This is a genomic window from Castellaniella sp. UC4447_H14, assembly GCF_052978285.1.
This window is the reverse complement of the sequence record NZ_CM129666.1, coordinates 2,822,042-2,934,194: the sequence shown is the minus strand read 5'-3', so window position 1 is coordinate 2,934,194 and position 112,153 is coordinate 2,822,042. Positions and strand designations below refer to the sequence as shown.

The window sequence follows — 112,153 nt, the reverse complement described above, 5'->3', positions numbered from 1 at the left end:
GGTCCGCATGGCCAGCCCCGGATCCGGATGATTCAGCCGGGTATAGACCAGCCGCGGGAGCTGCGGGAGGATCTGTGCCCACTGGCTCGCTTCCTGGTCCAGACGCTGGCGCAAGCCGCGGAATCCCACCCGCTGGTGCATCCAGCGTTCCAGGAACGGCTTGGCCGTCTGCCACAGATCCAGGCTGGGGTCCAGTTCGCGCCCCATCCCTTCGACGTTGAGCAGCGTCTTCTGCAGCAACACCAGTTGCGGCTGGATTTCGACATTGAAACGGCGCGAGGTCTGAAACAGGCGAAGCAGCACCTGGCCCAGCGAGATCTCCGCCAGCGGCCGGTCGAAATAGGGCTCGCAGACCGCCCGCACGGCGCCTTCGAGTTCCTCTTCGCGCGTGGTGGGGGGCACCCACCCCGACTCGATGTGAAGCTGGGCCACGCGGCGGTAATCCCGTTGGAAAAAGGCCAGGAAATTCTGGGCCAGATAGTTCTTGTCGAATTCGGACAGCGATCCCACGATGCCGAAATCGAGCGCGATGTAGCGCCCCAGCGTGCGCGGCTCGTCGGACACAAGGATATTGCCGGGGTGCATGTCGGCGTGGAAGAACCCGTCGGTGAACACCTGCATGAAGAAGATTTCCACTCCCTGCCGGGCGAGCAGCGGAATGTCGACGCCCAATTCCCGCAAGCGGGGGATGTGGCTGATGGGCACGCCATACATGCGCTGCATCGTGAAGACCTGGCCGGAGCAATATTCCCAGACGACTTCTGGCACCTCGAGCAGGTGGGCGCGGCCCGTGTCCGGGCCAAAATTGCGCCGCAACTGGCTGCAGTTGGAGGCCTCGCGCAACAGGTCCAGTTCATCATGCAGATACTTGTCGAACTCGCCCACGACTTCGCGCGGCTTGAGCCGGCGGCCATCGGGCGCCAGGCGCTCCACCAGGCCAGCCAACACCCGCAGCAGCTTCAAGTCGCGCTCGATGGCCTCGCGCATCCCCGGCCGCAGCACCTTGACGGCGACCGCGCGGCCGTCGTGCAGCACGGCAAAGTGCACTTGGGCGATCGAGGCCGACGCCACCGGATCACGGTCAAATTGCGCAAACAGCACCTGCGGCGCGGCGCCCAGCGCCTCCTCGATGATGACGGCCGCCTGATCCGAGGGGAACGGCGGCACGCGGTCCTGGAGCCGGGCCAGTTCGTCGGCAATATCCTTGGGCACCAGATCCCGCCGTGTCGACAGCACCTGGCCGAACTTCACATAGATGGGGCCCAGCGTCTCCAGCGTCCGCCGCAGGCGTTCGCCCCGGGGGCGATGAGGCTTGCGCCCCAGACATACGATGCGCAGCAGGAAGTGGGCCCAGGGGTGCTGGATGCTGGAGAGCACCAGTTCGTCCAGGCGATAGCGCAAGCACACCCAAAGGATATGGGCCACGCGCAGGAAAATCAGCATGCCTGCTCCAGGCGGCGCAATCTCAGCTCAAGGCCGTCCAGGCGATCCGCCAGCGACTGGCGCCGCTGCGACCAGGTCAGGAACTCGTCGGAACGCACCGCCAGCCCGGACTCATCACCCAGGTATTCCCCCAGGTTGTCACGCGCCCGGGACAGGGCCTGACGGGTGCCGGCCAGCAGTTCACGCGCGCCCGCCACCAGGCGGACCGCCAGCACGTCGCCCACCACACGGGACAGGTCTTCCTCGACGTCCCACCGCAGCGTCCGCGCCAAGTCCGACACCAGGTGCGCCAGGCCCGCATCGCCCTCGATCCGGGTCAAGCCGATCACGCCCGACAAGCCCTCCTCACGCCACACTTGCGGGAGCTCGCGCAAGTGCGCCGCGGGAATGGAGAGCGTGACATCGGGGACGATAGTGGAATCGCAGGGCAACCAGAGTCCGTCAGAGCCCACCGTGGCCTGCAGGCTCCACGTATCGCCCACGCCGATGCGCAGTGCTTTTCCGGCATGAGCGGACAGCCGCTCCCGCGCCCAGGGCTCGCGTTTCAACAAGGCATTGAGCCCGCGCAGCAGCAAGCCGGCGGGCACAGGGGGCGAAAAGGGAAAACGCATGATCATACGCGGGGAACGTCCGGCCCCGGCAAACTGGAACCCGGGAAAGGCTCCAGTTTACCGGTTCCCGCGCACGAGAGTGTCGATCTACCGCGGATCGAGCTGCTGGATGCCCGCCAGGAGCCACCCGGCATCCTGAGCCTTGTAGAGGTTCCAGACCTCTTCGATGCGGATGGCCTCCGCACCCTCCGACTCGCGGACCATGCCGGAGTAGCGCACGCTGGCAAGATGCCCGCCGGCCACGGTTTCTATGCCCAGAAGCTCGGCATTCAAGAGCAGGACGTCGGTCTGGTTATGCTCGCCGGGTTGCGGCAGACGGGGCGTGATTTCGGCCAGCAGATCATCCGTCATCAGTTCCCGCAGACTGTCGCGGTCACCCTGATCCCACAGCGACTGGACGCGCATGAACTGCTGCTTGGCCTGGGTCAGGAAGGACGGGACGTCGAAGCCTTCCGGGATGAACCAGCTAGGGTCCTGTACGGTCGACGGCACCGATTCGATGACGGGGGCAGCCCCCGCCGACGAGGCCGGCGCTGCCGCCCCGCCGAAGCCACCGGCAGGGGATGCGGTTTCACGATAACTGTTGGCGTGCGTGGCCGGCCCCGCAGCGGCCAGCGGCCGCTGTGCCCCCCGCAGCCGGCGTACCAGATACAGGACGGCGAACACCACCAGACCAATCAGCAACGCGCTGGACAGGAATTCGAGGAAGGCCCCCGAAAGGCCGAGACTGGAGAGCAAGGCGGCGATCCCCAGGCCGGCGGCAATGCCCGCAATGGGTCCCAGCCAGCGAGACAGGCCCGACTTGGCCGACGCACCCGCTGCAGCCTGCCCGGTCGCAGCCGCCGCCGGCGCCGCTGTGCGCGGCGGAGTCTGCGCGGCCGGGGGCGTGACCGCCTGACGCTGCTTGATGACGTTGGTGGACTGGCGCCCCATGCTCATGCCGCCGCCAAAGCGACGCGCATGGGCATCCTGGGTCACGGCCAGCATCATGAGCGCCGCCGCAATCAGCAGCACACCCAGCAACCAGCGAGGCAATTGAAGATTCATGGAGTCTCCTGTGCGCACCGGGCGGCCGACACGCAACCCGGAGCAAACCTTACATAAAGCTTAATGAACCCACAAATTACCATAATTCCGGCCCGGCACCAAGACATCGCCGGGACCAACCGTGTAAAAAAAACGAATAGGGATTCGTGTCGGATGCGCAGAAAAAAAGCCGCGATGGCGCGGCTCCCGGTGCCCATCAGGGCGGCGACTAATCCAGCCGCACCCCCTCGTGCAAGGCCACCACGCCCGCCGCGAGATTAAAGTACTGCACGCGATCCAAGCCGGCCGTGCGCAACATCCCGGCCAGCGTCTCCTGATCCGGATGCATGCGAATGGATTCGGCCAGATAGCGGTAGCTGTCTTCGTCGGAGGCGATGAGCCGCCCCATCCGGGGCAGCACATGGAAGGAATACCAGTCGTAGACCGGTGCCAGCACAGGCGCGACGCGCGAAAACTCCAGCACGAGCAGTTTGCCGCCCGGCTTGAGGACCCGGTGCATTTCAGCGAGGGCGCGGTCCTTGTGCGTCATGTTGCGCAAGCCGAACGCCACCGAGACCCGATCGAAGTAGCCGTCCGGAAACGGCAGGCATTCTGCGTCGCAGACCGCGACCGGCGTCACGCTGCCGCGATCCAGCAGGCGATCACGGCCCACGCGCAGCATGGAATCGTTGATATCGGTCAGCCAGACCTCGCCCGTCGCCCCGGCACGGCGGGCGAATGCGCCTGCGAGATCCCCGGTGCCGCCGGCAATGTCCAGGACCTTCATCCCGGGGCGCACCTGGGCTCGCCCGATGGCAAAGGCCTTCCAGATCCGGTGCAGCCCGCCCGACATGATGTCGTTCATCAGGTCGTAGCGCGAGGCCACCGAATGAAAGACCTGGGCCACCCGACGTGCCTTTTCGGTCTCGCGGACCGTCTGAAAGCCAAAGTGGGTCTGCGGCTCCTGGCCAGCGTCATGGGAAGTATCATTCATGATCCGGGTATCGTACCGCATTCCCCCAGGACCGGCCTGACGCAGGGCGCGCGCCCATCGTCACATCACTGCAACAAGGGTCCCGTATCATGGGCCGATTTGCGCAAACCTCCGAAGCCAGGCGTTTCCATGCCCGCCACGATTCTGATCATTGAAGACGAACCGGCCATCCAGGAACTGCTGAGCGTCAATCTGCGGCACGCCGGCTATACGGTGCAGACCGCCGCCGATGCCGCGGCCGCGCAGGCGATCATCGGGCAGGCAGTGCCGGACCTGATCCTCCTGGACTGGATGCTGCCCGATATCCCGGGCATCCGGTTGGCCAGGCAACTCAGGGGTACGGAGCGCACGCGCGACATTCCGCTCATCATGCTGACGGCGCGCGGCGCGGAGCAGGACAAGGTGGACGGCCTGGAGGCGGGGGCGGACGACTACATCACCAAGCCCTTCTCCCCACGCGAGCTGCTGGCCCGGATCCGGTCCTTGTTGCGCCGCCGGGCGCCCCAGCTTGCGGACGATCCGATCCAGATGGGCGAGTTGCAACTGGACCCCCAGGCCAGGCGCATCGTGGGCGGTGGCCGGCCGCTGCCCATGGGGCCCAGCGAATTTCGCCTGCTACACTTTCTCATGACGCACGCAGACCGCATCTACAGCCGCGGGCAACTTCTGGACCACATCTGGGGCGACCACGTCTTCCTCGAAGAACGCACGGTGGATGTCCACATCCGACGCCTGCGCAAAGCGCTGTCGCCCGCGGGACTGGACTACTACATCCACACCATCCGCAGTGCGGGCTACCGTTTCAGCACCTCACGGGAACAATGAGCAAGACCCTGATCACCATCGCATTATTGGCCCTCGTCGGCTGGTTGCTCGGCGCCTGGCTGGGCCCGGCCACCGGATGGGCGGTCCTGGCCATGGGGCTGCTGCTGATGGTACTGGTCAGCGGCCTGCAGCTCTCTCGCATCGCCCGCTGGGTGAAGCGCATCGACCAGCCGCCTCCCCCATCGGTCGGCCCATGGGACGAGATCCTGGCGCCGATCTACCGCAAACTGAAGCAGAACCGGCTGGACCTGCAGGAGCGTTCCCGCAATTTTCATCGCGCGCTACTGGCCGCCGAAGCCTTGCCCGATGGGGCACTGACGCTGGCGCCTGACAAGTCCCTGCTCTGGTGCAATCAGACAGCAGCGGGACACCTGGGCCTGAATTCGGAACAGGATCGGGGGCACAGCATCCTGAATGTGGTGCGCGCTCCCGAATTCGCGCGCTATGCCAGTCAGGAGACCTGGGACCGGCCGCTGACGCTGCATTTGGGACAGGGCCGCCAGACCCGCACCCTGATGCTGCACCTGGCGCCGTACGGGGTCGGGCAGTTCTTGATGGTGACGCGCGACATCACGCAGATCGAGCGCCTGGAGAACATCCGCAAGGACTTCGTGGCGAATGTTTCCCATGAGATGCGCACGCCACTCACGGTCCTGTCGGGTTTCGTCGAAACGCTGCTGGACATGCCCGCGGACGCACTGAGCGCCGACGAGCGGCGCCACTACCTGACACTGATGGCCCAGCAGGCTCACAACATGCAGGCGCTGGTAGCCGACCTCCTGACGTTATCCTCGCTGGAGTCCACGCCCAATAGCGAAGGCGCACCCGTTCCCATGGCCGAGCTGATCCGGACGGCGCTGGAGCAGGCCCGCGTGCTGTCCGGCGGACAGCATCAATTCATCTCCCATCTGGACGAGAGCGTGGGCCTTCTGGGCAAGGACACCGAGCTCGCCTCGGCTGTGGGCAACCTGATCACGAATGCCGTGCGCTACACGCCGGCGGGCGGCACGATCACCACCCGTTGGGCGTCCTCGCCTGATGGCGGCGCGATCTACAGCGTGCAAGACACCGGCATCGGCATCGACAGCGACGACATCCCGCGGCTGACGGAGCGGTTCTTCCGCGTCAACCGTGGCCGTTCCCGGGAAACGGGCGGCACCGGCCTGGGCCTGGCCATCGCCAAGCATGTGGCGCTGCGCCATGGCGCCCGACTGGACATCCGGAGCATCCTGGGCGAAGGCAGCACCTTCGCCATCCTCTTTCCCGCCAGCCGTGTGTGTTCCGCGGCCTTTCGAGATCCCGACTCTCCGCAACAGGCCGCCTGACGGCTCGAAGCCCCCAAGCAGCGCCGGGCTGGGAGGCTGGAGACCTGGCTACAGAAAGAGCCGATACGCCGGATTGTCCGTCTCGCTCCAGTAGGGGTAGCCCAGCGTCGCGAGGAAATCCTTGAAGACTTTCTTGTCTTCGGGGGGGACCTGGATGCCCACCAGAATGCGGCCGTAGTCGTCGCCCTGATTGCGATAGTGGAACAGACTGATGTTCCAGTCCGGGTTCATGGCCCCCAGGAACTTCACCAAGGCGCCCGGACGCTCCGGAAACTCGAAGCGATACAGCACCTCGTTGCGGGCCAGCCCCGACCGGCCGCCCACCATGTAGCGCAGGTGCGTCTTGGCCATCTCATTGCCGGTCAGATCCAGCGTCGGAAAGCCTTCCTTGCGGAAATGGCCGGCCAGCTTCTCGATCTCGGGTTCGGAACGGATCTGCAGGCCTACGTAAACATGTGCCGTCTCCGGGTCCGAGATCCGGTAGTTGAACTCAGTCACGGAACGGCTGCCGACCGCCTCGCACAGGCGCCGGAAGCTGCCGCGCTTTTCAGGCAGCGTGATGGCGAACAAGGCCTCTCGTGCTTCCCCTACGTCAGCCCGCTCGGCCACAAAGCGCAGGCGGTCGAAATTCATATTGGCGCCGCATGTGATGACTACCAGCGTCTTGCCCTTCCACTTCTGCTGCGCGGCGTAGCGTTTGGCCCCGGCCAGCGCCAGCGCCCCAGCGGGCTCCAGGACGCTGCGGGTGTCCTGGAAAACATCCTTGATTCCGGCACAGATGGCATCGGTGTCCACCGTGACGAAATCATCCACGTACTCCCGCACCAGTTTGAAGGTCTCCTGGCCCACCTGCTTGACGGCCGTGCCATCGGAAAACAGGCCCACGTCCGCGAGCTTCAGCCGCCGGCCCGCCTTCACACTGCGTACCATCGCGTCCGAATCGACCGTCTGCACGCCGATCACCTGGATTTCCGGCCGAAGCTGCTTGATGTACGCGGCCACCCCCGAAATCAGGCCACCGCCCCCGATGGCCACGAAGACAGCGTCAATAGGGCCCGGATGCTGGCGGAGAATCTCCATGCCGACCGTACCTTGGCCCGCGATCACATCCGGATCATCGAACGGGTGGACGAACGTCAGGCCATCCCGGGCCTGGAGTTCGGCGGCGTGCTCGGCAGCATCCGTAAAGCTGTCGCCAAACAGCACCACCTCCGCGCCCAATGCGCGCACGGCGTCGATCTTGACCTGCGGCGTAGTGATCGGCATCACGATCACCGCCCGGCATTTCAGGCGGTTCGCCGACAGCGCCACACCCTGTGCATGATTTCCCGCCGAAGCCGCGATCACGCCACGCTTGAGTTCTTCGGGCGTCAGGTGCGCCATCTTGTTGTAGGCCCCGCGCAGCTTGAAGCTGAACACGGGCTGTGTGTCTTCGCGCTTGAGCAGCACCGTATTGCCGATGCGCTTGGAAATACGGGGAGCCAAGTCCAGCGGAGTCTCGTGAGCGACGTCGTAGACTTTGGACGTCAGAATGCGCTTCAGGTAATCGTCGGACATGACAGCCGCAGCTACAAAAGGTGAGTGAAAGTCGAAAAGAATATCACAGGGTTCGCCCGGCCCGTACGACACGTGACCGTGAAACGAGGCCCGGAGGGACTCGACGTGCTCTCCAACTGCCGTTACAGTCTCACCATTGGATCGACCCGCCACACCGCCGCACCACCTCCTTCTTCATGAAATGGACACGACACCAAAGCGTTACCGAAAACGCCGCTCCCCCCTATAGAGCGTCGCGCCGCCTCAGCGGCACACTCGTCAACAGCCTGATCCTGCTCATTTTCGGCTTGGCCATCATGGGCCTGTGGCTGGCGCTGAACCAGCGCATCACGTTCGAGCGCAGCCAGGCGGTGGCCGCCGCCATGCGCGCCAACGCCAACATCGCCATCGCCTACGAACAGGATATTTCCCGCACCTTGAAGGCCGCCGAACAAGTCATGTCGTTCGTCCGCACCCAGTATCGGCTGCAGGGGACCGCGCTGGATCTGCGGAGCTGGTCCACGCAGCGCGTCATCCGTGATCAGGCGTTCACCATCATCAGCATCGTGGACGAACACGGCAACATCGTCGACAGCAGCCAGGACACCGGCCCGGTCAACTACGCAGACCGGGAGTTCTTCCGCGCGCAGCGCAACGACACGCAAGATCTCCTCTACGTCAATCGTCCTGTCCTGGGCCGCGTCTCAGGGCAATGGCGCATCCCGATGTCCCTGCGCATCAATCGCCCCGACGGCAGTTTTGGCGGCGTGGTGGTGCTATCGGTGGATCCCGACACCCTGACCAGCTTCTACCGTGAGATCGACCTGGGGCGCGACGGCATGCTGGAACTCGCCTCCCTGGACGGCGTCGTGCTGGGACGCAAGATCAGCGGCCAGAACATGTTCGGCATCGACGCCAAGGATCTCCCCTGGTTTCAACGCGAAAAAGCGGACCCCGAGGACGACTTCGTCGACGACGGTACGTCGACCGATGGAATCCGGCGAATCATCAGCTACAGGACCGTCGCCGGATATCCGGTGATGGTGTCCGTGGGAATGGCGCTGCGCGAAGTCCTGGCTCCCATCAGCGAGCAGGAAGGCGGCTATCGCGCCATGACGGTGTATGCCAGCCTTGCGCTGCTGGCATTCGCCGCCTTCATCATGTTGCTGCTGGCCCGCCAGCGGGCCGTATCCAGGGCGCTGTCCGCCAGCGAAGCGCGGCTCACCCGTGCGGCCCTGCATGATCCGCTGACCGACCTGCCGAACCGCCTGCTGTTCCAGGAGCGCTGCGACCGCGCCCTGCAAACGGCTCAACGCCACGACCATCACGTCGCCGTCCTGTATCTGGACCTGGACGGCTTCAAGGAGATCAACGACCGATTCGGCCACGGCGTCGGGGACACGCTGTTGCAGCAGGTCGCACGGCGCCTGGAGACCTGCGTGCGCGCGGGATCCGACGATACGGTATCGCGCTTCGGCGGCGACGAGTTCTGCATCATCCTCGCAGGCCCGGACACCCGCGTGGAATGCGAGGTCATCGCGCAAAGCATCCTGGAGGCGCTGAGCAAACCATTCGAACTGGAAGGAACGCCCGCCACGATCTCGGTCAGCATCGGTGCCGTCCTCTTCCCCAACCACGGCCTCGCGACGGCCGACCTCATCAAACATGCTGATGCCGCCATGTACGCCGCCAAGCATGCCGGCAAGAACCGGTTCTTGTGGGGCGGACCGGCGGGTGCCGGAAGCCCCGCGAGACCCTAGGCCAAACTCCGGGCACCATGGAAACCTGGGTGCAGTCCTCGATGCACGCTTTGCTGGCGGCGCTTGCGCTGCCCAACATCGGGCTGCCCGCAATATTCCTGATCAGCCTGGTCTCGGCCACGCTGTTGCCACTCGGCTCGGAGCCAGCCGTGTTTGCCTATGTGCAGATGGCGCCGCACATGTTCTGGCCGGCCATATTTGCCGCAACCCTCGGCAACACGGTGGGAGGAGCCATCACCTACGCCATGGGCGCCGGCGCCGAATCCGCCTACCAGGCCTGGCGGGACAAGCACCCGGGCCCCGCGCACCCGCTCGGCGATGCCCGCGTCGAAACCGAGAAACCACTCCGGGGCGAAGGCCCCATGACGGGCGGCCGCTGGCACGCCCTGACGACAGGCTGGTTCCGGCGCTTCGGGCCGCCCGCCCTGTTGCTATCGTGGCTGCCGGCCGTGGGAGACCCGCTGTGCGCCGTGGCCGGCTGGCTGAAGCTGCCGTTCTGGCGCTGCGTCGCCTACATGGCAATCGGCAAATGTCTGCGTTATGTCGCCTTGACGGCCGCGCTGGCGCACGCATGGCCCTGGGTCAGTCAATGGCTGTGACGTTCCGGGCGCAACGGCGGAAACCGGCCAGGGACTGACCCCCGCCGAGGGCCCCTCAGTCGGACGCGACGACCGGATTGACGTCGGCGGTCCGTGCGAGGACGGACGCCGCTTCGGCAGCCTCGTCACGCGAGGCATACGGTCCCATCCGGACCTTGTAGAGCGACGCCTGGTAAGTCACAGCCGTATGTCCCGTACCGATCTGAGCGTTGATGCGCTGGGAAAACGCCTGGGCGTTGACAGCGGACGCAAACGCTCCGAACTGCAGATAGACGGAGCCGCCATCCGCTGCGGACCCGTCACGGCCCATGATGGCCGCCGCCTGCGCCGCACTGGCTGTCGGCGAGGAAGACGATGGCCGCGCAGCGGACATGGCGGGGACCGGTATCGGGTCGTGGGCCGGCAAAGGTGCGGGCGCGGCCGCGGTCACCGGTGCCGGCGAAGAGGCGGCGCTGGCGAGCAATACCGGCGACGGATTCTTGTAATTTCCGGCCAGGATGTCGGCATTGGTGATGGCCTGCACGATCACTTCGCCGCTGCCCGGCCCGACGAGTCCGAGCTTGGCAGCCGCCACATAGGAAAGGTCGATGATCCGCCCGGGATGGAAAGGTCCCCGATCGTTGATGCGCACGATGACGGATTTACCGGTGGAGACGCGGGTCACCCGGGCGTAGCTGGGCACCGGCAGAAGCGGATGCGCCGCCGTCATGGAGTACATGTCGTAGGTCTCGCCATTGGCCGTCCTTTCTCCGTGGAACTTGCGGCCATACCAGGACGCTATGCCCTCCTTGCGATAGGGCTGATTCTCGGCCAGCGGCACATATTGCACGCCGAATACCTCGTAGGGCCGGAAGTTCGCCGGCGCGGGATGTTCGATCCTCGGGACAGCATCCGGAATGGCCGCAATGTTGGCCGGGATGTGGTCGCCTATGCCGTCGCTGCCGTAGTAACGCCCCCGCGAAGCGCAGCCGGCGAGGACGGCCAATGTCACACAGCACAGACCCAGCGCGAGGCGGCGAAAGGGCCGGCTCATGGCTGCACGGGCTGCTGCAGCAGCGGATTCCGATGGCGAATCAGCAGCGGGGAGTGGTCGGCAAAGCGCCGCGCCAGCTGTTCGGCCACATAGACCGAGCGATGCTGCCCGCCCGTGCAGCCGATCGCCACAGTCAGGTAGTTGCGGGTGTCCTGCTGATACAGCGGCAGCCACTTGCGGATGAATCCCGCAATATCATCCACCATCGCCCCCACACTGCCGAACTGGGCCAGCCAGTCAGCCACAGGCGCGTCGCGGCCGGTAAGCGGCCGCAACTGCGGGTCATAGTGCGGATTGGGAAGACAGCGCACGTCGAACACCAGGTCGGCGTCGAAGGGGACCCCACGCTTGTAGGCAAACGACTCGAACGTCAGCACCACGGCCACCTTGTCCACCTGCACCAGGTCGCGCACCCAGCTCCTGAGCTGGCCCGGCGTCAGGTCGGACGTGTCGATCACGTGCTCCTGGTCCCGCAGCGGCGCGAGCAGCTCGCGCTCGCGGGCAATGCAGCTCTGCAGTGAACTGTCCCGGCCCTCTCGCTGCAGCCGGTCGCTCAGCGGATGCCGGCGCCGCGACTCCGAATAGCGCTGGATCAGTGTCTGATCGTCGGCGTCCAGAAAGACCACGTGCAGCGCCATCCCCTGGGCGCGCAAGCTGGTGAGAATCCCCGGCAGGTCATCCAGATCGCCCGGCGTGCGTACATCGATGGCCACCGCCACGCGATCCAGCCCGGATTCCTGCGTGCTGGCAATGAATTCGTGCAGGAACCGCACGGGCAGATTGTCCACGCAGGTGTAACCGGTGTCCTCGAGCATGCGCAAGGCCACCGATTTGCCCGACCCGGAGATACCGGTGATGAGCACGATGTTCAGCATGGCGCGACGCCGGAGCGCAAAAGGTTCGAGCTGTTCATGGCGTGGGCTCGCGACTGTTCTCCATGATGGCCAATGCCTGGCGCTCGATGAATTCGCCCATGGTATCGATGCCCCGCAGGCTCAGGATGGTATTGCGCACGGCCGCCTCGACCAGCACGGCCAGGTTACGGCCCGCCGCCACCTGCAGCATGACGCGGCGCACGGGGATGCCCAGGATATCTTCGTACTGATCCTGGGTCGGCAGCCGTTCGAACGTCTCGGGCGTCATGCGCACCAAGTGCACGATGAGCTTGATCTTCATCTTGCGCCGCACCGACGTTTCGCCAAAGATGGTCCGAATGTCGAGCAGCCCCAGGCCCCGGACTTCGAGCAGATTCTGCAGCAGCGCCGGACATTGCCCCTCGACGAAATTCGGGGCCGTGCGGGAAAGCTCCACGGCATCGTCAGCCACCAGGCCATGGCCCCGGGAAATCAATTCCAGCGCGAGTTCGCTCTTGCCCAGGCCCGACTCCCCGGTGATCAGCACGCCCAGCCCCAGCACGTCCATGAAAACGCCGTGGACCAGCGTCTTGGGCGCCATGCGCTTGCCCAGATAGATCCGCAGGAGGTCAATGAGCAACGACGCATCGACGGGCGTGCCCAGCAACGGGATCTCGTGGGTCTCGCAATATGCCTTCAGGTCATCCGGGGGCAATGTCTGGGCGGCCAGGATGATGGCGGGGACACCCCCCGCCACCAGGTCATCCAGATGATGCAGCCGCCGTTTGGCATCCAGCCGCTGGTAATAGGACATCTCCTCGGCACCAAAGACCTGGATGCGCCCCGGGTGAATCAGATTCAGGTGGCCGATCAGATCGGCGGCCGTGCCGCCCGCCTCCGGCAACGTGCGCACGCCCGCCGCATCCTGTCCTGCGATCCAGGAAAAGGCGATCTTTTCGGCATTATCACGAATCAGCTCTTGGATGCTCAGCATGTTCGGTCGACGGGGCGCTCGCGCCCGCGAGAATCAGGTGGTGGACCTCCAATGGATCCGTGGACTGCAGCAGCGCCTGGCGCAGAGTCGGGTCCGACATCAGGCGCGCAATCCCTGCGAGCAGATCCAGATGCATCTGGGTCGCGGTTTCAGGGATCAGGAGGAAGAATAACAGGCGGGCCGTGCGCCCGTCATTCGCGTCAAACCGGATAGGACGATCCAGGCGTATGAAGGCGGCATGAGGCTCGCGCAAGTCCTTCAATCGCCCGTGTGGCACGGCCACGTCATGGCCCAGGGCCGTCGAACCCAGGCGTTCACGCGCCAGCAGGCTGTGAAACACCGACATGCGGGCGACACCCTGGTTGTTCTCGAACAGGAGACCCGCCTGTTCGAAGGCACGTTTCTTGCTGGTGGCCGCCAAGTCCAGTATCACGTTGGTGGGCGGCAGGATGCGCGGCGTGAGAGTCATGAAGGCCATTATAGTTGGCGAAGCGCGCCGCCGGCCAAAGCAAAGGCCCCGGATACAGTGCCCGGGGCCCGGTGGTTCTTCCTGCTGGTCCTGATGTCTGATCCATTCGAATCGTCAGATTCGCGAATGGCCGGACCCATCGGAAGACGCGTTACGGCATGATGCCAGCCTCATTCGGTGGCCATGGCCACCTGCCGTTTCGGAGGTAGGTGAATGTAAGTCTGAGCCTTGGATTTGTATTTGATGACCTGCCTGTCGACTTTATCGACCAGCAGATCGATGGCCGCATACAGATTTTCGTCCGTGGCTTCGCAATGCAGGTCCTTGCCGCGCAGGCGCATCGTCATTTCGGCGGTGTGCTTCAAGGGTTGGACCGACAACATGACCTGTGAATCGATGACTTGGTCGAAATGTCGCAGGACACGCGCTGTCTTGGTGTAGACATACTCGCGAATGGCCGGGGTGATTTCCAGATGACGACCGGTGATTGTCAGGCTCATAGTGCAGACTCCTTGCGGAAATACAGGTGAGGTTCCAGCGGAACCCGTATGAATGAAGAGAAGGCCTCCCGATGAAGTGATGGTGGTTTCAGTGTACAGACAGCTGCGGGCACATCAAGTGCCCTCGCGCAGTGTAAGATGGAAGGATTGCAGCGAACCGGTGGCGGCAGCCTCGGCGGTCCGGACCTACATTCGGAAGTTCTTGCCCAGGTAGACCTGACGCACGGCCTCGTTGTCCACGATCTCGCTGGGATGGCCGCTGGTCAGGACCTTGCCTTCACTGATGATATAGGCGCGATCGCAGATCCCCAGCGTTTCGCGCACATTGTGATCGGTGATGAGCACACCGATATTGCGGCCCTTAAGAAACTGCACGATGCGCTGGATTTCGATCACCGCGATGGGATCCACCCCCGCAAAGGGCTCGTCCAGCAGGATGAATCGGGGATGCGTTGCCAGCGCCCGCGCGATCTCCACCCGGCGCCGCTCGCCCCCGGACAACGAAATTGCCATGTTGCGCCGGATATGCTCGATCTGCAGTTCGTCGATCAGCGCCTCCAGCCGCTCTTCGAGCGCAGCCGACGAAAGTCCATGGCCCTCGGTATCACGCTGCAGTTCCAGCACCGCACGGATATTCTGCTCCACGGTCAGCCGCCGGAACACCGAGGCGTCCTGCGGCAGGTACGATAGCCCCAGCCGCGCGCGGCGGTGCATGGGGATGCCGGTCACGTCATGGTGATCGATCAGAATGCGCCCCGTGTCGGCCGGAATCAGCCCCACGATCATGTAGAAGCTGGTGGTCTTGCCCGCACCGTTGGGGCCCAGCAGCCCCACCACTTCGCCGCTGTCCACCGACAGCGAGACGTCCTGAACCACGGCACGCCGGCCAAAACTCTTGCCCAGCCCCACCGCCTGCAGACTGCCAGTCGCGCGGGTGTCGCGGGAGGACTCGGAGAGAACGGAATCCGAAGCGGAATCGGGCCTGGAAGACACGGAGAGGGCCATCGGACTCACGGACGCTTCGCGCGGCACTTGGCGATCGCCTGGTCGACACGCGACTGAGGTTGTGCCAGCGATCGGACACGCCCGCCGGCGGCAGCGGAGTCCTTGCCGCCAAAAGCCTCGTAGGTCGCCGATTTCTGGTGGTAGACAATGCGCGCCCCGCGCACGTTGTCGAACGCCTGGCCGCAGATCATCCGGACGACCGTCGCCTGACCGATCAGCGTGACGTCGCCCGTCTTGCCATCGTAGTCCGCCTGATTGCCGGTGCCGATCAGCGTTTCGAACTTCTCGGGATTTTCCTGGCGGACATTCACCAGGTGCCCCTTGTCGACAGTGGCGGTACCCGACTGATTTCCCTGTGCGTCCTCGCGCGTGACCAGCTTGTCCGACCGCAAGGTCATCGTCCCGCGCGTCAACACCACATTGCCCGTGAAAGTGCTGGTCTTGGTGACGTCGTCATAGTGCAAGGTGTCCGACAGCACGACCGTATCCGGTTCCTCGGCCGCTTTCGCGGGAGCCGACGTCTTCTCGGAAGCCGAGGTCTTCGCGGGGGCCGCTGCCTGCACGGGCACAGCGAAGGTACCCAGGATCAACGCGGCGGACAAGGCAAGGGACAGGATTTTCATGGTTCTTCGGTCTTCTTTGAACCGGCGTTGCGGGCCCGGTCTTCGCCAGAGATCTTCACATCGCTGGCGGCCGTCACGGTCAATTGCCGGGTACGGTTATCGTAGCGCATGCCTCGGCCGCGCAAGGTGGAATGGCCATTGACCACCAGCGCCGGATGATCGGTGTGCACGAGATCGCGATTGGGTTCGATGACGAGCTGGTCACTGCGCACGTCCAGGAGCTGGTGTTCGGCCGTGGGCAGGCGCCGCAAGTGGGCGCTGCCATTGAGCACGATGCGATCACCGTGCTGGTCCAGGGTGCCGCGTTCGGCCGTCCCCACCGTCGTCGGGCTGCCCGGCTGATGATCCACCGCCTTGGGCATCGTGATCTCATAGCTGTCTGTGTCAGGGAAATGGTCCATTGCGGTCCCTTCCAGCCGGTTGATGGCGTACCCTTCGGGTCCGGTGCGGACCATCACGAAGTGATCGGACCAGGAGTCCCGCTCGTGCGTCATCTTGCGCGGCGGATCGACTTGAATGGAGCGCAACGTGTAATCGGAAGCCCACCAGGTACCGAGCACCAGCAGCGCCAGCAACGCCACCGCTACCAGGCTGGGGAGGCGGTCTTTCATTGAATGGCTCCGCCCAGCGTCGAAAGCGACGCCGTCAAACAGGCTCCGAGACGCCCTTGCGCCGCCAGGATGAGATCGCAGCATTCACGCACGGCCCCGCTCCCGCCAGGGCGCGCCGCTACCCAGTGAACCGCCTGGCTGACGTACGCCGGGGCATTGGGGACGCTGGCTGCAAAGCCTACGCGCTGCAGCGCGGGCAGATCGATGATGTCGTCGCCCATGAATCCCAGGTCGCCCAGCGCCAGACCCGCTTCGCGGGCCAGGCCCTCCAGCGCCGCGATCTTGTCGCGAGTCCCCTGGAGGACCGGCGCAATGCCCAGCTCCGCGGCACGGCGGGCCGTAATGGCGCTGTTGCGCCCACTGATCCAGGCCACTCGGATGCCTTGCTCGCGCAGCAGCCGCAGGCCGTGGCCGTCCAGCGCATTGAACGGTTTGACGGCCTCGCCGTGTTCGGCATACCAGAGGCTGCCATCGGTCAGGACGCCGTCCACATCGAACACCATCATGCGCACGGCGCGCGCACGGTCGCGCACGCTGGTCGGGACGAGCGCAAGAATCTGGGCTTCGGCGGGGTGGGAGAAACCGGGCAGCTCGTTCATCAGATTACCTTCGCGGCGAGAAGATCATGCATGTGCAAGGCACCCAATAATAGCCCGTCGCCATCCAGAACCAGCATCTGATTGAGTTTGTTCGCATCCATGACCGTCGCGGCCTCGATCGCGGGCGCATCGGCGGCGATCGACTTTGGATGGTGACTCATGCCAATGGAGACCGGCAGTTTGCGGATGTCGCCATGCTGCGCGATGACGCGGCGCAAGTCCCCGTCGGTGAAAATCCCGACAGGTCGCCGGTTCTCGAGGACGATCGCCATTCCCATGCCCTTGGAGGACATCTCGGTCAGCGCATCGGGGATGAGAGTATCCGGCCGCACTCGGGGCAAGGCAGTCCCGGTCCGCATGACGTCGGACACGGACGTCAGGAGGCGGCGGCCCAGGGCTCCGCCGGGGTGCGACCGGGCGAAATCGTCCCGATTGAAGCCGCGCGCCTCCAGGCAGGCGACCGCAATGGCGTCGCCCAGCACCAGCGCCGCCGTGGTGCTGGCCGTCGGCGCAAGATTCAGAGGGCAAGCCTCCTGATCCACGGCGGCATCCAGCGACAGGTCGGCGCTCAGAGCCAGTTCAGAGTCCGGGTGCCCGGTCATGGCGATGATCTGCGTGCCCATCCGCTTGGCCACGGAAATAATGGTGATGAGCTCCTGCGCCGATCCCGAATACGAGATTGCCAGGAGGATGTCCTGGCCCGTCAGCATGCCCAGATCGCCATGGATGGCCTCTGCCGCGTGCATGAAGAAGGCGGGGGTTCCGGTCGAGGCCAGCGTCGCGGCGATCTTGCGCGCCACATGGCCCGACTTGCCGATTCCCGTGACTACTACGCGGCCCGGGCACCCTAGTATCCGGGCTACCGCCTCTTCGAAGCGCGCGTCGATACGGCCCTGCAAGGCCTGCAAGGCCTGGATTTCGATGGCGAACGTGTGCGCGGCACTGGCGCGTATGGCCTCCGGCAGGAGGCGGGGATGAGCATGCATCTCTCGATTTTAAGCGGAACGGCCGCGATCGTGACCGGCAACGCTGAAAGGACCGGACCCGGTGCGGCCTGGTGTCCCGTTCGGTCGGTTTGTGTCCTTGAATTCGGATGCATGCGTCATCCAGACAAGGCGCGAACCGCAGTGATGGCAAGGGCCATCACGAGGATGTGCAACGCAGTATGGGTGGCGCAGACGCCGAATTCAAACATCAGGATCAACCGAACGGGACGCCAGGCTTGTTAAACTGTGACCGCCTTTGCCTACACAGGATGCAGTCATGCAAACCGATCCGGCCCAATATATCCGGGAGACGATACGTACGGTGCCCGATTGGCCCAAGGCCGGGGTCATGTTCCGCGACATCACGCCCGTCCTGCAGGATCCGCAGGCGTTCCGCGTCCTGATCGATTTGTTTGTCTACCGGTACATGCGCCAGCGGCTGGACCTGGTCGCCGGCATCGATGCGCGCGGCTTCATCATCGGCGCTGTGCTGGCGTACGAGCTGAAACTGGGGTTCGTCCCCGTGCGCAAGCAGGGCAAGCTGCCCTACAAGACGGTCTCCGAAACCTACTCCCTGGAATACGGCAACGCCACCGTCGAAATGCACATGGACTCGGTGCGTCCCGGCCAACGTGTCCTGCTGATCGACGACCTGATCGCCACTGGCGGCACGATGCTGGCTGCCTCCCGGCTGCTGCAACGCCTGGGGGCCAACGTCGCCGAAGCAGCCGCCATGATCGACCTGCCCGACCTGAAGGGCTCCCAGACCGTCCGCGACTCCGGATTGCCCGTCTACACGGTGTGCTCCTTCCGCGAAACCGAACTGAGCTGAATCGGGGTCCGGTTCGGTGAACCAGGGGCCGGCCCCATCGCCGCCGGATCGGACGAATGGACCGGCGGCCTCTTCATCACGAATCGGCGGCTTGCTCGTCACGATTCCGCGCCAGGGCCCAGTCGTACAACTGATCCCTTGGCAGGCCCGTCGCCCGCACGCCGATACGTACAGCATCGCGGACCGACAGTTCAGCGAGCAGGGCCGTCATCAAACGTTCCTGCTCGGCCGAGAGGGCTTCGTCCAATGCGTTCCGTGGCGGCGGCGCGTGCATCACCAGCACGAATTCCCCTTGCCCCCGGTGGGCATCGGCCCCCAGCCAGTCGCGGACCTCGGCCACCGGCAGAGTACAGATTTCCTCGAAACGTTTGGTCAGTTCACGCGCCAGCGTCAGCAGCCGGTCGGGCCCTCCAACCTGCACCAGATCGTCCAGTGCGGCTCCCAGCCGGTGCGGGGTCTCGAAGAACACGACCGGCACGGGCCACGCCAGCCACTGCGCCAGCCACTTGCGACGGGCTGCGGGCTTGCTCGGCAGGAACCCGGCAAAGGCAAACCCGGGCGCATCGTCTGAAGTGGCCCCACTGGCCATCAGGGCCGCAACGACCGCGCTGGGGCCGGGCAGCGGCACCACCCGGTAGCCGGCCGCGCGGACGCAGCGCACGATGCGCGCGCCTGGATCGCTGACCGCTGGCGCGCCGGCGTCGGACACCAGTGCCACCCGCTGACCTTCGGCCAACCGCTGAACGATGGCGTCGGCTGCCTGCTGCTCGTTGTGGCGATGCGCCGCCAGGAGAGGCGTCCGGATCCCCCAGGCGTCCAGCAGCGTCCGTGTCGTACGGGTGTCCTCGGCCGCCACCGCATCGCATCCCCGCAATGCCTGCCACGCCCGCAGACTCATGTCGGCGAGATTGCCGATGGGAGTCGCCACGACGTAGAGGCACGCGGGCGGCCAGCTCTGCGCCACCACCTGTTCGGCGTGACGTTTCCACGTCACTTCGGCATTTTCCCAGTCGAGTGGGTCGTTCATACTTGAATCTTCCTTTGCCAGCTCCAGCCATGAGCGACGACCCCTACGACACCGCCCGCCAGGCCCAGAAATTGGCCGCAAAGCGTTTGCGACGCCGCCAGCACGCCACCCCGGCGGCTGCGGGATGCGCCGGCTTGATGGCCGGATCGAACACCCAGCTCCAGGGACATGCCGCGGAACAGTTGGCCGCCCGCTTTCTGGAAGCCCGGGGATTGCACGTCCTGGCCGCCAACCTACACTGCCGCGCCGGAGAGATCGACCTGGTCGCATGGGACGTCGGCACCCTGGTCTTCGTGGAAGTCCGCCAGCGGACCCACAGTGCCTACGGCGGAGCTGCCGCCAGTGTAAACCGGCGCAAACAGAGCCGCCTGATCCGCACGGCTCAATATTTCCTTCCCAGGATCGTCCGCCAGACCGGCGTGCCTCGAACGCCGGTCTGCCGCTTCGACGTCGTGGCCGTGGACGGGGACCAATTGACCTGGATTCGAAATGCCTTTCGCCTGGATGCCGCATGAAGGAATCCTGCTCGGATTCTGTTACGTTCACCTCCACAGAGGCCGGCGGCTCATGCGATAATCGGCCATGGACATGACTTCCCGCATGACGTCGCACTTTGACGACGCCGTCGATGCCTTCCGGGCCAGCGCGCGCGAGCTGGCACCGGCACTTTCCGCCGGAGTGGAGTTGCTGTTCGGGGCCCTTACCAATAATGCCCGGATCCTCGCCTGCGGGAACGGGGGATCGGCGGCCGATGCCCAGCACTTCATCGCCGAACTCATCGGCCGTTTCGAACGCGAACGGCTCCCGCTGGCCGGCATCTGCCTGAACACCGACACTTCCATCATGACGGCTGTGGGCAACGACTATGGCTTCAATGCCGTCTTCGAACGCCAGGTCAGCGCACTGGGGCAGCCGGGGGACGTGCTGGTCGCCCTCACGACCAGCGGCAACTCTTCCAACGTACTGCGCGCCATCGAAGCCGCCCACGAGCGCGAGATGCAAATCATCGCCCTGACCGGAAAGGGCGGCGGGCAGGTCAACACCCTGCTCTACGAAACCGACATTCATCTGTGTGTTCCGCACGATCGCACCATGCGCATCCAGGAAGTCCACACCATGCTGCTGCATGCGCTGTGCGACGGCATCGATGCGCTGCTTCTCGGAGATCCGCTCTGATGCCCGCGTCCCGTCCCATCGCCCATACCCTGTCCCGCTGCCTGCTGGCGGCCTGTGCCCTCACGCCGCTGGCCGGCTGTGGCCTGTTCATCGTGGGGGGAGCCGCTGCCGGCTCGGCAGTCATCGCCACCGACCGCCGCACGGCGGGCGAGCAGGTCGACGACCAGACGATAGAGATACGCGTATCCAGCGAAATGAACCGCGCCTTCGGCGACAAGGCTCGCGTGGTGGGTACGGCCTACAGCGGACGGCTCCTGCTGGTGGGCGACGTTCCCACCGATGCCGACCGGCAGAGGGCCGAATCCGTGGCGAAAACCATTCCGAAAGTCCGGGAAGTCGACAACTACATCCGCGTGGGCGACCTGACCCCCCTGAGCGTGCGCACCAACGACACCTGGATCACGACCAAGGTGAAGACGGACCTCGCCTCGACGAAAGAGGTGCCCTTCCGCACCATCAAGGTCACCACCGAACGCGGCGTGGTCTACCTGATGGGCAAGGTCACCTCCGACGAAGCCCAGCGCGCGGGCATCGTGGCCTCGGGCGTCACCGGAGTGAACAAAGTCGTAAAATTGTTCCAGGTCGTGGCGCGTGAATCGATTCTGGCGGAACCCGGCAAACCAGCCCCCGTCGTCACGGATTCCAGTTCAACGGGCACCCCTGCTCCCGCGCCGGCGGCTAGCGGCGGAGGTGTCCAGACCATGCCTGTGCACTGATGAAAAAACTCTTTATCGGCCTGGCGGCCGCCGTTGCCCTGGGTACTGCCGCCTTCTGGCAATTCCAGGGCTCCGCCCAGGCAGCGCCGCAAGTCACCTTCACGGATTTGCAGGGGCGCGCCATCACGACTGCCGATTTGCGCGGCAAGGTCGTACTGGTGAAGTTCTGGGCAACGAGCTGCACGACCTGCGTGGCCCAGATGCCGGATACCATCCGCCATTACGACGAGCTCAAATCCAAGGGGTTCGACACGATCGCCGTGGCGATGCAGTACGATCCCCCCAACTACGTCAAGAACTACACCGAAACCCGCAAACTCCCGTTTCCGGTGGTGATTGACGCGCAAGGGAAGCTGGCTCACGCATTCGGCGACGTGCAGCTTACGCCCACCGCCTTCCTGATCGACAAGCACGGCCGCATCATCAAGCGCTATCTGGGCAACTACGACGAAAAGTCGTTCATGACCACCGTCGAAAAGGCGCTCGCTTCATGAGCACGGCGACGGACCAGTCATCGACGCAACCGGCTGCCCTGAAGGCCGAAGTTCTCTCCGAGGCGCTGCCCTACATCCGCCGCTTCCACGGCAAGACCGTCGTCATCAAATACGGCGGCAACGCAATGACGGACGAGACGCTGCAGCGCAGCTTTGCACACGACGTCGTGCTGTTGAAACTCGTGGGGCTGAACCCGGTCGTGGTGCATGGCGGCGGTCCGCAGATCAACAGCGCGCTCAAACGCATCGGCAAGGAAGGCACCTTCATCCAGGGCATGCGGGTCACCGACGCCGAAACCATGGAAGTCGTGGAGTGGGTGCTGGGCGGCCAGGTCCAGCAGGACATCGTCATGATGATCAATGAGGCGGGCGGCAAGGCCGTCGGCCTCACCGGCAAGGACGGCTGCCTCATCCAGGCCCGCAAGAAGCTCATGCCCGATCCCGAACACCCGGGCAAAACGCTGGACATCGGTTTCGTCGGCGACATCGAGCGCATCGAGCCGGCGGTGGTCAAGGCCCTGCAGGACGACCAGTTCATCCCCATCATCTCGTCCATCGGCTATGGCGAGGACGGCCAGGCCTACAACATCAATGCGGACGTGGTAGCCGGCAAGATGGCCGAGGTCCTGGGCGCTGAAAAGCTCATCATGCTGACCAACACGCCCGGCGTGCTCGACAAATCGGGTAAGCTGCTGCGCAACCTGTCAGCCCGGACCATCGACACGCTGTTCCAGGACGGCACGCTGTCGGGCGGCATGCTGCCCAAAATTTCCTCCGCGCTGGATGCCGCACGCTTCGGTGTGAACTCCGTACACATCATCGATGGCCGTGTACCGCACTGCCTGCTGCTCGAAATACTGACGGATCGCGGCGTGGGCACCATGATCAGCGCCCACTGATGTCGCCCCTGAGGGCCCCCAGCGCCCTGCGTCGGCAGCGGCACCTGGCTCCCGACGCGCCGGTCTGGCTGTTTGACCTCGACAACACGCTGCACGACGCCTCGCACCGGATCTTCCGCGTCATCGACCAACGGATGGGGCACGCCGTCGCGCAGGCCCTGGGTCTGTCCGCGGACGAAGCCGATGTGGTGCGACGCCGATACTGGCAGCGTTACGGTGCCACGGCCATCGGGCTGGTGCGCCACCACGGGATCAATCTGCAGCGGTTTCTGGCCACCTGCCACGACTTTGACGTCGGCCCCCTGGTGCATGCCGAAAAGGGGCAGCTCAGCCGGTTGCGGCGCCTGCCGGGGACCCGGATCGTGCTGACCAATGCACCCGCGCACTACGCCAGGCGCGTCCTGGATGCGTTGGGGATCCTGCAGGAATTCGACGGGCTGTGGGCCATCGACCACATGATGCCCATGGGGTTGCCGCGGCCCAAGCCGTCGCTGGCCCTGATGCGGCAGATCGTGGCGCGGCTGGGCGTACCGGCGCACCGCATCATCCTGGTCGAAGATACTCTGCGCAACCTGAAGACGGCACGGCAGGCCGGCATGCGCACAGCCTACCTGTACCACCCCGGCACCCCATTTTCCAACCAGCAGTCCGGCCGCGATCTCTATGTGGATACGCGTGTCAATCGCCTGAGCACCCTGCTGCTGCGGGCGGGCGCCGGCCACATACCGGGCAATCCGGATCACGCCTGAAGTGCACGGTATGCCACTGCATCCGCAAGGCATCCACCGATAGCAATCGCCCGGTCAGTGGCGCACCGATTCCGGCGATGAGCTTGATGGCCTCCGTAGCCTGGACGCTGCCGACCATTCCCAGCAGCGGCCCCAGAACCCCCGTGGTCGCGCAACGGGCTTCGGACACCGGGTCGGATTCCGGGAACAGGCAATGGTAGCAAGGAGAAGCGGGGTCGCGCGCATCATAGACGCTCACCTGTCCCGAAAACCGGATCGCCGCGCCCGACACCAACGGCCGTGAGGCCGCCACGCAGGCCCGGTTGATCGCATGGCGGGTCGCGAAGTTGTCGGTGCAGTCGAGCACCAGATCCACATCCCCCGCCAGTGTCGCCAGGCGCATGTCGTCCAGGCGCTCGACGCGGGCTTCCACCAGGACGTCAGGATTCAGCGCCGCCAGGGCATCCCGACCCGACTCGGCCTTGGGGCGTCCGAGGCTGCCCATGTCGTGCAGAATCTGCCGTTGCAGATTGCTGAGTTCGACCACATCGTCATCCGCCAGGATGATGTGCCCTACCCCCGCCGCAGCGAGATACAGCGCCACGGGCGACCCCAGGCCCCCGGCCCCGACGATCAGGACGCGGGCGGCCAGAAGGCGTTCCTGCCCCTCGATTCCCAGCTCATCCAGCAGGATGTGCCGGGCATAGCGCATCAGCCGCGCATCGTCGAGTGACGACACAGCCATGGATCACTGCACCCGGATGACGCCATTTGGCGTGATTCGGTAGTGTTCGACCCGGTCACTCTCCTGGTCTAGTGTTTTTTTTTGAGCCGATGGAGCCTGCCGTGCCGCGTTCGGTTTCGCCCCGTCCGGTTTCGCCGCGTCTGGCTCCGCCGACTGTGCCTTTGCGGCCTGGGCCTGTTCCTCGCGGACCATTGTCGCGTCGGACTTCAGGATCGGGCGCCCCAGCAGGGCATTGATGCCCTGCTGCAGTTGCCAGTCGTCGGCACCGCCGAACTCGAACATCTTGATTTCGCCCTTGACGAAATCGCCCTCCTTGTCGGCCGCTTTCTGGGCGGCGGCCTGATTCTCGAGGTGGTGCTGCAGGTCGATCTCGCGTTCCATACGGAACAGGTTGCCCGCGGCGCTGTCGTCGACCACATGGTCGGGCACGACGCCGGTATTCTGGATCGAGCGGCCGCTGGGCGTGTAGTATCGCGCCGTCGTGAGCTTGATGCCGGTGTCCTTGCTCAGTTGCAGCACCGACTGAACCGAGCCTTTACCGAACGTCCGGTTGCCCACGATCTGGGCGCGTTTGTAGTCCTGCAAGGCCCCCGCGACGATCTCGGAGGCCGAGGCCGACCCCACGTTCACCAGCACCACCATGGGCACGGTACGCGCCCACTCCGGCAGCGTGGTTCCGATCTCCTGATCGTGGGAACGATCCAGCGGCCGTGCATAGAACTCTTCGTTGGAAGACGGGATGCGGCCCTTGGTCGAGACTACCAGCTTGCCCGGATCGACGAACGCCGACACCACGCCGATCGCACCATCCAGCAGTCCGCCCGGGTCGTTACGCAGATCCAGTACCAGACCCTTGGGGGTGGACTGCTTCGAAAACGACGCCAGCATGCTCACGAGGTCGGCCGTGGTGCGGTCCTGGAACTGGCTGATGCGCACATACGCGATGCCGTTGGCCAGCATCTTGCCTCGCACGCTCTTGGTCTTGATCATCTCGCGCACGATGCGGAACTTCAACGGCTTGGGGCTGCCGGCTCGCTCGATCGTCAGGTTGATCGCCGTCCCCGGTTCGCCGCGCATCTTCTTCACGGCATCGTTCAGGTTCATGCCCTTGGTGGGCTCACCGTTGATCTGCGTGATGATGTCGCCGGTCAGGATGCCCGCCCGCGCCGCCGGCGTGTCCTCGATGGGAGCAATGACTTTTGGCATGCCATCCTGGGTGCCGATTTCAATCCCCAGGCCGCCGAAGCCGCCGCGCGTGATGTCCTGCATCTGCTTGTAGGCGTCTTCGTCCAGATACATGGAGTGGGGATCCAGATCCGCGAACAGGCCCTTGATGGCATCGTCGATCAGCATCTTGTCGGGCATGCGCTCGACATAGCTGGACTTGATCGCGCCGTAGACGTTCGCAAACTGCTGCAGGGCCTTCAGCGGCAGGGGTTCGCCTTTCTGTGCGGCTGCCGAAATACCCAGGCTGACCAGGATGCCTCCCAGAAAGCCCACCAAGATCCAGACCAACGAACGATTGTTTCGGGTGCCCATGCACGTTCCTAAGCTCTACGCCAATGATAGCCCGCCGCAACCGCATGCCGTACGCAGACGCGACGAACGGTACATAGTAACGAAATTGGGGCCATAACTTAAGTTCGGTCCCCGGATTCGTGTCCATTCCGCCCGATTTCAGGGCCGCAGCCACACTTCGGGATTGATGGGCGCTCCTTGGTGGCGCAGTTCGAAGTACAGGCCAGGCTCTACCTGGCCGCCGGTGGCGCCCACGCGCGCCACGACATCGCCCTGGGCCACCACGTCACCCACCTGCTTGAGCAAGGCCTGGTTGTAGGCGTAGATGCTGAGATACTGATGGCCATGATCGATGATGAGCAGGTTGCCGAAGCCGCCGAGCCAATGGGCGTACACCACCCGGCCGGCCGCCACGGCCCGTACCGGCGTCCCCGTGGCCGCCCGCAGCACGATCCCGCGCCAGACGCCGCCTTCCGGGCGTTGTGTCCCGAAGCGGCCCTGCACATCGCCGGCCACCGGGCGCGGCAAGCCTTTTTTCAGCCCCGCGAAGCCGCCCGGCGGGACGGAGCGCTCGGGCGGGTGGGCCGCTTCGGGCGGTTGCGCACTCGGTGCGGCGCCGGATTGCGCCGGCGGAGGGCTCGGTGGTTGGGCGGGCGCCGCAGGCGCGGGATGTTCGGCTTGCGCCTGCTCCGCCCGCTCGCGAATGCGGCGGGCTTCCTCCGCCGCCTTGGCACGCCGCTGCCGGGCCTGACGCGCCTGCTCGGCACGTTCTCGCGCCTTGCGTTCGGCCTCGGCCTTCAACGCCGCCTGGCGGCGAGCTTCGGCCTGGGCGATCTCGGCGTCCAGACCCTGAATCAGCGTCCCGAGCCGGGCCTCACGATCATGCAGCGATTCGGCCTGCCGTGTTTCTCCCTGCAATCTGGATTGCACCTGAGCCAGCGCCTTGCGGTGCGCGTCCTGCTGAGCCTGCAGGTCCTTTTTCTCGGCCTGACGGTCCGCCACCAGCGCCGAAAGCTCCTTCTGCTGCGTATCGGTCTGCTGATGGAGCCGGTCGAGCTTGTCCAGCGTCTGCTTCAGGTCGTCCAGTGCCTGAGTGCGAGCCCGAGCCACGTAGGACAGGTAAGCCAGCTCCCGGCCGATCGCCTGGGGATCGCGACCAGACAACAGGGCCGCCCACGGTGACAGTCCGCTGGCGTACTGCGCCCGCAACTGATCGGCCAACGCTTTTTGCTGGTGCTGCAATGCGGTCGTCTGCTGCGCTTCCGCTGTCTTGAGCTGCTGCAGACTGGCTCGCAGCGCTTCATCGCGCTGCTGCAGGTCGGCCAGCCTGCGGGTGATGTCGGAAATCGCCTGTTCCGAGGCCTGGAGGGCGGCGGTGGCATCCGCCTTGTCCGACTGTGTCGCCTCGATGCGCTTCTGCAGCGCGTCGATCTGGCTGCGCAATGCGGTCCGGTCCTCCTGCGCCCGCTGCTGACGCGCCTGCAGCGACGACTCGGCCTGGGCCAGCGGCCCCATCAGACACAGCACAAACGCCAGGCCGGCACGCCACATGATCAGTTCTGCGCCGCCTTGCCCTGGTTGGCGACCGCCTGCATCGCCGCCTGGATCTGCTCGGGATCTCCGAGATAATAGTGGCGCAACGGCCGCAGATCGTCGCCCAGCTCATACACCAGCGGCTGGCCCGTGGGGATGTTCACCCCCACGATGTCGTCGTCGGAGATCCCGTCCAGATGCTTGATCAGGGCTCTGAGGCTATTGCCATGCGCCGAGACCAGCACCTGCCGGCCGGATCGGACGGCCGGCGCGATCGAATCGTTCCAGAACGGCACCACCCGGGCGACCGTGTCCCGCAGGCACTCCGTGGCGGGCAGCTCGCCGGCCGGCACGCGGCGGTAGCGCGCGTCGAACCGCGGATGGCGGGGATCGTCCGGCGACAGCGGATCGGGCGCAATGGCGTAGGCCCGCCGCCACTGCAGGACCTGCGCCTCGCCGAATTTGGCGGCCGTCTCGGCCTTGTTCAACCCCTGCAAGGCGCCGTAATGACGCTCGTTCAGCCGCCAGCTCAGGCCGATCGGGGTGTACATGGCCTCCATGGCGTCCAGTGCAATCCACAAGGTCCGGATGGCGCGTTTGAGCACCGATGAAAAGGCGAGATCGAAGGTGTAGCCATGGCTGTGCAACAGTTCCCCGGCCTGGCGCGCCTGGGCGCGGCCGGTGTCGGTGAGATCCACATCCGTCCAGCCCGTAAAGCGATTTTCGAGATTCCACTGGCTTTCGCCATGGCGCATGAGTACCAGTTTGTGCATGATGGGCGAGCCCGAAAGTCCAAAATTGCCGTCCATTTTATAATCCCTGCGCCAACAAATTTTTCCCACCGTCCCTACAGGAACCACCGTGGATTTTTTTCTCAGCCCGAACAACCTCTGGATCCTGCTGATCGCCCTGATTTCAGGTGCCATGCTGGCCTGGCCAAGCCTGTCGCGCGGGCGCTCCGGATCGAGCATCTCGCTGGCCGAAGCCATCCAGCTCGTCAATCGCGAAAACGGGCTGTTCGTGGACGTGCGTCCGGCCGAGCAGTTCAAGACGGGCAGCATCCCGCAGGCCCGCAACGTCCCGCACGACACGCTGGAGGCGCAAGCTGGCAGCCTGCCCAGGAACAAGCCCATCATCCTGGTCGACGCCCGGGGTCGTGAAAGCGCCAAGGCGGCAGCGACGCTGCGCAAGCAGGGCTTCGATCGCGTATCCTGTCTGGAGGGCGGCCTGGCGGCGTGGGCCGAGGGCGGCATGCCCGTGACGAAAACCTGAGAGGTCCCATGGCCGAAGTCACCATGTACTGCACATCCGTGTGCCCTTACTGCATCCGCGCTGAAATGCTGCTGCATCAGCGCGGCGTGAGCCAGATTCACAAGATTTTCGTGGACCGTGATCCCGCCCAGCGTGCCCTCATGATGGAACGCACGGGGCGGCGCACTGTACCCCAGGTTTACATCGATGAGCGCCACATCGGCGGTTACGATGATCTCTCGGCGCTGGATCGTGCCGGCGGCCTGTTGCCGCTGCTGCAGGCCTGAGCCTCTCCCTACCTCCATCCGGAACTTTCATGTCTGAAGAAAACGAAACCCAGAACGAGAACGGCCAGGCTCCCAGCTTCGGCCTGCAGCGCGCTTATGTAAAAGACCTGTCGGTGGAACTGCCCAACGCACCGGCCATTTTCCTGGAGCAGAAGGGCCCGACCGTGGAGGTCTCCATCCAGGTCAGCGGCCAGCAACTGGCCGAAGGCGTCTTTGAATCCGTCGTCACAGCCACGGTAACCACGCGCATCGAAGACAAGGTCCTTTATTTGGTCGAACTCAGCCAGGCCGGCATTTTCGAAGCCACCAACATCCCGGCCGAGCAGCTCGATCCGCTGCTGGGCATTGTCTGCCCGACCATGCTGTACCCCTACCTGCGCGCCAACATCGCCGATGCGATCACGCGTACGTCCCTGCCGCCCCTGCACCTGAGCGAAATGAATTTCCAGGCGCTGTACGAGCAGCGTCAGGCGCAACAGGCCGGCCAGAATCCCCCGGAAGAAGGTTCGGGCCTGATCCTGCCGCCCGGCGTCCGCAACTAGGCCGACCGTGGCACCGGTACGGCTGGCCGTCCTCGGAGCCGGAAGCTGGGGCACCGCGCTGGCGGCCCTCGCCTGCCGGCGCGCCGATACCTTGATCTGGGCCCGCGACCCTGCGCTGGCCGCAGCCATCCGGCAAAGCCACCGCAATCCGCGCTACCTCCCGGACATCGCCCTGCCCGCCTCGCTGTCGGCCACCAGCGACCTGTCGGCCAGCCTGGACCATGTGCTGAAAGGCCCCCACGAGGCGGGCCGATTGGTGGTGCTCGGCGTGCCCATGGCGGCTCTGGCCGATCTATGCCGGAAACTGGCGGCCTTGCTGCCCAGCCAGGCGCCCGATCTCCACATCCTGTGGACCTGCAAAGGCATCAGCGCCGAGACCCGGCAATGGCCCCACGAAATCGCGATGCAGTGCCTGCCCCGGCGGCGCTGGCTGCACATGGGGGCCTTGTCGGGGCCGTCGTTTGCTCACGAGGTGGCACTGGGCCTGCCGGTCGCGCTGACTGTCGCGGGGGATTGCGCCGGGACGGGCCGGGTGACGCAGGCCGCCTACCATGGGACCCAGGCCAGGATCTACACGACCCGCGACGTCCTGGGGGTGGAAGTCGGCGGCGCCCTGAAGAACGTGATGGCCATCGCATGCGGCATCAGCGATGGGCTGTCGCTGGGGAACAATGCACGGGCCGCGCTGATCACGCGGGGGCTGGCCGAGATCCAGCGTCTGGGCGTCGCACTGGGCGGCCAGGCTGACACGTTCACCGGCCTGACGGGGTTGGGCGATCTGGTGCTGACGGCAACCGGCGACCTGTCGCGCAACCGCCAGGTGGGCCTTGCGATCGCCCGGGGGCAACCGCTGCAAACCATCCTCGCCAGCGGGATGACGGCCGAAGGCGTGCGCTGCGCGCGGGCCGCTCTCGCACTGGGGGATCAATGCGGGCTGGATCTGCCCATCACTGCGGCCGTCTGCGCCGTGCTTTTCGAGAACATGCCGCCCAGGCAGGCCGTCGCCGCCCTCCTCTCGCGAGAAGCCCGCGCCGAATGAGGGCCGGAGACGCAGCCCTCCGTCAGATACCGCCCGAATATCCCACCTGCCGCCATGCCTCGAACACGGTCACGGCGACGGCATTGGACAAATTCAAGCTGCGCTGCTTCGGCTGCATGGGGAGGCGAATCCGCTGATCGACCGGAAATGTGTCGAGTTGGGCCTGCGACAGTCCGGCCGTTTCCCGGCCGAAGACGAATACGTCGCCCGGCCTGAACGAATGGCTGCCGATCAGCGATGAGCCACGCGTGGTCAGCGCAAACCGGCGCGTCGGATCGCCCCCAATGGCGGCCAGCGCCTGCGTCAGGTCGTCATGCACCTGCATGTGTACCCACTCGTGGTAGTCCAGCCCCGCGCGGCGCATCTTGGCGTCGTCCAACGGGAAACCGAGCGGGCGCACCAGATGCAGCGAGGTGCCGGTATTGGCCGACAGGCGAATGATGTTGCCGGTATTGGGCGGAATCTCGGGTTCAACCAGAACGATATGGAACATGGGTTTCTTCAGGCGGATCCCGGCCAGCGCCGGGGCGGCCCATTGTAGAGCCTGAGCGCCATCCGGCTGCCGGGCCCGCGGAACCGGCGTAGGACAATGGCGGCGGCGCGGACCCGCCCACCCCCGGCACGACAGTCACCGTCCGTGCCAGCACCCAGCCGCTGACACGCGCCGCGCCGGCCGCCTTCAGAACCGACGCAATTTCCTGCAGCGTGGAGCCCGTGGTGAGCACATCATCGACCACGACGACGTGCTTGCCGGACAAATCGATTGTCGCGCCCCGGATGCGCTCGCAGGCATAGGCGCCCCTGGGTGCCAACAGACGCTCGGCACGCCCCAAAGTGCTTTGCTTGGGGCCTTCATGGGTGCGGCACAAAAGATCCAGCCGGTAGGGCAGGCGCAAGCGCCGCGACAGAAGGCGCGCGATCTCCGCCGGCGGGCTGAAACCCCGCTGGCGAAGCGAGTCGCGCCGTGCAGGCACGGGGGCTACCCAGTCCACCGGCCACCCGTCCGAAGCCGAATGTCGAACCGCGTCGGCCAGCCGGTCAGCCAGCATCCCCGCGAGGGCCAACCGGCCCGCCAGCTTGAAATCGCGTACCAGGCGTTCGCCCGCTCCGCGATAGTCGAAGGCGGCCACCACGCGATCAAACGCCGTGGCGCGCTCCAGACAATCCGGACATCCCAGTGCCCTCAGCGGATGGGCGCACACCGGGCAACGGCCGCCGCCCGCCACCGGCAACAGGTCAGCGAGACAGGCCCCGCACAGGCCCTGTCCTGTGACCCGCCGATCACAGACGGGACATTCCGCCGGAATCCAGGACCGCCATTCGCGCCACCTCCTCAGATCCAGCATAATGTCACCTCACACGCCGCACGGACGCCCATCTCAGCACGGATCCCGCGCCCGCGGCACAGGCCTTGATTCCTTATGTCACAGCTTCCCCGACTGCCCATCGACCCCCAGGCCGTCACCCGTCAATTCGCCCGGCGCGCGCCGCTGGATGCACCCCAGTTTCTCTTCGGTGAAATCGCCCAGCGCATGTTGGGTCGTCTCTCCTACATCCGCTTCCATCCCAAAGACATCCTGGACGCCGGCTGCGGCGCGGCCCATGCCCTGGACCCGCTGCGGGCACGCTATCCCGACCTGAACTACACCGGCCTGGACGCCTGCGGTCGCCTGCTGGAGATCGCCCGCGACCGCTACGCCGCCAAACCGGGCTTCTGGCACAAGCTGCGCAACAAACCCACGCCGGCCCCGCGCTTCATGCAAGCCGACCTGGCCGAAACGGGTCTGGAAGAACAAAGCCAGGATCTGGTCTGGTCCAACCTCGCCTTGCACTGGCACCCCGAGCCACACCTCGTCCTGCAGGAGTGGCGTCGCGTACTGCGCAACGACGCGCTGGCGATGTATTCCAGCCTGGGACCGGGAACCTTCAAGGAGCTGCGCGAAGCGCTGGCCGACGCCGATCTGGAGACGCATTCCATGGAATTCGTGGACATGCACGACTTCGGCGACCTGATGATCCAGGTGGGCTTCGCAGACCCCGTCATGGACCAGGAAATCATCACCCTGACCTACAAGACCGTGGACAGGCTCCTGCATGACGTCTATACATTGGGCGGCAACCCGCATACCGAACGCCACCGGGGCTTGGTGGGCCGGCCCTGGCGCGAACGCCTGGCCCGGTCGCTGGAGCGCCGCCGCCACGCCGACGGCACCATCCATCTCAGCCTGGAAGTCGCCTACGGCCACGCCTGGCGTGTTGCCACTCGCAAAGGGGTCTTCGGCGACCTGCCGGTCACCGTCTTCAAGCGGGCCAAGCCGCTGGAAGATGGCAAAATGCCGCCGCGGGTCGTGCCGCGCAAGATCGATCCGCACGAGCCGGAAGCGTAAGAACACACCGTCGCACCCATGCTCCCGCATCCCTCCGCCCCTCTGTCCGCCCAATTGCTGGCGGCCGCCGGAGCCGTTCGTGCCGTCCTGAGCGGCCAGTCGCTGTCGGATCATCTGGGACAGGTGCCGCTTCCTTTGCGGCCGGCCGTGCAGGCGTTGTCCTTTCATGCGATGCGCCATCTCGGCTACGCCCGAGGCGCGATGCTGGCGCTGGTCCCGCGCGAGCCGGGCGATCCGCTGGTGCGCGCGCTGCTGTTGCTGGGCCTGTGCCTGATGGAGGCCAGTCTCGCCCGAACCGATGACCGGGCGCCGGGGCCTGGCACGCCAATCTATCCGCCGCACACGCTGGTTCATCAGCTGGTGGAAGCAGCCGCCGGCGAACGCCGGTGCCGACCCGCGAAAGGGCTGCTGAACGCCGTGCTGCGCCGTTATGCGCGCGAGCGCACGGCCGTGGCGGCACAGGTGATCGCACAGCCTGAGGCCTGCTGGAACCATCCTGAATGGTGGATCAGCACCATACGGGAAGCCTGGCCCGATCACTGGCAGGACATCCTGCAGGCCGCCCAGCGGCCACCCCCGCTGGCATTGCGCGCCAACAGCCGTGCGGTCACGCGCGAGGCCCTGCAGTCGCACCTGCGGGCGGCGGGGCTGGACTGCCACGCCGTGGGCGCCGAAGGCCTGATCCTCGAATCCCCTCAGCCCGTGCGCGACATCCCGGGCTACGACCTGGGATGGTGGTCGGTGCAGGACCCCTCCGCCCAGCGGGCGGGACATCTGCTGCCATTGGCCGACGGCCAACGTGTGCTGGACGCGTGCGCCGCCCCGGGCGGCAAGACGGCCCATCTCCTGGAGCGCCACTCCGTGAGGCTGACGGCGCTGGACAGCGACGCACGGCGCCTCGCCCGCGTGGCCGACAACCTGAAGCGGCTGCGATTGGAGTCGGCAAACGTCACACTGCGCTGCGCGGATGCCGCGCATCCGGCCGACTGGTGGGATGGGCAGCCCTATGATGCCATTCTGGCGGACGTCCCCTGCACCGCCTCGGGGGTCGTGCGGCGCCATCCCGATATCCGCTGGCTGCGGCGGCCCGACGACCTGGCCCGCACGGCCGCGCTGCAGGCAGGCATCGTCGACGCCCTGTGGACCACGCTCGCACCAGGCGGCCACCTGCTCTATTCGACATGTTCGATCTTCCCGCAGGAAGGCGAGCGACAGATACAGGCATTCATGCGCCGGCACACGGACGCCGGTCGCCGGGCTGCGCCGGGGCACATTCTGCCGGGTCACGACCAGGAAGGGGACGGTTTTTTCTACGCCTTGATTGCCAAGACCCGGTGAGTCGTCAACAATACCGCTATATCCCACCCTTTCTGAACGGGACTCCAGCCACGACGCATGCTACGTACCTTGCTTGTTTTCACGCTCTGCTGTCTGTGCCTGCTGCCGCCCGCGCTCTATGCCGATCAGGCACAGGTCGTCCGCATCGAGCCGCAGTTGCGCGACGGACAGCTCCTGCTGGATGCGGACATTGAATTCACGCTGGGATCGGAACTGGCGGATGCGGCCGAGAAAGGCGTACCGCTGTACTTCACGGCGGACCTGCACATTGTGCGGCCGCGATGGTGGTGGTTCGACGAAACCATCGTCTCCTCCGATCAGACCTGGCGCATCCAGTACAACGCGCTCACGCAGCAATGGCGCATCGGCATGGGTGACCTGTCCATGCCCGCCACATCCCTGGATGAAGCGCTGGACCTGGTCCGCCACATCCGCGGCTGGCCCGTGGGGCCCGCCGATCTTTTCGACCCGGATACGCAGTATCACGGGCGGCTTCGGCTGCGACTGGATACCTCACGCCTGGCCCGTCCCTTCCAGGTCGATGCCCTGAACAGCAACACCTGGTCCCTGACCACGCCATGGAAAGATTTCACCTTCTCGATCTCCGCCGCAGCGCCCCGCGACTGATCCGGTGGGCGCTGCGCGTGGCGCTCCTGGTGGCCGCCGTGAGCGCCATGGCGCTGCTCGGCCTGCTGGTCTGGTCCACCGGCAACGCCTCGCGCTACGCCCAGCAATACGACACCTTGCTGATCCTGAACGGCGTGCTCGCGGTCGCACTGATTTCCTGGGTGACCATCCTGACCGTGCGGCTGCTGCGCCAGATCCGCCGCCGCCAGTTCGGCTCCCGCATGACGGCGCGCTTTGCGCTGTACTTCACGCTGATCGGCATCCTGCCCGGGGTGCTTATCTACGTGCTCTCGGTGCAGTTCATGTCGCGCTCGATCGAGTCGTGGTTCAACGTGCGCGTGGACAGTGCCCTGGAGGCCGGCCTGAACCTGGGCCGCGCGGCCCTGGATGCCCAACTGGCCGACCTGAACAACCGCGCCCGCAGCATGGCGCTGCATCTGAGCAACGCCAGCGACGCGGAAATCGCCCTGCGCATCACGCCGCTGCGGGAAACTGATGAAGTCGACGAAGCCATGGTCTTCACGGGCAACGGGCGGCTGATCGCATTTTCCTCATCGAACTTCGGCAAGCTCCTGCCCGACTTGCCGCCGACCAGCGTGATGAATCAATTGCGGGTGGCGCAAAGCTATTCCCGGGCGGAGGCCGACGTGGCCGCGGGCGGCGGCCCCACCAGCGACGGCCTGCACTTGCGCGTCGTGATCCCCATCGGCACCCAGACCGACCGGCTGGGCAACGGGGCCGCAGGTATGAGCGGCGACTCGCGATGGCTCCAGGTCATCCGCGCTGTTCCCGAACGGATCGCGCGCAATGCCAATCAGGTTCAACAGGGTTTCCGCGATTACCAGGAGCTCGCCTTGTCACGCCTGGGCCTGCGCAAGCTCTATGGCATCACGCTGACGCTGGCCCTGATCCTGGCGGTGTTTGCCGCCGTGGTCGTGGCCCTGGGTGTTTCGCGGCGGCTGGTGCGGCCGCTGCTCACGTTGGCATCGGGCACGCAGGCTGTGGGTGTGGGCGACTATCGCCCGTTGCCCGAATCGGCCGCGCCCGACGAGGTGGGGCAGCTGACGCGATCCTTCAACGCCATGACCCGCCAGCTCGAAGAAGCCCGCCAGCTCGTCGATCGGCACCGCCGCCAGCTCGAACAGAGCAACCTGTATCTGGAATCGGTGCTCAGCAACCTGTCCTCTGGCGTGCTGGTCTTCGACAAAACGTTCCACCTGACGCTCTTCAACCACGGCGCCCAGAACATCCTGCACATCGACCTGCGCACCGTCCAGGGCCGGCCGCTGGAGACGGCGGACGGGGCATTGCCGCTGGCCCAGATGATTCGACAGGCGTTCGCCGCGCACGATGCCGTGGAATCGACCCGGCCCTACTGGCAGCAGCAATTCGAGGTCGAACTGCAGCAACTCACCGACAACGACCGCAAGTTCCACGTCGTCACGCTGCTGGCGCGCGGCACCCACCTGATGACCAACGGCCAATCCGAAGGCCATCTGGTGGTGTTCGACGACATCAGCGAGGTCATCTCGGCCAACCGCACGGTCGCCTGGGGCGAAGTCGCGCGCCGTCTGGCCCACGAGATCAAGAACCCGCTCACCCCCATCCAGCTTTCGGCCGAGCGCCTGGCGATGAAGCTCACGGACCGACTGCAGCCGGCCGATGCCGCGATGCTGCGCCGCTCCACCGACACCATCGTCAACCAAGTGGCCTCGCTCAAACGCATGGTCGACGATTTCCGGGAATACGCGCGCACGCCGCCGGCCCAGATGCAGCCGATCGACCTGAACGCGTTGCTGACCGAACTGCTCGGCCTGTATGGCTGGGATCCGAACGACCAGTCGGACGCGCCGGCCGCGGCAGGGGTCGCCCGCTTCAGCGCCCAGCTCGCCCCCGACCTGCCGCGAATCGAGGGCGACCCGGCACAACTGCGCCAGGTGATCCACAATCTGCTGGCCAACGCACGCGATGCCGCCTGCCAGCATCACCCATCGGGCGGCAGTCACGTCCAGGTGCAGACACGGCTCATCCGCCCCGATGACCAACCGGACCGCGCCAGCGTGCGTCTGAGCGTGGCCGATAACGGCCCCGGCTTCGCAGCCGAGGTTCTGCCGCGCGTCTTTGAACCCTACGTCACCACCAAGGCGACCGGCACCGGCCTGGGCCTGGCTATCGTGAAAAAAATCGTGGAAGAGCACGATGCCCAAGTCGACATTTCGAATCGCACCGGCGACGGCGCACGCATCTCCATCCTGTTCACTCGCCTGGCGGACCGGCCCGATCGGCTGGACGAGGGCGTGCAAGCACAGGATAATAAGCACAACATCAAGGTGTGAGGTGATATGGCCAGAATTCTCGTGGTCGACGACGAAATAGGCATCCGCGAACTGCTGTCCGAGATTCTCTACGACGAAGGCCACACGGTTGAACTGGCCGAGAACGCCACGCAGGCACGCGAATACCGCTTGCGGCAACGCCCGGATCTGGTCTTGCTCGATATCTGGATGCCCGACATAGACGGCGTGACGCTGCTCAAGGAATGGTCCAGCCAGGGCCTGCTGAACATGCCGGTCATCATGATGAGCGGCCATGCCACGGTGGACACTGCTGTGGAAGCCACGCGCATCGGGGCTGTCGATTTCCTGGAAAAGCCCATCACCCTGCAGAAGCTGCTCCGGTCAGTCGCAGCGGGTCTCGCACGCCCCGTCATCCCGGCCTCGATGCGCAGCCGGACGGAACGTCCCATCGTCGTCGACCCGGTATTCACTCAGCCGCCGGCGCTGGCGGGAACCCCCGCCCAGCCCGTCGTCGTGGCCCAGGCACCCGCCGCCCCCGCGCCCGACGGCTCCCGGCTGGGCAGCATCTCCCTGAATCAACCGCTGCGCGAGGCGCGCGACGCCTTCGAGCGCATCTACTTCGAATACCATCTGGAGCGCGAGAACCACAGCATGACGCGGGTCTCGGAACGCACAGGTCTGGAGCGCACGCACCTGTACCGCAAGCTCAAGCAGCTCGGCATCGAGACGTCACGCAAGAAAGCCGCCAGCTAGCGCCGATTCAGGCGGGCGGCTTCCAGCCGCGCACAAACACATCCACGGGCTGGCGCTTGCCACCCGATTTCTGCAAGACCAACAGGCGCAGTGTGCCATCAGCCGTCGCCACGTCAATGCCGCCGGGGGCCGCGCGCAGCACGGTGCCCGGCAGCGCTGGGCCGGCGTCGACGGGGGCTGGCAGCGACTGCGCAGCCCAGACCTTCACCGGCTGGTCCAGCCCCGCGAGCATGAGCGTTGAGCCCGGGAACGGATCGAACGCCCGGACTCTGCGGGCCAGCACATCGGCGGGCTGCGAAAAGTCCAGCACGGCTTCCGACTTCAGCAGCTTCGCCGCATAACAGGCGCCCTCCTCGGGCTGCGGCCGGGCTGGCAAAGGCTTGCCGGCATCCAGTTCGGCCAGGACCTGGACCATGGTCTCGGCGCCCAGGCGCGCCAGTCTGTCGTGCAGGCTCGCGCCTGTTTCATTCGCGGCGATCTCGCACTCTGCCCGGGCCACCATCGCGCCGGTGTCCAGCCCCGCATCCATCTGCATGATCGTGACGCCGCTGCGCGCGTCTCCCGCCTCGATGGCCCGCTGGATCGGGGCCGCGCCGCGCCAGCGCGGCAGCAGGCTGGCGTGGATGTTCAGGCACCCGTAGCGGGGCAGATCCAGCGCCCATTGCGGCAGAATGAGACCATAGGCGGCCACCACCATCACATCAGGGGCCAGCGCCAGAAGCACCTGGCGGGCCTGCGCCGCATCATCGGCATACCGGCCATCGAGCCGCAGGCTGCGGGGCTGGAAAACCGGCACGCCCGCCGCCAGGGCCGCTTCCTTCACAGGCGAGGCGACCTGCTTCATGCCGCGCCCGGACGGGCGGTCAGGTTGGGTGAATACCGCCAGGATCTCGTGCCCGGCCGCCGAAAGGGCAAGCAGTGCGGCACGCGCGAATTCGGGCGTGCCGGCAAAAACCAGACGGGACACTAGACGCCCGCCGGTTCGCGCTGGGCCTCGCGCTGCTGCTTGCGCAGGCGCGTGCGGATGCGGTTCTGCTTGAGCACCGAAAGATACTCGACGAAGACCTTGCCCACGAGGTGGTCCAGCTCGTGCTGCACACACACGGCCAGCAGGCCGTCGGCGTCGAATTCATACGATTCGCCGCGTTCGTTCAAGGCGCGCACATGAATCCGCGCCGACCGCTCGACCTCGTCGTAGATGCCGGGGACCGACAGGCAACCCTCTTCGTAGACCTGCTGCTCGTCGCTCTTCCAGGTGATTTCCGGGTTGATCAATACGTGGAGCGCATTGGCCTCTTCGGAGACGTCGATGACGACGACACGTTCATGCACGTCGACCTGCGTCGCGGCCAGCCCCACCCCCGGGGCGGCATACATGGTCTCGGCCATGTCGCGAACGAGCTGGCGGATGCGATCGTCTACCTGACCGACCGGCGCGGCGATCTTATGAAGCCGTGCGTCCGGATATTTGAGAATGGGAAGCAAAGCCATGCGAAAGCCCAATTCAGTGAACCCTAAAGCTCTATGATAAAACAAGTTTGTGCCGATATTGCCCCGTTTCACCGACCGGCGACTGTGCCCCGTGGCACACTAATGCCATGGCCCTGACCCCTGACTTCCCCGAACAGCGCGCCTGGATCCGGCTGAACCTGGAACCCCGCCTGAAATCCGAGCACTTGCAACTCCTGCTGTCGGCATTCGGCATGCCTCAAAACATCTGTGCCGCCTCTACGGGCAGCCTCGCGCGGTATCTGACACCCGTACTGGCCGCGCGCCTGAGCCGCCCGCCTGACGAGGACCAGCAGGCCGCCATCGAGCGCACCCTGGACTGGCTGCAGGTCCCCGGGCACGCCCTGCTGACGCTGGCCGACCGGGACTCCTACCCCGCAACGCTGCTGGACCTGGCGGGCGACGCGCCCCCCGTGCTTTTTGCGCATGGCAACCTGGACCTTCTGCGGCGCCCCGCCATCGCCATCGTTGGGGCCCGCAGCGCCACGCACAGCGGCATCGACAATGCCCAGGACTTCGCGCAATACCTGGCGGAGCAGGGCTGGTGCATCCTCAGCGGCCTGGCCAGCGGCATCGACGCAGCGGCCCACCAAGGCGCGCTGCAGGCGGGTCCAAGCGGCGGTGGGACCATCGCCGTCCTGGGCACCGGCATCGATCGCGTCTACCCGATCTCCAACCGGGATCTGGCTCACCAGATCGCGGCAGGCGGTTTGCTGATCTCCGAGTTTCCGCTCGGCACCAAGGGGCTGCCATTGAACTTTCCCCGCCGCAACCGCCTGGTCGCCGCTCTGTCCCGCGGCGTGCTGGTGGTCGAAGCGGCCGAGCGCAGCGGCTCGCTGATCACCGCGCGTCTGGCCGGCAATCTGGGACGCGAGGTCTTCGCCATCCCGGGATCCATCCATTCGCCGCTGTCCCGCGGCTGCCACGCCCTCATCCGCCAGGGGGCGAAGCTTGTGGAATCGGGCCGGGACATTCTCGAAGAACTGCAACAGGGCACCCTGCCGGCCGTGCCGCCCGCGTCCGCGGTGGCCATGACGCCGCCGGACGGCCTGCCGGCAGAGGCCTTCGAGAAGCTTCTCGATGCCCTGGGCCACGACCCGAAGGGAGTGGATGCGCTGCAAAGCCGGACTGGCTGGGCAACCCCCGATCTGCTGAACAACCTGACCCTGATGGAACTGGCCGGCCAGATCGTGTGCCAGGCGGACGGGCGCTACCTGCGCCGGCGCTGACCAGAGCCTTGCAGCCGTGGATCGTCGGGAGCCGGTTCGTCCGGACGTATTGGCCGGACCCATGCGTTATGATGAACGAGACGCCCGGACGCTATCCGGAAGCTCCAGGGTCGTCTCCCCAGTCTCTCCAATTTCTAGGCATGATTCCCCATGGCTGAGCGCGTCAAAATCGTCGAGGTCGGGCCACGCGACGGCCTGCAGAATGAAAAACAATTTGTCGAAACCGCCATCAAGGTCGAACTGGTGGACCGGCTGTCATCGGCTGGCTTCGCCAACATTGAAGCCGCTGCGTTCGTGTCGCCGAAGTGGGTCCCTCAAATGGCCGACGGCCCTGAGGTCATGGCCGCCATCGAACGCCGCCCGGGGACTGTCTATTCGGCGTTGGTCCCGAACCTGCGGGGATTCGAAGCTGCGTTGGCGGCAGGCGTTGACGAAGTCGTGATTTTCGGCGCCGCCAGCGAGGCTTTCTCCCAACGCAACATTAACTGTTCGATCGCCGAATCGATCGAGCGCTTCGAACCCGTCGCGGCCGCTGCCAAGCAGGCCGGGTTGCGGCTGCGCGGCAGTATCAGTTGCTCGCTGGGCTGCCCCTACCAGGGGGAAGTGCCCGTCTCTGCCGTGGTGTCTGTCGCCGAACGGTTCCTGAAGCTGGGTTGCGACGAAATCGACGTCGCTGACACCATTGGGGTCGGGACGGCGGCGCGCGTCAAGCGCGTGATGCAGGCCGTGGGCCAGGTTGCGGATCTGCAAACCCAGGTCTCCGGGCACTTCCACGACACCTACGGGCAGGCGCTGGCCAACATACTGGCCAGCCTCGACTGCGGGGTGCGCATCTTCCATAGCTCGGTCGCGGGCCTGGGCGGATGCCCGTACGCCAAGGGCGCCACCGGCAACGTCGCCACCGAAGACGTACTGTATCTGCTCAAGGGCCAGGGGCTGGAGACGGGCGTGGATCTCGACGCCGTGGTGGACATCGGCCAATGGATCTCGCAACAGACCGGCCGGGCCACTTCGAGCCGGGCCGGACGCGCGCTGGCCCTGAAAAAACAGGGCTGAAGTCTCGTCCGCCGTGCGGCAACACCGACGTGGCAGACAGGTGGGGCCGACAGAGGCCGGACGGCCGCAACGGGCGTGGCATCAGTGGATCGGCAGCGGATACATCAGTCCACCTTTGGTCCATAGGGCATTGAGCCCGCGTTGAATCTTCAGCGGACTGCCCATGCCGACGTTGCGATCGAAGGATTCGCCGTAGTTGCCGACCTGTTTGACAATGCGGTAGGCCCATTGCTCATCCAGCCCCAGATTCTTGCCGGCGCTCCCCGTCACGCCCAGCAGCCGTTGGACATTCGGATTGGGACTCTTCAACTGGGCGTCCACATTGGCGGTGGTCACGCCCAATTCGTCGGCATTGATCATGGCCTGGAAGGACCACTTCACGATGTTGAGCCAGGCGTCGTCGCCCTGTCGTACAAACGGTCCCAGCGGCTCCTTGGAAATGATCTCGGGCAGGATCACGTAGTCTTCCGGCTGAGTCAACTTGGAAATGCGGATCGAAGCCAGGCCCGATGCATCCGTCGTGAACACATCGCAGCGACCGGCCGCGTAGGCGTTCACGACCTCATTGAACTGCTCGATGACCACCGGTTTGTACTGCACGCCATTGGCGCGTGCCCAGTCCGCCATGTTCTGCTCGTTCGACGTGCCGGTCTGCATGCAGACCGTCGCGCCGTTGAGTTGCTTGGCCGACGTGATGCCCAGCGACTTGGACACCAGAAATCCCTGGCCGTCATAAAAATTGATGGCGGCATGGATGGCGCCCAGCGACGTGTCGCGGGACTCCGTCACGGTGGTGTTGCGCGCCAGCAGATCGATTTCACCCGACTGCAGCGCGGTAAAGCGCTGCTGCGCACTCAGCGGCACGATCTTCACTTTGGAGGCGTCCCCCAGCGCGGCCGCCGCCACCGCCCGGCACATATCCACGTCCAGGCCTTTCCACTCGCCCTTGGCATCCGGCGCCGAGAAACCGGCAAAGCCGGTCGTCACGCCGCAGCGTACCGCGCCCTGCTGCTTGACCAGGGCCAGGGTGTCGGCCCGAGCGGCCGGAACGCCGGCCGCGAGCGCCACCGCCAGGGTGGCTGCCGTTGTGAGTCCACGCATGATAGGTCTCCCCGAGTACATGTCGATGCACAAGCAAAAATAGTACGCCCGGGCGCCCGGCCATGTGCATCCCCCGGGACCATAAGCTCATGACCGGCAAGGCGGGATGGCCGAAAGGGCCCCCTCACTGGTACGTCCGCAGGTCCTCGATGACCTTGCCATCATTGGGCAGGCTGCCCGGCGGCACGGCCTCTACCGTGGCGCGCAGTTTGGTCTGGTCCCGGACGGTGCCGGCCACGGCAGAGGTATCCAGTGAAGGCTCCGCCTCGACCCGCAAGGTCATGACGTCGTGGCCGGCCTCGCCCGAGACGACGAGGCGGGCGCGATGGATGTCCGGATGCTGCGTGAGCACCCGGGCAATCTGTTCCGGATGCACGAACATCCCGCGCACCTTGGTGGCCTGATCCGCCCGCCCCATCCACCCGCGGATGCGCAGATTCGTGCGGCCGCATGGCGACTGGCCCGGCATCACGGCCGACAGATCTCCTGTACCGAACCGCAGCAACGGATAATCGGGATTCAGCGTGGTCACCACGACCTCGCCGACTTCGCCTGGGGGCACGGGCTGGCTGGTGCCCGGACGCACGATCTCCAGGATCTTGTCCTCGTTGACCACCAGGCCGCAACGGCCTTCCGTTTCAAAGGCCACCATTCCGAGGTCCGCGCTGCCGTACGCCTGGAATCCCTGGATGCCCCTGGCGTGAAACCAGCTCTGCAGCGAGGGCGGATAGGCTTCGCCCGAAAACAGCGCCCGCGTCAGCGCGGGCAGCGCCACGCCGATCTCGTCCGCGCGCTCCAGGATGATGCGCAGGAAACTGGGCGTTCCCGCATAGCACTGGGGCCTCAGGTCCGCCATGACGCGGACCTGTTGCTCGGTCTGCCCGACCCCGCCCGGAAACACCGTGCACCCCAGCGCATGGGCGGCGGTTTCCATCATCGATCCCGCTGGGGTGAAGTGGTAGGAAAAGCAGTTATGGACCAGCATGCCGGGCCGCACGCCTGCCGCATACAGCGCCCGGGCGAAGCCCCAGTAGTCGGGGCGGGCGCTTTCGGGCTCGTAGATCGGCCCGGGCGAAGCAAACACGCGCTGGGCAGTCCCCCACCCGACGGTGGAAAAACCGCCGAAGACGCGCTGCCGCTCGGATTCCGGGGAGCCATCCGAGGCGCCGATGCGCGCGGCATGCTGGTTCTGGAGGAGTTCGCCCTTGCGCAGCACCGGGACCTGCGCGAGGGCCTCGCGCGAGGTCAGCCCCGCCACGTCGACCTCCGCCAACTGCCGGGCGATTGCCGGGGCCTTGTCCCGGGCGGCCGCCAGTGCCGCGGGCAAGCGCCGGAACAGATCGGATTCCCGCTGATCAGCGGGCTGGGTTTCGCGTGTATCGAAATAGGCCTGCATGGTGTTTCATTCCCGGGTTCAAGCGAGCCAGCGCTTGCGGCGGCGATAGAACTTGGTGTCCCGGAAACTGGTGCGCCCGGCTCCCGACACCCCCAGATAGAATTCCTTGACGTCCTCGTTCTGCACGAGGCTCCGCGCGGCGCCATCCATCATGACCCGGCCGTTTTCCAGGATGTAGCCATAATCGGCATAGCGCAGCGCCACATTGGTGTTCTGCTCGGCCAACAGAAAGCTCACGCCTTCGCGCTGATTCAGGTCGCGGACGATCTCGAAAATTTCCTCGACGATCTGGGGCGCCAGCCCCATGGACGGCTCATCCAGCAGAATCATGCGCGGATCGGCCATGAGCGCCCGTCCGATGGCGGCCATCTGCTGCTCGCCGCCCGACGTATATCCCGCCTGGGTCCCGCGACGCTGTTTCAGGCGCGGAAAATATTTGTAGACGCGCTCCAGCGCCGCATCCAGTTCGGTACGCGACAGTCGTCGCGTGTAGGCGCCCGTCAGCAAATTTTCTTCGATGCTCAGGTGCGCGAAGCAGTGCCGGCCTTCCATGACCTGGACCACGCCGCGCTGGACGAGGTCGGCAGGCGACAACGCCTCGATCCGCTCTCCGCGATAATCGATGCTGCCCTTCGTGACCTCGCCGCGCTCGCCCCTGAGCAGGTTCGAGATGGCGCGCAACGTCGTCGTCTTGCCGGCGCCATTGGCTCCAAGCAGCGCCACGATGCGGCCCTCGGGCACCGTGAGCGACACCCCCTTGAGCACCAGGATCACGTGGTTGTAGATCACCTCGATGCCATTGACGTTCAGCAACACATTGGCGTCCGCGGCCTGAGTGCCATTCATGACTTCATCTCCGTGAATGTCGTGCCCCGCTCGCCCGGCCCCGGGAATGCCGGTCCGCCGGACGGGGCACCGGGGCCGGACACACCGGCCCCGGTCGGATCAGCCTTCGGCCGCGCAATCGCGCGTGGAAAGCTTCTTCTCGGCGGCATACTTGTCGCCCAGCGACTTCACCAACGGCTGCACGTACTTGGGGTTGGACTGGTACCAGTCCGACACCACCTTGAACTTCTTGCCGTCCCACTCGATGATGCGGGCCCAATCCGTCCCCATGTGATTCTCGCAGGACGTCTTGACCGGCCGCATGAGCTTGGCAAAGCCCAGCTTCTCCAGACGGGCCTCATCGAGGTTCAGATGTTCGTATCCCCAGCGCACCTGTTCGGGAGTCATGTGCTTGCCCTTGCCGTATTTTTCCTGCGCCGTACGGATGGCCTCGACCTGCAACATCGAAATCATCATGCCGCGCGTATAGGCCAGCGACCCGAAGGACTTGCCGTCCTTGTCGGACCCCTGCCCCTTGTCGTAGACGTATTTCTTCATGTCTTCGTGCACGCGCCCATGCTCGGCGCTGTTCTGGATGGTGATGCCGTGATAGCCCTTGGCCGCCGCCCCCAGGTCTTGCACGTCGGTCTCCGAACTGGCCCACCAGATGCCATACATCTTGTCGCGCGGATAGCCCACGCCCTGAGCTTCGCGAATGGCCGTGGGCGTCATGATTCCGGCGCTCCAGAGCAGCACGAAATCCGGACGGTTCTTGCGTATCTGCAGCCACGTAGCCTTTTGTTCCACACCGGGCGCCGCGACCGGATAGAGCTGCAGGTCGAAGCCATTGGCCTTGGCACGCTCCTGCAACAGCGGGATGGGTTCCTTGCCGAAAGGCGAATCGTGATAGACGAGCGCAATCTTCTTGCCCTTCAGCTTGTCCTCGCCGCCCACACGCTTGGCAATGTCCTGGATCATCACGTCGGCGGCTGTCCAGTAGGTCCCGAGCAGCGGGAAGTTCCATTTGAATACCCGGCCATCGGCGGACTGCGACAGCCCATAGCCCACGGTCACCACCGGACGCCCATCGACCATGGCGCGATCCGTGACCGCGAACGTGATGCCGGTGGACTGGGTGTCAAAGCCGGTGGCGCCTCCCATTTTGTCCTTCAGCCGCTCGTAGCATTCCACGCCCTTGTCCGTGGAATAGGCCGTCTCGCATTCCTCGTACGTGATCTTGACGCCATTGACACCGCCATCACGTGCGTTGACCAGCTTGAGGTAATCCAGCTTGCCATCGGCCCAGGGAATCCCCAGCGGCGCAAAAGATCCTGTCCGGTACACCAGCAATGGAATGAAGTCCTCTTCGGCAGCCTGGGCGGCGCCTGCCGCGCCCACCAGGCCGGCAACGGCCAGTACGACGGCTGCGGTTCGAGTCAGTGCGTGCTTCATCTGTAGCTCCTCCTGGTGCTTGCGGCACCGTTAAAAAATCAATGCGGAAATGGCCAGATCCGGAGTTTTTCCTTGGCGATGCTCCAGAGCCGGGCAAGGCCATGCGGTTCGGCGATCAGAAAGAACACGATCAAAAAACCAAAGATCATGTGGTCGATGTGGGACGCCAGGTCAACCGGCAATTCCAATCCCAGCAGTTGCGGCACATTGGTCAGCAGGATGGGCACCAGCACCATGAAGGCGGCGCCAAAGAAACTGCCGATGACCGAGCCCAGCCCCCCGATGATGATGATGAACAGAAGCTGCAGCGAACGGTTCAGGTCGAAGGCGAGCGGCTCCCAGGATCCCAGGTGGATGTACGCCCACAAGGCGCCCGCCACGCCGATGATGAAGGAGCTGACGGCAAACGCGGTGAGCTTGGCATATACCGGCCGGATTCCGATCACGGCGGCGGCCACATCCATGTCGCGGATGGCCATCCATTGCCGGCCGATGGCGCCCCGCACCAGGTTCTTCGTCAGGACCCCGATGACCAGGACGAAGCACAGCACGAAGAAATATTTCTGGGCCGGGGTTTCAACGGGCAGCCCGAACGCGGCCAGCGGCGGCACCGAGACATTCCCGGAAGACGAATAATCCGTCAGATACGGAATCCGCAGGAAGGCCCAATCCATGAAAAACTGGGCCGCCAACGTGGCCACCGCCAGATAGAGGCCGCGAATGCGCAGGCTGGGAATCCCGAACACCACCCCCGCGATCGTCGCGAAAATGCCGCCCAGCAGAATCTGCGCCACCAGCGGCAGCCCCGGAATCCGCACCCCGAAGTTCCATGCCGCGTATGCTCCCACCGCCATGAAGGCTCCGGAACCCAGGGAAATCTGACCGCAATACCCCACCAGAACATTCAGCCCGATGGCGGCCAGCGCCAGGATCAGGAACGGAATGAGCACCGCTTGAAGCAGATATTCCGACGCCAGGAGCGGCACCGCGACAAAAGCCGCCAGCAGCAGCCCCCCCACAAACCAGCGGTCCTGGCGGATCGGAAAGATCTGCTGATCCGCTCGGTAGCTGCTCTTGAACTGGCCGTTTTCACGATAAAGCATGAACAGACGCTCCATCCGCCGTGTTGCAGGGCGCTGGTGGCCGGCTGGATGACTTCATGTCGCCCAACCCGACACTAGACCCGGTCGATGATTTTTTCGCCGAACAGGCCCTGGGGCCGGAACAGCAGGAACACCAGGGACAATACATAGGCAAACCAGATTTCGATGCCACCGCCCACGAAGGGGCCCAGATAGACTTCAGACAGCTTTTCGCCTACGCCGATGATGAGGCCGCCGACAATGGCGCCGGGCACCGAAGTCAGCCCCCCCAGGATCACCACCGGCAGCGCCCGCAAGGCCGCCGTGGACAGCGAAAACTGCACGCCGAATTTCGAGCCCCAGACCAGGCCGGTCACCAGAGCCACCAGGCCCGCTACCGTCCAGACCACCACCCAGATGCGATTGAGCGGGATGCCCACGGACTGCGCGGCCTGGTGATCGTCGGCCACCGCGCGCAGCGCCCGCCCCACGGACGTGTACTGGAAGAAAAAGGCCAGGGTCGCCACCAGGACCGCCGCCACCACCGCCGCCGTCAGGTCTTCCAGGCTGACCAGCACGCCGTTCTCGAAAACGGTGTCCAGGATGATCGCCGGATCCTTGGGCATGCCCACGTCGATCGAATAGACCGAACTGCCAAACATGATCTGACCGATACCGTCCAGGAAATAGCTGATGCCGATAGTGGCCATGAGCAGGGTGGTTTCTTCCTGGTTGACCAGGTGGCGCAGCACCAGGCGCTCGACCAGCAGCGCGATCAGCCACATGAACGCCGCGCTCACCACAAAGGCAATCACGTTGGCCAGCCACAGCGAATCGCCGCCCAGCCAGGCGTTGGTCCACTCCGAGAACCGGGCCATCGCCAGCGCCGCGATCAGCACCATGGCGCCCTGGGCGAAATTGAACACCCCCGAAGCCTTGAAGATGAGCACGAAGCCCAGCGCCACCAGCGCATAGAGCATGCCGCTCATCAACCCGCCAATCACCGTCTCCAGAAAGAATCCCATGCCCGTTCCTAGTGGCTGGCGCCCAGGTAGGCGCGGATGACCTCGGGATTGCCGCGCACCGCGTCGGGCGCGCCGTCACCGATCTTGCGGCCATAGTCCAGCACCACCACCCGATCCGAGATGTCCATCACCACGCCCATGTCGTGCTCGATGAGGACGATGGTGGTGCCATACTCATCGTTCACATCCAGGATGTAGCGGCTCATGTCCTGTTTTTCCTCGATGTTCATGCCCGCCATGGGTTCGTCCAGCAGCAAAATGCGGGGCTCCATGGCCAGCGCCCGCCCCAGATCCACCCGCTTCTGCAGCCCATACGGCAACCGCCCCACGGGCGTCTTGCGCCAGGCCTGGATTTCCAGGAAGTCGATGATGTTCTCCACGATCTCGCGGTGGGCGATTTCCTCGCGTTCGGCGGGTCCCAGGCGCAGCGCCTGGGCCAACAGGCCGCTTTTCATCCGCAGGTTGCGCCCGGTCATGATGTTGTCCAGCACGCTCATGCCCTTGAAGAGAGCCAGATTCTGGAAGGTGCGGGCGATTCCCATCTCGGCGGCCCGGCGCGGATTCATGCGGCTGAACTGCTGGTCGCCGAGCAGGATGCGGCCCTGTTGCGGCGTGTAGACCCCGTTGATGACATTGAGCATGGAACTTTTGCCGGCACCGTTCGGCCCGATGATGGCGCGGATCTCGTGCTCGCGCACATCGAAGGAGATATCCGAGAGCGCCTTCACTCCGCCGAACGTCAGCGAGATGTTCTGCAGGTCCAGGACCACGTCGCCCACGCGTTGCGTCCGGGCATCCCCAGTGGCGGAGGCCGATAGGGCGCTCATTCAGGCCACCTTCTTCAGGGATTCCGGCGAGACCACCGTCACCGGCTCGATGTGCAGATCGGCCGACACCCGCCCGGTGCGCCCATCCTCGAATTTGACCTCGGTCTCGATGAATTGGGATTCGCGGCCGGCGAAGAGGGCATCCACCAGTACGGCGTATTTCTGTGCGATGAACGCGCGACGAACCTTGCGCGTACGGGTAAGCTCGCCATCGTCCGGATCGAGTTCCTTGGGGAGGATCAGGAAACGTACGACCTGGGATGCCGCCAGCTTGGGATCGCCCGCCAGGTCGTGATTGACTTGCGCGACGCAATCCCGGATCAGGACATAGACCTCGGGTTTGCTGGCCAGATCGGTATAACCCGCATAAGGCAGCCCCCGGCGCTCGGCCCAGTTGCCCACGGCTTCCAGATCAATGTTGACGAACACGCAGACGTAATCGCGGTCCGCTCCAAAGGCCACGGCTTCCTTGATGAAAGGGAAGAACTTGAGTTTGTTCTCGATGTATTTGGGGGCGAACAGGCTGCCGTCCGCGAGGTGGCCCACGTCCTTGGCGCGGTCGATGATCTTGAGCTGGCCGTCGGCATCCATATAACCGGCATCGCCGGTGTGGTACCAACCATCATCGGTATAGGCCTCGGCAGTGGCCGCCGGGTTGAGGTAGTACCCCGAAAACAGGCCCGGGCTGCGGAGCTGGATCTCGCCACTGTCGACCACCCGGATTTCCACGCCGTCGCAGGGCGGCCCTACGGTGTCGTCGCGTACCTGGCCGTCGGCCTGAACGCAGACGAACACGGAGGTCTCGGTGGAGCCGTACAACTGCTTGAGATTGATGCCAATGGACCGATAGAACAGGAACAGGTCGGGGCCTATGGCTTCGCCCGCCGTGTAGGCAATCCGCACGCGGCTCATGCCCAGGATGTTCCGCAAAGGTCCATAGACCAGCAGGTCCCCGAGCGCGTACTTGAATCGGTCCCAGCCCCCGACATTGCCGTGGCCGTCCAGGATGTCGCAACCCACGCGGCGCGCGAGCTTCATGGCACGATCGAACAGCCAACGCTTGAGGCGCCCCGCGTCCTCCATGCGGATCATGACGTGCGTGAGCAGGCCCTCGAGCACGCGCGGCGGCGCGAAATAATAGGTCGGCCCGATATCGCGCAGATCGATGGAGACAGTCTCGGGCGACTCGGGATGGTTGACCGTGAAACCGGTGGTCAGGAACTGGGTGTAGGAGAACATGTTCTGGCCGATCCAGGCGGGCGGAAGATACGCCAGCACGTCCTCGTGATCCGTCAATCGCTCGAAGCGTTCGATGACACGGGCGCGATCGATGAGCGCCCGGTGACTGAGCACCACGCCTTTGGGCTTGCCCGTCGTGCCCGACGTATAGAACATGGCGGCCGTGTCGTCCGGGGAAATCGCAGCCATCAGCTCATCGATCGCGCCGGGATCCTGCTGGAGGCGGGCATCTCCCTGCGCCAGCAGGGCGTCCCAGCTCTGCAGGCGTGCATCCGCATAGTGGCGCAGACCGCGGGGATCGTCGTAGACAATGCGGCGCAGCGCCGGGCAGCGGCCCGAGACTTCCAGCATCTTGTCGACCTGTTCCTGGTCTTCGACCACGACCACGCCGACCTCCGCGTCCTGCAGCACGTACGCCATTTCGTCCGCGACGGCGTCCTGGTAGAGCGGCACGGGAATGGCTCCCACCCACTGCGCCGCCATCATCGACATGTAAAGACGCGGGCGGTTCTCGCCGACGACTGCCACATGATGGCCGGGCGCCACCCCCAGATCCACCAGGGCGGCCGCCACTCGGCGCACTTCGTGCGCGACCTCGGACCAGGTCAATGTCTGCCAGATCCCCAGGTCCTTTTCACGGATCGCGGGCCGATGGCCTCGAACGCGGGCGTGATGCAGCAACAGAGCCGGGAAAGTTGTTGGCAGCGCGGATTCCTGTACCATGATGTCTCCTCGGCTGACGCAGAAAATGATTGCGCCAGGTACCGTGAAATGCGCTTCTGCACGAGCGCTGTTTGCACCTAAGGTACCGGCTGCACATCACCCGGACTGTCGCACATATGACATTCGACTGTGATCTAGGGTAATTCCCCATGAACCTGACTCAGGATTTGCGGGCCCACGCCGCCTGGTTCGAACTGCTGGAGGACGCCCAACAAGCGCGCGTCCTGCAGGACACGACCGTGGCCGAGGTAGCGCCCGGTACCATCGTCGAACACAAGGGCGTGGTGGCCAGCGCCTGGGTCGGCGTGCTCGACGGGCTGATCAAGGTGTCCGTGGGCAATGCCGACGGCAAACTGGCCTCGCTCACAGGGGTTCCGGCGGGGGGCTGGATCGGCGAGGGTTCGCTGCTGAAGCACGAGGCGCGCAAATACGACATCATCGCGCTTCGCCGCAGCACCATCGCGCGGTTGCGCGGAGATACCTTCTACTGGCTGCTGGACGCCAGCATTCCCTTCAATCGCTACCTGTTGCACCAACTGAACGAACGGGTGGCCCAGTTCATCGGCAAGGCCGAATACGACCGGCTGCTGGCGCCCGACGCCCGCGTGGCCCGATGCCTGGCGGAACTCTTCAACCCCCTGCTCTACCCCGGCAATTCCATGCGGCTGGAGATCACCCAGGAAGAGATCGGTTATCTCGCGCGCATCTCCCGCCAGCGCACCAACCAGGCCTTGCGTACGCTGGAAGCTGCGCAGCTCCTCAGAGTGGAATACGGTGCCGTCCAGGTGCTGGATCTCAACGGGCTCAAGGACTATGGAATCTAGGGCACCACAGGGCGCCGGCACGACAGTCTCGGGCGGCCGCACTAAAATGGGGCCGCTTGTATGTTCGTGTATCTTTTAAACTCTGTAGAGGCTGCGCAACATGGCTGAACCACATTTGCAACACTTGCCGTCCTATATGGATGCCGCTCATCCAGGCCCGTGGGCGATCTATCTGGAGCAGGTGGACCGTGTGACACCGTATCTGGGGCCGCTGGCGCGCTGGGTCGAAACGCTGAAGCGCCCCAAGCGCATCCTGATCGTGGACGTGCCGGTCGAACTGGACAACGGCAGTGTGGCCCACTTCGAGGGCTACCGCGTTCAGCACAACACCTCGCGCGGCCCCGGCAAGGGCGGCGTGCGCTTCCACCAGGACGTCACCCTGTCCGAGGTGATGGCCCTGTCCGCATGGATGTCGGTCAAGTCGGCCGCCGTGAACCTGCCCTTCGGAGGCGCCAAGGGCGGCATCCGCATCGATCCGCACCAGTATTCGATGGCCGAGCTCGAGCGCATCACACGCCGCTACACCAGCGAAATCGGCGACATCATCGGCCCAAACAAGGACATCCCGGCACCGGACGTGAACACCAACGCGCAGGTCATGGCGTGGATGATGGACACATATTCCATGAACGCGGGCAGCACGACCACCGGCGTGGTCACCGGCAAGCCGGTCTCGCTGGGCGGCAGCCTGGGGCGCGTGGCCGCTACGGGTCGCGGCGTGTTCGTCGTGGCCTGCGAGGCCGCGCGCGAATCGGACATCGACATCAAGGGCGCCCGCGTGGCGATCCAGGGCTTCGGCAACGTGGGCGGCACAGCGGCTCAACTGTTCCATGAGGCCGGTGCGAAGGTCGTCGCCGTCTACGACCATACTGGAATCGTATACAACGCCCGCGGGCTGAACGTCCCCGTGCTGCTCGACTATGTACACCAGCACGGCGGCGTGGTCGGCGTGCCGGACTCCGAGACGCTCCAGCCTGATGAATTCTGGTCCCTGGAGACCGACATTCTCATCCCGGCCGCCCTCGAAGGCCAGATCACGCACGACAACGCCGACCTGATCCGCACCCGGATCCTGGTCGAGGGCGCCAACGGTCCGACCACCCCCGAGGCCGACGACATCATTTCGGCAAAGGGCACCGTGATCGTGCCTGACGTGGTCGCCAACGCGGGCGGGGTGACGGTCAGCTATTTCGAATGGGTGCAGGACTTCTCCAGCTTCTTCTGGACGGAACAGGAGATCAACCACCGCCTGGAAGCGATGATGCGGTCGGCCTATGCCTCGATGTCGAAGGTGGCCCGCGAACATGCGGTATCCCTGCGCACCGCGGCCTTCATCGTCGCCTGCTCGCGCATCCTCGAAGCGCGCCAGGTCCGGGGCCTGTATCCCTGATGCGCAGCCGCCTCATCCTGATCGGTACGGGCGGCACCATCGCCGCCACGGCCCCGGTTGCCCAGAAGCTGACCGACTACGAGGTCACCCAGGGGATCGCCCGCATGCTGGCGGAGGTCCCCGGGGCTGCGGGCCTCGCGGACATCCGTTGCGAGCAACTCTGCAATCTGGACAGCCGGGCCATGAACGCCTCCTGGGTACTGCGCCTGGCCCGGCGAATCCGGCAGCATGCGGAGTCCCCTGACATCGACGGCATCGTCATCACCCACGGGACGGACACGCTGGAGGAAACCGCGTTCTTCCTGCACCTGACGATCCATACGGCCAAACCGGTGGTGCTGGTGGGGGCGATGCGTCCGGGTTCGGCACTCAGCGCCGACGGACCGCTGAATCTCTACAACGCGCTGCTGGTCGCTCGCGATGCGGCCAGCCACAATCGCGGCATTCTGGTGGCCATGAACGATCAGATCCTGGCGGCCCGCGACGTGACCAAACTCAGCACCACCCAGGTCCAGGCGTTCGGCGCCGACGGGCAAGGCGTGCTGGGAGCCGTCTGCGACGGGACCGTGCGCTACGCGGCGCGCCCCGATTTGCCGCCGGAAGCGGTTTTCCCGCTGCGCGGCCTGCGCAGCCTTCCGGCCGTGGACATCATCCTGGATTACCAGGACGCGCCGCTGCATCCCTACCAGGCGGCCGTTCGCGCCGGATCACGGGGCATCGTCGTCGCCGGCATGGGCAACGGCAGCCTGAGCCCGGCCGCCGAACGAGGCTGCGCCCAGGCGATACGCCAAGGACTGGTGTGCGTCCGGGCCAGCCGCGTGCCGCGCGGGGCCGTCACACCCAAATCGGGCGACACGGCCACCGGGCTGTTGGCCGCCCACGGACTGAATGCCCTGCAGGCCCGCATCGCGTTGCGGCTGGCACTGGCGCATGGGTGGAACCGCTCGCAGGTCGAGGCGATACTGCCCTACCTGTGAAGCCCGGTCGCCCTCACCGGCAGGCGCGGGCGGGACGCTATGCGCTCCAGTCCAGCACGACCTTGCCGCTCTGGCCCGACAGCATGGCCTCGAAGCCCTTGCGGTAGTCGGTCGCCGCGAAGTGGTGAGTCAGAATCGGCGACAGGTCCAGGCCGCTTTGCAGCATGGCCACCATCTTGTACCAGGTCTCGAACATCTGGCGACCGTAGATCCCCTTGATCTCCAGGCCCTTGAAGATGACCTGGCTCCAGTTGATTCCGACGCCATCGGGCAGGATCCCCAGCATAGCCACTTTGCCGCCGTGATTCATCCGCTCGATGAGGCTCGCGAAGGCGCTGGGCACGCCCGACATCTCCAGCCCCACGTCGAAGCCTTCGGTCATGCCAAGCTCGCGCATCACGTCCTCGAGATCTTCACGTGTGACATTGACGGCCCGCGTGGCGCCCATGAAGGCTGCCAGTTCCAGGCGGTAGTCGTTCACGTCGGTGATCACGACGTGGCGCGCACCCACGTGGCGGGCGACGGCCGCTGCCATCGCGCCGATCGGCCCCGCCCCCGTGATCAGCACGTCTTCGCCGACCAGATCGAAAGCCAGCGCCGTATGCGTGGCATTGCCGAAGGGATCGAAAATCGCCGCCAGATCGTCGGATACGTCATCCGGAATCTTGAACGCATTGAAGGCGGGGATCACCAGATAATCGGCGAACGCCCCGGGACGATTGACCCCTACGCCTTGCGTATTGCGGCACAGGTGGCGGCGCCCCGCCCGGCAGTTGCGGCAATGCCCGCACGTGATGTGGCCCTCGCCGGACACGCGATCGCCGATCTTGAATCCCTGAACTTCCGTACCGATCTCGACGACTTCGCCCACGTATTCGTGCCCGACGTGCATGGGCACCGGGATCGTGCGCGCCGCCCATTCATCCCACTTCCAGATATGGATGTCGGTCCCGCAGATCGCTGTCTTGCGGATGCGGATCATCAGGTCGTTATGGCCCGCGACGGGCTTGGGGACATCCACCAGTTCCAGCCCTTCCCCGGGCTGCATCTTGGCCAAGGCTCTCATCGAAACTCCAGACCCTTCAGTTTTTGGAAATGACGCCCAGCGCCCGCCCCACGCGAGCGAACGCCTGCACGGCGCAGTCAATGTCAGCCGGCATATGCGCGGCACTCATCTGCGTGCGGATGCGCGCCCGGCCCTTGGGGACCACGGGATAGGAAAAGCCGATCACGTAAATGCCTTCGGCCAGCAGTGCCTCCGCCATGCGACCGGCCAATGCGGCATCGCCCAGCATGACGGGAATGATGGGATGGCGCCCCGGGACCAGTTCGAAGCCCAACGCCTGCATGGCCTCGCGGAAGTGCTGGCCATTCTGGTGCACGCGCTCGCGAAGCTGGGCGCCCTCGGCCGACTGCAACAGGTCCAGTACGCGGCGCGAAGCCGCCACGATGGCCGGTGCCAGCGTATTGGAAAACAGATAGGGGCGGGATCGCTGGCGCAACAGGTCCACGATCACCGGGTCCGCGGCCACATAGCCGCCCGATGCGCCTCCTAGAGCCTTGCCCAGCGTTCCCGTCAGGATGTGGACGCGTCCCTGGACACCGCAGGCCTCCGGCGTTCCGCGTCCGCCCGCCCCCATGAACCCCACGGCGTGGGAATCGTCCACCATCACCAGCGCCTCGAACTCGTCGGCCAGATCGCAGATGGCCGGCAGATTGGCGATGATGCCGTCCATGGAAAACACGCCGTCGGTGGCCACCATGATGTGGCGGGCACCTTCCGACCGCGCAGCCTGAAGCTGTACGCGCAGGTCCGCCATGTCGTTGTTGGCATAGCGGTAGCGCCGAGCCTTGCACAGGCGGATTCCGTCGATGATACTGGCATGATTGAGCGCATCGCTGACGATGGCATCCTGCTCGTCCAGCAACGCCTCGAACAGGCCGCCATTGGCATCGAAGCAGCTCGAATACAGAATCGCGTCACCCATGCCCAGCCACTGGGCCAGAGACGTTTCCAGCGCCTTGTGCCCGGACTGGGTACCACAGATGAATCGCACCGAAGCCATGCCGAAACCGTCGGCGGCCAGACCCTCCCGGGCTGCCTCGACCAGGCGCGGATCGTTCGCCAGACCGAGATAATTGTTGGCACAGAAGTTCAGGACGCTGGCGCCGTCGGCCAGTCGCACGCGAGCCGACTGGGGGCTGGCGATGATGCGTTCCGGTTTGTAGAATCCTTCGGACTTCAGCTGTTCGATCCGGGCGCGTGCCTGGAGCAGAAATCGTTGCGGCATGCTTCACCTGTGCATGAATGATTTCAACGTTCTTCAGGGTCTCCCCGCAGTCGGCATTGTACGCCGCGACCTGCTCCAATCTGGGAAACTGTTGGCATTCCTTACCGTAAAGCGCACTGCTTCTTGGCATCATGGTCCTCTATGATGGAGGCGACGTTCATCGACAAAGGCCTTATGCACCGCAGACTGCACCTGATCCGCACGCTGAGCCGAGCCCTGGAGGCACTGGGGCTGTGGTGGCTGTGCGCGGCCAGCAGCCATGCGCTGACACTTCAGGTCGGCATCTATAACCAAAAACCCGACATCTACATCGCGGCCAACGGCCAGCCGGCCGGCATCCTGGGCGAACTGCTCAATGAAATCGCCCGCCGGGAAGACTGGACGCTGCATGTGCAGCCCTGCGCCTGGGCGCGTTGCGTCCAGCTCCTCAAAAGCGGCCAGATCGATCTGCTGCCGGACATGTTCTACACACCGGAGCGCGCCAAGGCCTTCAGCTTCCACCATATTCCGGTGCTGCATAGCTGGTCGCAGATCTACGCCCGCCCCGGAAACAGCCTGCGGTCTATCGAAGATCTGAAAGACGTGGGGCTGGCGGCGCTCGCCGGATCCACCCAGATCGACTACTTGCGCACGACCCTGGAGGGGCTGCACATTCCTGTCAGACTGGACTCTGTCCAGGCGTTGGACGAGGGCTTCAAGCGGGTCCAGAGCCATCAGGACGACGCCGTTGCGGCGGACTACTTCTACGGGGAACTGGCCGCCCAGGAGCATGGGCTCATGGCCACGCCCATCATCTTCCAGCCGTTGCAGGTGTTCTACGCCACGCCGAAAGGGCGCAACGCGCAGGTGCTGGCCACGATCGACCATTACCTGGCCGCCTGGCAGGCCACGCCGGACTCCTTCTACTACAAAACACTGAACCACTGGCGCACTCCGATCCAGCCATCGGCGCTGGAAAGCCACGGCCCGTGGATCATCGGAACGCTGGCCAGCCTGCTGGTGCTGGCGCTCGTGCTGACGCTGATCTTCAGGGTGCAGCTCGCCCGCCAGCGCCGCCGGCTGCTCTTCAGCGAGCGGCGCTTCGAAGCCATCCTGGGCAGTATTGACGCCTGTGTGTGCACCAAGGACAGCCAACAGCGCTATCTGTATGCCAACCCGAAGCTCGAGGCTTTCTACGGCGTCGAGGAAGGTGCGCTCATCGGACACCGGGATGAGGACTTCCTGCACGACCGCTCGACCATGGAAGCCATCAACGCCTCGGATCAGGCGGTCCTGAATACGCGCAAGCGCCAGGTCACGCAGCCCGAGATCGTGCCACCAGGGGCGACCGAGAGCCACACCTTTCTGTCCATCAAGGCGCCGCTGCTCAACGCCGACGGCACGGTGGATGCCATCTGCACGGTGGCCACCGACATCACGGATCGCGTGCGGGCCGAGGCCTCGGCCCACCGACTGGCGTACTACGACATTCTCACCAACCTGCCGAACCGGCGCCAGGCCTTGCTACGCCTGGAAGAACTCCTCAAGAAGGCCCGGGAACGCCAGGCCACCGGCGCCCTCCTGGTGCTCAATCTCGACGGTTTCAAGAAAATCAACGATCTGCACGGCCACCAGAGCGGCGATCAGCTCCTGTGCGGCATTGCGGACCGCCTCAGGCAAGCCACGCGCGACCGCGATCTGGTGGCGCGGACCAGTGCGGACGAGTTCGTCGTGTTGCTCGATGGCTTGGGACACCCGCTGGGCGAGGCCGCGCGAAACGCCATGCACGTCGCCGAGAAACTGCGCCTGGCCGTCGCCAACAAGGCTTTCGTAGTGCTGGGCAAACCCGCCTATGTCACGGCCAGCATCGGCATGACCCTGATCCACTCGCAAAGCCAGTCCATCGACGTGGTCATGCGCGAAGCCGACATGGCAACCTACCGCGCCAAGAGCCGGGGCGGCAACCAGGTCACCTTCTACGAACAGGATCTCCAGACTGAAGTCGAGCAGCGTTTGTGGCTGGAACACGATCTGCTGCAGGCCCTGAACACGCCGCAGATTTCGCTGCACATCCAGCCGCAGTTCGGCCCTGACGGCCGGGTGACCGGTGCGGAGCTGCTCGCGCGCTGGCAGCACCCGACGCGCGGCCAGGTGTCTCCGGCACTGTTCATTCCCATCGCGGAGGAAACAGGGCTCATCAACCTGCTGGGCGAATGGTCCATGAAGGTCGCCTGCCAGACGCTGCTGATGCTGCAGCAACTGGGGGAAACCTACCCCATCTCGCTCAACGTCAGCCCGAAGCGGCTCATGGAACCGCATTTCGTGGACTACGTCCGCGACACTCTGGAAAAGCTCAAGGCGCCCGGCAACCGGCTGATCTTCGAAGTCACCGAAGGCGTGCTCATCCAGGACATCCTGACGGTGGCCGAACGCATGCAGGCGCTGTCGCTCATGGGTATCCGGTTTTCCATCGACGACTTCGGCACGGGATACTCCAACCTGGCTTACCTGAAGCGCCTGCCGCTCTACGAACTGAAGATCGACAAGAGCCTGGTCCAGGATCTCCCTGGAGACGAGGAAAGCGTGGCCATCGTGCAGCTGATCCTGGCCATGGCGGATCGCCTGAACCTGCGGGTGGTGGCTGAAGGGGTGGAAACCCAGGAGCAGTCCGCATTCCTGTTCGACCATAACTGCCACGCTCTGCAGGGGTTCCTGCTGGCCCGCCCGATGCCCATTGAAACCTGGCTGGATACCGTCAAAGCTCGCAACTGAGCTGCGCCAGCCGGAGCCACTGTGCGAGAATGTCGCACTCCTTCCTCGAATCCTGCCACTGTCGAGTGCCGACTTCCTCCGATTCCTTCAGCTTGCGCCGGATCGCCCTCCCGGCCTTCGGTCCTTCACTGATGTTCGGTGTCGGCGAAGGCGCCATGCTGCCGGTGCTCGCGCTCAGCGCCCGCCATCTGGGCGCGAGTTCGGCCGGGGCGGGGTTGATCGTCGCGCTGGTCAGCCTCGGCTCGTTGCTGGCCAACCTTCCGGCGGCCATGCTGGCGACCCGCTTCGGGGAGCGCCGCGCCATGGTGGGCGCCGCTCTCTTTGCGCTGCTGGCCCTGGCGCTGTGCCTGGCCGCCCGCGACCCGTGGGTCTTCGGGGTCGGTGTTTTCATGGTGGGCCTCGCCAGCGCGGTCTTCCTGCTGGCCCGCCAGACGTTCCTGATCGAGGCCGTACCACTGCACATGCGGGCCCGGGCCATGTCCACGCTGGGCGGCACCATGCGGGTAGGCATGTTCGCCGGTCCGTTCGCGGCGGCAGGCTTCATCGAGTGGTTCGGCCTGAACGGCGCCTACTGGGTGGCGATCCTCGCCATGATGGGCGCCGGCGCCATCTCGTTACTCGTTCCGGATCTGGAAACGCGCACACGCCGCAACGGTGTGCCCGACCCCCGCCCCGCCATGCTGGGACTGATGCGCGCCCACGCCCGCTCCTTCCTGACGCTGGGCGTGGCGGCGTCCCTGGTGTCGGCCATCCGCGCCTGCCGCCAGATCGTGATCCCGCTCTGGGCCGACCACATCGGCCTGGATGCCACCTCCACCGCGCTGATCTACGGACTCATGGGGGCCGCGGACATGCTGCTGTTCTACCCGGCAGGCCAGATCATGGACACCCGGGGGCGCCTGTGGGTCACATTGCCCAGCACGCTCATCATGGCTGCCAGCCTGCTCGCCATGCCGCTCACGACGGGTTTCACCAGCCTCCTCGCCGTCAGCATGGTACTGGGGCTGGGCAACGGAATCGGCTCAGGCATCATCATGACCCTCGGCGCTGACTGCTCGCCAAGCGCGGGGCGCACGTCGTTTCTCGGCATCTGGCGGCTCATCACCGATACAGGAGGCAGCAGCGGCCCTCTCTTGCTCTCGGCGTTGACCGCCGCATTTTCGCTGGCGACTGGCATCGCCGTGATCGGTTCGGTGGGACTGGCCGCCAGCTATATGTTCTGGCGCTGGCTACCCCACAGGATCCTGCGCTGATGCCGGACGTCGGGCGCGAAGCGATCCGCCGCGCGGATCCAGCCCGGCCTTACCCCGTGATGGACGGCACCGGCAGTCCCGATTGCGCCCAGTCCACCGGGAAGGCGACCGGCAGGATGCGGCTGGGACAGCCGTCTTCGGCCAGATCCACACGCCGCTCCGGAATCGCATGGCTCCAGCGGATCGAATAGAAGACCTTCACCACCGGCAGCTCGGGAGCCTCACGATTCTGTGCCACCACCAGGCCGAGTTCGCTTTGCGTCAGGCTGATGATGGATCCCACTGGATAGCGCCCGATCGCCCGGACGAACGCCTGCAAGATGTCCGGATCGAACTGACCCTCCCAATGCAGCATCTTGTGCAGGGCAAACGCGGGATCCCAACCCTTCTTGTGGGGGCGGTTCGATGTCACCGCATCGTAGACGTCGCAGACGCTCGCCATGCGGGCAAGCTGGGCGATCTGCGGCCCTGGCAGCCGATCAGGATAGCCCTCGCCGTCAAAGCGTTCATGGTGATGGCGGCACACGTCCACAACCGCTGGCGGGACGTCGGCGTCTTCGCGCAGCAAGGCTTCGCCAAGTTCGGGATGCTTCTGGACCCGGGCATATTCATCCGGCAGCAGCCGGCCCGGCTTGTTCAGGATCGACTCGGGAATGCCGACCTTGCCGATGTCATGCAGCAGACCCGCCATCCCCGCCTGCCGGACCTGCTCTTCCGGCATTCCCATGGATTGTGACAGCGTGGTCATGAGCGTCGCCACCGCCACGGAATGCATGTAGGTGTACTGATCCGCGCGCTTGATGCGCACCAGACTGGTCAAGGCGTCGGGATGCTCCTCGACCGATACGACCATGTCCTGCACGAGGCGGTCGACCTGCGCCAGATCGATACGGCTGCCCTGCCGCGCATCCGCGTACATTTGCGCGACACGGTCTCGCGCGACCTCGCACACGTCACGCGCATTGGCGAATGCTTCCTGCTCGGGCGAGGCCGCCACAGCCAGGGCCGCCGGCGTTGCCGGCCTGGCAGCTGGGCGCCTGGACGCCGCGGACGGCGCAGGAGAGGCCGCGGCCCCCCCGGATGCCGCCACATCCACGCCCCGTTTGGTATCGATCCAGACCCATTTCAGCTTGGAGCCATTGAGCCGATTCAAATCGGATTCTTTGTCGATCAGGAAGCGCGACCGCCAGAACGAGTGGTCCATCCAGGAACCGCACAATTCATGGATGTACATACCCATGCGCAGATCGGAAACCGCCACCTTCTTGAGCATCTTCAATCCCCCGAGTGTCGCTCAGGCTGTTCAGGATCCGCTTCCATGCCCGCCCAATGCGGGCCCGGCACGTCGATGTCGAACAGTTCCAGGACCCGGCGTACGGTGTGGTCGATCATGTCCTCGATGCTGTGAGGCCGCAGGTAGAACGCAGGCAGCGGGGGGAAGATCACCCCGCCCATTTCCGTGACGGCGGTCATGTTGCGCAGATGCGCCAGATTCAACGGCGTCTCGCGCACGACCAGCACCAGCCGACGCCGCTCCTTCAGCGTCACGTCGGCCGCCCGCGTGAGCAGGTTGTCGGACAGCCCGTGAGCGATGGCCGCCAGGGAACGCATGGAACAAGGCACCACCACCATGCCAGCCGAAGCAAAGCTGCCGCTGGCGAGGGCCGCGCCCACGTCGCGCGGGTTGTAGAAGCAATCGGCCAACGCATGGACCGCCTGACGCGTCATGCCCAGCTCGTAGTGAATGTTGAGGACGCCGGAAGGCGAGATGACGAGGTGGGTTTCCACCCCGCCGTGTTCGCGGACGCGCTGCAGCAGGCGAACGGCGTATTGAGCCCCGGTCGCTCCGCTGATACCGACGACCAGCCGACGCGGAGGAGTCACCCGATCGCCCCGGCTTCCTTCAGGAGCTCAAGCAGTTCGCCTTTGGTGTGCATCTCGTTCATGACGTCGGTGCCACCCACGAATTCGCCCTTCACATATAGCTGGGGAATGGTCGGCCAATTGGAATAGTCCTTCACCCCCTGGCGGACCTCGGGATCGTCCAGTACGTTCACGGTCACGAGCTGGCCCACCCCACATTCCTTCAGGACCTGGATGGCACGCGCCGAAAAACCGCACTGCGGGAACTGGGCCGTGCCCTTCATGAACAGCACCACGGCATGGGCCGACACGGTGTCACGAATGAATGCCTGGACCTCGGCCTGGTCGGATTCGCCAGGTGCGGCTTCGTTTTGGGTTACTTCGTTTTGGGCTGATTCGCTCATCACACTACTCGTCAAAAATTCGGACCGGCAGCCGGCCCCACGTTATACGTTCAATCCCCGCCAGATCCCGCAGGCTGGCAACGTCCCTGAACCCCTGGGCGTGGAACAGGGTCCGAACAGCGGCCGCCTGGTCGAAACCATGTTCCACACAAAGCGCCCCGCCGGATGAAAGATGGCGCGGCGCGCCCCGGATAATGGTCCGCAACGCCGACAAACCATCGGCTCCGTCCGTCAACGCACCCGCCGGCTCGAACCGAAGATCGCCGCAAGACAGGTGCGCATCACCCGCCGGGACATAGGGCGGGTTGGACACAATCACATCGAAAGTCCCCGAACCGCAAGGATCATCGTACCAATTCCCGAGCAAAAACAATAGCTTTGCCCCCAGGCTGCGTGCATTCATTCGCGCGACCGACAACGCGGCCTCGCTGCAGTCGGTCGCCCTCACCTGGGCATCGGGCCGCGCCAATGCCATCGAAATTCCCACGATGCCGCTGCCCGTACCCAGGTCCAGGATGCGTGGCGCCGTCCTGTCGCGGACAGCCTCCAGGCCGCATTCGACCAGCAATTCGGTTTCCGGCCGGGGGATCAGCACAGCCGGCGTCACGCGAAAATCCCGCCCCAGGAACTCGCGCATCCCCAGGATGTAGGCCATCGGTTCGCCGGCCACCCGGCGAGTCTCCAGCGCGTCATAGCTGCGACAGGAAGCATCCGTCAGCGGGTCCGTGTCGTGCGCCACCAGCCATGAACGCGACACCCCCAAGACCCGCTGCCACAGCAGGTGGAACTCCAGCAAGGGCAACGGGCATTGCTGCCGCCGTTCGCGCAGCGTCGTCATCAATCCAGCGCCAGGGCCGCCAACTGTTCGGCCTGATGCTCGGCCAGCAGCGCATCGGTGATTTCGCCCAGGTCTCCGTCCATGACCTGGGCGAGCTTGTACAGCGTCAGATTGATGCGGTGGTCGGTCACGCGTCCCTGCGGAAAGTTGTAGGTCCGGATGCGCTCGGAGCGGTCTCCGGACCCCACCAGGCTCTTGCGCTGGGCGGCTTCGCGCGCATGGGTCTCCCGCTGCTGCTGATCCTTCAGGCGCGCGGCCAGCACCTGCAGGGCCTTGTCCTTGTTGCGGTGCTGGGAACGGTCGTCCTGGCATTCCACCACCAGCCCGGTGGGCAGGTGCGTGATGCGCACGGCCGAATCGGTCTTGTTGATGTGCTGCCCGCCCGCGCCGCTGGCGCGGAAGGTGTCGATGCGCAAATCATTGGGGTTGATCTGGACGGCCTCCTGGGCATCGGCTTCGGGCATCACGGCCACGGTGCAGGCCGACGTATGCACGCGTCCCTGGGATTCGGTCTCCGGGACCCGCTGCACGCGATGGGCGCCGGACTCGAATTTCAATCGGCCGTAGACACCTTCACCAGTCACGTGGACGATGACCTCCTTGTAGCCGCCCAGCTCGGACTCGCTGGCCGACATGAACTCCACCCGCCACCCGCACAGTTCCGCATAACGGGAATACATGCGCAACAGGTCGCCGGCAAAGAGCGCACTTTCGTCGCCGCCCGTCCCGGCCCGCACTTCCAGGAACACGCTGCGGTCGTCGTCGGGGTCCCTCGGGATCAGCAACACCTGAAGCTCGGATTCCAGATGCTCGATCCGCGCGTCGGCCCCCCGCAGCTCTTCCTCGGCCAGCGCTTTCATTTCAGGATCCGCCAGCATCTCGCGCGCGGCCTGCTCGTCCTCGCAAGAGCGTTGCCACCGGCCGAAGGCCGCCACCACGGGTTCCAGTTCCGCCCGTTCGCGGCTGAGCTTCCGGTATCGGTTCATGTCGTCGGCCGCATCGGGCTCGGACAGCATCGCGTCGATTTCCGCCAGACGCTGATCAAGCTGTTCCAGACGGCTGCGCATCGATTCTTTCATGATTGGAAATCCGGGGGATCAAACGGAGCGCTGCCCCGCGCGGGGCAGCGGGAACGGAAAGGCGACAGGGAAAAGTCAGCGCCGCTAATGGCGGCGGGCGCCGGCTCCGGGCAGCAGGCGCGGCAACAGCGACAGAAGCTGATCGCGTTCGGCGCCCTCGGAGCGATTGAGCGCAGCCAGGGGGCCGTGCATGTATTTATGCGTCAGGCTGTATGCCAGTTGCTCCAGCACCGCATCGGGATCGTCGCCGCGCGCGAGCAGCCGCCGGGCACGGTCCAGTTCCGACAGACGCAGCGCGTCGGCGCTTTGCTGGTAGTCGATGATGGCCGGGACAATCTCGCGATTGGTCATCCAGTGCATGAAATGCTGCACCCGCGTCTCGATGATCGCCTCTGCCTGGACCACGGCGGCCCGCCTGGCGTCCGTGCCGGACTGCACCATGCGGCCCAAGTCGTCCACGGTGTACAGATAGACGTCCGCCAGGCGCGCGACTTCCGGTTCAATGTCCCGCGGGACGGCCAGGTCCACCATCACCATGGGACGATGGCGCCGCGCGCGGGCGGCTCTGTCCACCAGCCCCAGGCCCAGAATCGGCAAGGACGAGGCCGTACAGGACACCACCACGTCGAATTCCGCCAGATGATCGGGCAGCGAGGAAAGCTTCAGCGCGCGGGCGCCGAAGCGCCCCGCCAGCGTTTCCGCACGCTCGACCGTACGGTTGGCCACACTGATCTGGCGGGGTTGCACCGCCGCGAAGTGGGTCGTACAGAGCTCGATCATTTCGCCGGCGCCGATGAACAGGATGCTGCAATCCGACAGATCGCCCAATACCCGCTCGGCCAGCCGCACGGCCGCCGCCGCCATGGAAACGGACTGAGCCCCGATGGCCGTCTGCGAACGGACTTCCTTTGCGACCGAAAAGGTCCGCTGAAAGAGCTGGTGCAGCAAGGTGCCCAGCGTACCGGCCTGTTCAGCCGCCCGCACCGCCGTCTTCATCTGGCCCAGGATCTGGGGCTCGCCCAGCACCATGGAATCCAGGCCGCTGGCCACCCGGAAGGCATGGCGCACAGCATCGTTCTTCTGGTATTGGTAGACGTGCGGCACCAGGATGCCGGCTTCCAGACGATTGAAGTCGGCCAGCCACGCCGGAAGATCCGGCCCCACGTCGGGATCGGCGGCACAGTAGACCTCCGTCCGGTTACAGGTGGACAGAATGGCCGCCTCGCGGACACGACTGCCAAAGGCCGAACGCAGGGCGGACAGAGCCGGCTTGACCAGATCGACCGGAAACGACACACGCTCGCGCACCGAAACCGGCGCCGAGACGTGGTTCAAGCCAAAGGTCAGAACATCAACAGACATGCCCGGTAAAAGTTGCAAGATTGGACTGCCTGCATTATAAGGCCCCGGGGTGCCAGGGGGAACGGTTGGGGCGCCGATCGCTGCAATGGGCAGGGATTTCGTGTATGATTTCGCCTCTTGGCCCGGTAGCTCAGTCGGTAGAGCAGAGGATTGAAAATCCTTGTGTCGGTGGTTCGATTCCGCCCCGGGCCACCAGTCGCACAGAACCCAACCGTTCTCGGTTGGGTTTTTTGTTGTCTGAAGGGGCAGTATCGGCGGGGTGGCCTCGCGAGTGTGGGGGCGCTGCGCGGCCGGTGGAGAACAGATATTCGTACATATAAGCTCATTTTCAAGCCGTCTACGACGGCCCATGGAAGATGAATCGGATACGCGAGCTATGGTTATCTGCGTGTGATCGACACAAGGCTTGATACGGTGTATTCGAACGAATACAATCAACCGTGTACACGATAAAACTAATTGCCGGAATTCGATGCGTGGTTCGACAGTCTGAAAGATCCTGCGACCCGCGCCCGCCTCATTCGCAGGCTTGAGAACGCTGAACGAGGTCTGCTGGGCGATGTGGCGCTCGTTGGCGAAGATGTCAGTGAGATGCGCGAATTCTTCGGCCCCGGCTGGCGCATGTACTACATCGAACAGGGCGATGTGCTGATTGTCATGCTCGGAGGTGGCAGCAAGGCCACACAAAGCCGTGACATCAAGCGTGCCAAGGAGTTGGCCCGCACCCTGAGAACCAACGAGGGAGACCAGTCATGAGCAAGAAGGCAATCAAGGTTTCCGACCTTCCCACCTTCGATCCTGCGCGCTATCTGCGCGACGATGAAGACACCGCCGCCTACCTGACACAGGTTATCGAGGAAGGCGATGCCGGCGAACTCGCCCACGCGCTGGGCGTGGCTGCCCGTGCGCGAGGCATGACGCAAATTGCCCAGGCCGCTGGCATTGGCCGTGAATCTCTTTATAAGGCCTTGCGGGCCGACGCCAGCCCGCGCTTCGACACGATCGCCAAAGTGTGCAAGGCGCTGGGCGTACGAATCGTTGTTCAGGCCGAGCATCCGGCCTGAATCAGCGCGTCACCGGAGACTGTCGGACACCTGATGCGACATGGGCTCAGCGGCTTGCGTCGTCGAGTACGGCCCGTTGTTCGGCGGTCAGCGTCAGCTCAGTGGCGCGCACCAGGCTCTGCAATTGGTCCAGGCTCGTGGCACTGGCAATGGGTGCCGTGATTCCATCTTGCGCCATGATCCAGGCCAGGGCCACTTCGGCAGGCTTGGCGCGTTGCGCGTCGGCGACCTGATCCAACGCCGCCAGGATGCGCTCGCCGCGCTCGTTCAGATACTTGGCGACGCCTTGGCCGCGCAAGCTTTTGCTCAAGTCGGCTCGCGAGCGGTATTTGCCCGACAGAAAACCCGACGCCAGGCTGTAATAGGTGATGACGCCGATGTTCTCGCGCGTGGTCAGCTCGCGCAAGGCACCATCGAATCCGGATCGGTCGTACAGGTTGTACTCGGGCTGCAACACGTCATAGCGCGGCAGGCCGTGCTCCCGGGCTACATCCAGCGCTTGCGTGAGCTGGGCCGCATCCAGATTGGAGGCGCCCACCGCGCGGATCTTGCCTGCCTTGAGCAGCATCTGGTAGGCGGTCAGCGTCTCTTCGTAGGGAGTATCCGGATCCGGCCAGTGCGACAGGTACAGGTCGATGTAGTCGGTCTGGAGCCGGCGCAGCGAGTCCTCGACGGCTGTGGTGATCCAGCGCCTGGACAAGCCCTTCTTCGTTGGACCCAGGTCCGATCCCACCTTGGTGATCAACACAAGCTGGTCGCGCCTGCCAGGATGGCGTTGCAGCCAGCGGCCGATGAGCGTTTCGGATTCTCCACCCCGATGGCCCTTGACCCAACGCGAATAGCTGTCCGCCGTGTCCACAGCGTTCAGCCCGGCGTCCGTCAGCGCATCGAGCAGCCGGAACGAAGTGGACTCGTCAGCCGTCCAGCCGAATACGTTTCCGCCAAACACCAGGGGCGTGATGTCAAGGCCGGTTTTTCCAAGGGCTCGCGTTTTCATTCTGAAATTCTCCGCAAAAAGGGGACAGGCTAAGGCCAGCGCATCGACAGCACGTCAATCCGGTCGTCCAGCAGCGGCGCTGCAAAAAACATCGCCAGAAATCGTTGCAGGGCTCGGGCGCTGCGCCAGTGCCCAGGCCACGTGCTCACGCACCATAGCGCTTTCATGGTGGGCACGGCTCAACAACGCGGCGCGCAATTCGGCGGCCTGCGCTTCATCGGCGTCCCGCAGGGCGTTACCCAGCGCCACCGCGATATTGCGCAGCCAGCGCTCATGGTCGATGCGCCGGATCGGCCCGCCTTCAGTATTCTTGAGGAAGGTCGCCTCATCCCAGGCAAACAGATCCACCAACTGATGCCCGACCAGCGGAGACCGTTCGTCGAAGTCGGGGATTTCGGTTTTCTGCGCGTATTTGTTCCACGGACAAATGGTCTGGCAGTCGTCGCAGCCGTAGATGTGATTGCCCATGAGCGGGCGCAGTTCTACGGGGATGGGATCGTGGCTTTCAATGGTGAGGTAAGAAATGCAGCGGCGCGCATCGACTACCCCAGGCGCGACAATGGCGCCGGTGGGACACACGTCGATGCAGGCCGTGCAGGTACCGCAGTGTGCGCTCACGGGTTCGGTGGGCCCCATCGGGAAATCCACGAAGATCTCACCCAAAAAGAACATGGAGCCCGCATCGCGCGACAGGACCATGGAATGCTTGCCGCGCCAGCCCTGGCCGCTGCGGCTGGCAAGTTCTTTTTCCCACACAGGCGCCGAATCCGAAAACACGCGGTAGCCAAACGGTCCCACCAAGGTCTCGATGCGGTCGCACAGCTTGCGCAGCCGCCCGCGCAACACCTTGTGATAATCACGCCCCCGCGCATAGAGCGACACCACGCCTTCGGTCGGAGCCTCAAGCCGTGCCCGTTCACGTTCCTGCCAATCGGGCGAAGTGCTGCGCGGCAGATACGGCATGCGCGCCGTGATCACGCTCACCGTGCCGGGGATCAGTTCAGCAGGGCGCGCCCGCTTGAGGCCATAGCGTTCCATGTACTCCAGATTGCCGTGATAACCCAAGGCCAACCACTCCAGCAGGCGCGGCTCCGCGGACGACAAATCCACCCCCGAGACACCAATGTGCGAAAACCCCAGTTCGTGCGCCCAAGCGCGGATCTTCTCAAGCCATTGAGCGCTGTCGGGCCCCACAGGTAGAACCGTCGGTGAAGAAGTCGACATGGTGTTTTGCTGCCCCTGATTTCATGCTCATGATGATTTCTCAAATTATCACCTGCGCAGGCTTTCACTGCCCACAACCGCGTGTACTCGCGCACGACCTTCAGCATTCGGGATTTGTTGAAGGTATTCTTTGGAAGCCGAAAGCAGCCTTCCAACATCGGGCGGATCACTGAGAAAACACAGCCACTATGCTAAAGAATCTCTTTGCAGCCATACCCGTCGACACAAGCTGTGAAACATTCGACGATCTGCTGGACGTGCCCGGCCTGCGCATCGAGCGCATCGTGTCTCACGGACAGGGAAGCCCCCGCGGCTTCTGGTATGAACAGGGCGGAGACGAATGGGTCATCGTTTTGCAGGGCTCGGCCACGCTTCAGATTGAAGGCCGCGATACCCTCGTCCCGCTGGAATCGGGCGACCACTACTGGATACCAGCGGGCCTCAGGCATCGTGTAGATTCGACCGCACCGGGTGGTCCTACGATCTGGCTCGCCGTCCACCGCCGATAATCCGAGTACCGCGTGGCGGGAATCGGATGGCCCCGGTCGGTCGCCCTATGCTCGTGCACGTGCCGCATCATCGGATGATCATCGGCGTTGACCGTCAGCACCGCATGTCGAAGCTGCCACAGAATGGCACAAGAAACCTCTTGCACGGCATCACGTGGCGGCGTAGGTTGAAACTCCATACCATCCATATGGTTTTGAGGAGACACAGTCATGACAAACGCGGACTGGCGCCTTGAAGGCGAATGGATCAAGAGTTGCAACTGTGCCTATGGTTGCCCCTGCGACTTCAATGCCCGGCCGACCCAGGGCTCGTGCGAGGGCATGGTCGGCATGCATGTGACCAAAGGCCATTTCAACGACGTTTCCCTGGATGGCTTGCACTTTTGTGCAACCGTTCAGTTTCCCGGCGCGCTGCATGAGGGTAACGGACAAATGCAGCCGATCATCGATGAACGCGCCACGCCGGCGCAGCGCGAGGCGATGCTCGCCATTCTTTCGGGCAGCCATTCGGCCGACGGCACGCTGTTTCAGATCTTCAGCGCCATCGTTGTCAAAGTGCACGATCCGGTGTTCGCCCCGATTACCTTCCAGTTTGATAAAAACGCGCGGACCGCGCGGCTGGTCGTTCCTGGGCTGCTGGATATCGACGTCGAGCCCATTCGCAACCCGGTCACAGGGCTTCCGCACCGCATCAGCGTCGTCATGCCAGAGGGCTTCGAACACCGGGGAGCCGAAGTGGCATCGGCCAACATCCGAAGTACGGGGGCCATCCCGTACGAGACGCACGGCTCGCACAGCAGTTTGGCCAACGTCGTGCAAACCCCGGAAGGCGCCCAGGAATCTGCCTAGCACAGTGCCGCATGGACGATCGCACCCTTCTCGAGCGGATGTTGCGGCACGATCGGGCGCTGGTGATCGGCGGCTTGGCACTTCTCGTCTCGCTGTCTTGGGCTTATTTGATCCTGGGTCTCGACGCGGGAGACGAGAAGATGGCGGGCATGGTCATGCCCATGAGCGTCATGCCCTGGACGCTGGATCGCTGGGGGCTCATGCTGTCGATGTGGCTGGTGATGATGGCCGCCATGATGCTGCCAAGTGCCGCCCCCATGGTGCTGCTCTATGCGAGGGTGGCACGCAGTCGCAGCACCGAAGGCAGTCCCGCAAATGGAACCATCACGTTCGTCCTGGGTTACGCTGCCGTGTGGGGCGGGTTCAGTGTGGGCGCCGTCTTGCTGCAGTTCTGGCTGGAAGAGCTCGCGCTGCTGTCGCCGAGGCTCGAACTCACGAGCCTCGTTCTGGCAGCCTCGGTGCTGATCGCCGCCGGAGCCTATCAATGGACACCCTGGAAGCACGCGTGTCTGCAGCGTTGCCGCTCGCCCCTGGATTTCGTCCTGACGCATTGGCGAAGCGGCGCGGGTGGCGCGTTCATCATGGGCATCCGGCATGGCCTGTACTGCGTCGGCTGTTGCGGGCTGATCATGCTGCTGCTTTTTGTGGGCGGCATCATGAACCTGTACTGGATAGGCCTTCTGGCCGCGCTCGTTCTGGGAGAAAAACTGCTTCCCGGTGGGCAGTGGCTAAGCCGCCTCGCCGGTGTGGCCTTGATCGGATGGGGCGTGGCCGCCCTGCTGCATCTTGGCCTGCCCGTCTGACGCGCCACCCGCGACGTCGACCATGGGGGACAGCGAGGTACCGATCAGGGCGGCTGCAGCCAGCAGGATCAGCACCCCGCCATACCAGTAGCTTGCAACGGCCAGGCCCATGGTATTGACCAGAACACCCGCGAGGATGACGGGCAGGCTGAACGACAGATAGCTGAGGATATAAAACGCAGCCATCAGGCCCGCCCGTTCATGCGGCCCGGCGACCGGCAACAGTGTCCGCAGGGCGCCCAGAAAGCCCAGCCCGAAACCGGTGCCTGCCAATACGGTGCCCGCGAACAGCAGCACGCCCGACCCCACATAGATGCTGCCCAGCGTCATTCCAATGCCCGACATCAGCGTGACTGCGCTGAACCGAACCATGCGCTGCGGCGGCCAGGCGCGCAGTGTCAGGGTAGTGATTGCGGCACTCGCAGTCAGCGCGAACACGATCACGCCGCCGACGACCGGGGCGTCCATGCCAGAGATTTGCCGGGTCAGCGTCGGCCCCAGCGACAGATAGAATCCGCCCAATGCCCAAGCAGCTACATCGACCGGTGCAATCAGCCACAGCACGCGCCACGCACGGGCCGGAACGGAGATGACGGGACGCATCGCGGCGAGCAATCCGGGGCGTTTCCCCGCGGTCTCGGGCAGGAAACACGCCAGCAGGGCCAGGATGACCAGCGTTGCGGCCAGCACGATGAAGGTGAGCCGCATCGGTGCCGGGGCATACTGCACGAGTATGCTGGCCCCCAGGGCTCCGAGCGCAAGTCCAACCATTGGCGCGACGCTGTTGACCAAAGGACTGCGCCGGCGATCGAGATCGACCAGGCCGGCCGCCAGCGCGCTGGTGGCTGCCCCCGTGGCCAAGCCCTGCAGCAGCCGAGCAGCGATCAGCGCAGGAACGGCCGCTGCGGTCAAAAATATCCACATGGCTACGGCGTCGAGCAGGAGTGCTCCGATGATGACGGGTCGACGACCAATATGATCCGAGACTGAGCCAAGCACCAGCAGGGCGAGCAGCACGGACGCGGCATAGACCCCGAATACGATGGTCAGCGTGATGGCGGAGAATCCCCAGCTTTCGCGGTAGATGCCGTATAGTGGCGTCGGTGCGCTGGAGGCCGCCATGAAGGTGAGCAGAATCACCCCCTGCAGCCACAAGGCCCTCTCCTGGTTCATTGGCTGCGGGCGGTCTTGGGTATCTGGCCGGGGCAAAGCAGAGCAGCGGGTTTGCATGGTGACTCTCGATTAACGCAAATAATTTGCGTTAAGGATTGTGCGCCCGTTTTTGTATTAAAGCAAATAATTTGTGTTAACGTCGAAATATGGCCATACGAGAAGGCGCCCGCCCCGGCGGTCGCAGCGCGCGAGTCCAGGAATCGGTCCATCAGGCCGTGCGCGAGCTGCTTGCAGAGCACGGTGGCGCTGACTTCACAGTGCCGATGATTGCCGCCAGGGCCGGCGTGACCGCATCGACGATCTATCGCCGATGGGGCGATCTGTCGCAACTGCTTGCGGACGTTGCGGTCGAGCGGCTGCGGCCCGAAGGCGAGCCCCTGGATACGGGACACGTGGAGACCGACCTGCACGCGTGGGCCGAGCAGTTCTTCGAGGAAATGACCTCCGATCCGGGTACGGCCATGGTGCGCGACGTCATGGCGTGCGCGGCAGAGGGCGGGTGGCAGAGCCAGTGTTCGGGCTATACCCGAACCCAGATACAGATCATATTGGACCGCGCCGCCCGGCGTGGCGAACAGGCGCCCGACCTGGAACTCATCATGGATCGCTTTGTGGCGCCCGTCATGTACCGAATCCTGTTTCAGAGCAAGCCCATGACACTGGAAGGCGCCCACGCGCTGATTGATTCGTGTCTGTAGGCATGATCGCAAGGCCCGATGCCGACAATGCCAGCACGGCCATCGCGCGCGTGCTGGCAGGCAGTTTGCAGGTGCTCACATTTCCCAGCGCCAGCCACGTCTATAACCCGCTGGTCTACATGTGGTCGGCCCACCGTGAATATTTGCAGCGGTACGGCAGCCGGGAGGGACGGATCCTGCTGGTCGGGATGAACCCCGGCCCATGGGGAATGGCCCAGACCGGGGTCCCCTTCGGCGAGGTCTCCGTGGCACGCGACTGGCTGAAGATCGAAAAACCACTGGGTGGTCCGCTGCCCGACCAGCACGTCAAATACCCGATCGCCGGCTTTGCCTGCCACCGCAGCGAAGGCAGCGGCGATCGCTTCTGGGGCTGGGCACGGCGGCGCTTCCAAAGCCCGGACCGATTCTTCCAGGACATTTTTGTCTGGAACTACTGCCCCTTGCTGTTTCTGCGCAATAACCGCAACCTGGTCCCGGAACAATTGCACAAAGCCGAGCGTGAACCGTTATTCGGCATCTGTGACGCCGCGCTGGGCGCTGTGATCCATGCGATCAGGCCACGCGCGGTGGTGGGCATCGGGCGCTTTGCTCATGGCCGCGCGCAGACCATCACCGGCACGGGCGACGGCCATGTCCCTACCACTTACCTGCTGCACCCCAGCCCGGCCAATCCAACGGCCAATCAGGGCTGGGCCGATATCGCCGACAAGATTCTTGCCCCCTGGCTGTGACGCAGCGCCAGAGGCCAAGGTCCCGATTGGGCAAGCCAAAGTTCCGCTAATCCGGAATGTGTTCCAGATCGGGATCATCCACCGGTACAAACCGGAGGCCCACCATATTCGCAAACATGTGTTTGCTTGAGACGCCCGACGCGGTGTGGACGATCCCGGCCGCGTCCTTGTAGACAAAGCCCGGTGTACCGGTCAAGCCCAGGTCGATAAACAGCTTCTTGTTGCGGGCCAGGGTCTTCTGAATCTCGGCGGTCACAGGTCCTTGCTTGAAGGCCCCGCCTCCGTCCTGCAACCCCTCCCAGCCCCCTTCGCCCTCCGAAAGCGCCCGGGGCGGGTCGGCACTCAGCAAGACCCAAGCCGCCTTGGGCGCGCTGTCCGTCATGAGGAAGGCAATTGGAATCCACCGAACCTGCAGGCCTTCCTGGTAGTAATGGCGTGAGAGCTCCCAGCTCAAATGGCAAAAGATGCAGTTGGGATCGAAGAAGGCATAGAGGGTCGCCTTCTTCGTGCTGTCGCTGGCCCCCTGGAGGATGAACTCTGACCGGGTGACCTGCTCCCAGAGCGCTTGCACCTCCGGTCTCGCCGAGGCAGCGCCGGGCTGTGGGCTGGTCGGCGGAGCCGACGCAGCCCGCGCAAGACCGCCAGAGGCCGCTACCGAAATGGACAATACGCAGAGGGCCACGCCGGGCAGCAAGCGACTCAATGAAACACGTTTCATGAAGCACCTATGGAACAAAAGGAATAACGGCCGCCAGGCTAGTGTAAATCCGCGGCCCGACCCGCCGTTCGGCCACTTCCGCCCGGGCTGCCACGGTTCACACCATCGTCCACCCCGGCATATGCTTTAATCTACGGCCAGGGTATCCTCGACGGCAAGGTCCGAGATTTTCCATGCGGAAAAGAACTTATACGCCCGACGCCAACTTCATCGATCTCCTCATAGATGCGGTGTTTGCGGTCGACGTCAACGCCCGTGTGGTGTTCGCCAGCGCCGCGTGCGAACGTATCTTCGGGTACACACCCGAAGAGATGGTCGGCATGAACATGTTCGACATCATGCTGCCGGAGGATCGTGAACGAACCCGGCAATCGGTGACCGAGATCATGTCAGGCCACCCTCAGCTTCATTTCGAGAACCGCTATGTGCGCAAGGACGGACAGGTCGTCCATCTCATGTGGGCGACACGCTGGTCGCCCACCGATCAGGTTCGGATCGGCGTCGCGCGCGACATCACCGAGCGCAAGCACGCCGAGTTGATTCAGACTTCGCTCTATGCAATCTCCGAAGCTTCTCACGGGGCCGGGGATTTGCTCACACTGATTCAACGCATCCATCAGATCGTCGGCACATTGCTTCCGGCGGACAATTTTTCGGTCGCGCTGTACGACAAGGACACGGGATTACTGAGCTTCCCCTATTATGCGGACGAGCACGAGCGCAAGCCGGTACCCTTCAAACCGATGGCCGGGACGCTGTACGCGGGAATCCTGCACAGCGGACAGCCACTTCTGCTGACACGGGATGCGATAACGGTGGACGAGCCGGGGATTCGTGCCGGGCCGAGTCCGCTCTGCCAGTTGGGCGTTCCCCTCAAGTCGCATGACGGCACCATCGGTGTGCTCGTGCTGAAGAGCTATCCGGGCGGTGTGCGCTACGACGAGAAGGACCGGGAGCTTCTCCAGTTCATCTCCACCCAGATCGCCACCGCCATCGAGAGCCAGCGAATGCAGGCCCGACTTCAGCACATGGCGCAATATGATCAACTCACTGGGCTGCCAAACCGTGGGCTGCTGTACGACCGGCTCAAGACGGCCCTGTCAATGGCCCGCCGAGAGCACGAGCGGCTGTCCGTGCTTTATCTCGATCTGGATCGGTTCAAACCAGTCAACGACACGCTGGGCCATAGCGTGGGAGACCTGCTGCTGCAGGCAGTCGCCAGCCGCTTGAAGCAGTGCGTGCGCGAGTCGGATACTGTGGCGCGTATTGGCGGCGATGAATTCGTGGTGCTTCTTCAACGCGTACCCGCGCCCGGACAGGCCGCAGTGGTCGCGGCGAAAATCAATGACGCAATGAGCCGGCCGTTCGCGCTGGACGGCCACACCCTCAGCATCGTGCCGAGCATCGGGATTGCGCATTACCCGGAGCATGGCGAGCATGAACAGCAGCTCCTGAAACATGCCGACCAGGCCATGTACCGGGCGAAACACAAAAACAAGCTGAAGACGGGCAGCGGAGAGTGAGCGACTCCCAGCCCACCGCCATGGAACGCTGACCCGAATCGCATGACTTTCCCGATGGTCCGCACGCTGGTCAGGTATCTGTAATCCATAATCAGCAAAATGTAACCCTCATAGCGTCCTTTGGTGTGGCACGCGGCACGCTGCACGACTGACGCGCCCATGACGGTCACACGTCGGGGGACAGTGAATCAGCAGTCGCGTTCGCACTATTCGGGGCGTGGGCGTAATATCCGCCGAAGAAATAGCCCAGAAGGCCGACGGCACAAAGAGCCAAAGAACCAAAGGAGACTTTATGAAAAAGACGATATTTCGCGGACTGATCCTGTCCGCGGCAATTGGCGCCTGTGCGTCGATGTTCTCGGTAACACCGGCAGTCGCGGCACCCGTGACACTCAAGATTTCGCACCAATTCCCGGCCAACACGGACTTCCGTGACCAGGTGGCCCGCAAGTTTGCCGCCGAGGTCGAAAAGCGCACGAACGGCGACATCAAATTCCAGATCTATCCAGGGGCGTCGCTGTTCAAGGCCAACCAGCAGTTCGAGGCCATGTCGAACGGATCGCTGGACCTGTCGGTCTACCCGCTTGCCTATTCCGGCGGCAAGCTGCCGGCCGTGAACCTCACGCTCATGCCGGCTCTCATCAAGAATTACCAGCAGGGCTACAACTGGGAAAATGCCCCCATCGGGAAATGGCTCGAAAAATATCTCGAAGATCACGGTGTCGTGATCGTGAGCTGGATCTGGCAGGCGGGCGGCGTGGCATCGCGCGACAAAGCCGTCGTGGTCCCGGCGGACGTCAAGGGGCTGAAGGTGCGCGGCGCGGGCAAAATGATCGAGCTCATGCTGCAATCCGCAGGCGGCGCCATTGCGTCGTTCCCATCCAATGAGTCCTATAACGCCATGCAGTCGGGCGTGGTCGATGCCATCTGGACATCCAGCGCATCGCTCATGAGCTTCCGCATGAACGAGGTCGCCAAATTCATCACGACGGCACAGGACCACAGCTTCTGGTACATGTTCGAACCGCTGCTGATGTCCAAGGCGACCTACGACAAGCTCACGCCAGAGCAGAAGAAAATCGTGATGGACGTCGGACACTCGCTGGAACAATTCTCGCTGGAAGCCTGCAAGGCGGACGATAACAAGGTAGCGGATCTGTACGCCAAATCCGGCGACAAGGTCTCGACCATGACGGCGCAGCAGTTCGACATGTGGAAGGCCGAGGCGCGCAAGAGCGCGTACAAGTATTTCGCCGACCACGTGAAGGACGGCGCAAAGCTGATCCAGATGGCGGAAGCCGTACCGGAGTAAAGCTGAAGCAGTGAAATTGCCGCCGGGGTGCCCGCCGCCGACGGCTTTCAGATACCGCATACGCCTCAGGAGAGAACAATGACGGGAGGGATGGGTCAGGGCACGGGCCGTGCCATGGCGGTGTTGAGCCGTGTCTGTGGTTACGTGACGGGCGGTTCGATCGCCCTGTCGGCGACGCTCATCACCTACGAGGTCATCTGGCGCTATTTCCTGACCGAACCCCACACATGGTCGCTGGAAGTCAATGTCTTCCTGTTGATCGGCGCCACCTTCCTGGCGTCTTCGTTTACTCAGCTGGAACGTTCGCACGTAGGGACGGAAGTCCTGGATCTGCTCCTGCCCAAGCGCTGGATCCCTTGGCGCATTCTGTTCGGCGACATTCTCTCCTGCGCCGTCTGCCTGTTCATCGCCGTGAGCGTGTCGTTCTATACCCACCGGGCGTGGAGCGAAGACTGGACCACGGACTCCACGTGGGGGCCTGCACTGTGGATTCCCTTTGCGCTGATTGCGGCCGGCATGTGGCTCACCGTGCTGCAGTTTCTCGTCCAGATCGTTGAAGCAATCGCACGCTTGCGCAACCCCACTCCGGAGAAGTCATCATGAGCGAATACTTCTCGGGAATCCTGTTCGTCTCGGGCACTCTGGTGCTGCTGCTGTCGGGTATGTCCGTCGCGTTCGCGCTGGCGGCCATCTCCCTGCTGTTCATGATCCTGGTCATGCCGCCGGCCATGATTTCGACCCTGCCCGAAACGCTTTATGGCGGCATGGACAACTTCACCCTGCTTGCGATTCCGCTCTTCATCCTCATGGGAGAAGCCATCGGCCGCACCCGGGCTTCCGTGGATCTCTACGAATCCGCGTATCGATGGCTCAGTCGACTGCCGGGCGGGTTGGGGATCGCCAACGTCATCGGCTGCGCGATCTTTGCCGGCATGTGCGGATCGAGCACTGCCACAGCGGCCGCCATGGGATCCATGGGCATCCCTGAAATGCGCAAGCGCGGCTACTCCGGCGGACTGTCGGGCGGGCTGATAGCCGCAGGCGGCACGCTCGGCATCCTGATTCCCCCGTCGATCACATTCATCCTGTACGGCATCGTGGCCGAGCAGTCGATCGGCAAGCTCTTCATCGCCGGCGTCATCCCCGGGATACTGCTGGCCGCTTTCTTCGCTGTCTGGGTCGGCTACAAGTCCCATTACGACGAAAAGCGCAAGCGGGCGGCCGCCTCGGCGACCCCCACGCCCATCGTCTACGAATCGTTTACCTGGAAGGAGCGGATGGAGACGCTGCCGCGCCTGATTCCCTTCGCCATCATCATCTTCGTCATCATGGTGGCCCTCTACGGCGGCTTCGCGACGCCCTCAGAGGTGGCAGGCGTGGGCGCATTCATCACGTTCATCATGGTGATGGTGATCTACCGCTGCTATCACTGGAAGGACGTGGGCCCGATCCTGCTCAACACGACCAAAGAGTCATGCATGCTCATGATGATCGTGGCCATGTCGTTCCTGTATTCCAACGTGATGAGCTATCTGCACGTCACCCAGAGCGCTACCCAATGGCTGGTTGCGCTCCACATGTCGCACTGGGAGCTGCTCTTCTGGATCGACATGCTGATCCTCGTGCTGGGCTTCTTCCTGCCGCCGGTTGCCATCATCCTGTTCATCACCCCCGTGTTGATACCGACCCTGCAGGCCAACGGCTTCGACCTCATATGGTTCGGCGTGCAGATGACCATCCTGATGGAGGCGGGGCTGATTCACCCGCCCGTCGGAATGAACCTGTTCGTGATACTGGGCATCGCACCCGACATTTCCCTCAAGGAACTGCTGTGGGGCGTGACCCCGTTCATCGTGCTGATCGGGCTGTTCCTCGTGCTGATCGCCGCATTTCCGCAGATCGTGCTGTGGCTGCCAAGCTTGATGTAGGCGTGTCCGCCCGCTGCCGCGAGGGGGTCCTTTGACGCGGCACCGACACTTGATCCGGGAACAAGACGTCGAGTTCACCGCCATCCGCGCCCAAGGCGCGGGCGGCCAGAACGTCAACAAGGTTTCAAGTGCCGTCCATCTGCGCTTTGACATTCGTGCCTCCTCGCTGCCGGAACACGTCCGTGAGCGGCTGCTGGGCATGCGCGATCATCGCATCACTGACGCGGGCACGATCGTCATCAAGGCACAATCGAGCCGCAGCCAGGCGCACAACCGACTGGAGGCGCTGGCGCGCTTGCAGGAACTGATCGACCGGGCCAGTGCATCGCCTGCCCGACGGCGCCCCACACGTCCCACGCAAGGATCCAGGCGCCGTCGCCAGCAGGCAAAAACCGAGCGCAGCGCCACCAAGCAACTGCGCGCCAAGATCGCGGACTACTGACCGAACCGTCCCCGGTTACGGCATCGGACGCCAAACGGTTCCGGCTGCCCGACAGCCACGCCACCAGCCGCCCAGAGCGCGCTGCCCCTCGTGCCGTAGCCATTCGCACGGTTTTTGATATCGCGCAATATAGTTGCCGACCTCCGGAGTACGCTCGGGTGAGGATCCGTGTGTCAGACATTGCCTTTTCAGGCATGGAGGAGGTATGGCAGCGTCAACTCAGACTTTGGCCCGAGTCGCGGTGGTGACGGGCGGCATGGGGGGGCTGGGCACTGCCTTGTGCCAGCATCTGGAAAAAAGCGGCTTGCGGGTCGCCGCCACCTATTCCCCTGGCAATGACCACGCCCGGGAGTGGCTGGCCCAGCAACAGAAAAACGGATTCGAGTTCAGGGCATTCCGTCTCGATGTGACTGATTACGCCTCTTGCCAGAGCGCCACGGCGCAGATCGTAAACGAAATGGGAGCAATCGATGTGCTGGTCAACAACGCCGGCATCACGCGCGATGCGTCTATTCGCAAAATGACGCTGGATAACTGGCGTACCGTGCTTTGTACCGACCTGGACAGCATCTTCAACATGACCAAGCAGGTGGTGGATTCCATGATGGACCGCGGATGGGGACGGATCATCAATATCTCCTCCGTCAATGGACAGAAAGGCGCATTCGGACAGGCCAATTACGCCGCCGCGAAGGCGGGGATTCATGGTTTTACCAAGTCCGTCGCTCTGGAGGTGGCTAAAAAAGGGGTGACGGTCAACACCGTCTCGCCTGGCTATTTGCGTACACGGATGGTGACGAACATTCCGCAGGAAATCCTGGACACGAGAATCCTGCCTGAAATACCCATAGGGCGGCTGGGTGAACCCGACGAGGTCGCCGCGCTGGTGAGCTTCCTGGCATCAAGCGAGGCGGCCTTTATCACCGGCGCCAATATTGCAATTAACGGCGGCCAGCACATGTGTTGAAACCTCATGAAAAAAGGGCTCCGCGATCCACCGCCACCCGGCTCGTCCGACGCAATCGTCCATCAGGCATTGGCGCCGTCGACACACGGCATCGCCCTGGCGTCGATAACAGCCGCTTACCTTGACTGGGCGTGTCACGTAGCCGCCTCCCCCGACAAGCAACGCGAGATGTCGGGAAGCGCGGTGCGCAAGCTGATCGCGTGGTGCAATTATTTATACGGATCGGGGGGGGGATGCCCGCCATGCGCGCGTCCCCAGCCGGATGACAAGCGGTTCGCCGATTCCGGCTGGTCAACGATCCCGTTTAGCGGGGCCTTGCAAGCTTTTTTGTTGACGGAACAGTGGTGGGGCGAAGCCATGTCCGACGTGCCGGGCGTCTCCGACCACCACGAGGATGTGGCCAAGTTCGTGACCCGCCAATGGCTCGATATGCTGTCCCCATCGAATTTCGTCTTTTCCAATCCCGAGATCCTGCGCTACACCATTGCAACGGGCGGCAGCAACCTCATACGAGGCGTCATCAATTGGTACCAGGATGCGACCAATCTCCTGCTCGAACGCAGACCCAGGGGGACCGATGCCTTTGTACCGGGCAGGGACGTGGCCGTGACCCCCGGGAAGGTTATCTACCGGAATCGCCTGATCGAATTGATTCAGTACAAATCCGACACAGGAGAAACGTATCCTGAGCCGGTATTGATCGTGCCCGCCTGGATCATGAAGTACTACGTCCTCGATCTGTCGCCCCAAAACTCGATGGTCAGGTACCTGATCGAGCACGGCCATACCGTATTAATGATTTCCTGGAACAACCCGACGCGGGGCGACCGGGACCTGTCGTTTGGCGATTACCTGGAAATGGGGATCATGTCCGCCCTGCAGACGATCAGCAAAATGGTCCCGGATACCCCAATTCATGCGGTGGGCTATTGTCTGGGGGGCACCCTCCTGGCAATCGCCGCTGCCGCCCTGCGGCGCAGGCAGTCCAACATCCTGGCCAGCATGACCTTGTTGGCCAGCCAGTTGGACTTTGAAGAACCTGGCCAGCTCGGCCTGTTCATCGATGAGAGCCAGGTCGCCTACCTGGAGACCATCATGTCAAGCCAGGGCTATCTGGACGGTCGACAGATGGCCGGTGCCTTTGCGCTCATCAATTCCAAAGACCTGGTGTGGTCGAAGCTGGTCCACGAGTATCTGATGGGCGCGCAAACGCCGATGACGGATTTGCGGGCATGGAATGCCGATGCCACGCGAATGCCCTACAGGATGCATAGCGAATACTTGCGCAAGCTTTATCTGAACAACGAACTGGCAGAAGGCAGATTCGAGGTCGACGGCAAACCCATCGCTCTAAAAGATCTGCGGCTGCCCATTTTTGTGGTCGGTACGGAACGCGATCACGTCTCTCCGTGGACGTCCGTCTACAAGATCCACTGGCTGACGGAGTGTGAAATCACATTTGTTCTTTCATCGGGCGGCCACAACGTCGGCATCGTCAACCCTCCGCTGGGAAATGGCTACCGAAGATCTTCATATCGAATTGCGCACCGGGATCCGGGTGGCGAGTATGTTGATCCCGATGCCTGGCTGGCGGCCTCTAGAAAACAGAAAGGTTCCTGGTGGCCGGAATGGGAAGCCTGGCTGGCGAAGCGGTCTTCAAAAAAAACAGCCGCAATGCCAATTTCTGGAAATCTGGCATTGAGTCTGGCGGAGCTGGAGGATGCGCCCGGCAGCTATGTTCACGTCACATGAGAAATTTTTCTTATTGGTAGGTACATCATGAAAATCGAGACCGATGGTCCCTTTGCCGCGTATAAAGAGCGGCTGGCCGTGGCAGAGGAGGTATCCGAGGCGCTCCTTGAAGGGATGGGTGGAATTCAGCATGCCTGGTTCGAGCAATCGCGCGAAGTGCTCGATGCTCAATTGAATCTTCTGCAGGCTGCCATGGCTCTCCGGGATCCGCAACAGTTGCTTGCCGTGCAGGCTGCTGTCTTTACTCGCCCCCCCAAGGATCTGCTAGAGCTTCAACGGCGGTTCCTGGCCACAGCTACTGAGACACAGACAAAAATCAGTGCAGCCCTGGGCAAGCATATGGCCAAGTTGAAAACGGAGACCGCGCCATCGCTGGTCGCCGACACAGAGCGCGATGTGGCGGGTCCGACAGAGATGTTTTACTCAGGCTGGAACAGGATGCTTCAGAATGCAGCCCAATTCGCCAGTCTTGGCGCGAAGGCATTTCCGCCTTCGGTATCCGGCGTTCGAGATTTTTCCGCCGGCAAAAACGAAATTTCCCACGCTAAAAGGAATAGGCGTCCAACCAATCACGGATGATTTGGATTCCGAGGGGCATTCTTGATGACCATACGCAATCTGGATCATCTGTTCCATCCGGACTCGGTCGCGGTCATAGGCGCCACAGATCGCCCTCATAGCGTGGGGTCGATAGTGATGCTCAATTTGATGCGCGGCGGGTTCAGCGGGCCGATCATGCCGGTCAACCCGAAGCATGACCGCATTGCCGGCATCCCCGCTTTCCACGATCTGTCGGCGCTACCCTCCATTCCCGACCTGGCCGTCGTATGCACGCCGGCTCCTGCCGTACCCGGCTTGATGGAACAGCTCGGAGCCCTGGGTACTAAAGCGGCGATCGTACTGACGGCGGGACTCGAGGCGCACATCACCGGAGACGGAGTAAATGCACAGCGCGCCATGCTGGAAGCAGCGCAGCCTCACCTGCTCAGAATTCTAGGGCCCAATTGCATAGGGCTGATCATTCCGGGCATTCGCTTCAATGCCAGTTTCGCCGGAGCCACGGCATTATCCGGAAAGATCGCCTTTGTCTCGCAGTCAGGGGCGCTCACGACGGCGGTTCTGGACTGGGCAGCCGAGAACGATATCGGTTTCTCGAAATTCATTTCCATTGGCAATAGCGCCGATATCGATTTCGGGGACATACTTGACTATCTGGCCAGCGATCCCGACACCCGCAGCATCCTGCTGTATGTCGAGTCCATCAAGCATGCGCGCAAATTCATGTCGGCCGCACGTGCCGCCGCCCGCAACAAGCCCGTCATCGTCGTCAAGGCGGGGCGATCAGCGGCAGGGGCCTTGGCGGCGGCATCGCACACGGGGGCCATGGCCGGCTCGGATATCGTGTTTGATGCGGCGATCAGGCGCGCGGGAATGCTGCGGGTCGATACGACCCAGGACCTGTTCAGCGCGATAGAAACCTTGTCACGGGCGAAACCTCTGCGCGGCGACAAGCTGATCATTGTGACCAATGGCGGTGGCCCAGGCGTCATGGCGGCGGACGCGTTGAACCTCGCCCAAGAGGAACTGGCCGCCTTGACAGACGACATCACGCATGAACTGGAAGCAACGCTGCCTTCTGGTTGGTCTCGGGCCAACCCTATCGACATCATAGGGGACGCACCCGTTGAGCGTTATCGCAAGACACTGTCGATCGTGTTGGATGGTCACGGGTCCGATTCGGTGCTCTTCATGCATGCCCCTACGGCAATTGTGCCAAGCGAAGATATTGCCAGAGAATGCGCTCCGCTCATGGCCGCATCGTCGCGGAGTATGCTCGGCTGCTGGCTAGGCGGACAGAGTGTCGCGGCCGCCAGGCGTATCTTTAACCGAGCGGGCATACCCACATACCAGACGCCCGAGGAGGCAGTTCAGGCATTCTTGTATCTGCTGGCCTATCGGAGGAATCAGGAGTTATTGCTCGAGACGCCGCCTTCGCTGCCTGTCGGTCTGGCGGTCGATACCGCGCAGGTAAAAGCGATTGTGGAAAGAGCCCTTGCGGACGGACGCAGCCTTCTTGACGAAGCAGAAGCCAAGTCAGTGTTGTCGGCATACGATATCCCCGTCGTCGAAACTCATGTTGTGTCGACGATCGAGACAGCGGTTGCCCTGGCCGGGCAAATCGGGTTCCCCGTCGCGCTCAAGATCTTTTCTCCGGATATCACTCATAAGTCCGATGTCGGCGGCGTAGCACTCGATCTGGAATCTCCAGCCGCCGTTCGCACAGCAGCAGCCAATATGGTGAGTCAGGTGAGCAGACTTCGGCCCGATGCCCGGCTTGCGGGCTTTACCATCCAGGCCATGATCAACCGGCCGAACGCGCACGAGCTGATTCTGGGCATGGCCGAGGACGCGACGTTTGGTCCTGTCATTCTGTTCGGGCAAGGAGGCGTTGCGACCCAGGTGATCAACGATCGTTCGGTGAGCCTGCCTCCGTTGAACATCGCTCTTGCCGAGGATCTCGCGTCTCGTACCCGCATATTCAAATTGCTGCAGGGTTACCGCAATCGTCCAGCAGCCGATCTGCCAAGCCTGTATCGGGTGATGGTCAGGATTTCTCAATTGATCGTGGACATCCCGGAAGTCGCTGAACTCGATATCAACCCTCTTTTGCTCGATGAGACCGGTGCGATAGCGCTCGACGCGCGAATAAGAGTGGCGCCAGCCCCGCTTCGAGGGTCCGACCGCCTGGCCATCCGGCCCTACCCCAGGGAGCTGGAGGAGATTATCGAGATGGCAGGTCTCGGAGATGGGACGCTATTATTGCGCCCGATTCTGCCATCCGATATACGATCCTACCAGCGATTTTTGGAGAGCCTCGATACGGAGGATATTCAAAATCGTTTTTTCTGCGCAGTGCGCCAGCTCGCCCCGTCAGAACTGGCAAGAGTCACCCAGATCGACTACAGCAGGGAGATGATACTGGTGGCAGTTGGCAGAGGTGAATCGGACAGCGAGACAATTGCGGGCGAGGTGCGATTGATGTTCGACCCTGATAATCAACAGGCTGAAATAGGCATTGCAGTAAGTTCCACACTGAAATCCAAAGGTTTGGGGTCCAAGCTGCTGTCCAAGGCGATCCGCTATTGTCGTGAACGCCACACGGCCAGCATGGCAGGTACCGTTTTGACTGAAAACGTTCGCATGCTTGGGCTGGCCAAGAAATTCGGATTCTCGCTATCCGCAGCCCGCGACGGCACCGTCGACATTCGTCTGGAACTGGATCCCGACCCTCGCATCTGAGGCGGGCTGGATCCGGATATTCGATTGCACAACAATGCCCAATAACGAGATCAAGTCGAAGACGTACGGATTCGATCGTGCCGATGGTCCCTGGTGGACGTTGGCGCATGCACCGGAAGAACTCCGCGCGTCTTCGACCGGTTTGACGACCGAGGAGGCGCAGCGGCGCTTGGGTATATATGGTCCCAATCGGTTGAGCGCCGCGGCGCATAAGAATCCGATTGTCGAAATCATGGGTCGCCTGCGCAACCCGTTGGTTTTGCTGCTGTTGGTTGCGGGGGGCGTTTCCGCGGTGGTTGGGGACGCCACAAGTGCAGGCATCATTGCGCTGATGGTTGTCCTGAGCGTCGCGTTCGACTATCTCCAGGAGCATAAAGCCGAGATGGCGGCCGCCGAGTTGCGAAAGTCTGTCGCCTTGAGGGTGACCGTGCGACGCGACGGCGCTGACCGGGAGATCGGCGTCGAGAATCTCGTGCCAGGTGATGTCGTCAGCCTGTCGGCCGGCAGCCTGGTGCCCGCTGACGGGTTGGTGCTCGGTGCCACCGATCTGTTTGTTCAGCAGGCGGCATTGACGGGTGAATCTTTTCCAGCCGAGAAGCACGCCGGCGCGACACCCGATGGAGATGGCCTGGACTGCGCCGTAAACGCCGTTTTCATGGGATCCAGCGTGCTGTCCGGAATCGGGTCCGTGCTCATAGTCAGGACCGGGGTAACCACCCAGCTTGGCATGGTGGGCGGCGTCATTTCGCAAGACCGCCCCCCGACGGCGTTCGACGAGGGAATACGCCATTTTGGCTATCTGATCCTGCGCATCACCCTTTCGTTGGTATTGTTCGTCCTTCTCGCTAACGGATTGGCGAACCGGCAGTGGCTCGAGTCTTTTCTCTTTTCCCTGGCGCTGGCCGTCGGGCTGACGCCGGAACTGTTGCCCATGGTGGTGACTGTGACATTGTCACGCGGCGCATTGCGGCTTTCCGAGCACGGTGTGATCGTAAAGCGACTATCCGCCATGCAGAACCTCGGGGCCATGGATGTCCTGTGCACCGACAAGACAGGGACGCTCACGGAGGCGAAGATCAGCCTGGCGTGCCACGTCGACATTGCGGGGCGCGACAACAACCATGTATTGGAGCTGGCCTATCTCAACAGCAGTTTCGAGGCGGGAGTGCATACCCCTCTGGAAGACGCCATCCTCGCTCACGAGTCCATGGACATCAGCGAATGGCGCAAGCTCGACGAAGTGCCGTTCGATTTCGAGCGGCGACGGCTGTCCGTGCTGTTACGCCGATCCGATGAAAACCTTCTCGTCGTCAAAGGCGCTCCCGAAGACGTGTTGGCGCACTGCGATTCCTACGAGAGTACGGATGCCAAAGAAATACCATGGTCGGACCGGTCACATGTTCTGGCACGGCAAACGCTGGACAGGCTCAGTGCGAGCGGCTATCGCGTACTGGGGATCGCGTGGAAGAAAGCACCGGTCGATACTGTCAACGTGACGGTCTCGGATGAGGATGGCCTGATCTTCGCCGGCTATGCTGCGTTTCTGGATCCCCCAAAGAAGGATGCCGGCGAGGCGATCCGCAGTCTGACGGGAAAGGGAGTTGCGGTCAAAATCCTCACAGGGGACAGCGAGGTCGTGGCGCAACACGTTTGCAACGCTCTCGGGATCCCCATGACCGGTATGTTGATGGGCAGTCAGATCGCCAAACTGGACGACCATGCCCTTCTCCTGCAGGCAGAAACCGCCAATCTGTTCTGCCGAGTCAGTCCCATACAGAAGAATCGCCTGATTCAGGCTTTGCAGAAGCGAGGCCACGTAGTGGGATTCATGGCCGACGGGATCAACGACGCTCCAGCCCTGCATAGCGCCGACGTGGGTATATCGGTGGATACGGCGGTCGACGTCGCCAAGGCCTCGGCGGACCTGATCATGCTGAGACACGACCTGTCCATGCTTGAAGTTGGCGTCAATGAAGGCCGGCGGACTTTCGCCAATATCAGAAAGTACATCATGATGGGTACCAGCTCGAACTTCGGGAATATGTTCAGCATGGCCGGCGCTGCCCTGTTTCTCCCCTTTTTGCCCATGCTTCCGACCCAGGTGCTGCTCAACAACATCTTATATGATCTGTCCGAAGTGGTGATTCCGCTGGATGCGGTGGATCGCGAGGAAACCGCCACCCCGCAGCACTGGGACATGAAATTATTGCGCAATTTCATGCTGATACTCGGGCCGGTCAGCTCCTTGTTTGATTTTGCAACGTTTTATCTTTTGCTGACCGTTTTGAAAGCGGATGAAGGCCTCTTTCAGACCGGCTGGTTCATCGAATCTCTGGCCACGCAGATTCTCGTGATCTTTGTCATCCGAACCCGGGGCAATCCTTTACGGAGTCACCCGCACCCGGCGTTGTGGCTCGCTGCGATCACAGTGCTGGCGATTGCGGCGGTCATTCCATTTTCGCCACTGGCCGGGCTGTTTGGTTTTACCGCGCTGCCCTGGCGCTACTTCATCGTCCTGACTTGTCTGGTGGCCCTGTATCTCACGATGGCTCAGATCGTGAAGGTTCGTTTCTATCGATCACGCTTGGCACCAAAGCGGACATGAACGGCCGGGCATACATTCTATTTCGCGCCCAGTTGATCATTATCAATATATCCGCACGTCATTCATCTAACCTTTGGTCATTCCTTCATCATAACGCGCGCTCTTGAGGAGATGATATGACCCGCCCATCGACCATGAAGGCATTGGTCTATCTTGGACCCGAAAAGATAGCATGGAAAACGGTCCCTGCTCCAAGCATCCTGGAGCCGACTGATGCGATCATAAGGATCATAAAGACCACCATTTGCGGAACGGATCTGCATATTCTGAAAGGTGACGTGCCGGATGTCAGCGCGGGAAGAATACTGGGCCACGAAGGTGTCGGCATCGTCGAAGAGACGGGAAGTGCCGTTCGCGGTTTGAAGAAATCCGACCACGTGCTGATCTCATGCATCACGTCTTGTGGGAGGTGCGAATATTGCAAGAAGCAGATGTATGCGCATTGCGAGGATGGCGGCTGGATCCTGGGGCACCTCATCGACGGTACACAGGCGGAGTATGTGCGGATTCCGTACGCCGATAACAGCCTATACCCGATTTCGGCCGGGAATGATGAAGAGGCGCTGGTCATGCTCAGTGACATCTTCCCCACGGGCTTCGAGATAGGTGTGCTCTACGGGGCGGTAAAGCCCGGAGACGTGGTAGCCATCGTAGGCGCGGGCCCGATAGGGATGGCGGCACTATTGACCGCCGAGTTTTATTCGCCCCGTGAAATCATCATGGTGGACACAAATCGTTTCCGCCTGGATGCCGCCACAAAGTTCGGTGCCACGCATGTTGTGGACAGCGCCCAGAGTGACGCCGTCGAAGCGGTTCTCGCGCATGCCAGGGACGGTGTGGATGTCGCGATCGAGGCCGTAGGGGTGCCCCAGACCTTCGATATATGTCAACGTATCGTGCGCCCGGGGGGACATATCGCCAATATTGGTGTCCACGGACGGAGCGTCGAACTCGAGCTCCAGAAGCTCTGGATTCGGAACATCACCCTGACTACAGGTCTGGTCAACACCAACACGACGCCGATGCTGCTCAAGACAGTCGCGTCCAGGCGGCTGACGCCTGAGAACCTCATCACTCACCGCTTCAAATTTGACGAAATCTTGAAGGCCTATGAAGTGTTCGGCAACGCGGCTGCGGAGAACGCCCTGAAGGTCGTCATCAGCGGCGTCTGATATTCCGTCGCTGGATGGGAGTTTGATCCCGGCTGTCGATCGAATGGTGGGTCGCGCTACAGCGCGAACGTCGGAGACTGTAACGGTTCTTCCTCACGGCAGGATGAGGCAGAATGGGCCTGAATCAGATGAAGCAGGTCCGGCCTCAGTATCCTGATGTTTTTCCGTCGTACGGCGATTATGCCTGTGGCCGCCAGCGCCGACAAGGCTCGACTGACGGTCTCCAGCGTCAGGCCCAGGTAGCAACCGACGTCATGCCGGGTCATTGGCAACAGGATTTCTTTGGAGGAATACCCACATGCCGCGTGCCGTTCGGCGATGGTTTCCAGGAAAAGCGCGACGCGTCCCTGGGCTCTCAGCGGACTCGACAGACTGATTGCCGTTCGCTCCTCTGTCAGTTCGCGGCTTATCGACATATACACGATCTCCTCCAGTTCAGGATTTCGGCGTACCGCGGCCAGCAATTTCCTGAACGGAACAACGATCAGGTCACAATCGGTCAGTGCGATACATTCGGTCTGATAGGAGCTGTTGCATATTCCGTCCGCGCCCAAAAGATTGCCTTTCATCGGAAATGACAGGACGCGCTCATCGCCTTCGAAATTGCGCAATATGACTTTCAGATATCCAAACCAGACGACATATAGCGATTCGAACGCCTGTGCCGGACGGTATATCCGATCGCCGGTCCGGAGTCGCCGATGATGGAATTGCAAGTCTGGGGCATTGGTCCGCTGTACAGGCCGATATCCCAGCTTCAACAACTTGCAGATATCCGAAATGGATGTGAGCGGTTCGACACGCGTGGACCGACCAGGATAGTTCGTGCTCGCCGGCGAATCAGAGGGGTAATCTGTAGGCTTGAGTGCATACATGATGGGTCCTCGACCTGTTGTCTTGTCAGTACGATATCGCCTGCAGCTTATCGTATGGCGAGGCGGGCAGCCGACCGACCCTCTGTCCCCGTCATGCTCAGGCTGTATATACGTTATCACGCCCTCTGCCGGCGGAAAGACTCAATCCGTGAAGAAACTTGACTTGGAGCAACGTTTTCTGACTCCAGTTTCGCCGCCCCTCTGACTTGTAATATTTGTGTGCGTCGGGTCGATAGATGTGACATTTCAATGTCTTTGAACACTATGTCGTACATTGTCATCTTTCGCCGAGAGTCTGGCTCGATCGGGTTGCTCGTCGAGCGAAAGGGCATCGATGTTGATATTTATCAACTGCCTTTTTTTCCGCAAGACTAATATGATCACGCGCGCCGCCCATGAGATAAGTGGCGCGCTCCCCATTGAGTCCACTCAATGGGAACTGGCGAAATTCGTGGATTTTTCTGGGTGAGATCGATCATGGCCAACAATCCGATGCAGCTTGATCCCTTCAATGAAATTACCCGGTCCTGGCCGTTGCGGAGTTTCGAAGATTTTTTTAGAGATCTTCGCGCCCGGCCAATGTTCGGCAATTTCGAGACGGAGCCGCAAATCAAGATGGACGTTTCCGAGACGGAGCAAAGTTATACTGTGAAGGCGGAGATGCCGGGAGTGAAGAAGGAAGACGTCAAGGTCGCCATTGACGGCAACCAGATAACCATCTCCGGCGAAGCGCAGCTGGAAACGGAAAAAAAAGAGGGCGAATCGGTCATACGCCGCGAGCGCTATTTTGGTGTTCAATCACGCAGTTTCACCTTGGCGCATGACATCGATGATTCAAAGGCCACCGCCAAATACGATAACGGTGTGCTGGAATTGCACCTGCCCAAGAAAGCGGGCGACGGCGGCACGAAGCTGCTCCCAATCAGCTGACGGTGTGGCGTGACAGCGGGAGTCCCCTCCCCACCTCATGAAGATAGAGGAAATGATGAAACATCTTTCCATTGCCGATATTCGGGAACTGCACGGCCGGCTCGCTCAAACGAGGATTCGTCTGCTGGATGAGATCCAGGCTGCCGAGGCCGACATCCGGACGGCACATGAAGCCCGGGAAGGTGAGGGAGGGATCGGCTCCGATGTATCGGAGATCACCAGGTTCGAAGAACTCCGGCGCGCGGAGATAGCGATCGACGAAGAACAGTTGCGCTCGATCGAGGCGGCGGAAGCGAGAATGGGTGAGGGCCGGTACGGAATCTGCGTGAATTGCGGCGAACCCATCGTGCGTGAACGGCTCCTTGCGATGCCCGCCGCTGTCCGGTGTGCGGACTGTGAGAACAGGCAAGCGGCATCGTCGGCCGGGGATGGTGGCGAGCGCCTGGGAACCGGCCGATAAAGGCGGCCCGAAACGCCAGCGTGAGCGTGACGGCACCGCGACACGCAGTATCCGCTGCGAGTTCGGAGCATGCCCGAAAGAAGAATCAGGAGCTGTGGCGTGAGGACTCCGGATGGATTGTCGGCACCAGAGGGCATGACCAGTGAGGAAGCAAAGATTCGTCTGGCGGCAGACGGCCCCAACATACTTCCCGACAGCGCTCCAAAACCACTCGTCGCGATAGTACTCGGCGTCCTCACGGAGCCAATGTTCCTCATGCTGCTTGCAGCCGGTGGCGTCTATTTGGCACTGGGGAACCGAGCCGAGGGACTGTTCCTGCTCGCTTCCGTATTCGTCATCATCGTGATTTCACTGACGCAAGAACGCAAGACACAGCGGGCGTTGGAGTCACTCCGTGACTTGTCAGCGCCCCGCGCGCTCGTCATCCGGGACGGATCCGAGCAGCGTGTGGCGGGTCGTGATGTCGTGCGCGGCGATATTCTGGTGCTGCGCGAGGGCGACCGCATCGCGGCCGATGCGGTTGTTTTCAACGGCCGCCTCGAAGTCGACGAGTCGCTGCTCACGGGTGAAGCAGCACCCGTTATCAAGCTGTCGCCCGACCAGGCTCGGCGCGGCCGGGAAACAGCATTCGACGTCGCCAAGCAGGACAACGCCACAGCGGTATTTTCGGGCACCGTCGTCACGCGCGGCCTGGCGTTGGCCAAGGTCGTTGAAATCGGGAACGCCACCGCCATGGGGCGTATTGGCGCCGACCTTTCCTCCACGGTGGAACCCAGTTCGTCGCTGCAGCAAAATTCGCGCAGGCTGGTGCGCAGGCTGGGCGCGAGCGCCTTGGTGCTCGCAAGCGCCCAGACGTTGCTGAACTGGTGGTGGGTCGGTCGCTCGCTGCTGGACAGCCTTTTGGCTGGAATCGCGCTGGCGATGGCTATCCTCCCTGAGGAGATTCCGGTCATCCTCACCGTATTTCTCGCACTGGGCGCGTGGCGTATTTCGAAACAGCGCGTACTGACCCGCCGAGTATCCGCGGTTGAAGCATTGGGCGCCATCACCGTGCTGGCCGTGGACAAGACCGGGACATTGACGCTGAACCACATGGCAGTGGCCGAACTCCGAAGCGCCAATCGGCGCTTCATCGCCGATGGCGCAGCCGACCTGCCCGAAGCCTTTCATGAGCTGGCCGAATTCGCCATGCTGGCCACGCCAGGCGACCCGTTCGATCCGATGGAGAAGGCCATCCAGGAGTTCGGCCACCAATGGCTGGCCGGCACCGAGCACGTGCATGACGATCGCATCCCCGAATTCGAATATGCACTGTCGAGCGAGATTTTGGCGATGACACGGGTATACGCCAGCGTCGACCCGTCGTTGTATTTGCTGGCCACCAAAGGAGCCCCGGAAGCGATTGCCGATCTCTGCCACCTGGACGCTCAGACCATTGAAGTGATCCGGACCGACACTGTGTCGATGGCAGAACGGGGTCTGCGTGTACTCGGCGTAGCACGAGGGCGCTGGACCGGCCGGTCAGAGACACCCGGCGCCCATCCGATCTGGCCGGTGAGCCAGCATGATTTCGACTTCGAATTTCTCGGTCTGGTGGGGCTTGCCGACCCACCTCGCCCCGAAGTGCCGGCCGCCGTTGCCGAATGTCGGGCCGCCGGGGTGCGCCTGATCATGATGACAGGCGACCACCCCGCCACCGCGCTTGCCATTGCGCGTCAAGTGGGCTTGTCTGCAAACCCTGCGATCCTGACCGGCGCCGAGATTGCCGAGCTGGACGACAAGGGCCTGCGCGAAAGGCTACGGGAAACGGACCTGTGCGCGCGATTGCAGCCGACGCACAAGCTACGGCTGGTACAGGTCCTGCGCGACGCGGGAGAGGTGGTGGGAATGACCGGCGATGGCGTCAACGACGCACCGGCGCTTAAAGGCGCGGACGTGGGCATCGCGATGGGTGGGCGCGGCACCGATGTAGCGCGCGAAGCCGCCGCACTGGTGCTGCTCGACGACAGCTTTGCCAGCATCGTAGCTGCCATCCGCCAGGGGCGGCGCATTTTCGACAATATCAGCAATGCTACCCGCTTCGTCTTTGCCGTGCATGTGCCGGTCATCGGTCTGGCGCTCGTACCCGCAGCACTCCAGTGGCCGATCATGCTGTTGCCCGTGCATATTGTTCTGCTCGAGCTGCTCATCGACCCTGCGTGCTCGGTCGCTTTCGAGGCCGAGCCGGAAGCAGGCGACGTGATGACCCGCCCGCCACGGGCGCGCGACGCTTCGCCCTTTTCGAAAGACAACGTGTTTCATGGGGCACTCCAGGGCTTCGGGTTGGCCGTCATCCTGCTCGCCGGTTACGGCATCGCGATCACCTACGGCATCCCCGTGGCGCAAGCCCGCACGGCTGTCTTCGCTTCACTCCTGGTGAGCGCGTTGCTATTGGTTTTGGCAAACCGCAACCCGGCGCGAACCGACACCGGCAACCCATGGGTCGGACGCATGGTCATCGCCGTGGCTTTGATACTGATGTTGATGGCGGGCTTACCCGGCTTGCGCGGAATTATGGGGCTGGCGCCCCCCGAGCCGTCGGAACTGGCGGGAGTTGGCCTGCTGTCAGCATTATGTGCCGCCTGGCTCTCTGTCGCCCGCTGGCCCGTACAGGGGGACCGACGTCTCCCGATGCCGGACCATGATCCGTAGCATGGACCTTTACGAGGCGCTGCCTCGCACTCTGTCGCCCAATCAGCCCAGGGATCGGGGCACGGAACTTGCTCCGCTTCGGCACAGAATTTGCTCCCTGCAGGCGATGCACCTTACGCCCAGACAATTCTTCCACCTGGCAAAATGCTCGTATCGGGCATGGAGCGACGACTACGCATCCAGCATGGCTGCCGCGATCGCCTTTTATACGGTTTTTTCGATCGCCCCGCTGCTCATCATTGTCATCGCAATCGCCGGCCTCATCTGGGGCCAGGACGCTGTGCGGGGCGAAGTCATCCATCAGATCGGGGGCCTGGTCGGGCCCGACGGCGCACGTGGTCTGCAGGCGCTGATCCACAGCGCCGACAAGCCGGCACAGGGCATTGCGGCTACCGTCGTGAGCGTAGTGATTCTCCTGATTGGCGCCACGCGCGTCTTCGCGGAACTCCAGAGCGCCCTTGACCGCATCTGGGAAGTGCCTGCTGTGCAACGCACCACGGGCCTGTGGCGGATGGTGCGGGCTCGCCTGCTGTCGCTCGGGCTGATCCTGGGGCTGGGATTCCTGCTCCTGGTCTCGCTCGTCGTCAGTGCCGGCCTGGCAGCCGCGGGCCAGTGGGCGACGGGATTTCTCCCCGGCTGGGAGATGGTCCTGCAGGCGCTGAACGCGCTGGTCTCGCTGGGGATCTCGGCGGTGCTGTTCGCCGTCATCTTCAAGTACATGCCGCAGGCCTCGATCGACTGGCGGGATGTCTGGACCGGCTCGATCGTCACTGCGGTTCTTTTCGAGATCGGCAAGGTGTTGATCGGTCTGTACGTGGGCAAAAGCTCGACCATTTCTTCATTGACGGCGGCCGGTTCGCTCGTGGTGGTATTGATCTGGGTGTACTACGCGGCGCAGGTGTTCCTCTTCGGTGCTGAATTCACCTGGTTCTACGCCAATCACTACGGGTCGCGACGCAACACGCCCCCGAAGCCCTCCAGCGGGCCATCCATGGACCGCGAATCGCCGCCGCCCTGGTGACAGTCCCGGCGTCCCGCCCATCCAGCACTTCATCGTCGACGCGGCCCGTCGTCGCCCGCCGCGAAGCACGCGCCTTTGTGCTCTAATCCCCTGCGATTCATGCGCTTCACTCCCCCCTTTTTATTGCCCATAGAAGCCGCCCATGGCCCTTCGCGCCACTATTCATAAAGCTGACCTGCACATCGCCGACAACGACCGCGGCTACTACGGCAGCCACAGTCTCACCGTAGCCCGACACCCCTCCGAGACTGACGAACGCATGATGGTGCGGCTGTTGGCCTACGCACTCTTCACGGACGCGGACGACGCGCTGGAATTCACACGAGGGTTGTCCTCCACCGACGAGCCGGATCTATGGCGCAAGGACCTGACGGGAGCGATCCTGCAATGGGTGGAGACCGGTCTGCCGGACGAACGGCGCGTCCTGAAAGCCTGCGGCAGAGCGGAAGCAGTGATCGTCGTCGCCTACGGGCGTAATGCCGCGCTGTGGTGGCAAGGCGTTCAGAACCACCTGAAACGCGCCGGCAACCTCAGCGTATACGTGCTGGCCGCCGAGGAAACGACGGCGCTGGCCCGGCTGGCATCGCGGAAGATGACGCTGAACGTCAACATACAAGACGCAAGCGCCTGGGTGTCGAGCGAAACGGGAGACACGCAGGTGCAATTGCGGAAACTGCGCTAAAGCGCGGCATTTACTTGCGCCTAGCGCCGTCACCATTTATCGTACGAAAAGTAACAGGCGCAACTGATTCGAGCCTGTCTTCCATGGACATTTTTGCAGGGGCACCATGCGAGCGACCGACTCTCCACCACGAAGCGACAACCGGCGGATCACCAACCCGCTTCACTGGCGTATTCTGGCCACGATCGGCCTGGGTGTCGTCGCCGGCCAGGCTCACGCCTCTGCGTTCCAGCTCGCCGAACAAAACGCAAGCGGCTTGGCCAACGGCTACGCAGGTTCGGCGGCCATCGCCGACAACGCCAGCACCATCTTTTTCAATCCCGCGGGAATGACGCGATTGCCGGGCTTCAACGCGTCGGCCGGCGTCACAGCCATTTCGACGACGTTCAAGTTCAACGACGGCGGCAGCACCGGACCCGGAGGCCTCCCGCTGGGGTCGAACCCCGGGGGTAACGCGGGTGCGGTCCACGCAGTCCCGAACGCCTACTTTTCGTGGCAGCTCAGCCCCAAATGGTTTGTCGGACTGGGCGCGAGCAGCCCCTTCGGCCTGTCGACAAAATACGACGAAAACTGGATCGGCCGCTACCAGTCGACCGAATTCAGCATCCAGACGATCAACATCAACCCTTCGGTCGCTTACCGGGTCAATGACCGGCTTTCGATCGGGGCAGGCGTCAACTGGCAGCGTCTGGAAGCCGACTACCAGCGCAAAATCCCCGCGGGGCCGTCCGACATGAATGCCGAGGCGAAGCTGACAGGGGACGCATGGGGCTGGAACCTCGGGTTGCTCTACCAGCTCACACCCGATACGCGGATCGGCGCCTCGTACCGCTCGGCCCTGGACTACAGCGGATCCGGCACGACGACACTCAGCAACATCCCGGCCCCGATGGCCGGGATGTTGCCCTCGAGCGTCGGCAACAGCGTCAGCTTCACACTGCCCGATACGGCCATCTTCAGCGTCGTGCACGATCTCAACAGCAAATGGCAGTTGCTGGGCGATGTGTCCTGGACCGGCTGGAGCCGCCTGCCGTCGCTGGACATCAACAATGGAGTACTGGGCGAAGATCACCTGACACTCAAATTCCGCGATACCTGGCGGCTAGCCCTGGGCGTCAACTACCAATATTCGCCAGGCTGGAAATTCAAGGGAGGCATCAGCTACGATCAGTCGCCGATTCCCGGCGACGCCGTGCGCCCGACTTCCCTGCCCGACAACGACCGGATCTCCGCCTCCATTGGCGCCCAATACCGGCTCAACCCGAACACCACGATCGACGTGGGCTACGCCCGCCTATTCTTCAACCCTGCCATCAACAACAGCACTGATCCCAAAAAAGGTACGGTAAAAGGTGACTGGCAAGCCAATGCGAACCTTCTGGGCGTCCAGATCTCGTATCAGTACTGAGGGGGCCTGTGACAATTCGGGGGAATGCGACTTGACTCCGGAGACCGCGACGGTCAGACTCAAGCCCGGGCGCGAGACCCGGGTTTCATCATCAGGCAGGAGCGTTTCAATGCGAACAGACACAACCGGATCTCGAGAAGCGAATAACCATGGTATCAGTCGCCTCCCGGTCGTGGCGCCCAAAAGGCATGCACTCTCCCGTCGAACTGAGCAATGAACTTAGCAGACCACCCGCGTTGCCGACTCTTTACCGAAGCCGAAGATCTGACGCAGATCACGCCGTACTACGAGGAAGATCGCAACATCATGTGGATGATGTTGCGCGCCGCGCCCAGGCCTTGTTTCAACCCCGAATTGCTCCGGGATATCTCCCAATTAGGCCGCGCTGCCCGGAAATCGGGTCTGCCTATCGACTTCTGGGTGACAGGCTCGACGGTACACCAGGTTTTCAACGTCGGTGGCGACCTGAACCTGTTCGTCTCGCGCATACGTGCGGGTGAACAGGAGGTTTTGCTGTCCTACGCGCGAGCGTGCATCGACGCGATCTACGAGGCCATGACAGGATTCGGAACGGGGGCGATTTCAATCGCGATGGTCGAGGGTACAGCCCTGGGCGGGGGGTTCGAAGCAGCGCTGGCCCATCACTACATTCTGGCCCAACAGAACGTCAGGATGGGCTTCCCGGAAATCGCCTTCAACCTGTTCCCGGGGATGGGTGCCTACTCGCTGGTGGCCCGCAAATCGCACATGAGGCTCGCCGAAGAACTGATCGCCTCAGGAGAGTCCCACACCGCCGAATGGTATCTGGACAAGGGCCTGGTGGATCAGGTCTTCGAAGAAGACGGCGGCTTCTTGGCGACCCGGACCTTCATCGATGTCATCCGGCCAAAGCTGAACGGCATCCGGGGCATGCTCCGGGCCCGGCAGCGTGTCCTGCCCGTCGACCGCGCGGAACTCATGGAAATCACCGAAGACTGGGCGAGAGCCGCCTTCCAGATCGAAGAGAAGGACCTGCTGTACATGGAACGGCTGGTCATGCTGCAGAATCGCCACACGAACAAGATACAGAGCGTGGCCTAGGCCGGGGCACCTGGCCTACACCGAGGCCTCCGGTACGCGTCGCCATGGCGGACCGGCCCCGGGATAGCCACGGGGCCGGGGGCAAGCGACCGTCAGGCCACCAGCCTCAGCTTCCTGCCCTTGCTGTTGAGCCAATCCTCGAATTCCTTGGCGGGCATCGGCAGACCGTACAAATAGCCCTGGATGAAATCCACGCCTTCGTCCCTCAGGAAGTCGGCCTCGCTCTGGGACTCCGCGCCTTCGGCAATGATCGTGAATTTGAGCTGCTTGGCCACGGCAATCATCGACCGTACGAGTGTCTGGGAAATGAGGTTCTCGTCCACGGCGCGGACGAAGCTCTGGTCCAGCTTGATCGCATCGAGCGGCAAGCGCGCCAACTGCGAGAGCGACGAATAGCCGGTGCCGAAATCGTCCAGGTGGACCTGGGCACCGAGCTGACGGAATTGGGCAATGATGGTCTGGGCCGATACCGCATCGTTGATCAGGCAGCTCTCGGTCAACTCGATATCGAGCGGGCACTGAGTGAGGCCTGCTTCACGCAAGGCCTCTGCGAAGTCCTGGACGATCGTCGGGCTGGCCAGCTGACGGGCGGAAAGATTGACTGCGATGCGAAGATTCAGCTTGTTGGCCTGCCACGCGGCAGCCTGCTTGGCGGCGGTCCTCATGACCCAGCGGCCCAGGGGCACGATCAGCCCGGAGTCCTCGGCATAGGAAATGAAATCGCCAGGCAGGACAAGGCCCCGTTCCGGGGAAACCCAGCGCAGCAGCGCCTCCACGCTGCGGACTTCGCCCGTCTCGACGCACAGCTTCGGCTGATAGTAGAGCTGGAGCTGGTCCTCTGCTTCCAGGGCCTTGCGCAGGTTGACATCCAGCCAGATGCACTCGGCGACTTTGCTGTCCATCTCGGAAGAAAAGACGCGGTAGGTGCGCTTTCCGGCATCCTTGGCAACATACAGCGCCGTGTCGGCGCGGCGCAACAACTGATCCACCGTGTCGGCGTGTTCCGGACTGAGGGCGATACCGATGGAACAGCCCGCGTAGATCTCGACGAGCCCCAGGCTGATCGGCGCCTTGAGGCGGTCGATGATCCGCTGGGCCATGTGTTCCAGCAGCGCGACCGACGTGTCGGGGACCAGGACCAGGAAGGCGGCACCGCCCATCCGCGCCACGACGTCGCCGTCGCGCAGGGACCGGCTGATGTTGAGCGCCACTGCCTTGATGAGGTCGTCGCCTATCGTGTGACCGTAATGGTCGTTGACCTGCTTGAAGTCGTCCAGATCAAGGAACAGGACCCCAAAGCGCCTTCCGGCAGCGAGGAATTCAGAGATTTTTTCGTGGATGGCATTGCGATTGGGCAAGCCGGTCAGCGTGTCGATGGTCGCCAGTTCCAGCAGCTTGGCCTGGGCCTTGCGTTCTTCGGTGACGTCGGTGCCCGAACAGACCAGATAACGCTCGTCGGGGCCGCTGCCGCTTTGGACAAACTTGTTTCGCCACTTGATGAGACGCGGGCCGTTCAGGGTATTGATGGTGCGCTCTACTTCGTAGGACACCGAGTTGCGGAAGAACTCGCTGAGGTTGCTGCGCGAGGCGTCGCGCTCGTCCGCCGCCATGAAGGCATGCGCACTCTTCCCGATGACGTCCCTTTCATGGATACCGGTGGCTTCCTCGCACAAACGGTTGAAGCGCAAGATGTTGAAATTGTGATCAATGATGACCACGAGCGAATTGACTTCGGAAATGACCTGCTCGGCAAATTCCAGCCCCTGGGAGAGGTCTTTGGCCACAGCCGGCGTATCCATGTAGTCGGAAGCCGTGCCCGACCACGAATAGGCGCTGTCCTTTTTGCCGACCAGGCTGAGCTTCTGGGGCTCGCCAAAAAGCGTGATGTCGATTTCGGCGTGAGAGGTCACGCCGGAGAAGGCCCGAATGGCGTCGGCCTGCGTCGGCGCCAGTGCGACCGCCAGGTTCGGGATGCCCTCGGTACCCGCCAACTGCAGCGCGTTACTGTCGGCTGACAGCTTCCAGTACGGACTTCGGGTGCCGAAGTAGGCAAAAAGCAACGATTCCATCAGTTCGCCGGACATAACCAGCCCCTTCATTGAATTGCGACGACATGGCCAATCCCATTACGTCACCGGCGGGGCGAAGGTGTCACGGTCGCCAAACCAACAGGCACACTGCCCTCGCGCCGGAGTCTGCTTCAGTATATAGGCGTTCGACCCCATTGACTACAATGAGTATCATCCTATCCCCCATAAGGAGCCCCTTTCCGGCCTCGGAAGGGCTTGCCGCACGACAGGGCGGTCCGCACCCCGGTACGGGACTTGCTCCCGCGTTGCCGGCCCGGTAGCCTACCGGATGGACCACGGGAGATATCCCATGACATTGCTGCGCACCTTGCTCATCGCGCTGCCCATGCTCATCGCGTGGCCGGTTTCCGCCAAAATGACGGCGGAACCGGTGACCTGGACGCTGGACGGAACGTCCTTCAAAGGCGTTCTCGTCTACGACAACGCATCACAGGCCGAGCGCCCGGGACTGGTCATGGTGCCGAACTGGTCCGGCATCAACGACATCGCTATCGCCAAGGCCGAGCGCATCGCCGGGCATGATTACGTTATCCTGCTCACCGACATGTACGGCGACCACATACGCCCCAAAAACTCCGGGGAGGCCCAGGCCGCGGTCAAACCGCTTTACGCCGACCGAAACCTGATGCGCGCGCGCATTCGCAAGGCCTTCGAGCAGCTCCAGGCCCAGGCCGCCCACGCGCCCATCGATCGTTCGCGGCTGGCCGCCATCGGGTTCTGCTTCGGTGGCGCTGTCGTCCTGGATCTGGCGCGCAGCGGCTCGGACGTCAAGGCTGTCGTTTCCTTTCACGGCGACCTGAGCACCGACAATCCTGCGCTCGCCAAAAACATCAAGGCCAGGGTGCTGGCGATCAACGGCGCCGACGACACCAGCACCATGCCCGGCGTGCCGAAATTCACCGACGAAATGCACCAGGATACGGCGGACTGGCAGTTCGTCGAGATCGGCCACGCCGTACATTGCTTCACCGAAACGGAAGCCACCGCCGCGACAGGCAATTGCCGTTACGACGCCAAGGCCGCTGCCCGCTCGTACCGGATGATGCGCGACTGGCTCGCGGAAAGCTTCGGCAAGGTCGACCGGCACTGAGGCCCGGCCGCGCCCGAACCTACCGCTCCCTGCGCGAGGCACGCGATCTGTCCTGCGGATCCCCGTCCGGCAGGCCGCCCAGCCGGCGGCTCGCCCATAGTGCGAGCAACGTGCAGACCGCCCCCGACAGCAGGTAGAGCCCGACGTACCCGACCCCCAGCTCCGTCGCCAGCCACAGCGCGACTACCGGCGCAAAACCGGCGCCCAGCAACCAGCTCAGATCGGAACTGATGTTGGCCCCGGAATAGCGGAATTCGGCACGAAAACTGGCTGTGACTGCGCCCGCCGCCTGGGCGTGCGAAAAACCCAGCAGGGCGAAGCCGATCAGAATGAAAAGATAGCTTTCGGCACGATTGCCGGACAGCAGCACATCGGTCCAGCCGCTGTAGACCGCGATCAGCGCGGCACAGAGCCCCAGCGTGGAGCGACGGCCCACTCGATCGGCAAGCCGCCCCGACAGCAGCATGCACGGGATGGCGATGGCCGCCCCCACGACCTGGACCAGCAGAAAACCGTCCGGGGATTCGTGGGCATGGAGCAGCGCCCATGAAAGCGTGAACAGCGTCACCAGGTTCAGCAACGCATAACTGGCCAGCGATGCAAACGCTCCCAGGACGACCAGGCGGCCCTGTTCGCGAAAAAGCCGCGCGACGGGCGCCGGCACGAGGTCGCGTTCCTGCAGCGCCTCGATGTACTCGGGGCTGACGACGAGACGCAGACGCGCAAACAGTGCCACCACATTGATCGTAAAGGCGACAAAGAAGGGATAGCGCCATCCCCAGCCCAGAAATTCTTCCGCACCCAGCGCCGACCACAGATACGCGAACAGTGCCGCGGCGACGATGAACCCGATGGGTGCGCCCAACTGGGGAATGGAGGCATACCATCCACGCTGCGACTGGGGCGCTCTCATGGCGAGCAGCGAAGCGAGCCCGTTCCAGCTTCCTCCGATGGCGAACCCCTGGGCCAACCGCAGCAGCACAAGCGCGACGAGGGCGGCCCCGCCCATCAGGGCATAAGCGGGGACGAAGGCGATGCCGACCGTGGCTGAACCGGACAGGAAAAGCGCGGCGGTGAGCTGGACCGTGCGGCCGAACCGCCGCTGTGCCCACATGAAGAACAACGAACCCAGCGGCTGCGCGATGAATCCCAGCGCAAAGATGACGAAGCCGTAGAGCATCCCGCGGGTCTCATCGACGAACGGGAAAAAGACGTGCGGAAACACCAGCGCGCAGGCAATCCCGAACACGAAGAGATCGAAGAAGGCGACCGTGCGGCCGATCAACACGCCGACCACAATGTCCCGGGCGGTGACTTCCAGCGAGCGGGCGGAAGGATCGGGTTCCAAGGCGGAAGGACCGACTGACGGGGCGTGACTGTGCGACATGTCAATTTCCCTATTGCGGAGTCAAGAGTTATTCTAAATACGATTTCAGCGAATACCCAAGGGGACTTTGGGCGATTCTCCTGAGTCGGACGCGCACGCCGGGGGGGATGCAGCGATCGGGCCGAATCGTCGCCCGGAGCCTCTGCTACCGAGAAGTCCCATGTCGAAGAGACTGCTTCAAGGTGTGTCGTTCCTCCCCGTGCTGCTGCTTGGCGGATGCAGCCTGGTGCTGTTGCACCCCGCAGGCTACGTAGCCCGGCAACAAAGCGATGTCATGGTCACCACGACGATCATCATCGCGTCCATCATCATCCCCGTGCTCATCGCCGTCGCGGTCGTGGCTTGGCGCTACCGCGCCTCCAACACTCAGGCGCGCTACGAACCCGAGTGGGATCACTCCCCACAGATCGAGCTATTGGTCTGGGCCTGGCCGATGCTCGTCATCATCGCCGTCGGGGCGGTGAGCTGGATCGGCACCCACCGGCTCGATCCCTATCGCCCGTTGACGCACGTAACCCGCGACAAGCCGGTTCCCGCCGGGGTGAAGCCTCTGGAGATCGAGGTGGTGTCGCTGCCCTGGAAGTGGCTGTTCCTCTACCCCCAGTACGGCGTCGCCACCGTCAACGAACTGGCCGCCCCCGTCGATCGCCCCATCGCGTTCAAGCTGACCGCCGCGCAATTCATGAATTCGTTCTTCATCCCGACACTGGCCGGACAGATCTACACCATGCCGGGAATGCAGACCCGGCTCAATGCGGTGATCAATCTCCCCGGCCGCTACCAGGGGTTCTCCGCCAACTACAGCGGCGCGGGCTTCACCGACATGCGTTTCCTTTTCCAGGGCCTGGAGCAACCGGCCTTCGAGCAGTGGATCCGCACGGTGCGCGCCTCGACCGCCCAACTGGATCGCGCCGCCTATGAGGGCCTGAAGCGGCCCAGCCGGGCGGAGCCCGTGCATTACTACGCGCGCTTCATGCCCGATTTGTACACGCGCATCCTCCACGGGTGCGCCGACCCGGGACAGAAATGTCCGGTCCCGGAGCAAAAGCCAATGGCGCACATCGCGCGGCGCTGATCGGTTCAAACGGAACGCAAGCCATGTTGCCTGATCAATCGGTTCCCTGGAATTCCCTGTTCGGACGTCTTTCGCTCTCGGTGCTGCCGCTGGGCGGCTCGCCGGAGGATCGCATCCTCCAGTACACCTTCCTGGGAATCGCGGTCATCGCCGTCGCAGCACTCGCGTTCACCACCAGACAGCGCAAGTGGGGCTATCTGTGGCGCGAGTGGCTGACGTCGGTGGATCACAAGAAGCTGGGCATCATGTACATGATCCTGGGGACCGTGATGCTGCTCCGCGGCTTTTCCGACGCCATCATGATGCGTGCGCAACAGGCGGTCGCTTTCGGCACAAATCTGGGTTATCTGCCGCCCCATCACTACGACCAGATCTTCAGCGCGCACGGCTCGATCATGATCTTCTTCGTGGCCATGCCTTACATCGCAGGCCTCATGAACTACGTGATGCCGTTGCAGATCGGCTCGCGCGACGTGGCCTTCCCGTTTCTCAACAACCTGAGCTTCTGGTTCACCGTCGGCGGCGCAATGATGGTGATGGTGTCCTTGTTCGTGGGCGATTTTTCCACGGCCGGCTGGATGGGCTATCCGCCCGTTTCCGACATCCGGCATAGCCCCGGACCGGGCGTGGACTACTACATCTGGGCCCTTCAACTGGCGGGCGTTGGCACGCTGCTGTCGGGTATCAATTTCATCGTCACGATCATCAAGATGCGCGCGCCCGGGATGGGCCTGATGAAGATGCCCATGTTCAGCTGGACGACGCTGTGCACCAGCGGCCTGATCGTGGCGGCCTTTCCGCTGCTGACGGTGTCGCTCTTCCTTCTGTCGCTGGACCGCTACCTGGGGACGCACTTCTTCACGAACGGCGGAGGCGGCAACCTCATGCTGTATGTCAACCTGTTCTGGATCTGGGGCCATCCCGAGGTGTACATTCTGGTGCTGCCCCTGTTTGGCGTGTATTCGGAAATCTTCCCCACCTTCTCGCGCAAACCGCTGTTTGGCTACTCTTCCATGGTGTACGCCACAACGGCCATCATGGTGCTGTCGTACCTGGTGTGGTTGCACCATTTCTTCACCATGGGATCGGGCGAAAACGTCAATTCGTTCTTCTCGCTCACGACCATGCTCATTTCCATCCCGACGGGTGTGAAGATCTTCAACTGGCTGTTCACCATGTACCACGGCCGGGTGCGCTTCACGGTCCCCATGATGTGGTCCATGGGCTTTCTGTTCACCTTCATCCTCGGCGGCATGACTGGCGTGATGCTGTCGGTGGCGCCGACCGATTTCCTGGTGCACAACAGCCTGTTCCTGGTGGCGCACTTCCACAACGTGATCATCGGCGGTGTCGTATTCGGGGTGTTCGCCGCCATCAACTACTGGTTCCCGAAGGCGTTCGGCTTCCGGCTCGACGAGTCCTGGGGCAAGGTTTCCTTCTGGTGCTGGCTGGTGGGATTCTGGCTGGCATTCGGTCCCCTGTACCTGATGGGACTGATGGGCGTGACGCGGCGCCTGAGCCACTTCGAGGACATGAATCTGCAACCGTGGTTCATCGCCGCCGCCATCGGCGCCTTCATCATCCTGCTGGGCATCCTGGCCTTCCTGGTACAGATCGGCATCAGCATCCGGCGCCGCGAAGCCTATGCGGTCGGCAACGATCCCTGGGATGCCCGCACCCTGGAATGGGCGACGAGCTCGCCGCCACCGGACTACAACTTCGCCTTCATTCCCCAGGTGCATGAGCGCGATGCCTGGTGGGACATGAAGACACGCGGAAGCCGGCGCCCGCTGGAGGGATTCCACGACATCCACATGCCCGTCAATACGACGGCCGGGGTGGTCATCGGCGCGGCGGCGTTCGTCTGCGCGTTCTCGCTGGTCTGGTACATCTGGTGGCTCGCGGCTGCATCCTTCGCGGGATCGGTGGCGGTCCTGATCGCCCATACCTTCAACACCCACCATGAGCGGGCCATCGCCGCTGCCGAAGTGAACCACACCGAGCGCGCCGCGCGGTGGGACCCGACCGCCGGAGGCGCCACGGCATGAGTACCCCACACGCCGCATCGGCCCGGCCGTCGTTCTATTGCCGCGAAGATCCCGGGGTCGAGAATGGCTCGGTCATCGGATTCTGGATCTACCTGATGAGCGATTGCTTCATCTTCGCGGGGCTGTTTACGGCCAATGCGGTGCTGGGCACGAGCTACGCCGGTGGCCCGACCGCGGCCCAGGTACTGGACCTCCCGGGGCTGGCGCTGAACACGGCGCTGCTCCTTGTGTCCTCCGTCACCTTCGGCTTTGCGATGCTGCGCATGGCGCGCGCCGACAAGACCGCCACGCTCGCGTGGCTGGCGGTCTCGGGCGTACTGGCGGCGGCCTTCGTCGGCCTGGAGCTCCACGAGTTTGCAACGATGATCGCCGCAGGCGCGAGCCCGCAGCGCAGCGCCTTCCTGTCTTCGTTCTATGCAATCGTAGGCACGCACGGGCTGCATGTCAGCTTCGGCATCCTGTGGCTCATCGTGCTGATGGCGCAACTGGGACGTACCGGGTTCACGGCAACCAATCTGCGCCGCCTGCAATGTCTCAGCCTGTTCTGGCACTTCCTCGATCTGGTCTGGGTGGGCGTCTTCAGCTATGTCTACCTGGCGGGAGTATTGCGATGAAGCCGGTGCCCCGACAGCATCCGGAAGAAGCTTCCTGGTCCGTTCAAACCCACTCCGGTACGCTGCGCGGTTACCTGACGGGGTTCGGGCTGGCCGCCATCCTGACCGCCATCCCGTTCTGGCTCGTCATGGGCCACGTCATCCAGGACCGGCTGCTGCTGATTCTGTTGGTGCTGGGGCTTGGAGCCGTGCAGATCGTGGTCCACATCGTGTTCTTCCTGCATCTGGATACGCGCTCCGAGGGCGGCTGGAACATGCTGGCCTTCATCTTCACGGTCGTGCTGGTGGTCATCGTACTGGGCGCCTCGATCTGGGTCATGTACGCGGAAAACGCCAACATGATGCCCATGGCGCCCGCGGCCATGCCATCCACCACGCCATCGACCACTCCGGGATCGTGACCCGAGGGCAGGGATGTGGATAGTGCGGGTTCGGATGACCGGCGTTGCCCGCGAACCGCCGAGGCTGCCCGCGCGAGCCTCGGCCGCGGCTGCGCCGGCTTGCCCGGCCATCGGTTCAGTCTACAATCAGAACCACCGGAATGCGCACCATTCTCATATAACCTCACGCCTCCAGGAGCCGCCCATGCGTGCAATCCCTCTGAAATTCGTCCTTGCCACGGGACTGGCCGCCTCGAGCGGCTTGGCCATGGTGCCTGCCGCGCAGGCACACATCACCCTGGAGACGCGGCAGGCGCCGGCCGGCGGTTATTACAAGGCAGTGGTGCGCGTGCCGCACGGCTGCAAAGGGTCGGACACCACCGCAGTACGCGTGCAGATTCCGGACGGCGTGCTGGACGTCAAACCCATGCCCAAACCGGGCTGGCGACTCGAAGTCAAACAGGGCGGGTACGACCATCCCCAAACGCTGAATGGCGCAAAGGTGGACCGCGGCGTGCGGGAGATCTCCTGGAGCGGCGGCGATCTGCCCGATGCGTACTACGATGAATTCATCTTCCGGGCTTACCTCTCTTCATCGCTGAAGGCGGGCGACACGCTGTACTTCCCCACGATACAGGAATGCAAGCAGGGGATGACGCGATGGATCGAAAAGACCGACAGCGACGATGAGTCCAGCGATCCGGCGCCGCACCTGAAGCTGACCGCCCCCTCATCGTCGGGTCACCACCATAAATGAAAGCGGGCCTGGCGCTGCTGACAGGCCTCCTCCTCTGCTCGCAGGCTGCATGGGGGCATGCGTCCCTGCTGGCAGCATCCCCCGCACCCGGGGCGGTGCTGGAACAGGCCCCCAGCGAAATCGTCCTCACCTTCAATGAACCGGTCAGCATCACGGGGCTGAAGCTGATCAGCCCGCAGGGTCAACCGGTCTCCACCGGACGTCCGGTCGAACAAGATGCAAAAGTCCGCCTGCCCCTGACAGGCTCCCGCCCGGCCGGTTCGAGACCGCAAGGCACCTTCCTGCTGAGCTGGCGCGTCGTATCGGCCGACGGCCACCCGGTCGGCGGCACATTGGACTACTCGGTGGGCGCTCCCAGTGCCCGGATGCCGGCGACGGTGCCGGCGGTCGCCCGCGACATCGCCATCTGGCTCACGCGCTGGCTCACCTACCTTTGTCTGTTTGCCGCCACGGGCGCCGCCTTGTTCCGATCCATCCACGTCCGGACCCTTCAGGCGTGGGCACGCCCCTTCGTGGCGGCCGGCCTGGTACTGCTTCCGATCGACCTGGGACTGCAGGGCCTGGACCTGCGCGACGTTCCGTGGACCGCGCTGGCGCAGGCGGACACGTGGTCGGCCGCTTTGGGCAGCACCTACGCGGCAACCCTGGCGCTGTACGCCCTGGCCCTGCTGGCGGCCGCAGGCATGCTGGGCGCGCGCCGGGCCCTGCCCACCCGTCTCCTGGGCATGGCCAGTCTCATCCTGTCAGGTCTGGGCGCTGCCGCCAGCGGCCATGCGGGCACCGCGCCCCCCAAATGGTTGTCGCGCCCGGCCGTCACGCTGCATGTGATGACCGCCATCGCATGGATCGGCCTGCTCGTCCCGCTCGCCCGCACGCTGCTGCCAAAACCGGCGCAGCCCCCATCGGCTACGCCCGCTGACACGGCGGCGAACGCTATGCCGCTGGCCGGATTCTCCCGCTGGATCACCCCCGTCGTGGGACTGCTGGCCGTGACCGGGCTAAGCCTGGCCTACCTGCAGCTCGACAAGCCCGGCGACCTGTGGCAGACCGACTATGGCTGGGTCCTGATCGCCAAGCTCTGCCTGGTCGGACTGCTGCTGTGTCTTGCCGCCTACAACCGATGGCACCTGACCCGCCCCATCCTGTCCGGCTCCGAACGGGCCGCACGCCACCTGCGCATCGCGATCGGGGTCGAACTCATCCTGGCGCTGCTGATCCTGGCCGTGGTGTCGCTTTGGCGCTTCACCCCCCCGCCGCGCAGCCTGGACGCGGGCAGAGCCATGATTTCGGCCGTCACGCTCGCCGACAGCAAGGTACAGGCCCAGGTGAATCCGGGACCGGGTGCCTGGCACATCCGGCTGTCCAATCCCGCGGCGGGCTCCTTTCCCGCACAGGCGGTCACGCTGATCCTCAGCAACCCGGCAGCCGGGATCGAACCCATGCGACGCAAGGCATCGCGGCAAGCGGACGGGCTTTGGCTGGCCCCGGTCCCGGCGCTGCCGGAAACCGGAAAATGGGAGATCCAGGTCGAAATCCTGATCGACGACTTCGATCAGGTCACGCTCAAAGCGGCCCCCGCGGCCCCGGGTGAAGCCACGCAACCGCGGGCGCCGGCGCGATCGGGGATGCCGGACAGGATGTCTGACATGCCCGGCATGTCCATGCCCGGGGCGAATGCTCACTAGTCATGGAGCCACGCGCGCCTTTGCCGCTCCGCGAGCGGAGCCTGTCGGAATACGGCTCACTGCTGCGCCGCCGTTGGTGGCTTCTGGCGGGGCTCGCCGCCCTGATCCTGGCATCAGCGGCCACCGACTTCATGCTGGGACCGTCCGGCCTGAGCTGGCCCGAACTGGCGCGCGCGCTGGTTCACCCCGGCGAGGCAGACCCCACCACCCGTGCCATCGTCTGGACCATCCGGCTGCCCTACGCGCTCATGGCCGTTGCTACCGGCCTCGCGCTGGGACACGCGGGAGCGGAAATGCAGACGATCCTGGACAACCCGCTCGCCAGTCCCTTCACTCTGGGCGTTTCCTCGGCGGCCGCGCTGGGCGCATCGCTGGCGATCGTGCTCGGACTGTCGCTGCCCGGCATCCCGCAAACCTGGATGATTTCCGTCAACGCCTTCGTCTTCGCCCTGGGCTCGGCGCTGATCCTGGACGCAGTGGCTCGCTGGGGCGGCATGACCGCTTCGGGACTGGTTCTGTTCGGCATCGCATTGGTATTTTCATTCAACGCCGCTGTCTCGTTGATTCAGTACGTCGCCAGCGCCCAGGCCCTGCAAAGTCTTGTCTTCTGGACCATGGGCAGCCTTTCGCGCGCATCCTGGACCCAGGTCGCGATCCTGGCGTCGGCTTTCATCCTCGTGCTGCCCCTGTCGCTGCGCGACACCTGGAAGCTGACTGCCCTGCGTCTGGGCGAAGACCGTGCGGCCAGCTTCGGCATCAACGTTTCCCGCTTGCGGCTCGCAGCGCTGGTACGCATCAGCCTGCTGGCCGCGCTGGCCGTGTCCTTTGCCGGCACCATCGGGTTCATCGGCCTGATCGCTCCGCATATCGCCCGCCGCCTCTTCGGCGAAGACCATCGATTCTATCTGCCTGGCAGCGCGCTGGTAGGCGGCATCGTCCTGTCGCTGGCCTCGGTGGCCTCCCGCAATATCGTCCCCGGCATCATCATCCCCGTGGGGATCGTGACTTCCCTCGTCGGGGTGCCCTTTTTTCTGGCGGTGGTCCTGCACCGCCCCCTGAGGTGACGATGCTCGAAATTCGCCACCTGTCCGTCGGCTACGCCCGGCATCCCGTGATCCGGTCGCTATCGGCGGGTCCTCTTCCGTCGGGCCGCATCATCGCGCTGCTGGGTCCGAACGGCAGCGGCAAATCCACACTCCTCAAGGCACTGGCGGGGCTGCTCAGACCGTCGAGCGGCCAGATCCTGCTGGGCGGCGCGGACATCGCGCGCGGCTCGCCGGCGCATCGGGCGCGGCAGGTGGCCTATTTGCCACAGTCGCTGCCGGCCGCCGTACACCTGCGCGTACTGGAATCCGTGCTCGTGGCCGCTCATGTACCGGAGCCGGCTGGAGGGGTGCCCGACGCCGGCGCCGCCGCCGATGTGCTGCATCGGCTCGGCATCGCTCCCCTGGCCATGAGGTATCTGGACGAACTGTCAGGCGGCCAGAAGCAGCTCGTGGGACTGGCCCAGGCATTGATCCGCCAGCCCCGGATGCTGCTGCTGGATGAGCCGCTGTCCGCCCTGGACCTGCACCACCAGTGGCACGTCATGGACGTGCTCGCCCGTGAAACACGGCAACACGAGCTGACCACGCT

At 63.7% G+C, this 112,153-nt stretch carries 108 protein-coding genes and 1 tRNA gene (2 of these 109 cut by a window edge); 62 read left to right on the top strand and 47 right to left on the bottom strand.

What is annotated here, in order from left to right; genetic code table 11:
- From ubiB to ubiE, 4 genes are all read right to left on the bottom strand, one after another.
- Positions 1–1,443 carry the 5' portion of a ubiquinone biosynthesis regulatory protein kinase UbiB gene (ubiB, locus tag ACVCMJ_RS14150; RefSeq protein ID WP_447082036.1) on the bottom strand. 123 nt of this gene lie to the left of the window's left edge, so only the first 1,443 of its 1,566 coding nucleotides appear in the window; its start codon is at positions 1,441–1,443; its stop codon lies beyond the left edge, outside the window.
- The gene (locus ACVCMJ_RS14145; protein ID WP_447082035.1) at positions 1,437–2,054 is read right to left on the bottom strand and encodes a ubiquinone biosynthesis accessory factor UbiJ; all 618 of its coding nucleotides are present in this window, start codon (positions 2,052–2,054) and stop codon (positions 1,437–1,439) included. The genes ubiB and ACVCMJ_RS14145 overlap by 7 nt, the downstream gene beginning before the upstream one ends.
- A gap of 87 nt (positions 2,055–2,141) precedes the next feature.
- The gene (locus ACVCMJ_RS14140) at positions 2,142–3,101 is read right to left on the bottom strand and encodes a Tim44 domain-containing protein (protein ID WP_447082034.1); all 960 of its coding nucleotides are present in this window, start codon (positions 3,099–3,101) and stop codon (positions 2,142–2,144) included.
- A 208-nt stretch (positions 3,102–3,309) separates the two neighbouring features.
- On the bottom strand, positions 3,310–4,074 hold the full coding sequence (gene ubiE / locus ACVCMJ_RS14135; RefSeq protein ID WP_447082033.1) for a bifunctional demethylmenaquinone methyltransferase/2-methoxy-6-polyprenyl-1,4-benzoquinol methylase UbiE: 765 nt from the start codon (positions 4,072–4,074) through the stop codon (positions 3,310–3,312).
- A 129-nt stretch (positions 4,075–4,203) separates the two neighbouring features.
- On the opposite strand from ubiE, the gene phoB reads away from it, so the two are divergent.
- Together phoB and phoR are read left to right on the top strand one after the other, a co-directional pair.
- Positions 4,204–4,899 carry a phosphate regulon transcriptional regulator PhoB gene (phoB, locus tag ACVCMJ_RS14130; RefSeq protein WP_447082032.1) on the top strand — a complete coding sequence of 232 codons (696 nt, stop codon included), beginning with the start codon at positions 4,204–4,206 and terminating at the stop codon, positions 4,897–4,899.
- The gene (gene phoR, locus ACVCMJ_RS14125) at positions 4,896–6,224 is read left to right on the top strand and encodes a phosphate regulon sensor histidine kinase PhoR (protein ID WP_447082031.1); all 1,329 of its coding nucleotides are present in this window, start codon (positions 4,896–4,898) and stop codon (positions 6,222–6,224) included. Before phoB ends, phoR begins: the two co-directional genes overlap by 4 nt.
- 48 nt (positions 6,225–6,272) lie before the next feature.
- On the opposite strand, the gene ilvA is transcribed toward phoR, so the two are convergent.
- On the bottom strand, positions 6,273–7,781 hold the full coding sequence (ilvA, locus tag ACVCMJ_RS14120) for a threonine ammonia-lyase, biosynthetic (protein WP_447082030.1): 1,509 nt from the start codon (positions 7,779–7,781) through the stop codon (positions 6,273–6,275).
- Between the two features lie 176 nt (positions 7,782–7,957).
- On the opposite strand from ilvA, the gene ACVCMJ_RS14115 reads away from it, so the two are divergent.
- The gene (locus ACVCMJ_RS14115) at positions 7,958–9,520 is read left to right on the top strand and encodes a diguanylate cyclase domain-containing protein (RefSeq protein ID WP_447082029.1); all 1,563 of its coding nucleotides are present in this window, start codon (positions 7,958–7,960) and stop codon (positions 9,518–9,520) included.
- Between the two features lie 17 nt (positions 9,521–9,537).
- Complete coding sequence (locus ACVCMJ_RS14110) at positions 9,538–10,119, top strand: YqaA family protein (protein WP_447082028.1); 582 nt, start codon at positions 9,538–9,540, stop codon at positions 10,117–10,119.
- A 55-nt stretch (positions 10,120–10,174) separates the two neighbouring features.
- Here the strand turns inward: ACVCMJ_RS14110 and ACVCMJ_RS14105 are convergent, their stop codons facing one another.
- The 10 genes from ACVCMJ_RS14105 to ACVCMJ_RS14060 form a co-directional block, all read right to left on the bottom strand.
- Positions 10,175–11,152, bottom strand: a complete 978-nt coding sequence (locus ACVCMJ_RS14105; RefSeq protein ID WP_447082027.1) for a septal ring lytic transglycosylase RlpA family protein — start codon at positions 11,150–11,152, stop codon at positions 10,175–10,177.
- Positions 11,149–12,027, bottom strand: a complete 879-nt coding sequence (gene rapZ / locus ACVCMJ_RS14100; RefSeq protein ID WP_447082026.1) for an RNase adapter RapZ — start codon at positions 12,025–12,027, stop codon at positions 11,149–11,151. The genes ACVCMJ_RS14105 and rapZ overlap by 4 nt, the downstream gene beginning before the upstream one ends.
- 34 nt (positions 12,028–12,061) lie before the next feature.
- Positions 12,062–13,000 (bottom strand): HPr(Ser) kinase/phosphatase, encoded by a 939-nt coding sequence (gene hprK / locus ACVCMJ_RS14095; protein ID WP_447082025.1) that lies wholly within the window; start codon positions 12,998–13,000, stop codon positions 12,062–12,064.
- Complete coding sequence (locus ACVCMJ_RS14090) at positions 12,972–13,478, bottom strand: PTS sugar transporter subunit IIA (protein WP_447082024.1); 507 nt, start codon at positions 13,476–13,478, stop codon at positions 12,972–12,974. The genes hprK and ACVCMJ_RS14090 overlap by 29 nt, the downstream gene beginning before the upstream one ends.
- Positions 13,479–13,639: 161 nt before the next feature.
- Complete coding sequence (gene hpf, locus ACVCMJ_RS14085) at positions 13,640–13,969, bottom strand: ribosome hibernation-promoting factor, HPF/YfiA family (RefSeq protein WP_447082023.1); 330 nt, start codon at positions 13,967–13,969, stop codon at positions 13,640–13,642.
- Between the two features lie 186 nt (positions 13,970–14,155).
- The gene (lptB, locus tag ACVCMJ_RS14080) at positions 14,156–14,974 is read right to left on the bottom strand and encodes an LPS export ABC transporter ATP-binding protein (RefSeq protein ID WP_447082603.1); all 819 of its coding nucleotides are present in this window, start codon (positions 14,972–14,974) and stop codon (positions 14,156–14,158) included.
- A 5-nt stretch (positions 14,975–14,979) separates the two neighbouring features.
- Positions 14,980–15,597: a lipopolysaccharide transport periplasmic protein LptA gene (gene lptA, locus ACVCMJ_RS14075; RefSeq protein WP_447082022.1), complete on the bottom strand. Its 618-nt coding sequence runs from the start codon at positions 15,595–15,597 to the stop codon at positions 14,980–14,982.
- Positions 15,594–16,208, bottom strand: a complete 615-nt coding sequence (gene lptC / locus ACVCMJ_RS14070) for an LPS export ABC transporter periplasmic protein LptC (protein WP_447082020.1) — start codon at positions 16,206–16,208, stop codon at positions 15,594–15,596. Before lptC ends, lptA begins: the two co-directional genes overlap by 4 nt.
- Positions 16,205–16,807, bottom strand: a complete 603-nt coding sequence (locus tag ACVCMJ_RS14065) for a KdsC family phosphatase (RefSeq protein WP_447082019.1) — start codon at positions 16,805–16,807, stop codon at positions 16,205–16,207. Before ACVCMJ_RS14065 ends, lptC begins: the two co-directional genes overlap by 4 nt.
- Positions 16,807–17,793, bottom strand: a complete 987-nt coding sequence (locus ACVCMJ_RS14060) for a KpsF/GutQ family sugar-phosphate isomerase (RefSeq protein WP_447082018.1) — start codon at positions 17,791–17,793, stop codon at positions 16,807–16,809. Before ACVCMJ_RS14060 ends, ACVCMJ_RS14065 begins: the two co-directional genes overlap by 1 nt.
- Before the next feature lie 277 nt (positions 17,794–18,070).
- Between ACVCMJ_RS14060 and ACVCMJ_RS14055 the strand changes: the two genes are divergently transcribed.
- Entirely contained in the window at positions 18,071–18,625 is a 555-nt protein-coding gene (locus tag ACVCMJ_RS14055) for an adenine phosphoribosyltransferase (RefSeq protein WP_447082017.1), read from the top strand.
- A 76-nt stretch (positions 18,626–18,701) separates the two neighbouring features.
- On the opposite strand, the gene rsmI is transcribed toward ACVCMJ_RS14055, so the two are convergent.
- Entirely contained in the window at positions 18,702–19,652 is a 951-nt protein-coding gene (gene rsmI, locus ACVCMJ_RS14050) for a 16S rRNA (cytidine(1402)-2'-O)-methyltransferase (RefSeq protein WP_447082016.1), read from the bottom strand.
- Between the two features lie 29 nt (positions 19,653–19,681).
- Here rsmI and ACVCMJ_RS14045 point away from each other — a divergent pair, with 29 nt between their 5' ends.
- The 6 genes from ACVCMJ_RS14045 (at position 19,682) to ACVCMJ_RS14020 (ending at position 23,686) form a co-directional block, all read left to right on the top strand.
- On the top strand, positions 19,682–20,167 hold the full coding sequence (locus tag ACVCMJ_RS14045; RefSeq protein WP_447082015.1) for a YraN family protein: 486 nt from the start codon (positions 19,682–19,684) through the stop codon (positions 20,165–20,167).
- Between the two features lie 67 nt (positions 20,168–20,234).
- Positions 20,235–20,828 carry a phosphoheptose isomerase gene (locus ACVCMJ_RS14040; RefSeq protein WP_447082014.1) on the top strand — a complete coding sequence of 198 codons (594 nt, stop codon included), beginning with the start codon at positions 20,235–20,237 and terminating at the stop codon, positions 20,826–20,828.
- Positions 20,828–21,544 carry a BON domain-containing protein gene (locus ACVCMJ_RS14035; RefSeq protein WP_447082013.1) on the top strand — a complete coding sequence of 239 codons (717 nt, stop codon included), beginning with the start codon at positions 20,828–20,830 and terminating at the stop codon, positions 21,542–21,544. The genes ACVCMJ_RS14040 and ACVCMJ_RS14035 overlap by 1 nt, the downstream gene beginning before the upstream one ends.
- Positions 21,544–22,038 carry a TlpA disulfide reductase family protein gene (locus ACVCMJ_RS14030; RefSeq protein WP_447082012.1) on the top strand — a complete coding sequence of 165 codons (495 nt, stop codon included), beginning with the start codon at positions 21,544–21,546 and terminating at the stop codon, positions 22,036–22,038. Before ACVCMJ_RS14035 ends, ACVCMJ_RS14030 begins: the two co-directional genes overlap by 1 nt.
- Positions 22,035–22,937 carry an acetylglutamate kinase gene (gene argB, locus ACVCMJ_RS14025; RefSeq protein ID WP_447082011.1) on the top strand — a complete coding sequence of 301 codons (903 nt, stop codon included), beginning with the start codon at positions 22,035–22,037 and terminating at the stop codon, positions 22,935–22,937. Before ACVCMJ_RS14030 ends, argB begins: the two co-directional genes overlap by 4 nt.
- Positions 22,937–23,686, top strand: a complete 750-nt coding sequence (locus ACVCMJ_RS14020) for a pyrimidine 5'-nucleotidase (protein ID WP_447082010.1) — start codon at positions 22,937–22,939, stop codon at positions 23,684–23,686. The genes argB and ACVCMJ_RS14020 overlap by 1 nt, the downstream gene beginning before the upstream one ends.
- Here ACVCMJ_RS14020 and ACVCMJ_RS14015 read toward each other — a convergent pair.
- The 4 genes from ACVCMJ_RS14015 to gpmA all read right to left on the bottom strand — a co-directional run bounded on the left by ACVCMJ_RS14015 (position 23,616) and on the right by gpmA (position 28,234).
- Positions 23,616–24,410, bottom strand: coding sequence for a HesA/MoeB/ThiF family protein (locus ACVCMJ_RS14015; RefSeq protein WP_447082009.1), 795 nt, complete (start codon positions 24,408–24,410; stop codon positions 23,616–23,618). The genes ACVCMJ_RS14020 and ACVCMJ_RS14015 overlap by 71 nt on opposite strands.
- A gap of 3 nt (positions 24,411–24,413) precedes the next feature.
- A complete protein-coding gene (locus ACVCMJ_RS14010) occupies positions 24,414–25,949 on the bottom strand; it encodes a S41 family peptidase (protein ID WP_447082008.1) in 1,536 nt (511 codons plus the stop codon).
- Positions 25,950–26,087: 138 nt separating this feature from the next.
- Positions 26,088–27,479, bottom strand: a complete 1,392-nt coding sequence (locus tag ACVCMJ_RS14005; protein WP_447082007.1) for a murein hydrolase activator EnvC family protein — start codon at positions 27,477–27,479, stop codon at positions 26,088–26,090.
- Positions 27,480–27,481: 2 nt separating this feature from the next.
- Positions 27,482–28,234 carry a 2,3-diphosphoglycerate-dependent phosphoglycerate mutase gene (gene gpmA, locus ACVCMJ_RS14000; RefSeq protein WP_447082602.1) on the bottom strand — a complete coding sequence of 251 codons (753 nt, stop codon included), beginning with the start codon at positions 28,232–28,234 and terminating at the stop codon, positions 27,482–27,484.
- A gap of 88 nt (positions 28,235–28,322) precedes the next feature.
- On the opposite strand from gpmA, the gene ACVCMJ_RS13995 reads away from it, so the two are divergent.
- The 4 genes from ACVCMJ_RS13995 to ACVCMJ_RS13980 are packed head-to-tail and all read left to right on the top strand — an operon-like array spanning position 28,323 to position 30,580.
- Positions 28,323–28,733: a rhodanese-like domain-containing protein gene (locus ACVCMJ_RS13995; RefSeq protein WP_447082006.1), complete on the top strand. Its 411-nt coding sequence runs from the start codon at positions 28,323–28,325 to the stop codon at positions 28,731–28,733.
- Positions 28,734–28,741: 8 nt separating this feature from the next.
- The gene (gene grxC, locus ACVCMJ_RS13990; RefSeq protein WP_447082005.1) at positions 28,742–28,999 is read left to right on the top strand and encodes a glutaredoxin 3; all 258 of its coding nucleotides are present in this window, start codon (positions 28,742–28,744) and stop codon (positions 28,997–28,999) included.
- A gap of 29 nt (positions 29,000–29,028) precedes the next feature.
- Positions 29,029–29,541, top strand: coding sequence for a protein-export chaperone SecB (gene secB, locus ACVCMJ_RS13985; protein ID WP_447082004.1), 513 nt, complete (start codon positions 29,029–29,031; stop codon positions 29,539–29,541).
- A 7-nt stretch (positions 29,542–29,548) separates the two neighbouring features.
- Positions 29,549–30,580 carry an NAD(P)H-dependent glycerol-3-phosphate dehydrogenase gene (locus ACVCMJ_RS13980; protein ID WP_447082003.1) on the top strand — a complete coding sequence of 344 codons (1,032 nt, stop codon included), beginning with the start codon at positions 29,549–29,551 and terminating at the stop codon, positions 30,578–30,580.
- A 22-nt stretch (positions 30,581–30,602) separates the two neighbouring features.
- Here ACVCMJ_RS13980 and ACVCMJ_RS13975 read toward each other — a convergent pair whose 3' ends face one another.
- Positions 30,603–31,073, bottom strand: coding sequence for a tRNA (cytidine(34)-2'-O)-methyltransferase (locus ACVCMJ_RS13975; protein WP_447082002.1), 471 nt, complete (start codon positions 31,071–31,073; stop codon positions 30,603–30,605).
- On the bottom strand, positions 31,051–31,926 hold the full coding sequence (locus ACVCMJ_RS13970) for a phosphoribosyltransferase family protein (RefSeq protein ID WP_447082001.1): 876 nt from the start codon (positions 31,924–31,926) through the stop codon (positions 31,051–31,053). Before ACVCMJ_RS13970 ends, ACVCMJ_RS13975 begins: the two co-directional genes overlap by 23 nt.
- 75 nt (positions 31,927–32,001) lie before the next feature.
- On the opposite strand from ACVCMJ_RS13970, the gene ACVCMJ_RS13965 reads away from it, so the two are divergent.
- From ACVCMJ_RS13965 to ACVCMJ_RS13945, 5 genes are read left to right on the top strand one after another with little or no spacing between them, the layout of a single operon-like run.
- Positions 32,002–32,967 carry a methyltransferase domain-containing protein gene (locus ACVCMJ_RS13965; protein WP_447082000.1) on the top strand — a complete coding sequence of 322 codons (966 nt, stop codon included), beginning with the start codon at positions 32,002–32,004 and terminating at the stop codon, positions 32,965–32,967.
- An 18-nt stretch (positions 32,968–32,985) separates the two neighbouring features.
- Entirely contained in the window at positions 32,986–34,305 is a 1,320-nt protein-coding gene (gene rsmB, locus ACVCMJ_RS13960; protein WP_447081999.1) for a 16S rRNA (cytosine(967)-C(5))-methyltransferase RsmB, read from the top strand.
- A gap of 57 nt (positions 34,306–34,362) precedes the next feature.
- On the top strand, positions 34,363–34,932 hold the full coding sequence (locus ACVCMJ_RS13955; protein ID WP_447081998.1) for a DUF4390 domain-containing protein: 570 nt from the start codon (positions 34,363–34,365) through the stop codon (positions 34,930–34,932).
- A complete protein-coding gene (locus ACVCMJ_RS13950) occupies positions 34,932–37,268 on the top strand; it encodes an ATP-binding protein (protein ID WP_447082601.1) in 2,337 nt (778 codons plus the stop codon). Before ACVCMJ_RS13955 ends, ACVCMJ_RS13950 begins: the two co-directional genes overlap by 1 nt.
- A gap of 6 nt (positions 37,269–37,274) precedes the next feature.
- Positions 37,275–37,982: a response regulator gene (locus tag ACVCMJ_RS13945; RefSeq protein WP_447081997.1), complete on the top strand. Its 708-nt coding sequence runs from the start codon at positions 37,275–37,277 to the stop codon at positions 37,980–37,982.
- Between the two features lie 7 nt (positions 37,983–37,989).
- On the opposite strand, the gene fmt is transcribed toward ACVCMJ_RS13945, so the two are convergent.
- Complete coding sequence (fmt, locus tag ACVCMJ_RS13940) at positions 37,990–38,949, bottom strand: methionyl-tRNA formyltransferase (protein ID WP_447081996.1); 960 nt, start codon at positions 38,947–38,949, stop codon at positions 37,990–37,992.
- Positions 38,949–39,473 (bottom strand): peptide deformylase, encoded by a 525-nt coding sequence (gene def / locus ACVCMJ_RS13935; protein WP_447081995.1) that lies wholly within the window; start codon positions 39,471–39,473, stop codon positions 38,949–38,951. The genes fmt and def overlap by 1 nt, the downstream gene beginning before the upstream one ends.
- 107 nt (positions 39,474–39,580) lie before the next feature.
- On the opposite strand from def, the gene dprA reads away from it, so the two are divergent.
- Complete coding sequence (dprA, locus tag ACVCMJ_RS13930) at positions 39,581–40,720, top strand: DNA-processing protein DprA (RefSeq protein ID WP_447081994.1); 1,140 nt, start codon at positions 39,581–39,583, stop codon at positions 40,718–40,720.
- Positions 40,721–40,870: 150 nt separating this feature from the next.
- A complete protein-coding gene (locus ACVCMJ_RS13925) occupies positions 40,871–41,776 on the top strand; it encodes a hydroxymethylglutaryl-CoA lyase (RefSeq protein WP_447081993.1) in 906 nt (301 codons plus the stop codon).
- An 81-nt stretch (positions 41,777–41,857) separates the two neighbouring features.
- Here the strand turns inward: ACVCMJ_RS13925 and ACVCMJ_RS13920 are convergent, their stop codons facing one another.
- The 8 genes from ACVCMJ_RS13920 to ACVCMJ_RS13885 all read right to left on the bottom strand — a co-directional run bounded on the left by ACVCMJ_RS13920 (position 41,858) and on the right by ACVCMJ_RS13885 (position 51,446).
- Positions 41,858–42,877 carry an amino acid ABC transporter substrate-binding protein gene (locus tag ACVCMJ_RS13920; protein WP_447081992.1) on the bottom strand — a complete coding sequence of 340 codons (1,020 nt, stop codon included), beginning with the start codon at positions 42,875–42,877 and terminating at the stop codon, positions 41,858–41,860.
- Positions 42,878–43,001: 124 nt separating this feature from the next.
- Positions 43,002–44,273: a phenylacetate--CoA ligase family protein gene (locus ACVCMJ_RS13915; protein ID WP_447081991.1), complete on the bottom strand. Its 1,272-nt coding sequence runs from the start codon at positions 44,271–44,273 to the stop codon at positions 43,002–43,004.
- Between the two features lie 18 nt (positions 44,274–44,291).
- Positions 44,292–45,119, bottom strand: a complete 828-nt coding sequence (locus ACVCMJ_RS13910; protein WP_447081990.1) for an ABC transporter ATP-binding protein — start codon at positions 45,117–45,119, stop codon at positions 44,292–44,294.
- Between the two features lie 99 nt (positions 45,120–45,218).
- On the bottom strand, positions 45,219–46,550 hold the full coding sequence (locus tag ACVCMJ_RS13905) for an ABC transporter substrate-binding protein (protein ID WP_447081989.1): 1,332 nt from the start codon (positions 46,548–46,550) through the stop codon (positions 45,219–45,221).
- 38 nt (positions 46,551–46,588) lie between these two features.
- Positions 46,589–47,653: a branched-chain amino acid ABC transporter permease gene (locus ACVCMJ_RS13900; protein ID WP_447081988.1), complete on the bottom strand. Its 1,065-nt coding sequence runs from the start codon at positions 47,651–47,653 to the stop codon at positions 46,589–46,591.
- A 74-nt stretch (positions 47,654–47,727) separates the two neighbouring features.
- Positions 47,728–48,657 carry a branched-chain amino acid ABC transporter permease gene (locus tag ACVCMJ_RS13895; protein WP_447081987.1) on the bottom strand — a complete coding sequence of 310 codons (930 nt, stop codon included), beginning with the start codon at positions 48,655–48,657 and terminating at the stop codon, positions 47,728–47,730.
- Positions 48,658–48,665: 8 nt separating this feature from the next.
- The gene (locus tag ACVCMJ_RS13890; protein ID WP_447081986.1) at positions 48,666–49,484 is read right to left on the bottom strand and encodes an ABC transporter ATP-binding protein; all 819 of its coding nucleotides are present in this window, start codon (positions 49,482–49,484) and stop codon (positions 48,666–48,668) included.
- Positions 49,485–51,446: an AMP-dependent synthetase/ligase gene (locus tag ACVCMJ_RS13885; protein ID WP_447081985.1), complete on the bottom strand. Its 1,962-nt coding sequence runs from the start codon at positions 51,444–51,446 to the stop codon at positions 49,485–49,487. It abuts the gene before it with no gap.
- Positions 51,447–51,595: 149 nt separating this feature from the next.
- On the opposite strand from ACVCMJ_RS13885, the gene ACVCMJ_RS13880 reads away from it, so the two are divergent.
- The 3 genes from ACVCMJ_RS13880 to ACVCMJ_RS13870 all read left to right on the top strand — a co-directional run bounded on the left by ACVCMJ_RS13880 (position 51,596) and on the right by ACVCMJ_RS13870 (position 54,637).
- Entirely contained in the window at positions 51,596–52,270 is a 675-nt protein-coding gene (locus ACVCMJ_RS13880) for a Crp/Fnr family transcriptional regulator (RefSeq protein WP_447081984.1), read from the top strand.
- Between the two features lie 100 nt (positions 52,271–52,370).
- Positions 52,371–53,660, top strand: coding sequence for a Glu/Leu/Phe/Val family dehydrogenase (locus tag ACVCMJ_RS13875; RefSeq protein ID WP_447081983.1), 1,290 nt, complete (start codon positions 52,371–52,373; stop codon positions 53,658–53,660).
- Positions 53,660–54,637 carry an asparaginase gene (locus ACVCMJ_RS13870; protein ID WP_447081982.1) on the top strand — a complete coding sequence of 326 codons (978 nt, stop codon included), beginning with the start codon at positions 53,660–53,662 and terminating at the stop codon, positions 54,635–54,637. Before ACVCMJ_RS13875 ends, ACVCMJ_RS13870 begins: the two co-directional genes overlap by 1 nt.
- Before the next feature lie 37 nt (positions 54,638–54,674).
- On the opposite strand, the gene tdh is transcribed toward ACVCMJ_RS13870, so the two are convergent.
- Positions 54,675–55,703: an L-threonine 3-dehydrogenase gene (tdh, locus tag ACVCMJ_RS13865; RefSeq protein ID WP_447081981.1), complete on the bottom strand. Its 1,029-nt coding sequence runs from the start codon at positions 55,701–55,703 to the stop codon at positions 54,675–54,677.
- A 16-nt stretch (positions 55,704–55,719) separates the two neighbouring features.
- Entirely contained in the window at positions 55,720–56,928 is a 1,209-nt protein-coding gene (locus ACVCMJ_RS13860) for a glycine C-acetyltransferase (protein WP_447081980.1), read from the bottom strand.
- A 174-nt stretch (positions 56,929–57,102) separates the two neighbouring features.
- Here ACVCMJ_RS13860 and ACVCMJ_RS13855 point away from each other — a divergent pair, with 174 nt between their 5' ends.
- Positions 57,103–59,679, top strand: coding sequence for an EAL domain-containing protein (locus ACVCMJ_RS13855; RefSeq protein ID WP_447081979.1), 2,577 nt, complete (start codon positions 57,103–57,105; stop codon positions 59,677–59,679).
- A 29-nt stretch (positions 59,680–59,708) separates the two neighbouring features.
- A complete protein-coding gene (locus tag ACVCMJ_RS13850; RefSeq protein ID WP_447081978.1) occupies positions 59,709–60,932 on the top strand; it encodes an MFS transporter in 1,224 nt (407 codons plus the stop codon).
- Between the two features lie 49 nt (positions 60,933–60,981).
- On the opposite strand, the gene ACVCMJ_RS13845 is transcribed toward ACVCMJ_RS13850, so the two are convergent.
- The 6 genes from ACVCMJ_RS13845 to hemA all read right to left on the bottom strand — a co-directional run bounded on the left by ACVCMJ_RS13845 (position 60,982) and on the right by hemA (position 66,478).
- A complete protein-coding gene (locus tag ACVCMJ_RS13845; protein ID WP_447081977.1) occupies positions 60,982–62,205 on the bottom strand; it encodes an HD-GYP domain-containing protein in 1,224 nt (407 codons plus the stop codon).
- Between the two features lie 2 nt (positions 62,206–62,207).
- Positions 62,208–62,816, bottom strand: coding sequence for a UbiX family flavin prenyltransferase (locus tag ACVCMJ_RS13840; RefSeq protein WP_447081976.1), 609 nt, complete (start codon positions 62,814–62,816; stop codon positions 62,208–62,210).
- On the bottom strand, positions 62,813–63,079 hold the full coding sequence (gene grxD, locus ACVCMJ_RS13835) for a Grx4 family monothiol glutaredoxin (protein ID WP_447082765.1): 267 nt from the start codon (positions 63,077–63,079) through the stop codon (positions 62,813–62,815). The genes ACVCMJ_RS13840 and grxD overlap by 4 nt, the downstream gene beginning before the upstream one ends.
- A 124-nt stretch (positions 63,080–63,203) precedes the next feature.
- Positions 63,204–64,037 (bottom strand): peptide chain release factor N(5)-glutamine methyltransferase, encoded by an 834-nt coding sequence (gene prmC / locus ACVCMJ_RS13830; RefSeq protein ID WP_447081974.1) that lies wholly within the window; start codon positions 64,035–64,037, stop codon positions 63,204–63,206.
- On the bottom strand, positions 64,037–65,116 hold the full coding sequence (prfA, locus tag ACVCMJ_RS13825; protein WP_447081973.1) for a peptide chain release factor 1: 1,080 nt from the start codon (positions 65,114–65,116) through the stop codon (positions 64,037–64,039). The genes prmC and prfA overlap by 1 nt, the downstream gene beginning before the upstream one ends.
- An 84-nt stretch (positions 65,117–65,200) precedes the next feature.
- The gene (hemA, locus tag ACVCMJ_RS13820; RefSeq protein WP_447081972.1) at positions 65,201–66,478 is read right to left on the bottom strand and encodes a glutamyl-tRNA reductase; all 1,278 of its coding nucleotides are present in this window, start codon (positions 66,476–66,478) and stop codon (positions 65,201–65,203) included.
- 119 nt (positions 66,479–66,597) lie between these two features.
- On the opposite strand from hemA, the gene ACVCMJ_RS13815 reads away from it, so the two are divergent.
- The 3 genes from ACVCMJ_RS13815 to ACVCMJ_RS13805 all read left to right on the top strand — a co-directional run bounded on the left by ACVCMJ_RS13815 (position 66,598) and on the right by ACVCMJ_RS13805 (position 67,542).
- A tRNA-Phe gene (locus ACVCMJ_RS13815) sits at positions 66,598–66,673 on the top strand.
- Between the two features lie 264 nt (positions 66,674–66,937).
- Positions 66,938–67,234, top strand: a complete 297-nt coding sequence (locus ACVCMJ_RS13810; protein ID WP_447081971.1) for a type II toxin-antitoxin system RelE/ParE family toxin — start codon at positions 66,938–66,940, stop codon at positions 67,232–67,234.
- Complete coding sequence (locus ACVCMJ_RS13805) at positions 67,231–67,542, top strand: addiction module antidote protein (RefSeq protein ID WP_447081970.1); 312 nt, start codon at positions 67,231–67,233, stop codon at positions 67,540–67,542. The genes ACVCMJ_RS13810 and ACVCMJ_RS13805 overlap by 4 nt, the downstream gene beginning before the upstream one ends.
- Positions 67,543–67,588: 46 nt before the next feature.
- Here the strand turns inward: ACVCMJ_RS13805 and ACVCMJ_RS13800 are convergent, their stop codons facing one another.
- Entirely contained in the window at positions 67,589–68,539 is a 951-nt protein-coding gene (locus ACVCMJ_RS13800; RefSeq protein ID WP_447081969.1) for an aldo/keto reductase, read from the bottom strand.
- Between the two features lie 54 nt (positions 68,540–68,593).
- On the bottom strand, positions 68,594–69,700 hold the full coding sequence (gene queG, locus ACVCMJ_RS13795) for a tRNA epoxyqueuosine(34) reductase QueG (RefSeq protein WP_447082600.1): 1,107 nt from the start codon (positions 69,698–69,700) through the stop codon (positions 68,594–68,596).
- Between the two features lie 251 nt (positions 69,701–69,951).
- Here queG and ACVCMJ_RS13790 point away from each other — a divergent pair, with 251 nt between their 5' ends.
- From ACVCMJ_RS13790 to ACVCMJ_RS13780, 3 genes are all read left to right on the top strand, one after another.
- The gene (locus ACVCMJ_RS13790) at positions 69,952–70,272 is read left to right on the top strand and encodes a cupin domain-containing protein (RefSeq protein ID WP_447081968.1); all 321 of its coding nucleotides are present in this window, start codon (positions 69,952–69,954) and stop codon (positions 70,270–70,272) included.
- Between the two features lie 210 nt (positions 70,273–70,482).
- Entirely contained in the window at positions 70,483–71,121 is a 639-nt protein-coding gene (locus tag ACVCMJ_RS13785; protein ID WP_447081967.1) for a DUF1326 domain-containing protein, read from the top strand.
- 11 nt (positions 71,122–71,132) lie between these two features.
- The gene (locus tag ACVCMJ_RS13780; RefSeq protein WP_447081966.1) at positions 71,133–71,924 is read left to right on the top strand and encodes a DUF2182 domain-containing protein; all 792 of its coding nucleotides are present in this window, start codon (positions 71,133–71,135) and stop codon (positions 71,922–71,924) included.
- On the opposite strand, the gene ACVCMJ_RS13775 is transcribed toward ACVCMJ_RS13780, so the two are convergent.
- Complete coding sequence (locus ACVCMJ_RS13775) at positions 71,850–73,097, bottom strand: MFS transporter (RefSeq protein WP_447081965.1); 1,248 nt, start codon at positions 73,095–73,097, stop codon at positions 71,850–71,852. The two genes, ACVCMJ_RS13780 and ACVCMJ_RS13775, sit on opposite strands and share 75 nt — an antisense overlap.
- Positions 73,098–73,243: 146 nt before the next feature.
- On the opposite strand from ACVCMJ_RS13775, the gene ACVCMJ_RS13770 reads away from it, so the two are divergent.
- Positions 73,244–73,795 carry a TetR/AcrR family transcriptional regulator gene (locus ACVCMJ_RS13770; RefSeq protein ID WP_447081964.1) on the top strand — a complete coding sequence of 184 codons (552 nt, stop codon included), beginning with the start codon at positions 73,244–73,246 and terminating at the stop codon, positions 73,793–73,795.
- A gap of 2 nt (positions 73,796–73,797) precedes the next feature.
- Complete coding sequence (locus ACVCMJ_RS13765) at positions 73,798–74,526, top strand: uracil-DNA glycosylase family protein (RefSeq protein WP_447081963.1); 729 nt, start codon at positions 73,798–73,800, stop codon at positions 74,524–74,526.
- A 46-nt stretch (positions 74,527–74,572) separates the two neighbouring features.
- Here ACVCMJ_RS13765 and ACVCMJ_RS13760 read toward each other — a convergent pair whose 3' ends face one another.
- A complete protein-coding gene (locus ACVCMJ_RS13760) occupies positions 74,573–75,097 on the bottom strand; it encodes a thioredoxin fold domain-containing protein (protein ID WP_447082739.1) in 525 nt (174 codons plus the stop codon).
- Positions 75,098–75,417: 320 nt separating this feature from the next.
- On the opposite strand from ACVCMJ_RS13760, the gene ACVCMJ_RS13755 reads away from it, so the two are divergent.
- From ACVCMJ_RS13755 to ACVCMJ_RS13705, 11 genes are all read left to right on the top strand, one after another.
- Complete coding sequence (locus ACVCMJ_RS13755; protein WP_447081961.1) at positions 75,418–76,767, top strand: diguanylate cyclase domain-containing protein; 1,350 nt, start codon at positions 75,418–75,420, stop codon at positions 76,765–76,767.
- Between the two features lie 292 nt (positions 76,768–77,059).
- The gene (dctP, locus tag ACVCMJ_RS13750; protein WP_447081960.1) at positions 77,060–78,079 is read left to right on the top strand and encodes a TRAP transporter substrate-binding protein DctP; all 1,020 of its coding nucleotides are present in this window, start codon (positions 77,060–77,062) and stop codon (positions 78,077–78,079) included.
- 78 nt (positions 78,080–78,157) lie between these two features.
- The gene (locus ACVCMJ_RS13745) at positions 78,158–78,682 is read left to right on the top strand and encodes a TRAP transporter small permease (RefSeq protein ID WP_447081959.1); all 525 of its coding nucleotides are present in this window, start codon (positions 78,158–78,160) and stop codon (positions 78,680–78,682) included.
- Positions 78,679–80,007 carry a TRAP transporter large permease gene (locus tag ACVCMJ_RS13740; protein WP_447081958.1) on the top strand — a complete coding sequence of 443 codons (1,329 nt, stop codon included), beginning with the start codon at positions 78,679–78,681 and terminating at the stop codon, positions 80,005–80,007. The genes ACVCMJ_RS13745 and ACVCMJ_RS13740 overlap by 4 nt, the downstream gene beginning before the upstream one ends.
- Before the next feature lie 49 nt (positions 80,008–80,056).
- Complete coding sequence (arfB, locus tag ACVCMJ_RS13735) at positions 80,057–80,449, top strand: alternative ribosome rescue aminoacyl-tRNA hydrolase ArfB (RefSeq protein ID WP_447081957.1); 393 nt, start codon at positions 80,057–80,059, stop codon at positions 80,447–80,449.
- Positions 80,450–80,705: 256 nt separating this feature from the next.
- Entirely contained in the window at positions 80,706–81,416 is a 711-nt protein-coding gene (gene phbB, locus ACVCMJ_RS13730) for an acetoacetyl-CoA reductase (RefSeq protein WP_447082738.1), read from the top strand.
- Between the two features lie 6 nt (positions 81,417–81,422).
- A complete protein-coding gene (locus ACVCMJ_RS13725) occupies positions 81,423–83,168 on the top strand; it encodes a PHA/PHB synthase family protein (protein ID WP_447082737.1) in 1,746 nt (581 codons plus the stop codon).
- Positions 83,169–83,195: 27 nt separating this feature from the next.
- On the top strand, positions 83,196–83,747 hold the full coding sequence (locus tag ACVCMJ_RS13720) for a phasin family protein (RefSeq protein ID WP_447081954.1): 552 nt from the start codon (positions 83,196–83,198) through the stop codon (positions 83,745–83,747).
- A 24-nt stretch (positions 83,748–83,771) separates the two neighbouring features.
- A complete protein-coding gene (locus ACVCMJ_RS13715) occupies positions 83,772–86,468 on the top strand; it encodes a bifunctional acetate--CoA ligase family protein/GNAT family N-acetyltransferase (protein WP_447081953.1) in 2,697 nt (898 codons plus the stop codon).
- Positions 86,374–89,073 (top strand): magnesium-translocating P-type ATPase, encoded by a 2,700-nt coding sequence (gene mgtA, locus ACVCMJ_RS13710; RefSeq protein WP_447082736.1) that lies wholly within the window; start codon positions 86,374–86,376, stop codon positions 89,071–89,073. Before ACVCMJ_RS13715 ends, mgtA begins: the two co-directional genes overlap by 95 nt.
- 134 nt (positions 89,074–89,207) lie before the next feature.
- Positions 89,208–90,245 (top strand): zinc-dependent alcohol dehydrogenase family protein, encoded by a 1,038-nt coding sequence (locus ACVCMJ_RS13705; RefSeq protein ID WP_447082597.1) that lies wholly within the window; start codon positions 89,208–89,210, stop codon positions 90,243–90,245.
- Between the two features lie 56 nt (positions 90,246–90,301).
- Here ACVCMJ_RS13705 and ACVCMJ_RS13700 read toward each other — a convergent pair whose 3' ends face one another.
- On the bottom strand, positions 90,302–91,120 hold the full coding sequence (locus ACVCMJ_RS13700) for a Crp/Fnr family transcriptional regulator (RefSeq protein WP_447081952.1): 819 nt from the start codon (positions 91,118–91,120) through the stop codon (positions 90,302–90,304).
- 477 nt (positions 91,121–91,597) lie between these two features.
- Between ACVCMJ_RS13700 and ACVCMJ_RS13695 the strand changes: the two genes are divergently transcribed.
- The 7 genes from ACVCMJ_RS13695 to ACVCMJ_RS13665 all read left to right on the top strand — a co-directional run bounded on the left by ACVCMJ_RS13695 (position 91,598) and on the right by ACVCMJ_RS13665 (position 99,392).
- Positions 91,598–92,050, top strand: a complete 453-nt coding sequence (locus ACVCMJ_RS13695) for an Hsp20/alpha crystallin family protein (protein ID WP_447081951.1) — start codon at positions 91,598–91,600, stop codon at positions 92,048–92,050.
- Between the two features lie 37 nt (positions 92,051–92,087).
- The gene (locus ACVCMJ_RS13690; protein WP_447081950.1) at positions 92,088–92,510 is read left to right on the top strand and encodes a TraR/DksA family transcriptional regulator; all 423 of its coding nucleotides are present in this window, start codon (positions 92,088–92,090) and stop codon (positions 92,508–92,510) included.
- Between the two features lie 135 nt (positions 92,511–92,645).
- Positions 92,646–95,201 carry a cation-translocating P-type ATPase gene (locus ACVCMJ_RS13685; protein ID WP_447081949.1) on the top strand — a complete coding sequence of 852 codons (2,556 nt, stop codon included), beginning with the start codon at positions 92,646–92,648 and terminating at the stop codon, positions 95,199–95,201.
- Positions 95,202–95,385: 184 nt separating this feature from the next.
- On the top strand, positions 95,386–96,222 hold the full coding sequence (locus ACVCMJ_RS13680; RefSeq protein ID WP_447081948.1) for a YihY/virulence factor BrkB family protein: 837 nt from the start codon (positions 95,386–95,388) through the stop codon (positions 96,220–96,222).
- A 142-nt stretch (positions 96,223–96,364) separates the two neighbouring features.
- Positions 96,365–96,904: a YaeQ family protein gene (locus ACVCMJ_RS13675; RefSeq protein WP_447081947.1), complete on the top strand. Its 540-nt coding sequence runs from the start codon at positions 96,365–96,367 to the stop codon at positions 96,902–96,904.
- 106 nt (positions 96,905–97,010) lie between these two features.
- Entirely contained in the window at positions 97,011–98,312 is a 1,302-nt protein-coding gene (locus ACVCMJ_RS13670) for an OmpP1/FadL family transporter (protein ID WP_447081946.1), read from the top strand.
- Positions 98,313–98,525: 213 nt separating this feature from the next.
- Entirely contained in the window at positions 98,526–99,392 is an 867-nt protein-coding gene (locus ACVCMJ_RS13665) for a crotonase/enoyl-CoA hydratase family protein (protein WP_447081945.1), read from the top strand.
- Positions 99,393–99,484: 92 nt separating this feature from the next.
- On the opposite strand, the gene pdeR is transcribed toward ACVCMJ_RS13665, so the two are convergent.
- Positions 99,485–101,476: a cyclic di-GMP phosphodiesterase gene (gene pdeR / locus ACVCMJ_RS13660; RefSeq protein ID WP_447081944.1), complete on the bottom strand. Its 1,992-nt coding sequence runs from the start codon at positions 101,474–101,476 to the stop codon at positions 99,485–99,487.
- A gap of 295 nt (positions 101,477–101,771) precedes the next feature.
- On the opposite strand from pdeR, the gene ACVCMJ_RS13655 reads away from it, so the two are divergent.
- A complete protein-coding gene (locus ACVCMJ_RS13655) occupies positions 101,772–102,572 on the top strand; it encodes a dienelactone hydrolase family protein (RefSeq protein WP_447081943.1) in 801 nt (266 codons plus the stop codon).
- A 19-nt stretch (positions 102,573–102,591) separates the two neighbouring features.
- Here the strand turns inward: ACVCMJ_RS13655 and ACVCMJ_RS13650 are convergent, their stop codons facing one another.
- Positions 102,592–103,959: an MFS transporter gene (locus ACVCMJ_RS13650; RefSeq protein WP_447081942.1), complete on the bottom strand. Its 1,368-nt coding sequence runs from the start codon at positions 103,957–103,959 to the stop codon at positions 102,592–102,594.
- Positions 103,960–104,119: 160 nt separating this feature from the next.
- Here ACVCMJ_RS13650 and cyoA point away from each other — a divergent pair, with 160 nt between their 5' ends.
- The 8 genes from cyoA to ACVCMJ_RS13610 all read left to right on the top strand — a co-directional run.
- On the top strand, positions 104,120–105,034 hold the full coding sequence (gene cyoA / locus ACVCMJ_RS13645) for a ubiquinol oxidase subunit II (protein ID WP_447081941.1): 915 nt from the start codon (positions 104,120–104,122) through the stop codon (positions 105,032–105,034).
- 26 nt (positions 105,035–105,060) lie between these two features.
- Positions 105,061–107,082, top strand: coding sequence for a cytochrome o ubiquinol oxidase subunit I (gene cyoB / locus ACVCMJ_RS13640; protein WP_447082596.1), 2,022 nt, complete (start codon positions 105,061–105,063; stop codon positions 107,080–107,082).
- Positions 107,079–107,696: a cytochrome o ubiquinol oxidase subunit III gene (gene cyoC, locus ACVCMJ_RS13635; RefSeq protein WP_447081940.1), complete on the top strand. Its 618-nt coding sequence runs from the start codon at positions 107,079–107,081 to the stop codon at positions 107,694–107,696. The genes cyoB and cyoC overlap by 4 nt, the downstream gene beginning before the upstream one ends.
- The gene (cyoD, locus tag ACVCMJ_RS13630) at positions 107,693–108,097 is read left to right on the top strand and encodes a cytochrome o ubiquinol oxidase subunit IV (protein ID WP_447081939.1); all 405 of its coding nucleotides are present in this window, start codon (positions 107,693–107,695) and stop codon (positions 108,095–108,097) included. The genes cyoC and cyoD overlap by 4 nt, the downstream gene beginning before the upstream one ends.
- Before the next feature lie 184 nt (positions 108,098–108,281).
- Entirely contained in the window at positions 108,282–108,833 is a 552-nt protein-coding gene (locus tag ACVCMJ_RS13625; protein WP_447081938.1) for a YcnI family copper-binding membrane protein, read from the top strand.
- Complete coding sequence (locus tag ACVCMJ_RS13620; protein ID WP_447081937.1) at positions 108,830–110,518, top strand: copper resistance CopC/CopD family protein; 1,689 nt, start codon at positions 108,830–108,832, stop codon at positions 110,516–110,518. Before ACVCMJ_RS13625 ends, ACVCMJ_RS13620 begins: the two co-directional genes overlap by 4 nt.
- Before the next feature lie 2 nt (positions 110,519–110,520).
- Positions 110,521–111,582, top strand: coding sequence for a FecCD family ABC transporter permease (locus ACVCMJ_RS13615; RefSeq protein WP_447081936.1), 1,062 nt, complete (start codon positions 110,521–110,523; stop codon positions 111,580–111,582).
- A gap of 2 nt (positions 111,583–111,584) precedes the next feature.
- Positions 111,585–112,153, top strand: partial view of an ABC transporter ATP-binding protein gene (locus tag ACVCMJ_RS13610; RefSeq protein WP_447081935.1) — the 5' portion only. Its footprint extends 220 nt past the window's final position; 569 of the gene's 789 nt are visible here — the first part of the coding sequence; the start codon lies at positions 111,585–111,587; its stop codon lies off the right edge, out of view.

What these genes read in the sequence shown, in the direction of transcription:
- cyoA (WP_447081941.1), top strand. Translation starts at nt 104,120, where the DNA reads ATGTCGAAGAGACTGCTTCAAGGTGTGTCGTTCCTCCCCGTGCTGCTG.
- ACVCMJ_RS13880 (WP_447081984.1), top strand. Translation starts at nt 51,596, where the DNA reads ATGAACCTGACTCAGGATTTGCGGGCCCACGCCGCCTGGTTCGAACTG.
- ACVCMJ_RS13785 (WP_447081967.1), top strand. Translation starts at nt 70,483, where the DNA reads ATGACAAACGCGGACTGGCGCCTTGAAGGCGAATGGATCAAGAGTTGC.
- ACVCMJ_RS14065 (WP_447082019.1), bottom strand. Translation starts at nt 16,807, where the DNA reads ATGAACGAGCTGCCCGGTTTCTCCCACCCCGCCGAAGCCCAGATTCTT.
- ACVCMJ_RS14105 (WP_447082027.1), bottom strand. Translation starts at nt 11,152, where the DNA reads ATGAGCCGGCCCTTTCGCCGCCTCGCGCTGGGTCTGTGCTGTGTGACA.
- ACVCMJ_RS13945 (WP_447081997.1), top strand. Translation starts at nt 37,275, where the DNA reads ATGGCCAGAATTCTCGTGGTCGACGACGAAATAGGCATCCGCGAACTG.
- secB (WP_447082004.1), top strand. Translation starts at nt 29,029, where the DNA reads ATGTCTGAAGAAAACGAAACCCAGAACGAGAACGGCCAGGCTCCCAGC.
- ACVCMJ_RS13780 (WP_447081966.1), top strand. Translation starts at nt 71,133, where the DNA reads ATGGACGATCGCACCCTTCTCGAGCGGATGTTGCGGCACGATCGGGCG.
- ACVCMJ_RS13855 (WP_447081979.1), top strand. Translation starts at nt 57,103, where the DNA reads ATGCACCGCAGACTGCACCTGATCCGCACGCTGAGCCGAGCCCTGGAG.
- ACVCMJ_RS13790 (WP_447081968.1), top strand. Translation starts at nt 69,952, where the DNA reads ATGCTAAAGAATCTCTTTGCAGCCATACCCGTCGACACAAGCTGTGAA.
- ACVCMJ_RS13720 (WP_447081954.1), top strand. Translation starts at nt 83,196, where the DNA reads ATGAAAATCGAGACCGATGGTCCCTTTGCCGCGTATAAAGAGCGGCTG.
- ACVCMJ_RS13655 (WP_447081943.1), top strand. Translation starts at nt 101,772, where the DNA reads ATGACATTGCTGCGCACCTTGCTCATCGCGCTGCCCATGCTCATCGCG.
- ACVCMJ_RS13670 (WP_447081946.1), top strand. Translation starts at nt 97,011, where the DNA reads ATGCGAGCGACCGACTCTCCACCACGAAGCGACAACCGGCGGATCACC.
- ACVCMJ_RS13925 (WP_447081993.1), top strand. Translation starts at nt 40,871, where the DNA reads ATGGCTGAGCGCGTCAAAATCGTCGAGGTCGGGCCACGCGACGGCCTG.
- ACVCMJ_RS13845 (WP_447081977.1), bottom strand. Translation starts at nt 62,205, where the DNA reads ATGCTCAAGAAGGTGGCGGTTTCCGATCTGCGCATGGGTATGTACATC.
- ACVCMJ_RS13620 (WP_447081937.1), top strand. Translation starts at nt 108,830, where the DNA reads ATGAAAGCGGGCCTGGCGCTGCTGACAGGCCTCCTCCTCTGCTCGCAG.
- ACVCMJ_RS13770 (WP_447081964.1), top strand. Translation starts at nt 73,244, where the DNA reads ATGGCCATACGAGAAGGCGCCCGCCCCGGCGGTCGCAGCGCGCGAGTC.
- ACVCMJ_RS13625 (WP_447081938.1), top strand. Translation starts at nt 108,282, where the DNA reads ATGCGTGCAATCCCTCTGAAATTCGTCCTTGCCACGGGACTGGCCGCC.
- ACVCMJ_RS13910 (WP_447081990.1), bottom strand. Translation starts at nt 45,119, where the DNA reads ATGAATGGCACTCAGGCCGCGGACGCCAATGTGTTGCTGAACGTCAAT.
- prmC (WP_447081974.1), bottom strand. Translation starts at nt 64,037, where the DNA reads ATGACGACGCTGCGCGAACGGCGGCAGCAATGCCCGTTGCCCTTGCTG.
- ACVCMJ_RS13680 (WP_447081948.1), top strand. Translation starts at nt 95,386, where the DNA reads ATGGCTGCCGCGATCGCCTTTTATACGGTTTTTTCGATCGCCCCGCTG.
- ACVCMJ_RS14015 (WP_447082009.1), bottom strand. Translation starts at nt 24,410, where the DNA reads ATGGCTGTGTCGTCACTCGACGATGCGCGGCTGATGCGCTATGCCCGG.
- ACVCMJ_RS13955 (WP_447081998.1), top strand. Translation starts at nt 34,363, where the DNA reads ATGCTACGTACCTTGCTTGTTTTCACGCTCTGCTGTCTGTGCCTGCTG.
- ACVCMJ_RS13685 (WP_447081949.1), top strand. Translation starts at nt 92,646, where the DNA reads ATGACCAGTGAGGAAGCAAAGATTCGTCTGGCGGCAGACGGCCCCAAC.
- ACVCMJ_RS13615 (WP_447081936.1), top strand. Translation starts at nt 110,521, where the DNA reads ATGGAGCCACGCGCGCCTTTGCCGCTCCGCGAGCGGAGCCTGTCGGAA.
- ACVCMJ_RS13755 (WP_447081961.1), top strand. Translation starts at nt 75,418, where the DNA reads ATGCGGAAAAGAACTTATACGCCCGACGCCAACTTCATCGATCTCCTC.
- lptB (WP_447082603.1), bottom strand. Translation starts at nt 14,974, where the DNA reads ATGGCCCTCTCCGTGTCTTCCAGGCCCGATTCCGCTTCGGATTCCGTT.
- lptC (WP_447082020.1), bottom strand. Translation starts at nt 16,208, where the DNA reads ATGAAAGACCGCCTCCCCAGCCTGGTAGCGGTGGCGTTGCTGGCGCTG.
- ACVCMJ_RS14020 (WP_447082010.1), top strand. Translation starts at nt 22,937, where the DNA reads ATGTCGCCCCTGAGGGCCCCCAGCGCCCTGCGTCGGCAGCGGCACCTG.
- ACVCMJ_RS14040 (WP_447082014.1), top strand. Translation starts at nt 20,235, where the DNA reads ATGGACATGACTTCCCGCATGACGTCGCACTTTGACGACGCCGTCGAT.
- rsmB (WP_447081999.1), top strand. Translation starts at nt 32,986, where the DNA reads ATGCTCCCGCATCCCTCCGCCCCTCTGTCCGCCCAATTGCTGGCGGCC.
- ACVCMJ_RS13805 (WP_447081970.1), top strand. Translation starts at nt 67,231, where the DNA reads ATGAGCAAGAAGGCAATCAAGGTTTCCGACCTTCCCACCTTCGATCCT.
- cyoC (WP_447081940.1), top strand. Translation starts at nt 107,079, where the DNA reads ATGAGTACCCCACACGCCGCATCGGCCCGGCCGTCGTTCTATTGCCGC.
- ACVCMJ_RS13800 (WP_447081969.1), bottom strand. Translation starts at nt 68,539, where the DNA reads ATGAAAACGCGAGCCCTTGGAAAAACCGGCCTTGACATCACGCCCCTG.
- ACVCMJ_RS14005 (WP_447082007.1), bottom strand. Translation starts at nt 27,479, where the DNA reads ATGTGGCGTGCCGGCCTGGCGTTTGTGCTGTGTCTGATGGGGCCGCTG.
- ACVCMJ_RS13690 (WP_447081950.1), top strand. Translation starts at nt 92,088, where the DNA reads ATGAAGATAGAGGAAATGATGAAACATCTTTCCATTGCCGATATTCGG.
- prfA (WP_447081973.1), bottom strand. Translation starts at nt 65,116, where the DNA reads ATGAAAGAATCGATGCGCAGCCGTCTGGAACAGCTTGATCAGCGTCTG.
- ACVCMJ_RS13885 (WP_447081985.1), bottom strand. Translation starts at nt 51,446, where the DNA reads ATGGTACAGGAATCCGCGCTGCCAACAACTTTCCCGGCTCTGTTGCTG.
- hemA (WP_447081972.1), bottom strand. Translation starts at nt 66,478, where the DNA reads ATGTCTGTTGATGTTCTGACCTTTGGCTTGAACCACGTCTCGGCGCCG.
- ACVCMJ_RS13970 (WP_447082001.1), bottom strand. Translation starts at nt 31,926, where the DNA reads ATGCTGGATCTGAGGAGGTGGCGCGAATGGCGGTCCTGGATTCCGGCG.
- ACVCMJ_RS13905 (WP_447081989.1), bottom strand. Translation starts at nt 46,550, where the DNA reads ATGAAGCACGCACTGACTCGAACCGCAGCCGTCGTACTGGCCGTTGCC.
- ACVCMJ_RS13675 (WP_447081947.1), top strand. Translation starts at nt 96,365, where the DNA reads ATGGCCCTTCGCGCCACTATTCATAAAGCTGACCTGCACATCGCCGAC.
- ACVCMJ_RS13695 (WP_447081951.1), top strand. Translation starts at nt 91,598, where the DNA reads ATGGCCAACAATCCGATGCAGCTTGATCCCTTCAATGAAATTACCCGG.
- grxC (WP_447082005.1), top strand. Translation starts at nt 28,742, where the DNA reads ATGGCCGAAGTCACCATGTACTGCACATCCGTGTGCCCTTACTGCATC.
- ACVCMJ_RS13765 (WP_447081963.1), top strand. Translation starts at nt 73,798, where the DNA reads ATGATCGCAAGGCCCGATGCCGACAATGCCAGCACGGCCATCGCGCGC.
- ACVCMJ_RS13875 (WP_447081983.1), top strand. Translation starts at nt 52,371, where the DNA reads ATGGCTGAACCACATTTGCAACACTTGCCGTCCTATATGGATGCCGCT.
- hpf (WP_447082023.1), bottom strand. Translation starts at nt 13,969, where the DNA reads ATGAGCCTGACAATCACCGGTCGTCATCTGGAAATCACCCCGGCCATT.
- ACVCMJ_RS13920 (WP_447081992.1), bottom strand. Translation starts at nt 42,877, where the DNA reads ATGCGTGGACTCACAACGGCAGCCACCCTGGCGGTGGCGCTCGCGGCC.
- dctP (WP_447081960.1), top strand. Translation starts at nt 77,060, where the DNA reads ATGAAAAAGACGATATTTCGCGGACTGATCCTGTCCGCGGCAATTGGC.
- ACVCMJ_RS13915 (WP_447081991.1), bottom strand. Translation starts at nt 44,273, where the DNA reads ATGCAGGCCTATTTCGATACACGCGAAACCCAGCCCGCTGATCAGCGG.
- ACVCMJ_RS13895 (WP_447081987.1), bottom strand. Translation starts at nt 48,657, where the DNA reads ATGGGATTCTTTCTGGAGACGGTGATTGGCGGGTTGATGAGCGGCATG.
- ACVCMJ_RS14030 (WP_447082012.1), top strand. Translation starts at nt 21,544, where the DNA reads ATGAAAAAACTCTTTATCGGCCTGGCGGCCGCCGTTGCCCTGGGTACT.
- ACVCMJ_RS13850 (WP_447081978.1), top strand. Translation starts at nt 59,709, where the DNA reads ATGTCGCACTCCTTCCTCGAATCCTGCCACTGTCGAGTGCCGACTTCC.
- ACVCMJ_RS14145 (WP_447082035.1), bottom strand. Translation starts at nt 2,054, where the DNA reads ATGCGTTTTCCCTTTTCGCCCCCTGTGCCCGCCGGCTTGCTGCTGCGC.
- ACVCMJ_RS13705 (WP_447082597.1), top strand. Translation starts at nt 89,208, where the DNA reads ATGAAGGCATTGGTCTATCTTGGACCCGAAAAGATAGCATGGAAAACG.
- ilvA (WP_447082030.1), bottom strand. Translation starts at nt 7,781, where the DNA reads ATGTCCGACGATTACCTGAAGCGCATTCTGACGTCCAAAGTCTACGAC.
- ACVCMJ_RS13965 (WP_447082000.1), top strand. Translation starts at nt 32,002, where the DNA reads ATGTCACAGCTTCCCCGACTGCCCATCGACCCCCAGGCCGTCACCCGT.
- gpmA (WP_447082602.1), bottom strand. Translation starts at nt 28,234, where the DNA reads ATGCACAAACTGGTACTCATGCGCCATGGCGAAAGCCAGTGGAATCTC.
- ACVCMJ_RS13665 (WP_447081945.1), top strand. Translation starts at nt 98,526, where the DNA reads ATGAACTTAGCAGACCACCCGCGTTGCCGACTCTTTACCGAAGCCGAA.
- ACVCMJ_RS13715 (WP_447081953.1), top strand. Translation starts at nt 83,772, where the DNA reads ATGACCATACGCAATCTGGATCATCTGTTCCATCCGGACTCGGTCGCG.
- ACVCMJ_RS13890 (WP_447081986.1), bottom strand. Translation starts at nt 49,484, where the DNA reads ATGAGCGCCCTATCGGCCTCCGCCACTGGGGATGCCCGGACGCAACGC.
- ACVCMJ_RS13725 (WP_447082737.1), top strand. Translation starts at nt 81,423, where the DNA reads ATGAAAAAAGGGCTCCGCGATCCACCGCCACCCGGCTCGTCCGACGCA.
- dprA (WP_447081994.1), top strand. Translation starts at nt 39,581, where the DNA reads ATGGCCCTGACCCCTGACTTCCCCGAACAGCGCGCCTGGATCCGGCTG.
- pdeR (WP_447081944.1), bottom strand. Translation starts at nt 101,476, where the DNA reads ATGTCCGGCGAACTGATGGAATCGTTGCTTTTTGCCTACTTCGGCACC.
- argB (WP_447082011.1), top strand. Translation starts at nt 22,035, where the DNA reads ATGAGCACGGCGACGGACCAGTCATCGACGCAACCGGCTGCCCTGAAG.
- ubiE (WP_447082033.1), bottom strand. Translation starts at nt 4,074, where the DNA reads ATGAATGATACTTCCCATGACGCTGGCCAGGAGCCGCAGACCCACTTT.
- ACVCMJ_RS13775 (WP_447081965.1), bottom strand. Translation starts at nt 73,097, where the DNA reads ATGAACCAGGAGAGGGCCTTGTGGCTGCAGGGGGTGATTCTGCTCACC.
- ACVCMJ_RS14110 (WP_447082028.1), top strand. Translation starts at nt 9,538, where the DNA reads ATGGAAACCTGGGTGCAGTCCTCGATGCACGCTTTGCTGGCGGCGCTT.
- ACVCMJ_RS14090 (WP_447082024.1), bottom strand. Translation starts at nt 13,478, where the DNA reads ATGGCCTTCATGACTCTCACGCCGCGCATCCTGCCGCCCACCAACGTG.
- hprK (WP_447082025.1), bottom strand. Translation starts at nt 13,000, where the DNA reads ATGCTGAGCATCCAAGAGCTGATTCGTGATAATGCCGAAAAGATCGCC.
- ACVCMJ_RS13900 (WP_447081988.1), bottom strand. Translation starts at nt 47,653, where the DNA reads ATGCTTTATCGTGAAAACGGCCAGTTCAAGAGCAGCTACCGAGCGGAT.
- ACVCMJ_RS14060 (WP_447082018.1), bottom strand. Translation starts at nt 17,793, where the DNA reads ATGCATGCTCATCCCCGCCTCCTGCCGGAGGCCATACGCGCCAGTGCC.
- ACVCMJ_RS14010 (WP_447082008.1), bottom strand. Translation starts at nt 25,949, where the DNA reads ATGGGCACCCGAAACAATCGTTCGTTGGTCTGGATCTTGGTGGGCTTT.
- phbB (WP_447082738.1), top strand. Translation starts at nt 80,706, where the DNA reads ATGGGGGGGCTGGGCACTGCCTTGTGCCAGCATCTGGAAAAAAGCGGC.
- ACVCMJ_RS13870 (WP_447081982.1), top strand. Translation starts at nt 53,660, where the DNA reads ATGCGCAGCCGCCTCATCCTGATCGGTACGGGCGGCACCATCGCCGCC.
- tdh (WP_447081981.1), bottom strand. Translation starts at nt 55,703, where the DNA reads ATGAGAGCCTTGGCCAAGATGCAGCCCGGGGAAGGGCTGGAACTGGTG.
- lptA (WP_447082022.1), bottom strand. Translation starts at nt 15,597, where the DNA reads ATGAAAATCCTGTCCCTTGCCTTGTCCGCCGCGTTGATCCTGGGTACC.
- ACVCMJ_RS14055 (WP_447082017.1), top strand. Translation starts at nt 18,071, where the DNA reads ATGCAAACCGATCCGGCCCAATATATCCGGGAGACGATACGTACGGTG.
- def (WP_447081995.1), bottom strand. Translation starts at nt 39,473, where the DNA reads ATGGCTTTGCTTCCCATTCTCAAATATCCGGACGCACGGCTTCATAAG.
- cyoD (WP_447081939.1), top strand. Translation starts at nt 107,693, where the DNA reads ATGAAGCCGGTGCCCCGACAGCATCCGGAAGAAGCTTCCTGGTCCGTT.
- phoR (WP_447082031.1), top strand. Translation starts at nt 4,896, where the DNA reads ATGAGCAAGACCCTGATCACCATCGCATTATTGGCCCTCGTCGGCTGG.
- ACVCMJ_RS13975 (WP_447082002.1), bottom strand. Translation starts at nt 31,073, where the DNA reads ATGTTCCATATCGTTCTGGTTGAACCCGAGATTCCGCCCAATACCGGC.
- ACVCMJ_RS13740 (WP_447081958.1), top strand. Translation starts at nt 78,679, where the DNA reads ATGAGCGAATACTTCTCGGGAATCCTGTTCGTCTCGGGCACTCTGGTG.
- ACVCMJ_RS14045 (WP_447082015.1), top strand. Translation starts at nt 19,682, where the DNA reads ATGAGCGACGACCCCTACGACACCGCCCGCCAGGCCCAGAAATTGGCC.
- ACVCMJ_RS13860 (WP_447081980.1), bottom strand. Translation starts at nt 56,928, where the DNA reads ATGCCGCAACGATTTCTGCTCCAGGCACGCGCCCGGATCGAACAGCTG.
- rapZ (WP_447082026.1), bottom strand. Translation starts at nt 12,027, where the DNA reads ATGCTGAACATCGTGCTCATCACCGGTATCTCCGGGTCGGGCAAATCG.
- grxD (WP_447082765.1), bottom strand. Translation starts at nt 63,079, where the DNA reads ATGAAGGGCACGGCCCAGTTCCCGCAGTGCGGTTTTTCGGCGCGTGCC.
- ACVCMJ_RS13745 (WP_447081959.1), top strand. Translation starts at nt 78,158, where the DNA reads ATGACGGGAGGGATGGGTCAGGGCACGGGCCGTGCCATGGCGGTGTTG.
- ACVCMJ_RS13700 (WP_447081952.1), bottom strand. Translation starts at nt 91,120, where the DNA reads ATGTATGCACTCAAGCCTACAGATTACCCCTCTGATTCGCCGGCGAGC.
- ACVCMJ_RS13650 (WP_447081942.1), bottom strand. Translation starts at nt 103,959, where the DNA reads ATGTCGCACAGTCACGCCCCGTCAGTCGGTCCTTCCGCCTTGGAACCC.
- ACVCMJ_RS14035 (WP_447082013.1), top strand. Translation starts at nt 20,828, where the DNA reads ATGCCCGCGTCCCGTCCCATCGCCCATACCCTGTCCCGCTGCCTGCTG.
- phoB (WP_447082032.1), top strand. Translation starts at nt 4,204, where the DNA reads ATGCCCGCCACGATTCTGATCATTGAAGACGAACCGGCCATCCAGGAA.
- rsmI (WP_447082016.1), bottom strand. Translation starts at nt 19,652, where the DNA reads ATGAACGACCCACTCGACTGGGAAAATGCCGAAGTGACGTGGAAACGT.
- ACVCMJ_RS14140 (WP_447082034.1), bottom strand. Translation starts at nt 3,101, where the DNA reads ATGAATCTTCAATTGCCTCGCTGGTTGCTGGGTGTGCTGCTGATTGCG.
- ACVCMJ_RS14115 (WP_447082029.1), top strand. Translation starts at nt 7,958, where the DNA reads ATGAAATGGACACGACACCAAAGCGTTACCGAAAACGCCGCTCCCCCC.